Below are 115,343 nucleotides of genomic sequence, written 5' to 3'. Positions count from 1 at the left end.
ACCAGGCGGCCGCCCACCTCACCCGCGCCTACCACGCCATACACGCGCTCGGGCAGTGCCACGCCATCCAGTTCTGCCAGGGTCAGCAGGCTGCCCAGCACGTAATCGACCACGCCGCGGGCATTGCAGCCCGGTGCGCTGCTCCAGTGGATGCCGGCCTCGGCAAAGTAGTTCAGGTCGAGGTGGTCGGTGCCGATGGTGCAGGTGCCGACAAAGCGCACGCGGCTGCCTTCGAGCAACTGGCGGTCGACCTTGGTCACCGAGCGCACCAGCAGGATGTCGGCGTCCTTTACGCTGGCGGCATCGAGGCTTCGGCCCGGGTAACGACGGATTTCGCCGAAACCCTGGAAGAAGGCATCGAGCAGCGGGATGTTCTCGTCGGCAACTATCAGCATGGCGCTCTCCTGTCTGGGGAACGCAGTGTAGGCGCAACGCCGGGCGTGTTCCAGAGCGGCTCAGTCGGCTTTCTTGCGGATCCAGTACAGGAAGGTACCGGCGTCTTCCTGCTGCTGCAGCAGTTCGTGGCCGAGGAAGTTGCAGAACTTGGGGATGTCGCGGCGGGTCGAGGGGTCGGTGGCGATGACCTTGAGCAGGCCGCCAGCGGCCAGGTTGCGCACGTGCTGGTGCAGCATCATCACCGGTTCCGGGCAGTTCAGGCCGGTGGCGTCGAGGATGGCATCGGGGGTGAAATCGGTCATGGGGGACTCCGCAAATGATCGCTATTGTCGCGCATCGCGCGACGTGGTCCAAGCACCGCCTGTGAAGACGCGCCCTGCTCCTGCTCTTGATCTTGATCTTGATCTTGATCTTGATCTTGATCTTGATCTTGATCTTGATCTTGATCTTGATCTTGATCTTGATCTTGATCTTCGCGACTTCAGGAGGCCGAGCAGAGGGCTTGCGGAGGGAGGTGACGGGCATGGATGCCCGTCAAGCGCTGAGGCCCCATGGATGGGGCCTGCAGCGCGTACTCCCGGGAGCAAGACCGGCGCGAGGGTACCCCGGAGCGCAGCGTAGGGGCCGGATGATGGGAGCGCAGCGTTTTTTGGTTACTTTTTGCCGCGTTTGGCAAAAAGTGACTCGCCGTAAGGGCGAAAAGGTGAGTCAGCGTCGCCATCGTAAATGGACTATGCGCGAGATCAAAACCAGTACTTTTCCGCTCTTCGCTCTTCGCTTTCAAGCGTGGGCATCAACAACAAGGTCAACATTCATTTTCGAAGGTGGCGCTTATTCACCTTTCCGCCCTTACGGCGGGTCACTTTTTGTCAAACGCGACAAAAAGTAACCAAAAAACGCTGGCTCCTATCATCCGGCCCCTACGCTACGCTCCGGGGTTCCCTCGCTACGGGCCTGCTCCCGGGAGTACGCGCTGCAGGCCCCATCCATGGGGCCTCAGCGCTTGACGGGCATCCATGCCCGTCACCTCCCTCCGCAGTCCCTTCGCTCGGCCTCCTGAAGTCGCAATCGGCGGCGCCTGAACTATCGCGCGCTTAGAAGCAAAAGCCGAAGCAAGAGCAAGAGCAAGAGCAAGAGCAAGAGCAAAGCGGTTCGCTGTGCTAGCGCGGCTTCAAGTCCAATCGGCGCAGATGGCAGGTCACTTCCTCTCGGTCGTGATACAGCTGCTTGCAAGCAATCGACACCTTGATCTTGCGCGCCTTGAAGGTCGCCTCCATGCGGTCGAGCAGCCGGCGTACTTCGGCATAGCGCTGTTTCATCGGCAGCTTCAGGTTGACCACAGCTTCACGACACAACCCCTCGCCCAGCCAGGTCTCGATCAGCGAGGTGGTACGCGCCGGTTTCTCGACGATGTCGCACACCATCCAGTCCACCGGCTGCTTCGGTTGCCAGGTGAAACCATCGGCCATCAGGTGCTGAACCAACCCGGTGTCCATCAGGCTTTCGGCCATCGGCCCGTTGTCGATGGCGGTCACCAGCATGCCCCGGCGCACCAGCTGGTAGGTCCACCCACCCGGCGAGGCTCCCAGGTCGACACCGGTCATGTCATCGCCCAGGCGCTGCTCCCACTGCTCGCGCGGGATGAACTGGTGCCAGGCCTCTTCCAGTTTGAGCGTCGAGCGGCTGGGCGCCTCGCGGGGGAATTTCAGGCGCGGGATGCCCATGGGCCACAGCGCACTGTTGTTGGCCGGGGCAACACCGGCAAATACCCGGCGGCCGCTGATGAAGGTGAGCAGCAGGCGTGGGCGGCTGGGGTCGTCGACCAAGCGGCCGGCCTTTTCCAAAGCCTTGCGCAGCGGCACCTCGAACTTGCGGCAGAAGGTGGACAGTTCCTTGCCTTCGTTGCTGTCCAGCACCTCCAGCCACAGGCTACCGAACACCGGGAGCCCGGCCAGGTGCGCCAGCAGCACACTGATGCGGTCGCTTTCAGGCAGTTCGACATAACCGCCACGGGCCCACTGCCGCGGGAAAATCAGCTGGTTGAAGCGCAGTTCCCCCATCAACCGCTCGACACCGCCCTCCTCGCTACAGACAAACTCGGCACTGGCACTTTGCGGCTTGCCTTTGGCATAGCCGGCAACACCCAGGCGGGCGGCATGTTCGCTGATTTCGGCGCACACCTCACCCTCGAAACCGGGCCGGCAATGCATGAACAGGGTATTCATCTCTCACTCCACTTCGGCTGGCGCGCCACAGGCGCCGGCAAGGCGGCGATGATAAAGGAAGATCGGAACCTGCGACACGCCCCGCCGGTCCAGAAAAGGGTCAGGTAGCGCAAAGCGGTCTAACCTGACCTTTCAGCCAGGTCCGTGCCGTGCGGATCGATACAGAGCGGTGCCACCGGCAGATCTTGCCAGGCACCGGCGCAGAAGGAGTTGGCAATGCCCTCGCTCGATAGCCTGAATACCCTCAAATCCCTACAGGTCGGCGACAAGACCTACCACTACTTCAGCCTCACCGAAGCCGCCCGCCAACTGGGCGACCTGCAGCGCCTGCCCATGTCGCTGAAGGTGCTGCTGGAAAACCTGCTGCGCTGGGAAGACGGCAAGACCGTCACCGGCGACGACCTGCGCGCCCTCGCCCAATGGCTGGGCGAGCGACGCTCCGACCGCGAGATCCAGTACCGCCCGGCGCGGGTGCTGATGCAGGACTTCACCGGTGTGCCGGCCGTGGTCGACCTGGCCGCCATGCGCGCAGCCATGGCCAAGGCCGGCGGCGACCCGCAGCGGATCAACCCGCTGTCTCCCGTGGACCTGGTGATCGACCATTCGGTGATGGTCGACCGCTACGGCACGCCGCAGGCCTTCAGCGAGAACGTCGACATCGAAATGCAACGCAACGGCGAGCGCTATGCCTTCCTGCGCTGGGGCCAGAGCGCCTTCGACAACTTCCGCGTGGTACCGCCGGGCACCGGCATCTGCCACCAGGTCAACCTCGAATACCTCGGCCGCACCGTCTGGACCCGTGAGGCCGATGGCCGCACCTACGCCTTCCCCGACACCCTGGTCGGTACCGATTCGCATACCACCATGATCAATGGCCTGGGCGTGCTCGGCTGGGGCGTGGGCGGCATCGAAGCGGAGGCAGCCATGCTCGGCCAGCCGGTGTCGATGCTGATCCCCGAAGTGATCGGCTTCAAGCTGACCGGCAAACTGCGCGAAGGCATCACCGCCACCGACCTGGTGCTGACTGTGACGCAGATGCTGCGCAAGAAGGGCGTGGTGGGCAAGTTCGTCGAGTTCTATGGTGATGGCCTGGCCGAGCTGCCCTTGGCCGACCGTGCGACCATCGCCAACATGGCCCCGGAATACGGCGCCACCTGCGGCTTCTTCCCGGTCGACCAGGTGACCCTGGACTACCTGCGCCTGTCCGGCCGCCCCGAGGCGACCGTGCAACTGGTCGAGCAGTACTGCAAAGCCCAGGGCCTGTGGCGGCAGCCCGGCCAGGAGCCCCTGTTCAGCGACAGCCTGGCGCTGGACATGCATGAGGTCGAGGCCAGCCTGGCAGGGCCCAAGCGGCCGCAGGACCGGGTAGCCCTGGGCCAGGTCAGCCAGGCCTTCGACCACTTCATCGAACTGCAACCCAAACCGCTGGCCAAAGAGGTCAGCCGCCTGGAAAGCGAAGGTGGCGGCGGCGTGGCGGTGGGCAACGCCGACCAGGCCGGGGAGATCGACTACAGCCATCAAGGCCAGACCCACACCCTGCGCGATGGCGCCGTGGTGATTGCCGCAATCACCTCGTGTACCAACACCTCCAACCCCAGCGTGATGATGGCCGCCGGGCTGGTGGCGAAAAAGGCCCTGGAAAAAGGCCTGCAACGCAAACCCTGGGTCAAGAGCTCGCTGGCGCCGGGCTCCAAGGTGGTCACCGACTACTTCAAGGCCGCCGGGCTCACCACCTATCTGGACCAATTGGGGTTCGATCTGGTCGGCTATGGCTGCACCACCTGCATCGGCAACTCCGGCCCGCTGGATGAAGCGATCGAAAAAGCCATCGGCAGCGCCGACCTCACGGTGGCTTCGGTGTTGTCGGGCAACCGCAACTTCGAAGGCCGCGTGCACCCGCTGGTCAAGACCAACTGGCTGGCCTCGCCGCCGCTGGTGGTGGCCTATGCCCTGGCCGGCAGCGTGCGCCTGGACCTGACCCGCGACCCGTTGGGCACCGGCAAGGATGGCCAGCCGGTGTACCTGCGCGATATCTGGCCCAGCCAGCAGGAAATCGCCGCTGCCGTGGCCAAGGTCGACACGGCGATGTTCCACAAGGAATATGCCGAGGTGTTCGCCGGCGATGCACAGTGGCAGGCCATCGAGGTACCGCAGGCGGCCACCTACGTGTGGCAGGCCGACTCCACCTATATCCAGCATCCGCCGTTCTTCGACGACATCGGCGGGCCACCCCCGCAGATCACCGACATCCAGGGTGCGCGGATCCTGGCGCTGCTGGGTGACTCGGTGACCACCGACCACATTTCCCCGGCCGGCAACATCAAGGCCGACAGCCCGGCCGGGCGCTACCTGCGTGAGCAGGGCGTGGAGCCCCGCGACTTCAACTCCTACGGCTCGCGGCGTGGCAACCATGAAGTGATGATGCGCGGCACCTTCGCCAACATCCGCATCCGCAACGAAATGCTGGCGGGCGAAGAAGGTGGCAACACCCTGCACGTGCCCAGTGGCGAGAAGCTGTCGATCTACGACGCGGCCATGCGCTACCAGCAGGAAGGCACTCCGCTGGTAGTGATCGCCGGCCAGGAATACGGCACCGGCTCGAGCCGCGACTGGGCGGCCAAGGGTACCAACCTGCTGGGGGTCAAGGCGGTACTGGCGGAAAGCTTCGAGCGCATTCACCGCTCCAACCTGGTAGGCATGGGCGTACTGCCGCTGCAGTTCAAGGCCGGGCACAACCGCAAGCAACTGGGGCTGACCGGCAAGGAGAAGATCGATGTGCTTGGCTTGAACGGCGCACAGATCCGCCCGGGCATGAGCCTGCCCTTGCGCATCACCCGCGAGGATGGGCAGCAGGAGCAGATCGAGGTGCTGTGCCGGATCGATACCGTGAATGAGGTGGAGTACTTCAAGGCGGGGGGGATATTACATTATGTGTTGCGCCAGCTGATTGCGGGCTGAGGCGGGTATGCTTGGGGCTGCTGTGCAGCCCATCGCCGGCAAGCCAGCTCCCACAGGTAAGTACAGCCCTCAGCCTTGATGCTATCCCTGTGGGAGCTGGCTTGCCGGCGATGGGCCGCGCAGCGGCCCCAATATTGTTCAACGAGAAGGACCACTCGTGCCTCGCTTCCACCTGATCGCACTTTTACTCTTGGCGCTCGGCTACACCCTCACCCTGAGCCAGGGCAACCTCGGCATCACCACCCTGCCCACCTTTTTCGCCCTGCTTGCCAGCGCCTTGCTCGCTCGCCGCCCCCAGCGCTGGCAACAAGCCCTCGGCCACACGTTGTTCATCCTCCTGGCCATCGCCCTGGCATTACACTGGCTGCCCGGCTTCAACGCAGCCAAGGTCATCGACGGCGTCATCCTCAGCCCCGGCGCCCTGCCCTTTACGATGTACCTGAACCTGGACAAACCGCTGATCGGCGCCTGGCTGCTGCTGGCCTGCCCTTGGCTGTTCCTGTGGCGCAGCCAGGGCCTGGCGACCAGCCTGCTGTACGCCCTGCCCCTCACCCTGCTCGCCTGCCTGGGCGGCGCCTGGGCACTGGGCATGCTGGCCTGGGCCCCTAAATGGCCCAACCAGGCCTGGCTCTGGCTGCTGAACAACCTGCTGCTGGTAAGCCTGACCGAAGAACTGTTGTTCCGCGGTTACATCCAGGCCGGCCTGCAACGGCTGCTGCGCCACCAAGGGTTGGCATTGTTCGCCGCCGCCTTGCTGTTCGGCCTGGCCCACCTGGGGGCCGGCTGGCAATGGGTGTACCTGGCCACCCTTGCCGGTATCGGCTACGGCCTGGCGTACCGCTGGGGCGGCGTGGCGGCGGCGGTGCTCTGCCATTTCGGCCTGAACCTGGTGCACTTCACTCTGTTCAGCTATCCGATGCTGGCTCTTAGCTAGCTAATCGGTCATCATTCGACTCATACGTCATGAAACAGCAGTAAAAACGCAATAATGACGCCAACTTTCTTGAACGTGCTCGCTGGCTAACCCGGATCAAGTGATGGCTTATTGCCACAGATCAAGCACATTAATTATTCATTCAATAAAACCAGCGGCTTGCCGATACCTGTCGAAAGCCCTGCGGACTATCAACCCATGCGTAACAACCAGCCGATTACCCAGAGAGAACGGACTTTCCCTGCCCAGCAGCGGTTGATCTCCACCACCAATGCCAAAGGTGTGATCACTTACTGCAACGATGCCTTCATCGAGATCAGTGGTTTCACCCGCGAAGAGCTGACCGGTGCGCCGCACAACCTGGTGCGCCACCCCGACGTGCCGCCAGCGGTGTTTGCCCACATGTGGCAAACCCTCAAGCAGGGCCAGCCGTGGATGGGTATCGTCAAGAACCGCTGCAAGTCCGGCGACCACTACTGGGTCAACGCCTATGTCACGCCGATCTTCGACAACAACCAGGTGGTCGGCTTCGAGTCGGTGCGGGTCAAGCCTACCGCCGAGCAGGTCCGCCGCGCCGAGGCGCTGTACCAGCGCATCAACCAGGGCAAGCCGCCGGTACCACGCCGGGACAAGTGGCTGCCGGTGCTGCAGGACTGGTTGCCGTTCATCCTGATCAGCCAGGTGGGCTTCCTGATCGGCAACTGGCTGGGCCATTCCTGGGGCTTCGCCCTGGCTGCCGGGCTTTCCGTACCGCTGGGCCTGCTGGGCCTGAGCTGGCAGCAGCGCGGCCTCAAGCGCCTGCTGCGCCTGGCCGAACAGACCACTTCCGACCCGCTGATCGCGCAGATGTACACCGACAGCCGTGGCGTGCAGGCGCGCCTGGAAATGGCCATGCTCAGCCAGGACGCGCGCATGAAAACCTGCCTGACCCGCCTGCAGGACAGCGCCGAACACCTCAGCGAACAGGCGCGCCAGTCCGACGAGCTGGCGCACAAGAGTTCTTCGGGCCTGGAGCGCCAGCGGGTGGAGACCGAGCAGGTTGCCGCTGCGGTCAACCAGATGGCCGCCACCACCCAGGAAGTGGCCAACCACGTGCAGCGCACCGCCGATGCCACCCAGGAAGCCAACCGCCTGACCAGCCAGGGCCGGCAGATTGCCGGTGAAACCCGCGAGGCCATCGAGCGCCTGTCGGCGGCGGTGGGCGAGACCGGCCAGACGGTGACGCAACTGGCCAAGGACAGCGACGAGATTGGTGGCGTGGTCGATGTGATCAAGGGCATCGCCGACCAGACCAACCTGCTTGCGCTGAACGCAGCCATCGAAGCGGCACGTGCCGGTGAAATGGGCCGAGGCTTTGCCGTGGTGGCCGACGAAGTACGCCAGCTGGCCCAGCGCACTGCCGAATCCACCGGGCAGATCCACGGCCTGATCGCCAAGCTGCAACAAACCGCCAGCAATGCCGTGCTGACCATGGAAACCGGCCATCGCCAGGCGCAGGAAGGCGTCGACCGTGTGATGCAGGCCGACGAAGCGCTGGTGGGCATCAGTGAAGCGGTGGCCAACATTACCGACATGGCCACCCAGATTGCTGCGGCGACCGAGGAGCAGACTGCAGTGGCTGACGAGATCAGCCGCAACATCAGCACCATCGCTGACCTGGCCGACCAGACTGCCGAACAGGCCCAGCACTCGGCGCTGCTCAGCGAAGAGCTGACCAGCACGGCGGGTACCCAGTACTCGCTGGTGGAGCGGTTCAATCGCTAGGGCGGCTTCCAAAGGTACGGCATGCACTTTATACCTGCGCCGTACCTGTGGGAGTAACTGTCTTGCTCAAAATCCAAAAGATTGCGCGATCACTGTGGGAGCGGGTTCACCCGCGAACACCGGCGAAGCCGGTGCCATCCAGCGCGCTGGCTTCTTCGCGGGTGAACCCGCTCCCACAGGGGGCCGCGCAAGCCTTCAGAGTGCATTCACGGCAGTTGCTCATGCAACGAGCGTGTGAGCATCACCAATCCAGCTGCAAGCAGCTCTCGAAGTAGCGCTCTTCCCCGCTCAGCGGATCTGCAAAGCGCAGGCTCTGCGCCAGCAACTTCAGCGGCCGCTGGTAGTCGTCCTCGTCGTTGAGCAACTGCGGATAGAACGGGTCATTGCAGATCCCCGCCCCCAGTGCCGCCATGTGCACACGCAACTGATGGGTCTTGCCAGTCACTGGCGACAGCCCGTAACGCCACAGCTCGCCATTCTTCTCCAGCACTTCGGCCAGGGTTTCGCTGTTGGCCTCCCCCGCTACCTCATGCATGCGGAAAAACGGCTCGCCATGAACCAGGCGGCTTTTGTGCACCAGCGGGAAATCGTGCTGCGGCATGGCCGCGGCAATGGCCTGGTAGCGCTTGTCGATACGTCGTTCGGGGAACAGCCGCTGGTAGGCACTGCGGCTCTGCGGGTTGGCGGAAAACAGCACAAGCCCGGCGGTATGCCGGTCGATACGGTGCAACGGCACCAGATGCGGGTTGCCCAGGCGGCGGATCAGGCGGCGCAGCAAGGTCTGCTCGACGTATTCGCCAGTCGGCGTCACTGGCAGGAAATGCGGCTTGTCGGCTACCACCAGGTGCTCATCCACATGCAGTACGGTCTCCTGCACCGGGATCGGCCGCTCGTTCGGCACCTCACGGAAGTAGTGCAAACGCATACCGCGCTTGTAAGGCAGTGCGGCAGAAACCGCCCGCCCCTCGGCATCCAGTACCCGGCCCCGGGCAAAGCGGTCGAGCCACTGGGCACGGTCGATGGCCTTGAAATGGTCACACAGGCAGTCGAGCACCGTCGCCCAGTTACCGGGGGGCAGGCACACCGTGCTGGCTTGCTGGCGGGCGGGGTCGAAAGGCGTGGTCATGGCAGGGCTCGAAACGTTCACGGCCGCGCATTATCCCCCAAGCCCGCGCCCTCAACCAGCCTGGGCAATGGCCTCGCAGCGCTCCTTCAGCCAGCGCAACACCTGCACCGGCTCCCAGCGCCCAGGGTCGTAGAGGGCATACAGCAACCCCTGGTAGCCCACCACGTCCAGCCCACGGTGGTAGCCGGCACGCTGGAACAGGGCCTCGATCTCGGCGAAGCAGGTATTGAAGTGGACCTTGCCGAACGGCGTACGGTCGTCGGTCACCAGGCCTTCGAGGCGCAGTTCCAGAACAGCGTCGGCCACCCGCTCGACGGGCATGCGGTTGACGCTGTACTTGAGTTGCTCGACATTGAGCATGGCTTCACCTCGATACTGTATTTATATACAGCATACGAATATCCCCTTTGCGCCGTCAATGCGCTTCATTGCAGCCCCGGCAGATAGCCGGTGCCTTTACGGATGGTCAGCACCTGGCGCCGGGGGGCGCTACGCGACACGGCCAGGTGCACCCAGTCATCGAATTCGAGGATCAGCTGGTCGAAGGGGATGGCGCTTTCGCTGATCCGGCGCACCACCTCGCGCGGGGTCACTTCAATCACCGTGAAGTCAGCCGCCAGCCCCTGCAGATGCTTGCTCGTCAGCGCCCCGCCAATGCGCTGGTTGACTGCGGGGCTGCGATAGCCGCTGCTGACGATGACTGGTGCACCGAACAGCGCGCGCACCTGCTCCAGTGCATTGCACAGCAACTGCAGGTTGGCACGCGCTTCGGCTGGAGGATTGTTGTCGAGCCCTTCCCTGGCGGCGAGCTGCGAAATGGTCATTTCATCGAGGGTGAAATGGGGGGAAATACGCATGGCTGGGTTCCTGATGACCGGTGAAGGATGCCGGCCTCAACGTGCCGGCAGCGGATCATCACAACGCACCACACCGCATGGAGCAGGGACAGACCTCCCCTTGTGCGATTACTGCGCGAGAAACGCCACCACCTGTTCGGCATCGAACGGCCAGTGCAGCTCGGCGCCATTGTCACAGCGGCGCAGCACCGGAATGATCAGGCCATAGCGTTCGAACAGGGCTTCGTTCTCGGCAATGTCGACCAGCTCCACCAGCAGGCCATGGTCGACGAAGGGCATCAGCACGGCCTCGGCCACTTCACACAGGTGGCAGCCGAGGGTGCCGAACAGTTGGCATTCAGGCAGCATGGGGGCAAGTCCGGTTTGGCAGGGAGAAACCTATTCTAGGTCCGTACTGCCGTCCGTGCACCTGACCTGGCTCAATCCTGGCTGGTGGCGCCGATACGGTGCAGCGACAGGTCCGCGCCCTGGAACTCCTGCTCATGGCTCAAGCGCAGCCCGTGCAGCGCGCGGATTGCACCATACACGGCAAAACCGCCGGCCAATGCCACCACCACGCCCATCAGGCTGCCCAGCAACTGGCTGACCAGGCTGACACCGCCCATGCCGCCCAGCACCTCCTGGCCGAAGATACCGCAGGCCATGCCACCCCAGACACCGCACAGGCCATGCAACGGCCACACACCCAGCACATCGTCGATCTTCCAGCGGTTCTGCGCCGCAGTGAAGGTCCAGACGAACAGCGCGCCCGCCACCAGGCCGGTGGCCAGCGCACCAATCGGGTGCATCAGGTCGGAACCGGCACAAACCGCTACCAGCCCGGCCAGCGGCCCGTTATGCAGGAAGCCCGGGTCGTTACGCCCGGCCAGCAAGGCCGACAGCGTGCCACCAACCATGGCCATCAGCGAGTTGATCGCCACCAGGCCGCTGACACCCTGCAAGGTCTGGGCACTCATGACGTTGAAGCCGAACCAGCCGATGATCAGGATCCACGACCCCAATGCCAGGAAGGGAATGCTCGACGGCGCAAACGCCACCAGCCGGCCATCGCGGTAGCGCCCGCGGCGCGCGCCCAGCAGCAGCACCGCCGCCAGCGCCAGCCAACCACCCATGGCATGCACCACCACCGAGCCGGCAAAGTCATGGAAAGGCGCGCCGAAGCGTGCCTGCAACCAGGCCTGAACGCCCAGGTTGCCGTTCCACACCACGCCCTCGAAGAACGGATAGATGAACGCCACGATCAACGCCGTGGCACACAATTGCGGCACAAAGCGCGCCCGCTCGGCGATGCCCCCGGAGATGATCGCAGGGATCGCCGCGGCGAACGTCAGCAGGAAGAAGCACTTGACCAGCGCATAGCCATGGTCGGCCGCCAGCGCCGCCGCTGGCTGGAAGAAGTTGACGCCGTAGGCGATCCAGTAGCCGATGAGGAAGTACACCAATGCCGAGATAGCGAAGTCGCTGAGAATTTTCGACAAGGCGTTGACCTGGTTCTTGTGGCGCACCGTGCCCACTTCGAGAAACGCGAAGCCGGCGTGCATGGCCAGCACCAGAATGGCGCCCATGAGAATGAACAGGGTGTTGGAACCGTGGACCAGGGAGTCCATCGCGCTGTGCATGTTTTCCATGAAATAGGCAGACCTGCTGAAAAAGGCACCAGGACAGTTCAAGAACCTGCATCCCTGCACCGAATCGGTGCCAGCCCCCTGCCCTGTTTCGGTGAGCCGGGCGGAGCCTGCGTGGTTTTTTCTTGGGTTTGTCGTGGATTGGGTTAAGGTTTATCGGTATCCGCTGCGCTGGCGCCCCTAATCGGCGCAATACCTGCCTGGGGCGCCCCGCAACGTGGCAAAGCCTTAGCAAGGCCCATACCAGCGCCGGCACTTGAACCTTCCGCGCGTGCTATCACTCGAACTACCAACACTCATCGACAGGGAGACACCCATGGCCAGCAAATCGGCAAAGACTGCACAAGAGATATTGATGGCTGACTTCCAGGCACTGGTCCGCGACACCGAGAAGCTGCTGGCCGACACCGCCAACCTGGCCGGCGACCAGGCTGACGAGTTGCGTGAACAGATCCACGACCGCCTGGCCCAGGCCCGCGAAAGCCTGCAGTTGACCCAGGACTCGGTGCGCGAGCGCGGCCAGGCAGCACTGGGCAGTGCCGAACAGTACGTGCAGGAAAAACCATGGCAGGCGATCGGCATTGCCGCTGGCGTCGGCCTGTTGATCGGCCTGCTGGCCAACCGGCGCTAAGGGGTTCCCATGGAGAACGACGCCAACGGCGCCAGCGCCTCGGGCAGGCGCCTGGGCGCGGCTGCCCTGGGGCTGCTGCACAGCCATATCGAACTGTTTGGCATCGAGTTGCAGGAGCAAAAGGGCCGCACCTTGAGCCTGCTGCTGTTCGCCGGCCTGGCCCTGGTATTCGCCCTGCTGCTGCTGACGGCGCTGTCCGGGCTGTTGCTGGTGTTGCTGTGGGACAGCTATCGCCTGGCCGGCATCATCGGCCTGTGCGTGTTCTACGGCATCGCCGCGCTGTATTGCGGCCTGCGTCTGAAGGCAGCAGTGTTCGACGAGTCGTCGCCCTTCGGCGCCACCCTCGAGGAACTTGCCAAGGACCGGGAGCGCCTGTTGCCATGAGCCTGCCAGAACTGCCAAACACCCGAAACCCGCGCGAACTGCGCAAGGCGCTGCTGCGCCTGCGCATGGAAATGCACCGCCAGGAAATCCGCCACGAGTCCGCGCAGTTGCTTGAGCCACTGCGCCGCGTGCGCGGCATGGGCAGCTCGTTGCACGACGGGCTGGGCATCAAGCATGCGCCGCTGTGGGGGATTGGCGCCGTGGTGGCGCTGGGTTTCCTCACCGGCAAGGGCGTGCGCAGCGGCAACCTGGCGCGGCTGTTGCGCCTGGGCACCAGCCTGCTGCCGCTGCTGCGCCTGTACCTGCAAGGCAGCCGCCGCCCCTGAGCGTTTTCCGTCGACTGCACCGGCCCTATCGCCGGCAAGCCGGCTCCCACATCGACCGCATCGGCCTCAAGCCATGTGCAATCCCTGTGGGAGCCGGCTTGCCGGCGATAGGGCCATTACAGGCTTACCCCTTGCGCTGTCCTTCCGGACACCGGAAGCTATACCCCTCGATCCACAGGAGACCGCGCCTTGGACTGGCACACCCTGCTCACCCGCGAACGCCTGGGCAAAGCCCTGTACAGCGCCGATGAACTCGGGCGCAGCCCCTTCCACAAGGACCACGACCGCATCATCTTCTCCGGTGCCTTCCGCCGCCTCGGGCGCAAGACCCAGGTGCACCCGGTTTCCAGCAACGACCATATCCACACACGCCTGACCCACTCGCTGGAAGTCAGCTGCGTCGGCCGCTCGCTGGGCATGCGCGTCGGCGAAACCCTGCGCGACAGCCTGCCGGACTGGTGCGCCCCCAGCGACCTGGGGATGATCGTGCAGTCGGCCTGCCTGGCCCATGACATCGGCAACCCACCGTTCGGCCACTCTGGCGAAGACGCCATCCGCCACTGGTTCCAGCAGGCCGCCGGGCGTGGCTGGCTGGACGACATGAGCGACGACGAGCGCGCCGACTTCCTCAACTTCGAAGGCAACGCCCAAGGCTTTCGCGTACTCACCCAGCTGGAGTACCACCAGTTCGACGGCGGTACCCGGCTGACCTATGCCACCCTCGGCACTTACCTGAAGTACCCGTGGAGCGCACGCCACGCCGACGCCCTGGGCTACAAGAAGCACAAGTTCGGCAGTTACCAGAGTGAACTGCCGCTGCTCGAGCAGATCGCCCGCAAGCTCGGCCTGCCGCAACTGGAACACCAGCGCTGGGCGCGCCACCCGCTGGTCTACCTGATGGAGGCTGCGGATGACATCTGCTACGCGCTGATCGACCTGGAAGACGGCCTGGAAATGGAGTTGCTGCAGTACGCCGAAGTCGAAGCGCTGCTGCTCGACCTGGTCGGCGATGACCTGCCGGAAACCTACCGCCAGCTCGGCCCAGGCGACTCCCGGCGGCGCAAGCTGGCGATCCTGCGCGGCAAGGCCATCGAGCACCTGACCAACGCTGCCGCCCGCGCCTTCGTCGAGCAGCAGCAAGCCTTGCTGGCCGGCCAGCTGGCGGGCGACCTGGTCGAACACATGCACGGCCCGGCCAAGCGCTGCGTGCTGCAGGCCAAGGACATGGCACGCAACAAGATCTTCCAGGACAAGCGCAAGACCCTGCACGAGATCGGCGCCTACACCACGCTGGAGATTCTGCTGAACACCTTCTGCGGCGCCGCCCTCGAACAGCACGGCGGACGCACGCCATCGTTCAAGAGCCGCCGGGTACTGGACCTTATCGGCAACAATGCCCCCGACCCACACGGCTCGCTGCACAGCGCCTTCCTGCGCATGATCGACTTCATCGCCGGGATGACCGACAGCTATGCCAGCGAAATGGCCCGGGAAATGACCGGGCGCTCCAGCCCGACCTGAGCCCTGCCGGTGCAGCCCGGGCATTGCCCGAAGCTGCACCGTGTATTGTGGGAAACTTCCTACATATACTGGCGGCAAGTTAAACAGCACGAATAAAAATAAATGAAAAGTTACCAATCACGCTTTGACATCGAGTTAAACGCGCCTGTCTCGTAGCCCGTTTTGTTTTATCTTGTAAGCCATTTCCCATATAGGGCTAATAGCCCTTCCTCGCATGCCTGACGACTTCCAACTGCGATAAGGTGCCGCCTGTCACCCTCAATAGCCCGCAGGGAAGTTGAACATGCATTCCATATTTATCGTCGACGACCATCCCGTCATCCGCCTGGCCGTTCGTATGTTGCTGGAAAACCAGAATTACAAGGTTGTCGGCGAGTCGGACAACGGCGTTGACGCCATGCAGATGATTCGCGAAACCGCGCCCGACCTGGTCATCCTCGACATCAGCATCCCCAAGCTGGATGGGCTGGAGGTGCTTGCCCGGTTCCAGGCCATGGCCCTGCCCATGAAGGTGCTGGTACTGACCGCGCAGTCTCCCGCATTGTTTGCCGTACGCTGCATGCACTCGGGTGCTGCAGGCTACGTGTGCAAGCAGGAAGACCTGAGCGAACTGCTCAGTGCAATCAAGGCCGTACTGGCCGGTTACAACTACTTCCCCAGCCAGGCAATCAAGCATGAACAGGCGGTAGATGCCGACTTGCAACTTTTCCGTCAGGTAAATGACCGCGAACTGATGGTACTGCAACTATTCGCCCAAGGCCGCAGCAACAAGGAAATTGCCAAGGGCATGTTCCTCAGCAGCAAGACCGTAAGTACCTACAAGAAGCGCCTCATGCACAAACTTCAGGTCAATACACTGGTCGACCTGATTGAAATGGCCAAACGCAACGCGCTGGTCTGAGGGTAGTCATGGCGCACCTTATCGTTCGCCTGCTGCTCACCCTGCTCCTGTTCAGCGGCGTGGCACAGGCTACCCATCACGAAGCTTCGTCCTATACCTTGCTGGCACGCTCATCGGCCAGGCCGGCACTGCCTGCCCTCACCAGCGAACAACGGCAATGGCTCGAAGGCCGTCAGGAACTGGTGCTGGGTACCTCGGCACCGGACTACCCGCCGTTCGACATCACCAGTGGGGGCCGCGACTACCAGGGCCTTACCGCCGAGTACGCGAGCCTGATCGGCAAGGCCCTGCAGTTGCCCGTGCGAGTGCTGCGCTTTACCAGCCGGCAAGCGGCGGTGGAGGCGCTCCGGCAGGGCGACATCGACCTGCTTGGCAGCTCCAATGGCTACGAAGCGGCCAGCGATGGCCTGGCCCTGTCGCACCCCTATGCCATCGACCAACCGGTGCTGGTAACGCGCGAGGACGAAAGCCGGGCGCTGGACATGGGCCTGGCTGGCATGCGCCTGGGCATGCTCTACCACTACCTGCCCCGGCAGGAGGTGAAAAGCGCCTACCCCAAGGCCGAGCTGCTGGCCTTCGGCTCATCCAGCCAGGCCCTGAGTGCCGTGGCGTTCGGCCAGGCCGACGTGTTCATCGGCGATACCATTTCCACCCACTACCAGCTCAATCGCGGCCACCTGCCGCGCTTGCGCATGGCCAGTTTCGGCAAGCACGAAGCCATCGGCTTCGGTTTTGCCCTGCGCCACGAGGACAGGGTGCTGATGGAGATGGTGAACGCCACCCTGGACAGACAGACCTCGGCCATACGCGCCAGTATCTTCAAGCGCTGGAGCGCCGGTAGCGACCTGCTGCTGACCGACCGCAAGCTGCAGCTGACCGACACTGAAGAACAATGGCTGAAGGACCACCCGGTGATGCGCGTGGCAATCGATGACACCGCTGCACCGGTCTCCTACTTCGATGGTTCGGGGCATTTTCGCGGCATCACCGCCGACCTGCTCGAGCTCCTTCGCCTGCGCACCGGCTTGCGTTTCGAAGTGCAGCGCGCCAGCGGCCTTGCCGACATGATTGCCCGCCTCAAGGATGGCCGGGCCGATGTCATCGCCGCACTGGCCACCGGCGGGGTGAACGAAGACGACCTGCAAATCAGCCAGCCCTACCTGGAAAGCGCCTATGTGCTGGTCAGCCGCAAGGACAAACAACCCTTCACCTCGCTGGAACAGCTGCAAGGGCATCGCATCGCCATTACCCGCTACAGCGCCATGGACGCCATGCTGTCGCGGCACTATCCGCAAATCGGCTGGGTCGAGACCGAAAGCTCCTTCTATTCCATGGCGTTGCTCAACAGCGGTGCCGTCGATGCGGTGATCACCACCCTGATCGACGCCAACCACGCGCTGGCCGGCAACCCCGAACTGGTCATCAGGGCCACCGTCGGCAGCGAACCCGCCAACTTCGCCATGGCCACCAGTGCCCCGTCACAGGCGCTGGTGTCGATCCTCGACAAGGCGCTGCTGAGCATCTCTCCGGAAGAACTGGGGGTCATCAACAACCGCTGGCGCGGCTTCAGCCTGCACGAGGATGGCAACGACCAGGGCTACCGCCGGCTGGCGATACAGGTGGTACTGGGCACCGCCGTGCTGTTGCTGCTGGCCTTGCTGTGGAATGCCCGCCTGCGCCTGCAGATTCGCCAGCGGCAACGCGCCGAACGGGCGCTGAACGACCAGTTGGCGTTCATGCGCGCCCTGCTCAACGGCACGCCCCACCCCATGTACGTGCGTGACCGCGAGGGCCGCCTGCAAAGCTGCAACTACAGCTATCTGGAAGCCGTGCAAGCCCGCTCCGAAGAGGTCATCGGCAAGAACCTGGAGGGGAGCCTGTTCGCCGATTTCGAGCAGACCCGGCAGATCCACGCCGACTACCTGAAGGTGATGGCCGAAGGCTCGCCACTGATCATGGACCGGCCACTACGGATCCAGGGCCGGGAGATGACCATCTACCACTGGATCCTGCCGTACCGCGACTCACTGGGTGAGGTGCAAGGCATCATCGGTGGCTGGATCGACATCAGCGAGCGCCGCCATCTGGTCATGGAGCTGCGCCAGGCCAAGCAGCAGGCCGACGATGCGAACCGCGCCAAAAGCACCTTCCTGGCCACCATCAGCCACGAAATCCGCACCCCGATGAATGCGGTCATCGGCATGCTCGAACTGGCAGTCAAGCGTGCCGACCAAGGCCGGGTAGACCGTTGCGCGCTGGAACTGGCCCACCACTCGGCCAAGGACCTGCTGGGCCTGATCGGCGATATCCTCGACATCGTGCGCATCGAGTCGGGGCACTTGTCCCTCGCCCCGGAGGCCGTCGACCTGGCGGCCCTGGTCGAATCGGTGGGGCGCATTTTCGAAGGCCAGGCGCGGCAGAAAGGCCTGGCCCTGGAGGTGATGATCGCACCGGCCGCACGCTGCCATGCCCTGCTCGACCCCTTGCGTTTCAAGCAGGTCCTGTCCAACCTGGTGAGCAACGCCATCAAGTTCACCGAGCATGGCCAGGTGCGCATCTGCGTCGGCCTGGTGGACGACGGCAGCACTACCCCCGCCGTGCTGGAGCTGGAAGTGCGCGACAGTGGCATCGGTATCCATGCCGACGACCTGCAACGCCTGTTCAACCCGTTCATCCAGGCCAACCCGCATAGCCAGAGCGCCCGCGCGGGTACCGGGCTGGGCCTGGCCATCTGTCGCAACCTGTGCGAAATGATGGGCGGCAGCCTGACCATCAAGAGCCTGGAGGATGTCGGCACCCAGGTGCGCCTGAAAATGCCGCTGCAGCGGGTTGACGCTGCGGCGCAGCCGGCCCCGCTGATCGAGAACCTCGATGTGCCCGACCCACGGCTGAACGTGCTGGTGATCGACGACCACCCGGCCAACCTGCAACTGATGGCACAGCAGCTTGGCTACCTGGGGCTGGAGCACACCAGCGCCCGCGACGGTCGCGAAGGCCTGGCCACCTGGCGGGCGGGCGACTTCGATGTGCTGGTGCTCGACTGCAACATGCCGCACATGAACGGCTACCAGCTGGCCACCGCCGTGCGTACCGAGGAACGCCATGGCAAGCGGCCGCGCTGCACCATTCTCGGCTACACCGCCAACGCACAGCCGGAGGTACGCCGAAAGTGCCTGAGCGCCGGCATGGACGACTGCCTGCTCAAGCCCATCAGCCTGGGCACGCTCAGCCAGCGCCTGGCCGGCATCCGCCCGCGCCGCCAGCACAAACCGCGGCGCAAGCTGTACCACCTGGACGGCCTGGCCACAGTGGTCGGGCATGACCCGAACGACCGCCGGCGCTTCCTGCAGGCGTTGCAGCAGAGCCTGCAGGCCGACCTGGCCACCTTGATGGCATTGCATCCGCAGCACGACAGCGGTGCCATTGCCGAACAGGCGCACAAGGTGCTCAGCGCCGCGCGGATGCTGGAAGCCCCCGCGCTGATGAAAGCCTGCGAAGCCCTGGAGGCAAGCGACTTGCCTCCCGACCAGTTACGCCTGCGGCGCCAGGCACTGGCGCGGCATATGTGCCGGGTAGAACGTGCCCTGGCCAAGGAACTGGCCACAGGTACCTGCACACAGGCAGGCAGCCAGGCGTGTTAACTGGTAGACTGCGCGGCGTTATTACCTAAGAGGATTGTTTCATGGCCACAAACCGCTCCCGTCGTCTGCGCAAGAAGCTGTGTGTCGACGAGTTTCAGGAATTGGGCTTCGAGCTGAACCTGGAATTCAAGGAAGATCTGGATGACCAGGCAATCGATGCTTTCCTCGACGCGTTCCTGGCAGAAGCCATGGACGCCAACGGCCTGGACTATGTAGGCGGTGACGATTTCGGCCTGGTGTGCTCGGTCAAACGTGGCTCGGTCAGCGAAGAACAGCGTGCAGCCGTTGAAGCCTGGCTCAAAGGCCGTAGCGAACTGACCAAGATCGAAGTCAGCCCGCTGCTGGACGCCTGGTACCCGGAAAAGCCGATCAACAAGGCCGAGTAATACCGGCCCGGCTCGATCGCTGAAAAGGCCACCCCAAGGGGTGGCCTTTTTTATTGGGGGTGCTTTTCCGTCGAACGTGGCGCATCGTCGCTGCGCTTGGGGCATAATGCGTATTCTTTCACCCTGGGGCCATCATCCCTTACAGCCCCAATGCCCTTTTCCCTCGCCGTAGGGTATTTATCGATCATGATCAAAACGCTTCGTCCCCTCGTTCTTGCCGGCCTGCTGTTGCCACTCGCCTTGCCCAGCCAGGCCGCCGCCGTCAACACCACGCTGCCTGCCAAAGTGCAGCAGGCCCTCAAAGCCAACAAGCTGCAGGATTCTGCCCTGTCGCTGGTGATGCTGCCGCTGGACGGCCCCGGCACACCGACCGTGTTCAATGCCGATGTCTCGGTCAACCCGGCCTCGACCATGAAACTGGTCACCACCTACGCCGCCCTCGAACTGCTCGGCCCGACCTTCCAGTGGAAAACCGAGTTCTACACCGATGGCACCCTGAGCAACGGTGTACTCAACGGCAACCTGTACCTCAAAGGTGGCGGCGACCCGAAACTGAACATGGAGAAGCTGTGGCTGCTGATGCGTGACCTGCGCGCCAATGGCGTGCGCACCATCACCGGCGACCTGGTGCTGGACCGCAGCCACTTCGTGCAGCCCAACCTGCCGCAGTTCAACGACGACGGCGGCGATGTGAACAAGCCGTTCCTGGTCAAGCCCGACTCGCTGCTGGTCAACCTCAAGGCCCTGCGCTTCGTGGCCCGCAACGATGGCGGCAAGGTCACCATCGCGGTCGAACCGCCGATTGCCAGCATCCGCATCGACAACCAGGTCAAGGCGGTAGCCTCCAAACAGTGCTCGGGTGATGTGCGCTACAACCCGGTGCAGCAGGCCGATGGCATCAGCGTAACGGTCAGCGGCCAGCTGGGTGACGGCTGCAACTCGCAGACCTACCTGTCGCTGCTCGACCACCAAACCTACGCCGCCGGTGCCGTGCGCGCGATCTGGAACGAGCTGGGTGGCAGCATCCAGGGTGGCGACCGCTTCGAGAACGTGCCCAAGGGCGCTCGCCTGCTGGCCCGTGCCTTCTCGCCAGACCTGGTGGAAGTGATTCGCGACATCAACAAGTACAGCAACAACACCATGGCCCAGCAGCTGTTCCTGAGCCTTGGCGCGCAGTTCCGCACCGATGCCGACGGTGACGACGCCCGCGCCGCCCAGCGCGTGGTGCGCCAGTGGTTGGCGAAGAAAGGCATTACCGCGCCGCACCTGGTGATGGAAAACGGTTCCGGCCTGTCGCGTGCCGAACGGGTCAGCACCCGGGAGATGGCCGCGATGCTGCAGGCCGCCTGGAAGAGCCCCTATGCCGCCGAGTTCATGAGCTCGATGCCGCTGGTGGGTATGGACGGCACCATGCGCAAGCGCCTGAAGCGCACCGCCATGACCGGCGAAGGGCACATCAAGACCGGCACGCTGAACACCGTGCGGGCAATTGCCGGCTTCAGCCGCGACAGCAACGGCCATACCTGGGCGGTGGCGGCGATCCTCAACGATCCGAAACCGTGGGGCGCCTCGCAGGTGCTCGACCAGGTGCTGCTGGACCTTTACCGCCAGCCGAAACTGGCCGGCAGCACAGCGGCCAACTGATCGTTAGCCGGTACCGGCCTCTTCGCGGCTAAAGCCGCTCCTACCTGTACAGTGCAGGGTTCAAGACCTGTGATGTCCCTGTGGGAGCGGCTTTAGCCGCGAAAGGGCCGGCATTGGCAACTGAAAGCTGTCAGGCCAACTCCCCCTCCACCCGGTCCCGCCCGGCCTGCTTGGCCGCATACACGCCTGCATCAGCCCGCAACAGCAAGGCATCGGCCCCTTCCCCCGGTCGCCAGCCCGCCACACCAAAACTCGCGGTCACCCTGCCCACGCCTTCCACCGGCACATTGCGCACTCCTTGCCACAGCTCCAGCGCCAGCAGCCGCGCCTGCTCGGCATCGCTGCCCGGGCACAGCACCATGAATTCCTCGCCGCCCAGCCGGCAGAACACATCGGTACGCCGCAAACGCTGGCCGATACGCAGGCACAGGCTGCGCAGCACGCGGTCGCCGACGGCATGGCCGAAATGGTCGTTGATGCGCTTGAAGTGATCGATATCGAGCATGATCACCGCCAGTGCCTGGCCATCGCGCTGGGCCCGTTCCAGTTCGAGCTTGAGCCGCTCCTGGAAGTAACGGCGGTTATGGATCCCGGTCAGCGAATCGGTCACCGACAGCGCACGCAACTCTTCCTCCACGCCCTTGAGGTCGGATATGTCGGTCAGGTAGCCATGCCACAAGGTGCAGCCCTGCTCGCCCACCTCCGGTGTCGCCTCGCCACGCACCCAGCGCAGCCCGGCACGCGGCAGGCAGACCCGGTATTCCTCGCGCCAGGGCGACAGGTGTTCGGCCGAGTAACGCACCGAGCGGCGCACGCGCTCCAGGTCATCCGGGTGGATGCGCTCGAACACCGCCGTGGCATCCTCGCGCAACTGCTGCAGGTCGACTTCGTAGATGTCGTACAGGCCCATGCTGGCGTACGGAAAGCAGGAATGGCCGTTGCCATCCAGGCGGTACTGGTAGATGCCGCCCGGCACCTCGGCACTGAGCTTTTCCAGAAGGCGGTCACGCGCCGCCAGCGCCTCATGCACACGCCGCCGTTCAGTGACATCGATGCAGATCGCCAGGTAACCGACCCACAACCCCTGCTCATCGAGCATGGCGGTGACCAGCATGTTGGCCACCAGTTGGCTGCCATCGGCGCGCAACAAGGTCCATTCCCCCGGCTCGGCGCCATGCTCCTGCACCGTTTCGGCGAACATGGCCTGGCCACCTTCAATCGGCCGGCCGTAACGCAGGCTCAAGGCATGGGCACGCAGGCTCAACTCCTCGGGCAGCACCAGGTCTTCCAGGCGCAGCTGGCCGATCGCCTCACTGGCGGGGTAACCGAGCATGCGCTCGGCGCCGGCGTTGAAGGTGCTGACCACACCCTTGAGGTTGGTGGCGATGATCGCCACCTGGGTTGCGGCATCCAGCACGCTGCGCAGCTGGTTGTGGGTACCACGCAGGGATTGCTCGCTGACCCGCAGCTCGGCGGTGCGCTGCTCGACCAGGGCCAAGGCGCGCTGGCGCTGGCTGAACAAGCTGTAGAGCAAGACACTGAGCAGCAGGCTCAACAAGCCGCCCAGCAGGCTCACCGCCAGCACCGCGGAGGAACGGTTGGCACGCACGAAGGCCAGGCTCGGCCGGATACTCAGCTGAAAGTGGTGGTCAGCCAGGTGCAACAGCTGGTTGGTGGCCAGCGGCAGGGGGGCGACCGGGTTCTGCGAATCGAACATCACCTCGGGGCCATGCAGCCCGGTGGGGTCGACGATACGCACCACCAGGTTATCGTCTGCCGAAACCGGGCGCCCGTCACTGACCAGCTCACGCATGCTCAGCAAGGCCATCACATAGCCCACTGCCGCGCCGCGGGGGTTGGCATCGGAAAACACCGGCGCCACCATCAGCAGGCCACGCGCATCCGAGCTGGTATCGAACATGGGCAGTGGCTCGGACACCGCCATGCTGCCCGGCCCCACCGCCCGCGCCAGTGCCGCCAGGGGCACTTCCTGGCCGGCGAGGTCCAGCCCATAGGGCAGCCCGGGCAACTCACCCGACTGGGTATAGAGCACCGGGAAGTAATGGTCGCGCAGGGGGGATGGCCGCCACTGGCCTTGCTCATCCTGGTCGCGGATCACATAGCCCGGGCCGGAATGCGCACTGGCCTGGCGCTCGAACTCGGCGCGTTGCGCGGCCTCGACACGCGGCGCCCAGGCGTAGGCCAGGGTCCGCTGCAGCAATGGCCTGGCGTAGCCGTCGAACTCGTGTGGGGTGATTTCGTTGGAAAAGCTGAAAAACCGCCGCAGCCCGTCAAGGCGCTGCTGCTGTTCGTCAAACCGCTCGGCGATACGGCTGAAACGCTCGCTGGCCAGCAGCTCGAAGCGCTGGCGCAGCTGCTGCTTGTAGAAGGTTTGCGTGGCTAACGCCAGGACGGCCGTCAACAGGCCGCCCACGACCAGGGCGACCAGGGCCACCGCCCAGGCGGACACCGCCTCTGTGCACAGGCCAAGCAACCGCGCACGCACGCAACCCTTTGACATACACCCATCTCGTCACGTCAGCGTCCTGCGGATTATCTTGCCCTGCCCTCAGTTATAGCTATTGGCCATTAGCCACGCAATGTACCTCGTCGCCTCAACGAAGCTGCAGACGCCAGGCGCGATGGATACGGTTATTGCGGGCGAAGTCCGGGTCCAGGGTCTGGGCCGTGATTTCCTCCACCGCGTAACGCGCCATCAGGTGCTCGTCCAGCTGGAACTTGCGGAAGTTGTTGGAAAAATACAGCACGCCACCCGGCGCCAGGCGGGCCATGGCCAGGTCCAGCAGTTGCACGTGGTCACGCTGCACGTCGAACACGCCTTCCATGCGCTTGGAGTTGGAGAAAGTCGGCGGGTCGATGAAGATCAGGTCGTAGCTGTCGCGGTTGCCCTCCAGCCAGGCCATCACATCGCCCTGCTCCAGGCGGTTGCGCTCGGAGAAGCCATTGAGCGCCAGGTTGCGCCGCGCCCAGTCCAGGTAGGTTTTCGACAGGTCGACGCTGGTGGTGCTGCGCGCGCCGCCCTTGGCCGCATGCGCGGTGGCCGTGGCGGTGTAGCAGAACAGGTTGAGGAAGCGCTTGCCGGCTGCTTCGCGCTGGATGCGCATGCGCATCGGGCGATGGTCGAGGAACAGGCCGGTGTCGAGGTAGTCGGTGAGGTTGACCAGCAGCTTGACGCCGCCTTCGTTCACTTCCTGGAAGCGGCCTTCGGTTGCCTGGCGCTCGTACTGGCGCGTGCCGCTCTGCCGCTCGCGACGCTTGAGCACCACACGCTGCGGTGAAATACCCAGGGCCTGCGGGATGGCTGCCAACGCGTCGAGCAGGCGTGCCTGGGCCTTGTCCGGGTCGACCGAACGTGGCGCGGCGTATTCCTGCACGTGCACCCAATCCTGGTACAGGTCGACCGCCAAGGCGTACTCGGGCATGTCGGCATCGTACAGGCGGTAGCAATCGACCTGCTCGCGGCGGGCCCACTTGCCCAGTTGCCTGAGGTTTTTCTGCAGGCGGTTGGCGAACATCTGCGCCCCTTCCGACAGGCGCGCCGGCTCGCTGGCCGGTGCTGCCTGCTGGCGGCTTTCCGCGCCTTCAGGCTGCGCCTCGCGGCGCTCGCCGGTAACGAACTGGTCGGGCTGCACCTTGAACAGCAGCAGCTTGCACGGCAAGGCGCCGTTCCAGAACGCGTACTGCTTGTGGCTGCGAATGCCCATGCGCTTGCCCAACTGCGGCGCGCCAGTGAATACCGCCGCCTCCCAGCCCATGCAGGCCTGGCGCAGGCGCTCGCCGAGGTTCTGGTAGAGGTACAGCAGGCTGGCTTCGTCACCCAGGCGCTCGCCATAGGGCGGGTTGCTGATGACCAGGCCTTTCTGGTTCTGGTCCGGGCGCGGCTCGAAGGTGCTCACTTCGCCCTGGTAGATCTTCACCCAGTCGCCCAGGCCGGCACGCTCGACGTTGTTGCGGCCTGGCTGGATCAGCCGCGGGTCGGCCTCGTAGCCACGGATCCACAGTGGTGGCTTGGCCAGGCCGGCCTGTGCCCGCGCCTGCGCCTCGTCATGCACCTTGCGCCACAACGCCGGTACATGGCCGAGCCAGGCACTGAAGCCCCAGCGTTCACGCTTGAGGTTGGGCGCGATATCGGCGGCGATCATCGCCGCTTCGACCAGGAAGGTACCCACACCGCACATCGGGTCGGCCAGCGCGCCACCTTCGGCGGCAATGCGCGGCCAGCCGGCGCGGATCAGCACCGCCGCCGCCAGGTTTTCCTTCAGCGGCGCGGCACCTTGCTGCAGGCGGTAGCCACGCTGGTGCAGGCTGTGCCCGGAAAGGTCGAGGGAGAGAATGGCTTCGCCACGGTCCAGGCGCAGGTGCACGCGCACATCAGGGTCGATCTTTTCCACCGACGGGCGCAGGCCTTCGCGGTTGCGCAGCTTGTCGACGATCGCGTCCTTGACCTTCAGCGCACCGAAGTGAGTGTTGTCGATGCCCGAGCCATGGCCGCTGAACTCCACCGCCAGGGTGCCATCGGCTGCCAGGTGATCGGCCCAGTCGACCGCATGCACGCCGTCGTAGAGGTCGTCGGCGTTCTTCATGGAGAAGCGCTTGAGTACCAGCAGCACCCGGTTGGCCAGACGTGACCACAGGCACAGGCGGTAGGCGGTTTCCATGTCGGCGGCGCCGCGAATGGCCGAGGTGTGCTCGCGCACGTCATCCAGGCCGAGGCCCCGCGCCTCTTCGGCAAGCAGGCCTTCCAGGCCTTTGGGGCAGGTGAGGTAAAGTTCGAAACGGTCCGACATGAGTAATCCAGCGCCTTGGGCTATTTGACTGACGGGGCGACGCATCGCCCCGCGATGTTTGCCCGCACACCTTTCCAGCAGGCGTGCGGGTGGCCTTTCCCGGCACGCGCGCGTGCGGTGAAAGGCCGGGCCGCCTGACCGATCTGTGCTTGGCCCAGTGGCAAAGACAGCTTAGATCATCAGGCAGTACGAAAAATTCTGGCGATACCGGGGCCGATGTGACCCTTCGTCGCATTTCAAATTATTTCTGTCATCCGCGAGCAACGCTGGCGAAATGACGTCAATGATCGGCAAAGCCTGATCATAGCGGGCTCAACGCTAAACAAGGTTGAGTCGCATTTATTTACTTATCCCCTCACCCTTGGAAAGGTTACGTGCTTATGACAAATCGATCATTCACACGGTGACTCGCATTCGATAGAACTGGTCTCAGGCCACTTCGCAACGAGGTGGCACTTTCAGCTCGCCACGCCGGCAGCGAGCGCACACCGGCAGAAAGACTCTGCCCGGCCTCGGAGAGGCCGACGGGACATTACAGTCAACAAGTGAGGGCAACACCCTATGAGAAGACTTAAGCGTGATCCGTTGGAAAGAGCATATTCACGTGGCTACCAATACGGGGTCACCGGCAAATCCCGCGAACTTTGCCCCTTCAATCTTCCTTCTGTTCGCCAAGCCTGGATCAACGGCTGGCGTGAAGGTCGCGGTGATAACTGGGACGGAATGACTGGCACCGCTGGCATCCATAGACTCAACGAAAATCACGCCGTTGGCTGAACGAGGACACTGAATTCGATTTACCATGCACGCCCTATCCGGGCGGCGGGCGAAGGCCCAGGGGCCCCTTGATGGGGCCCTTTTTTATGACTTCGAATCCATATCCGCGCTGGCTTCTTCGCGGGCTCGCCCGCGAATGGGCCGGCCAGGTCACCGCGGCATCGCAGCGATAGCGTCCACCGCCTCGCGAATCAACGCTGGCCCTCTGTAAATGAAGCCCGAATAAATCTGCACCAGGCTCGCCCCGGCAGCGATCTTCTCGGCGGCATGGCGGCCTTCGGTAATGCCGCCAGCGGCAATGATCGGCAGCTTGCCGCCCAGCTCGCCCGCCAGCACCTTGACGATATGGGTGCTCTTCTCCAGCACCGGCGCGCCCGACAGGCCGCCCGCCTCGCCACCGTACGGCAACCCTTCGACACCTTCACGGCCCAGCGTGGTGTTGGTGGCGATCACCGCATCCATGCCCGACTCCATCAGCGCGGCGGCCACCAGGGCGGTTTCTTCGTCGCTCATGTCCGGGGCAATCTTGATTGCCAGAGGTACGCGCTTGCCATGCGTGCCGGCCAGTTGCTCGCGGCGCTCGGCCAGGGCATCGAGCAGCTGCTTGAGCGAATCGCCGAACTGCAGGCTGCGCAGGCCCGGGGTGTTTGGCGAACTGACGTTGACCGTGATGTAACTGGCGTCGGTGTACACCTTGTCCAGGCAGATCAGGTAGTCATCGACGGCACGCTCCACCGGGGTGTCGAAATTCTTGCCGATGTTGATGCCCAGCACGCCGTTGTAACGCGCAGCCCGCACCCGGCCGAGCAGGTGATCAACGCCCAGGTTGTTGAAACCCATGCGGTTGATTATGGCCGTTGCCTCCGGCAGGCGGAACAGCCGCGGCTTGGGGTTGCCCGGCTGTGGGCGCGGGGTGACGGTGCCGATTTCGACGAAGCCGAAGCCCAGCTGGGCGAAACCGTCGATGGCCGCGCCGTTCTTGTCCAGGCCGGCCGCCAGGCCCACCGGGTTGGCGAAGTTCAAGCCCATGACCGTAACCGGCAAAGCCGCCGGCTGCTTGCACAGCATGCCGTTGAGGCCAAGACGGCCACCGGCGCCGATCAGGTCCAGGGACAGGTCGTGGGAGGTTTCCGGAGAAAGCTTGAACAGCAGCTGGCGGGCCAGGGTATACATGGGCGGGCAAGGCTCGGGGTGAATGAGGGGGCGATTATAGCCAGCGCGAGGCCGGCATGACAGCAAATCGTGGGGCTGCTGCGCAGCCCATCGCCGGCAAGCCAGCTCCCACAGGAACAACACAAGGGCTGACCTGTGCTGTATCTGTGGGAGCTGGCTTGCCGGCGATGAGGCCAATGCAGGCGGCACAAGGCAGTTGCTCCACAGGGAGGCTGCCAGATGGCACATCGGTTGCACCGGAAAAGCCCACAGCCTTATCAGTACGGGCGAGGAACCTTGTGAACACTGTACCCCGAGCAACGCCCCTGGCCTGGGTCAACGGCAGCGACGCGCCGGAAAAGCCCAGCCTGAACATCGGCTACATGGCCCTGACCGACTGCGCCTCGGTGGTAGTCGCCGCCACCCAGGGCTTCGCCCAGCAGCACGGCCTTACCCTCAACCTCAAGCGCCAGGGCTCCTGGGCCGGGCTGCGCGACAAGCTGGTCAGCGGCGAGCTGGATGCCGCGCACTGCCTGTATGGCCTGGTGTACGCCGTGCACCTGGGCATCGGCGGTGTACCGGCCAGCGCCATGGCCGTGCTCATGGGGCTGAACCAGAACGCCCAGGCCATAAACCTGTCCCCGGCCCTGCAGCGCAAAGGCGTGACCAACCCTGAAGCATTGGCGCGCCTGGTGCACCAGCATGGCGCACGCCTCACCTTCGCCCAGACCTTCCCCACCGGCACCCACGCCATGTGGCTGTATTACTGGCTGGCCAGCCAGGGCATCCACCCATTGCGCGACGTCGACAGCGTGGTGGTACCACCAGCGCAGATGGCCGCGCATATCCAGGCCGGGCGCATCGACGGCTTCTGCGTGGGCGAACCCTGGGCTGCCGATGCCGTAGCCACGGGCCAGGGCTTCACCCTGGCCACCAGCCAGTCGATCTGGCCGGACCACCCGGAAAAGGTCCTGGCCTGCGCCCGCGCCTTTGCCGAGCAATACCCCAACAGCGCCCGCGCGCTGATCAAGGCGGTCCTCGCTGCCAGCCGCTTCATCGAGCAAAGCCCGGAGAACCGCCGCAGCACTGCGCAACTGCTCAGCGGCAGCGCCTACCTGGCCACCCCGCTGACAAGTATCGAACCACGCCTGCTCGGCAGCTACCACGATGGCCTGGGCAACCACTGGCAAGACCCGCACGCCCTGCGCCTGCACGATCATGGCCGGGCCAACCTGCCGTACCTGTCCGACGGCATGTGGTTCATGACCCAGTTCCGCCGCTGGGGCCTGCTGCGCGACGACCCCGACTACCTCGGCGTGGCCCGCCAGGTCCAGCAGCTGGCACTGTATGGCGAGGCGGCACAAAGCCTCGGCGTGGCCTGCCCCGAGCAGCCGATGCGCAGCAGCCTGCTGATCGATGGCAGCCGCTGGGACGGCAGTGACCCCTACGGTTATGCCCGCAGTTTCAGCCTGCATGCACTGGGCGACCTGCCTGATGCCCGTGTCGGCGCGTGAGGGGGACCATTCATGTTGCGCATCCTGCTGATCGACGACACCCAGAGCAAACTCGGCCGCCTCAAGGCGGCCTTGAGCGAGGCCGGCTTCGAGGTCATCGAAGCCCCAGACCTGACCATCGACCTGCCCGCCTGCGTCGAAACGGTGCGCCCGGACGTGGTGCTGATCGATACCGACTCACCGGACCGCGATGTGATGGAACAGGTGGTCCTGGTCAGCCGTGACCAGCCGCGGCCGATCGTGCTGTTCACCGACGAGCACGACCCCGGGGTGATGCGCCAGGCGATCCAGGCAGGGGTCAGCGCCTACATCGTCGAAGGCATTCATGCCGAGCGGCTGCAACCGATCCTGGACGTGGCCATGGCCCGCTTCGAAAGCGACCAGGCGCTTAAGGCGCAGCTGCTTGCGCGCGACCAGCAACTGGCCGAGCGCAAGCGCATCGAGCAGGCCAAGGGTTTGCTGATGAAGATGAAGGACTGCAACGAAGAACAGGCCTACACCCTGATGCGCCGCCAGGCCATGAGCCGGCAGCAGAAGCTGATCCAGGTGGCCGAGCAGATCATTGCCATGCACGAGATGCTGGGCTAGCAACCTGCTTCACGCGGTCCCTGTAGGAGCGGCCTTGTGTCGCGATGGGCTGCGCAGCAGCCCCGGCAATCTCTGCCGCGAAGCTGAGATCCTGGGGCTGCTGCGCAGCCCATCGCGACACAAGGCCGCTCCTACAAGGGGACTGCAACTTCTCAGAGTTGGCCCATCTCTTGCTGAACAAATATCACCGGTAGCCAACGGCGGTTGCCCACTTGATCCCGACAAAGACGTCGCTCTCCCCTCCACCCACGTGGAGCGGGTAGCGGCGTCTTTTTCGTTCCGTTGCATTGCCGAGTGAGGTGTTCGATGAGTACCAGCTTCTGGAAATCCGGGCATGTGCCCACGCTGTTCGCCGCGTTCCTGTACTTCGACCTCAGCTTCATGGTCTGGTACCTGCTTGGCCCACTGGCGGTGCAGATTGCCGCCGATCTGCAGCTGAGTGCACAACAACGGGGCCTGATGGTGGCCACGCCGATCCTGGCCGGGGCGATCCTGCGCTTTGCCATGGGCGTGCTGGTCGACCGCCTTTCGCCCAAGACCGCAGGGCTGATCGGCCAGGTGGTGGTCATCATCGCCCTCGCCGCTGCCTGGCACCTGGGCGTGCACAGCTATGAACAAGCGCTGCTGCTGGGCGTGTTCCTCGGCTTTGCCGGTGCCTCGTTCGCCGTGTCACTGCCGCTGGCCTCGCAGTGGTACCCGCCACAGCACCAAGGCAAAGCCATGGGCATTGCCGGTGCCGGCAACTCCGGCACGGTGTTCGCCGCCCTGCTGGCCCCGGCGCTGGCTGCGGGCTTTGGCTGGAACAATGTGTTCGGCTTCGCGCTGGTCCCGCTGTCGCTGGCCCTGTTGGTGTTCGCCCTGCTGGCACGCAATGCTCCGCAGCGGCCCAAGCCAAAAGCCATGGCCGACTACCTCAAGGCCCTGGGCGACCGTGACAGCTGGTGGTTCATGTTCTTCTACAGCGTCACCTTCGGCGGCTTCATCGGACTGGCCAGCGCCCTGCCCGGCTATTTCAGCGATCAGTATGGCCTGAGCCCGGTCACCGCTGGCTACTACACCGCTGCCTGCGTGTTCGCCGGCAGCCTGATGCGCCCGCTCGGCGGCGCTCTGGCCGACCGCTTCGGCGGCATCCGCACCCTGCTGGGCATGTACAGTGTGGCGGCCATCTGCATCGCTGCAGTCGGCTTCAACCTGCCTAGCGCCGCCGCCGCACTGGCCCTGTTCGTCAGCGCCATGCTCGGCCTGGGGGCCGGCAATGGCGCGGTGTTCCAGCTGGTGCCGCAACGCTTCCGCCAGGAGATCGGCGTGATGACCGGGCTGATCGGCATGGCCGGCGGCATCGGAGGCTTCCTGCTGGCCGCCGGGCTTGGCACCATCAAGCAGCACACCGGTGACTACCAGCTGGGGCTGTGGCTGTTCGCCAGCCTGGGCTTGCTGGCCTGGTTCGGCCTGCACGGCGTGAAACAGCGCTGGCGCACCACCTGGGGCTCGGCTGCGGTTACCGCGGCACGGGTCTGAGGCACAGCCATGAGCCTGCAACTGAACTTTGCCCAGGCCAGCGCCACCGGGCCGCGCGAGGAAAACCAGGACGCCCTGCGCCTGGTTACCCCGGCGCCGGAGCTGGCCGCCAGCAAAGGCTACCTGTTCGCCCTCGCCGACGGCGTCAGTCAATGTGCCGATGGCGGCCTGGCAGCCCGTGCCAGCCTGCAGGCGCTGGCCCTGGACTACTACGCCACCCCCGCGACCTGGAGCGTGGCCCAGGCCCTCGACCGCCTGCTGCTGGCGCAGAACCGCTGGTTGCGCGCCCAAGGCAGTGGCCAGCCACTGCTGACCACCCTCAGCGCGCTGGTGCTGCGTGGCCGGCGCTTTACCCTGGCCCACGTGGGTGACTGCCGTGTGTACCGCTGGCACGCTGGGCGCCTGCAATGCCTGAGCGAAGACCATGTCTGGGACCAGCCAGGCATGCAGCATGTGCTGAAACGCGCGCTGGGCCTGGACCAGCACCTGCTGGTGGATTATCTGGAAGGTGAGCTGCAGCCGGGCGAGAGCTTCTTGCTGTTGAGCGATGGCGTATGGGCCAGCCTGGGCGACCAGCACATCCAGGCGGTACTGCGCGAGCAACCCGACCTGCAATTGGCCGTCGACACCCTGGTCGCCAGCGCGCACCTGAACGGCAGCCAGGACAACGCCAGTGCCTTGCTGGTGCAGGTCGAGCAACTGGGCACGGCCAACCTGGGCGACACCTTGGCGCAACTGCAGCAATGGCCAGTGCCCGGCCCGCTGCGTGAAGGCCAGGTAATCGATGGCTGGCAAGCCGAAAAGCTGCTTTCGCAAAGCCGCCAGTCGCTGCTGTACCGGGTACGCGATGCCCAGGGCCAAGCCTGGCTGCTGAAGACCCTGCCCGCCGCACGCGAACAGGAGCCCGGCGCGGCGCAAGGGCTGTTGCTGGAAGAATGGTTCCTGCGCCGGGTCGCTGGCCGGCACTTCCCCGAGCTGCACACCGCCAGCCAGCGACAGCACCTGTACTACGTGATGCGCGAATACCCCGGCCAGAGCCTGGCAGCGCTGCTGGCCGAGCACGGCCCGCTACCCATGCCGCAGTGGCTGGAGCTGGCCCGGCAGCTGCTGCAGGCGGTCGGCGTACTGCACCGGCGCAACTTGCTGCACCGCGACATCAAGCCAGAGAACCTGCACTTGGGCAGCGATGGGCAGCTGCGCCTGCTGGACTTCGGCCTGGCCTACTGCCCGGGCTTGTCCGAAGACCCGCTGCACGAGTTGCCGGGCACACCGTCATACATTGCCCCGGAAGCGTTCGACGGCCAACCGCCCAGCCCACGCCAGGACCTGTATGCCGTGGGCGTGACGTTGTATCACCTGCTGACCGGGCATTACCCCTACGGCGAGGTGGAGGCCTTCCAGCGCCCACGCTTCGGCCAGCCGGTCAACGCCGCGCGCTACCGTCCCGACCTGCCGGAATGGCTGCAGCACAACCTGCAGCAGGCACTGGCAGCGGACCCGGCGCAGCGCTTCGAAACCGCCGAACACTGGTTGCTGCTGCTCGAACGTGGCGACCGCCAGGAACTGCCCAGCCGGCCACGGCCGTTGCTGGAGCGCGAACCGTTGAAGGTCTGGCGCACCCTGGCCCTGCTGTCCTTGCTGTTCAACCTGATATTGCTGCTCACCCTGCTAAAGGGCTGAACGCACCTTGCCGATGAGGAAACCCTGATGAATGCGAAAGTCTGGCTGGTTGGTGCTGGTCCTGGCGACCCCGAACTGCTCACCCTCAAGGCTGTACGCGCATTGCAGCAAGCCGCTGTGGTGATGATCGACGACCTGGTCAACCCGGCGGTGCTGGAGCATTGCCCACAGGCCCGGGTGATTGCCGTGGGCAAGCGCGGCGGCTGCCGCTCCACTCCGCAGGCGTTCATCCAGCGCCTGATGCTGCGCCATGCGCGGCAAGGGCGCTGCGTGGTCCGGCTCAAGGGCGGCGACCCGTGCATCTTCGGCCGTGGTGGTGAAGAGGCGCTGTGGCTGCAAGGGCATGGCATCGAGGTGGAAGTGGTCAACGGCATCACCGCAGGCCTGGCTGGCGCCACGCAATGCGGGATTTCCCTGACCTCACGGGGTGTGAGCCGGGGCGTGACGCTGGTCACGGCACATACCCAGGACGACAGCGAACTGAACTGGGCGGCCTTGGCCCAGGGCGGGACGACGCTGGTGGTGTACATGGGCGTGGCCAGGCTGGAGCAGGTGCGCCAAGGGTTGCTGGACGGGGGCATGGCACCGGCGACGCCGGTGGCGATGATCGAAAATGCCTCGTTGCCGCAGCAGCGGGAGTGCAGGAGCGATGTGCGGGGGATGGCCGAGGATGCGCGGGGGTTTGGCTTGCGTAGCCCGGCGATTTTGGTGATCGGGGAGGTGGTTGGGGAACAGGTGGTTCAGGAATTGGTGGCAATTGCTGGATGATGCGCTGCCTGCGCCGGCCTTTGTGGGAGCGGCCTTGTGTCGCGAAAGGGCTGCACAGCAGCCCCGGCAATACCTGCGGCGAAGCTGAAAAGCTGGGGCCGCTACGCGCCCCTTTCGCGACACAAGGCCGCTCCCACAAGGGGCACACAAACCCAAGAAACAGGCAAAGAAAAACCCGGCCGAGGCCGGGTTTTTCATGAAGCTTCAAACCAATTACTTGGCCTGGGCTTCTACCTGAGCTTCAACGCGACGGTTGACAGCGCGGCCTTCTTCGGTGGCGTTGTCGGCAACCGGACGGGTTTCGCCGTAGCCAACCGAGTCAACACGGCTGGATTCCACGCCGTACTGCTGGGTCAGGACCTGCTTGACAGCGTTGGCACGACGCTCGGACAGCTTCTGGTTGTAAGCGTCTGGGCCGACGGAGTCAGTGTGACCTTCCACGGTGGTGGTGGTCTGTGGGTACTGCTTCATGAAGTCAGCCAGGTTCTTGATGTCGCCGTAGCTGTTTGGCTTGACGACCGACTTGTCGAAGTCGAACTTGACGTCCAGCTCAACGCGAACGACTTCGGCAACAGCCGGGCAGCCATCAGCGTCAACGGTAACGTTGGCTGGGGTGTCTGGGCACTTGTCGACGTTGTCGCAAACGCCGTCGTTGTCGGAGTCGGAGCACACTTCGGCAACTGGAGCCGGAGCGACTTCAGCTTGCTTCGGGCTACCGCCGAAGTTCAGACCAACACCAACGGTCGGGCCCCACTCGGTGTTGCCGTTGTCGATGTTGTACATGGCTTCTACGCCAGCACGGGCGAAGAACATGTCGGTGATGTACCACTTGGCGCCAGCGCCAACGTTGGCGAAGGTGGAGTGGTCGCGGCCGCTACGAGTGGCCTGGCCCAGGCTCTCGTGAGCGAAACCGGCGGAAACGTACGGACGCAGAGCGTCGCCCACGGTACCGAAGTGGTAGGTAGCGTCGAGCTTGGCCTTGGAACCTTTGATGTCTTTGTTGAAGACTTCACCACGAGCGTTGTGGGTCTCGTTGTAGCCGAGGTCCAGGGAAACGTCGTCGGTCAGGAAGTAGCCCAGGCGAACACCAGGATTGGTGCCGTCGTTCTTGAAGTTACGTTCGCTGTCGTAGTACTGCTTGGTAACGTTGCCTTCGATTTCCACAGCGCCTTGGCCTTGAGCCAGAACGCCGAACGAAGTAGCAGCGACGAGCGAGCCAATGGCCAAGCCCAAGGTGTTTTTCAATTTCATCCGTTAAATCCCCATCTGGTGATAGTTAAGCAGTCCCACCACAAACAAGGGGGACAACTCGACGGCAAGTCTAGCAGAACTCGCCGGTTCGTTAGAGATATTTGCACGCCACTAAGTTTCATCGAGGCCGGCAAATTTCTCCCGAAGCTTGTCTAGCGCGCGCTTGTAGCGCATTTTTGTCGCGCTCAGGCCCATGTGCATGATGTCGGCAATTTCCTGAAATTCCAGCTCTGCGACAAAACGCAGCACCAGGATTTCCCGGTCAATCGGGTTCACATGCACCAGCCACTTGTCCAGCCCGCCTTTTTCTTCCGGCTTTGGAGCCTTGTCTTCGGACGCCTCTTCAACAGGGTCCAGACTCAAGGCATCCATCAACCGACGTTTACGGCGCTCCTTGCGGTACTGGGTAATGCATTCGTTGTAGGTGATGCTGTAGAGCCAGGTCTTGAACTTGGACTTACCCTCGAAGTTCTTCAGCCCGTACAGCACTTTCAACATGACTTCCTGACAGACATCGTCCGCGTCACGGTCGTTCCCCAGATAACGCGCACAGACGTTGAACAGGGTCCGTTGGTAGCGCCGCATGAGCTCTTCATAGGCGCGGGTAACGTGGTACAGCTCCTCATGCGAACGCGCCACCAACTCTTCGTCGGTGAGCTCGCGGGGGTCATAACGCATGGGCGGCGAATGAACTTTATTCAAAACGGATCTGGCCGACAGTCAGGTCAATGTCGCCGCGCGACCCCGTGGGTCGATTTTCGCGGCGGCATACATTAACAGCTTTGTGCGGTTAGCGGCTATTGACTCGCTGTTCAAGCAGCTCACGATTGGACAGCGATACCAGTTCGCCATCATCGGTCAGCAGCGTCGTCTTGACCGTACCGATCTCCTCGATATGCCCTTCGACCTCGCCAATCCGCACCTGCTGGCCCACCTGGTACAGCTCGCGCACGTAGATGCCGGCCAGGATCTGCCCGGCGATTTCGCGGCTGCCCAGGCCCATTGCCAACGCAACGGCCAGACCAACGGTAATCAGCCCGATCACGATCACATGGTTCAGCAGGTCGGTTTTCACCTCCAGCTGGCTGATGGCCACCGAGATGCTGATGATGATCACCAGGCCCTGGGTGATACGCCCCAGGCCTGCCGAGTATTCCAGGCCGATGCCTTCGGCAGCGCCGCGTACCAGGCCGTTTGCCACCTGGGCCAGCAGCACGCCAGCCAGCAGCACCAGGGCTGCGCCGAACACCTTCGGCAGGTACAGGGCAAGCATGTCGAGGGTTGCCGAGACCCGCTCCAGGCCCAGCGACTCGGCGGCCGAGACCAGGAAGATGAGCAGCACGAACCAGTAGACGATCTTGCCGATCAGGGTGGAGATGGGTACCTGGATGCCGACCCGGCCGAGCATCTTGGTCAGGCCGGTGCCGGCCATCAGGCGGTCCAGGCCGAACTTGGCCAGCAGTTTGGACAGCAGCGTGTCGAGCAGCTTGGCCACCACGAAACCGAGCAGCACCACGACCAGCGCGCCGAACAGGTTGGGGATGAAGTTCGCTACCTTGGTCCAAAGGGCAGTCATGGCGGTGACCAGGCTCTGGGTCCAGAGATCGAGTTCCATATTCAATCGGCCTTATCTGCTTTGCTGCCGTTGGCAGCGTTGCGGGAAGAGTGTCGACGCACCGGCGCAACATGCGCCGCGCCATTGTTCACGGCGATCAGCAGCGCCTGGCTCCAGCGGCCAAGCAGGCTGAACAGATCGCCCGCGCCAACCTGGCGGTTGGCGGTTTTCAGCACGCGACCCAGGCAAGCGGCGTCGTCCCGGTCGTCCCGGTCATTGCCGGAGGGTGACGCCTTGAGCAGGTCGCGCAGGGATTCTTCAAACGGATCGTGCATGGGCACCTCGCGCAGTGTCAGTCAGAGACGAGATGGCCGGTCGATGGGTCACACATCGCATTGGGACGAGTGTTTCAAAATGAATGGCGCTTGCCTGCACTGGCCCTATCGCCGGCAAGCCAGCTCCCACAGGGGTACCACAAGCCTTGAAACCTGTGGTGTACCTGTGGGAGCTGGCTTGCCGGCGATAGGGCCGGTGCAGGTCAATGAGCATCTATACCCACCGCAACCGCCGGAACAGCCACCACTGCCCCACCGCCAGCCCCAGCACGACGATGCAGGCAAACAGGAAGCCATAGGGGTTTTCCGCCCCCGGGATGCCGCCGACATTGATGCCCAGCAGCCCGGTGATGAAGCTCATGGGCAGGAAGATGCAGGTGATGATGCCGAAGCGGTACATGGTGCGGTTCATGCGCTCGCTGCGCCGGCGATCCTGGCTTTCCAGCACCAGGGCGGCCCGTTCGCGGGTCAGTTCCAGCTCTTCGAGGTAGCGGATCAGGCTGTTGTTCAGCTCGTTCCAGTAATCGGCGTCGGCATCGACGAACCAGCTCCATTTGCTACGCGACAGCTGGGCGTAGATCTCTCGCTGCGGAGCCAGGAAACGCCGCAGACCGGCGGCACGCCGGCGGATCTGCTGCAGGCAGCCATTCTCTGGGGTGTACCGTTCGTCGGATTCGACCTTTTCTTCTTCCAGGTCGACCAGTTCAGACAGGTCGCTGACCAGGCCCTGGACCTTTTCGGTCAGCAGTTCGCCCATCAGCAGCAACAGCTCGGAAGCCGATTTCGGGCCCCTGCCCTCTTCGAGCTGCTGGAGAATCTCGTCACTGGCGCGCAACGGCCGCAGGCGCAGCGAGATGACCCGCTGCGCCTCGGCGAAGATGCGCACCGAGACCATGTCTTCGGGCTCTGCACCCGGGTTGAGGTTGACCCCACGCAGGAACAGCAACAACTGTTCATCGGCCATGGGCAGCAGGCGCGGCCGGGTGTTTTCTTCCAGGAGCAGCTCGCAGGCGAACGCGCTCAGGCCGCTGTCGTGCAGCAGCCAGGTGCGGGTTTGCGGATGGCTGCGGTCCCAGTGCAGCCACAGGCTCTGCTCGGGTTGCAGCTGCAGGTCGTCCAGCTCGGTACGGGCAATCGAGCGCGCGCCGCCTTTGCCATCGAGCACCAGGGCGTGTACCAGCCCCCACTGCGCGTTGTCTTCCTCGAACATCAAAGCTCCATCAGCGCGGGCGGCGCATCACTCCGGCATTTTCAGCGGGCTTGGCGAGACCAGCACGCCATTGTTGTCGGCATACACGTACTCGCCCGGGCGGAAGGTCACCCCGGCGAAGGTCACTGCCACGTTGAGGTCGCCGATGCCGCGCTTGTCGGTCTTCATCGGGTGGCTGGCCAGGGCCTGCACGCCGACGTCGGTCTGGATCAGCACGTCGACGTCACGCACGCAGCCGTAGATCACCAGGCCTTCCCAACCGTTCTTGGCAGCCTTCTCGGCGAGCATGTCGCCGAGCAGTGCGCGGCGCAGCGAGCCACCACCATCGACGACCAGGACCTTGCCCTTGCCATCGAGCTCGACCTGCTCCTTGACCAGCGAGTTGTCTTCGAAGCACTTGATGGTGACGATCTGGCCGCCGAACGAATCGCGGCCGCCGAAATTGCTGAACATCGGTTCCAGCACCTGCACCAGGTCCGGGTAGGCATCACACAGGTCGGGCGTAACGTAATGCTGCATGGGAAGCTCCTGTCAGTCACAACGAAAGCGGGTATCGGCCAAGGCTACACCGTAGAGCCCATTGCAGTCATCCGGGACCAAGCAGTCAGTTGTGTTTTGCCTGTACCGGCCCTATCGCCGGCAAGCCAGCTCCCACAGGACCCCGCTGGCTTCAGGCTAGTGGTACTCCTGTGGGAGCTGGCTTGCCGGCGATAGGGCCAGTCCAGACACAGCAGAATCAACCGACGGGCACAGGCTCCGCCACCACCGTGGATTCATGCACCGGCACCAGCGGATCCCGCAGCCAACGCTCCACCAGCGGCCACACCTGCACCTGCGCGGCCTTGCTCACCAGCATGTCGACATGCCCGAAAGCCTCGAAGCCTTCCTCGAGCCCCAGCCGCAGAAACTGCTTGCGCTCACCGCCCAATTGCTCGAACAGCTTGCGGCAGGCCCACACCGGGTCCTGGAAGTCCCCCGCACCCGCCACCGCCAGCAGCGGCACATCCACCTCGGCCAGCCCCGCCCACCAGTCGCTCTGCCTGTCGCCAAAGCGCCCGAACAGGCCATGCCAGCGCATGCTCTCCAGGGCCAGGCCGATCGGCTCATCCTCCGGCCCACGCTTGAAACGCGGCCCGGAAATCTGCCCCCAGCGCTTGAGCAGCAGCTTCGCCCCCCAGGCCAGCGGCGGCACTTTCAACGGCCAGTAGACGCGGCTGATCTGGGTACCGAACAGCGCCACGCTGGCCACCTGCTCGGCAGGCAGAAAACCACCGCCCAGCGCTGCCGCCAGGGTCGTGCCGCCCAGGGAATGGCCGACCCAGTGCGGCGTCTGGCCCGACTGCTCGCGCACGAACGCGGCAATCAGCGGCAGGTCATCGCGGGCATAGGCGGCAACGCTGTTGTGCTTCCAGTCATGGTTGCGCGGCGACAGGCCATGGCCGCGCATTTCCGGGATCCACACATCGAAGCCGGCGCGGGCGAGATAGGCCCCCAGGCCAACCCCTTTGGGCGAGTACCAGAAGCGGCGGTTGGAGAAGCTGCCGTGCAGGAGAATGACCGGCACGCCCTGGGCCTGGCCCTGATCGGCCAGCCCCAGGCGGGTGACAGCCAGCTCGACGCTGGGGTCAGGGCCGTTGCCGGCCTTGATCCGGTACACATCTTCGCTGAGGTCGCCGCGGCGCTCGGCACTGAGCAGGGCCACGGGGAATAGAGTGCTGCTGCTTTGCATAAGGTTGCTTGGTGCACAAAAAAGGGCGGGATCCATTGCTGGAGCTCGCCCTGGAAAAAACCAGGCGGGGGTACGCCAGACGTACCCCCGCGTTTTACTGCATCAGACCGCGCCCTGCCCTTCGGCCAGGTAGAACCAGGTTTCGAGTACCGAGTCCGGGTTCAGCGACACGCTGTCGATGCCCTGTTCCATCAGCCACTTGGCCAGGTCCGGGTGGTCCGACGGGCCCTGGCCGCAGATGCCGATGTACTTGCCAGCCTTGTTGCACGCGGCAATGGCGTTGGCCAGCAGCTTCTTCACCGCAGGGTTACGCTCGTCGAACAGGTGGGCGATGATGCCCGAGTCACGGTCCAGGCCCAGGGTCAGCTGGGTCAGGTCGTTGGAGCCGATCGAGAAGCCGTCGAAGTATTCCAGGAACTCTTCGGCGAGGATGGCGTTGGACGGCAGTTCGCACATCATGATCACGCGCAGGCCGTTTTCGCCGCGGGCCAGGCCGTTTTCGGCAAGCAGGTCGACGACCTGGCTGGCTTCACCCAGGGTGCGTACGAACGGCACCATGATCTCGACGTTGGTCAGGCCCATCTCGTTGCGCACGCGCTTGAGCGCACGGCACTCGAGCTCGAAGCAGTCACGGAAAGATTCGCTGATGTAGCGCGAAGCGCCACGGAAGCCCAGCATCGGGTTTTCTTCTTCCGGCTCGTACAGCTTGCCGCCGATCAGGTTGGCGTACTCGTTGGACTTGAAGTCCGACAGGCGCACGATGACCTTTTTCGGGTAGAAGGCCGCAGCCAGGGTGCTGATGCCTTCGACCAGCTTCTCGACGTAGAAGCCGACCGGGTCGTTGTAGCCGGCGATGCGCTTGTCGACGCTGTCCTTCAGGTCGGCCGGCAGGCCGGCGTAGTTCAGCAGTGCCTTGGGGTGCACGCCGATCATGCGGTTGATGATGAACTCCAGGCGCGCCAGGCCGACACCGGCGTTGGGCAACTGGGCGAAATCGAAGGCACGGTCCGGGTTGCCGACGTTCATCATGATCTTGAACGGCAGGTCAGGCATGGCGTCGACCGAGTTCTGCTTGACGTCGAAGCCCAGCTCGCCCTCGAAGATGAAGCCGGTATCGCCTTCGGCACAGGATACGGTCACACCCTGGCCATCTTTCAGCACCTGGGTGGCGTTGCCGCAACCGACCACGGCCGGAATGCCCAGCTCACGGGCGATGATCGCCGCGTGACAGGTACGCCCGCCACGGTTGGTGACGATGGCGCTGGCGCGCTTCATCACCGGTTCCCAGTCCGGGTCGGTCATGTCGGAGACCAGCACGTCGCCCGGCTGGACCTTGTCCATTTCCGATACGTCGTTGATCACGCGGACCTTGCCGGCGCCGATGCGCTGGCCAATGGCGCGGCCTTCGACCAGTACGGTGCCCTTCTCTTTCAGCAGGTAACGTTCCATGACGTTGGCGCTGGAGCGGCTCTTCACCGTCTCGGGGCGCGCCTGGACGATGTACAGCTTGCCGTCGTCACCGTCCTTGGCCCATTCGATGTCCATCGGGCGCTGGTAGTGCTTCTCGATGATCATGGCCTGCTTGGCCAGCTCGCTGACCTCGGCATCGGTCAGGCAGAAGCGCGCGCGCTCGGCGCGGTCCACTTCGACGGTCTTGACCGAACGGCCGGCCTTGGCTTCTTCGCCGTAGACCATCTTGATCGCCTTGCTGCCCAGGTTGCGGCGCAGGATGGCCGGGCGGCCGGCCTCCAGGGTTTGTTTGTGCACGTAGAATTCGTCAGGGTTGACCGCACCCTGCACCACGGTTTCGCCCAGGCCGTAGGCGCCGGTGATGAATACCACGTCGCGGAAGCCCGACTCGGTGTCGAGGGTGAACATGACGCCGGCGGTGCCGGTTTCGGAGCGGACCATGCGCTGCACGCCGGCGGACAGGGCCACCAGCTTGTGGTCGAAGCCCTGGTGCACGCGGTAGGCGATGGCACGGTCGTTGAACAGCGAGGCGAACACTTCCTTGGCCGCGCGGATCACGTTGTCGACGCCGCGGATGTTGAGGAAGGTTTCCTGCTGACCGGCGAACGAGGCGTCCGGCAGGTCTTCGGCGGTGGCCGAGGAGCGCACGGCAACTGCCATGTTGTCGTTGCCGGCAGCCATTTCGGCGAAGGCCGTACGGATTTCCGAATCCAGGCGGGCCGGGAAGTCGGCTTCCATGACCCACTGGCGAATCTGCGCGCCGGTCTTGGTCAGGGCGTTGATGTCATCCACGTCGAGTGCGTCGAGCGCGGCGTGGATACGGTCGTTGAGACCACTCTGTTCGAGAAAATCGCGGTACGCCTGCGCCGTAGTGGCAAAGCCGCCCGGCACCGATACACCAGCACCTGCGAGGTTGCTGATCATCTCGCCCAGGGATGCGTTCTTGCCCCCCACATGCTCCACATCATGGACGCCGAGCTTATCGAGGGAAACTACGTACTCTACCAAGGTGATCTCTCCACTAACTGTATTGGAAAAGCTCAAGGGCGCCCGCCTGCCTTCGTTGACTTGGCCGGACGCTTGTGGCCTGTACCTGGAAAATAAGTGAGAATGCCGACAGCCGCATTCGGCAAACCGAACTTATCATATCCAAGAAACGTCATCAGCTTAAGGCCCAGATCGCAAATGAAACGAACCGCGTTCTTCATCTCCGACGGCACCGGCATCACTGCCGAAACCCTGGGCCAGAGTCTGCTCGCTCAATTCGAGAGCATTCCGTTCAATAAATTCACCCGTCCCTACATCGATTCGCCGGAAAAGGCGCGGACCATGGTCCAGCAGATCAACGCCGCGGCCGAGCGCGATGGTGTACGCCCGATCATCTTCGACACCATCGTCAATCAGGACATCCGTGAGATCCTGGCTACCTCGAATGGCTTCATGATCGACATCTTTTCTTCGTTTTTGTCCCCGCTTGAACAGGAATTGACTGCCCATTCGTCGTATTCCGTCGGCAAGTCGCACTCGATCGGCGGCAATTCCAACTACATGGAACGCATCGAGGCGGTGAATTTCGCCCTGGACAACGACGATGGCGCGCGCACCCACTACTACGACAAGGCCGACCTGATCCTGGTAGGCGTATCGCGCTGCGGCAAGACCCCCACCTGCCTGTACATGGCCATGCAGTTCGGCATCCGCGCCGCCAACTACCCGCTGACCGAGGACGACATGGAGCGCCTGCAGCTGCCGGCGGTGCTGAAAAAGCACCACAACAAGCTGTTCGGCCTGACCATCGACCCCGACCGCCTCACCGCCATCCGCCACGAGCGCAAGCCCAACAGCCGCTATTCCAGCTTTGCCCAGTGCGAGTTCGAAGTGCGCGAGGTGGAAAACCTGTTCCGCCGGGAGAACATTCCCAACATCAATTCCACGCATTTTTCGGTGGAGGAGATTTCGGCGAAGATTCTCGTGGAGAAAGGGGTGGAGCGCAGGTTCAAGTAAGCCTCTACCGGCCTCTTCGCGGGTAAAACCGCTCCCACAGGGACCTCACTGCACTCAAGTCTTGTGATATCCCTGTGGGAGGAGATTTCGGCGAAGATTCTGGTAGAGAAAGGGGTGGAGCGCAGGTTCAAGTAAGCCTGTACCGTCCTCTTCGCGGGTAAACCCGCTCCCACAGGGACCTCACTGCACTCAAGTCTTGTGATATCCCTGTGGGAGGAGATTTCGGCGAAGATTCTGGTGGAGAAAGGGGTGGAGCGCAGGTTCAAGTAAGCCTGTACCGGCCTCCTCGCGGGTAAACCCGCTCCCACAGGGGCCTCACTACACTCAAGTCTTGTGATATCCCTGTGGGAGCGGGTTCACCCGCGAAAGGGCCAGCACAGGAATAAAAAAGCCCCGGCATCACTGCCGGGGCTTTTCATTTCAGCTCATGGCTCAGGACGGCACCACCGCCGCCTGCCCGCTCATGGCCAGGTCGACCAGCTCGCGGTTGGCTACCGCGTACATCGCATAGTCGGTACCGGTGGCATTGCGCAGGTCATCCAGCATGGCGCGCCAGCGCTCCACCATCACCCGGTGCTGCTCGGCCCACAGCGCCACGCGGGCGTCCATGTCTTCCGGTGCATCGGCCATCTGCAGTACCGAGATGGTAATCGCCCGCTGCTGCAGGTCGATGTCGTCGCGGAACGCCTCGCGGGCCAGCGCCTGCCAGTTGTTCTCCACCGGCAGGTTGCTGATTTCCTGCAGGTACCAGGTCAGGTCCAGTGCGCTGCCCACGGCGAAGAACGCCTTGGCCACCTGCGCCGGGTCATGGCCGGTAACATCCGAGGCCTCGATGATCGGCAACAGGGTGTACAGGTGGGTAGTGCCAGCCACCATGCGCGCCAGCAACTCCGGCACACCAGCCTCGACGAAGCCCTGGTAGCGCACCATCCAGCGCTCGCGGGTCGGGCCTTCGAGCAACTCGTCGAGCTTGAGCCCCAGTTGCGCGATCTTCGGCCCGAAGTGCGCGGTGTCGCGCCCGGCGTCCTGCTCGTTGCGGCGGCTGCGCAGGAACCAGCGGGTGGCACGGCGGCCCAGGCGCATCAGCTCGTCCATCAGGGTCAGCTGGATTTCCGCCGGCACCTGGTAGTCCAGTGCCTCGATCTGGCGGAACCAGTGCGGCAGGTGGAAGATGTCGCGCACGATCACATAGGCCCCGGCCACGTTGGCCGGGCTCATGCCGGTCGACTCCTTCAGGCGCTGGACGAAGGTGATGCCCATGTTGTTGACCAGGTCGTTGGCGATCTGGGTGCTGACGATTTCGCGCTTCAGGCGGTGGCGGCGCATGGACTCGGCGAATTTGCTGACCAGCGACGGCGGGAAGGCGGTTTCCATGTCGCGGGTCAGGTAGTCGTCGTCCGGCACCAGCGACTTGAGCAGCTGTTCCTTGAGGTCGATCTTGCTGTACGAGATCAACACCGAAAGCTCGGCGCGGGTCAGGCCCTGGCCGGCGGCCAGGCGCTCGGCCAACTGCTCTTCGGACGGCAGGAACTCGATGGCGCGATCCAGCTTGCCTCGGGCCTCCAGGTCGGCCATCAGGCGCTTGTACTCGGCAATCCGCTCGCGGGCGCGGCGGGCCGCCAGCGACAACGCCTGGGTCTGCTTGTAGTTGTTGCCCAGCACCAGGCCGGCCACTTCGTCGGTCATGCTGCCCAGCAGCTGGTTGCGCTGCTTCTCGGTCATGTCGCCACCCTGCACCACTTCGTTGAGCAGGATCTTGATGTTGACCTCGTGGTCGGAGCAGTCCACGCCGCCGGCGTTGTCGATGAAGTCGGTGTTGGTGGCGCCGCCATGCAGGCCGAACTCGACCCGGCCAAGCTGGGTCATGCCCAGGTTGCCGCCCTCGCCCACCACCTTGCAGCGCAGTTCGTTGCCATTGACCCGCAGCGCGTCGTTGGCCTTGTCGCCGACGTCGGCGTGGCTCTCGGTGCTGGCCTTGACGTAGGTACCGATGCCACCGTTCCACAGCAGGTCTACCGGTGCCTTGAGCAGCGCATTGAGCAGCTCGGTCGGGGTCAGGCGGTCGGCTTCGATGGCGAAGCGCTCTTTCATCTGCGGGCTGATGGCGATGCTCTTGGCACTGCGCGGGAAGATCCCGCCGCCTTCGGACATGATGCTGGTGTCGTAGTCGCTCCAGGCCGAGCGCGGCAGGTCGAACAGGCGCTTGCGTTCGGCAAAGCTTGCGGCTGGCTCCGGGTTCGGGTCGATGAAGATGTGCAGGTGGTTGAACGCCGCCACCAGTTGCAGCTTGTCGGACATCAGCAGGCCGTTGCCGAACACGTCGCCGGCCATGTCGCCGACGCCAATGACGGTGATCGGGTCTTCCTGCACATTGATGCCGCGCTCGCGGAAGTGGCGCTGCACGCCCACCCAGGCGCCGCGCGCGGTAATGCCCATCTTCTTGTGGTCGTAACCGGCCGAGCCGCCCGAGGCGAAGGCGTCGCCCAGCCAGAAGCCGTAGTCGATGGCGATGCCGTTGGCGATGTCCGAGAAGGTCGCGGTGCCCTTGTCGGCCGCCACCACCAGGTACGGGTCGTCATCGTCATGGCGCACCACGTTGGCCGGCGGTACCACGCCACCGTCCTTGAGGTTGTCGGTGATGTCGAGCAGGCCGGAAATGAAGATGCGGTAGCACGCCACGCCTTCGGCGGCGATCTCGTCACGGCTGCCGCCCAGCGGCAGGCGGCGCGGCAGGAAGCCGCCCTTGGCACCGACCGGCACGATGACCGAGTTCTTCACCTGCTGGGCTTTCACCAGGCCCAGCACCTCGGTGCGGAAGTCTTCCTCGCGGTCGGACCAGCGCAGGCCGCCGCGGGCGACGTTGCCAAAGCGCAGGTGCACGCCTTCGACCCGTGGCGAGTAGACGAAGATCTCGAACTTGGGCACTGGTTTAGGCAGTTCGGGGATCAGCTTGGGGTTGAACTTGAAGCTGAAGTACGACTTGTTGTGGCCGTTGGCGTCCGGCTGGTAGAAGTTGGTGCGCAGGGTGGCCTTGATCAGGTCCAGGTAGCGACGCAGGATGCGGTCTTCGTTGAGCACCTGCACGTCGTCCAGCGCGGTCAGGATGGCTTGTTCCAGGCGCAGTTGCTTGTCATCCAGGTCTTCCTGGGTGAGCTTGCGCGCCAGGTAGAAGCGGGTCTTGAACAACCGGGTCAGCTCGCGGGCGATGTCGGTGTGGTTGTTCAGGGTGCTGGCGATGTAGCCCAGGTCGAAGCCCAGGCGAATCTGCTTCAGGTAACGGGCGTAGGCGCGCAGCAGCGCCACGTCGCGCCATGGCAGGCCGGCGGTCAGCACCAGGCGGTTGAAGGCGTCGTTCTCGGCATCGCCGCGGACGATGTGGATGAAGGCATCCTGCAGGGTGTCGTTGAGCTGCTGGATGTCCAGGCTCAGGCCTTCGCTGTAGGTGAAGGCGAAGTCGTGGATCCAGTAGCCGCGGCCACTGGCATGGCGCAGGCGATACGGGAACTCGCCGAGCACGCGCAGGCCAAGGTTCTCCAGGATCGGCAGCACATCGGACAGCGCCAGCGGCGTGTCGGCGTGGTACAGCTTGCAGTGCAGGGTGCGCTCGCCGACCTGGGTCAGCGGCTGGTAGAAGCTCATCGCCAGCGGCTTGCTTTCCGACAGGTTCAGCACGTGCTGCAGGTCGACCACCGCCGAGTGCGCGGCGAAGCGCTCGCGGTAACCAGCCGGGAAACCTTTGGGGAAGTCGGCGAGGATGTTGGTGCCCTGGGCTTCGCCGAAGTTCTCGATCACCAGCGCCGAGTAGTCGTCATGCCACGAGCGGCAGGCCTGGATCACTTCGCGTTCCAGCTGCTGCGGGTCGATGTCGATGCGGTTTTTCGGGTCTACCCGCAAAATCAGCTGCACACGGGCCAGCACCGATTCGGAGAAGAAGGTCCAGAACTCGCAGTCGCTGGCCTTCAGGCGCTCCATCAGCACCTGCTGGATCTTCTGCCGCACTTCGGTGGAGTAGATTTCCCGCGGTACATAGGCCAGGCAGTAGCAGAAGCGGCCGTACGGGTCCTTGCGCAGGAACACGCGGATCTTGTTGCGTTCCTGGATCTGCACGATCGACATGACGGTGCTGAACAGCTCGTCGACCGGGGTCTGGAACAGGTCGTCGCGTGGCAGCACTTCCAGCACCTGGGCCAGTTCCTTGCCCAGGTGGGCCTTGGGATCGAAGCCCGAGCGGCGCTCGACTTCGGTGACCTTCTGGCGGATATAAGGGATGGCATGCACGCTTTCACCGTACACCGACGAGGTGTACAGGCCCATGAAGCGGTGTTCCTTGATCACCTTGCCATCAGCGTCCAGCTGGCGGATCGACACGTAGTCCGGGTAGGCCGGGCGGTGTACGCGGCTTGGCAGCGCGGCCTTGGCGAACGACAGCAGCAACGGTTCGTTGAGGTAGGCCACGGCATAGTCTTCGATGCGCAGCTCGTCGCTCGTCAGGCCCACGCGCAGGCGGCGCGGCAGGCCGAGGAACGACTGCTCGTCGTAGACCATCTGGCCGCCATCGGCGTCGCCCTTTACGGTGAATTCTTCATAGCCCAGGAAGGTGAAGTGGTTGTCCAGCAGCCACTCGAGAAAAGCCTTCACCTCGCCCTTTTCATGCTGCGCCGGGCCAAAGGCGGTCTGCTCCACCTCCGCCACCACTTCACGCAGCTTGGCCTTCATCGGTTCGAAGTCGGCAACCACCACCCGCACCTCGGCCAGCACCTGCTCGATCTCGCGGGCCAGTACCGTCAGCTCGGCGGCATTGGCGCAACGGTCGATCTCCAGGTACATCAGCGACTCATGGCGTACGCCCTCGCCCTGGGTGCCCTTGGGCAGCAGTTCAAGCAGCTCGCCCTTGGCGCCGCGGCGCACGCTGAGCACGGTGGTCTGCAGGGTGTGGATGCTGTAGCCGCGGCGGTTGAGCTCGGTGCGTACCGAGTCGACCAGGAACGGCAGGTCGTGGTGCAGCACTTCGACCACGCTGTGGGTCGATTGCCAGCCATTGCGTTCGTAATCGGGGTTGTAAACCCGTACTTGCGGGTATTCGGGGTCGAAACGCTCGATGATGCGCCAGGCTGACAGGGTGCAGCCGGCCAGGTCGGAAAGCCTGCGTTGGGTGAGTTCGTCCAGAGAGATGATGCCGAAGAACTGCTCGGCGAACAGCGCGACTTGTGGCAGGGACTGTTCGCTGATGTGCTGCGCCAGGGCCGCTTGCAGTTGATGCTGGAAGTCGGCTTTGCTGGCTGCGGTGAAGAACGCCATCTGTGGTACTCCGCTTGGGCTTTGTAATAATTGAAGCGTCGCTGCGTGCGCCGTGTACGGATCAACGATAGCCAACCCGTGGCAAGGCGGACGGTAAAACCAGGCGTTGAACGTGCGCAGGCACGCCCAGGGCTCGCCGAAGCTTAACGACTGATCGGTCATCAAGGCTTGCAGCGCTGCGACAATTTCGGTCAAGGGGGGGTAACTTTACGTTTATGCCTGTCGGCAAGACTGTCAGAATTCCCTTCCGTTTCCTTTGATCCGAGCCTTGTCCATGCAAATCAATACTGCCCTGCTGTTCGCCACCCCTTGCGATGACGAGGAAGACAACATGGCGACCCTGTGCTGCCACAGCGACAAGGGTCAGATGTTCCTGCTGACCCGCTACCCGGACGAAGACACCGTCGACCTGACCCTGGATGACGAGCCGTCGACGCTGGATGGCCTGAAAGTGACCCTGAGCGCCAAGCGCCTGCTGATCGAAGTGGCGGCCGGCGACCGGGATGCGCTGAAGGGGGATGAAGTGCTGGAGATCAACCTGACCAGCGAGTTGAGTGACATGGATGAAGTGAAGGAAACCCTGGAGAACATCCTGGCCGGGACCGGCACCTTCGTCTGCGAACTCTGAGCCATACAGCAATCCAAACGCTTGCGCGATCCCTGTAGGAGCGGCCTTGTGTCGCGATGGGCCGCAACGCGGCCCCAGCAATGTATGCCGTGACGCCGAGATTCTGGGGCCGCTTTGCGGCCCATCGCGGCACAAGGCCGCTCCTACAAAGGCCGCGCCAGGCTTCAGATCAGTGCCGCTTGCATCTCTTGGGCCTGTTGCCGCAACGCCTGGCAAAACGGCTCCACCGCCGCCGACGCCGGTCGGTGGTCCGGCCTGATCAGCATCACCTGGTACGGCACCGACACCCGCAACCGCCGGATCGGCAACCCGCCCTGCGCCGCTTCCAGCCCGCTCAGCGGGTTGATGATCGCCACCCCCAGGCCCTGCCTGACCATGGCGCACACCGAGGCCGCACTGGTGGTCTCGATGACCGTGCGGCGATTCACCCCTGCCGCGCGAAAGTGCTGGTCCAGGCGCTGCCGGTAGGTGTCCAGGCTGGCCAGATTGATGAAGTCGACCTCGTGGAAATCGCTCAGCTCCAGCTCGGCCCTGGCCTGCAACGGGTGCCCGTCGGGCAGCACGCACACCATGTTGGCGCTGAACAGCAATTCGCCGTAGGCGCCACGCGGTATCTGTTCTACCTCGGTCAGGCCCAGGTCATGCTGCTGGGCAACCAGCGACTCCTCCAGCAACGGCGACTCCTGCGCCAGGATACTCACGCTCACGCCCCGGTGCTGCTGGTGAAAACGCTGGCAAGCCTTGGGCAGCAAAGTCTGGGAAAACAGTGGCAGGCAGGTAATGGCCAGCCGGCCCTGCTCGAAATTGCGGATGGCCTGGGCAAAGCGGTCGATGCGCTCCAGCCCTACGTAGGCCCGCTCAACCTCCTCGATCAACAGCAGCGCCTGGGCCGTCGCCACCAGGCGGCCACCTTCGCGCTCGAACAGGTTCAGCCCGGTTACCTGCTCCAGCCGCGCCAGCTCACGGCTGACGGTGGGCTGCGAGGTAAACAGCAGGCGCGCCGCACCGGTGACGCTGCCAGCGGCCATGATGGCGCGGAACACTTCGATATGGCGGACGGACAGTTTCACGGGCAACACCTGGCAAGTCGGCAATGGTCATATCAGATATGAATGGCTGACAGAAAAATAGCTATTTTTCTGAATTCCTGCTTTGGCTCATTCTCGTGGTCTTCCTTAATATGAGTAGCGCCGCCATGACTGCACCCTTCACTCTTCTGGCCGAGGCTGTCCGCCAGCACGGCTCGCCGCTGTGGGCCTATGACGCCGGCACCATCGCCGAGCGTGCCGAACAGCTGAAGGTGTTCGACACCGTGCGCTTCGCCCAGAAGGCCAACCCCAACCTGCATGTGCTGCGCCTGATGCGCGCCCACGGCCTGGTGCTGGACGCAGTGTCGCTGGGCGAAATGGAACGGGCCTTTGCCGCGGGCGCCAGCGTGGATGGCGACCCTGCCGGCGTGGTGCTGACCTGCGACGCGCTAGACCGGCCGACCCTGGAGCGGGTGGTGGCCTCGAAGATCGAAGTCAACGCCGGGTCCATCGACATGCTGCGCCAACTGGGTGAACGCTCGCCCGGCCACCGCGTGTGGATCCGCATCAACCCCGGCTTCGGCCATGGCCACAGCCGCAAGACCAACACCGGCGGCGAGAACAGCAAGCACGGCATCTGGCACGAAGAGCTGGGCGAAGCGCTGGCCTGCGTGAAAACCCATGGCCTGCACCTGGTAGGGGTGCACATGCACATCGGCTCGGGGGTGGACTACCAGCATCTGGAGCAAGTGGCGCGCTCGATGATCGAGCTGATCGGCCGCCTGGGCGTGGACATCGAGGCATTCTCCATTGGCGGCGGCCTTTCCACCCCGTACCGCAGCAGCGACAAGCCGGTCGACCTGCAACGCTACGCCCGGACCTGGGCCGTGGCCCGCAAGGAAATCGAAGCGATGCTGGGCCACCCCGTGCGCATGGAGATCGAGCCAGGGCGCTTCCTGGTGGCGGAATCGGGCTACCTGGTGGCCGAGGTACGCGCCGTGAAGCAGGTGGGCCGCAATACCTTCGTCATGATCGACGCCGGTTTCAACGACCTGATGCGCCCGGCGATGTACGGGGCCTACCACCGCATGACCCTGCTCGACGCCGACGGCCAGCCGGTTGACCGCCCACGACAGCCGACCGTGGTGGCCGGGCCGCTGTGCGAGTCGGGTGATGTGTTTACCCAGGATGATCAGGAACTGACCCCGCACGACCTGCCCCAGGCGCAGGTGGGTGACCTGCTGGTGATCCACGACGCCGGGGCCTATGGCGCGTCGATGTCGTCGAACTACAACAGCCGGCCGTTGCTGCCGGAGTTCCTGATCGAGGATGGAGCGCTACGGATGATTCGCCGCAGGCAGACGGTGCAGGACCTGCTGGGCCTGGAGGCAGGCTTCTAACTATCGACGTGGATTGCAGTCGAGCCCATCGATGGCACGAGCTTCGCCCATGTTCGCGGGTAAACCCGCTCCCACAGGTACGGCGCCGGGCCCGAGGGCAGTGCCGTACTTGTGGGAGCGGGTTTACCCGCGAAAGGGCCGGCCCGGGCAACACATCAGCTGATGCCCTGCCCCACCGTCCATTGCCCCGCCCCACACAATCCGGGTACCCTTTTTTCCTCCCGGTCTCCCCAGGCATGACTCCATGATCATTCGCCAAAGCATCGCTGCAGACCACCCGCAACTGCTCGATATCTGGCTGCGCGCCGTGCGCGCCACGCACCACTTTCTGCAAGCGTCCGACATCGACGCGCTGCTGCCGCAATTGCGCGACGTCTACCTCCTGGCCGTCGAGCTCTGGGTCGCGGTTGACACCGAAGACCGCCCGCTGGGCTTCATCGGTTTCAATGGCAACCACGTGGAAATGCTCTTCGTCGCCCCCGAGCGCCATGGCCAGGGCATAGGCCGCGCGCTGCTGGACTTCGGCCGCCAGAAGCACAACGTGATGAGCGTCGATGTCAACGAGCAGAACCCGCAGGCGGTGGGGTTCTACCGGCATTACGGTTTCATCCAGACCGGCCGCTCACCGCTGGATGGCGAAGGCCGGCCGTTCCCCTTGCTGCATATGAGCCTGCCTGCCCAGGTTTGATATGCCTGCTCAGAGCGCTGCCCCGGGAGCCCGCCCCAGCACTCGCGAATACTCCTCACGCGCCGTCTGCTCGGTAAACTCACCCGCCCACTTGGCCACCACCACTGTCGCCACGCTATTACCAATAGTGTTGCAAGTAGCCATGGCCATGGACATGAAGCGGTACACGCCAAACAGTAACGCGAGCCCTTCCACCGGCAGCACGCCGATGGCGGTCACGGTGGCGGCGAATACCACGAAGCTGCCCCCCGATACTGCCGCCGCCCCCTTGGAGGTCACCAGCATGATCGCCAGAATCCCCAACTGCTGTTCCCAACCCAGCGGCACACCGTAGGCATTGGCAATGAACAGCACACACATCGACATGTAGATCGAGGTGCCATCCAGGTTGAAGGCATAACCGGTCGGCAACACCAGGCCCACGCTCTGCTTCGAGCAGCCAAAGCGCTCGAGCTTCTGAAGCAGCCGTGGCAACGCACTTTCGGACGAGGCCGTACCAAGCACGATGAAGATCTCGTCCTTGATGTACTTCAGGAAGCGCCACAGGCTGAAACCAGACAACCGGCACACGGCACCCAGCACCACGAACAGGAAGAAGGCGATCGCCACATAGAACATCAGCACCAGGTTGGCCAGCGATATCAGCACAGCCGAACCATTGCTGCCCACCGCATAGGCTACCGAGCCGAACGCCCCCAGCGGGGCGAACTTCATGATCAGGTTGATGAACTCGAAGAAGCACTCCGATACCCGGTTCAAGCCGTCCTCGATCACCGCCCGGCGCTCATGCTTCAAGGCCAGCAGGGCGAAGCCGAACAGCACGGCGATCACCAGCACCTGCAGCAACTGGCCACCGGCGAAGGCACCGACGAAGTTGTCGGGGAAGATGCCATAGATGAAGTCCATGGTCGAACTCGGCGCATGGCCTTTGGCAACCGCAGCGCTGGCTGCCGCCGAGGCGGCACTGCTGGCGTGTGCACCATGCATGCCCGAGCCGATGCCGATCAGGTTGCCCCACAGCAGGCCCAGAGCCAGGGCAAAGGTAGACAGCAGTTCGAAGTACACCAGCGCGCGCCAGCCTACCTTGCCGACCCGTTTGATATCACCGGCCGAGGCAATGCCGTGGACCACGGTGAAGAATACCAGCGGCGCGACGGCAGTCTTGATCAGCTTGAGGAAGATGTCCCCGAGTATCTTGAACTTGGCAGCAAGTTCGGGGGCAAGGAAACCGAAGGCGATGCCCAGCAGCATCGCGGCGAGCACCTGGAAGGTCAGGTCCTTGTACAGCGGCTTTTTCGACGTGGAAACCATGGTAGCGTTCTCATTGTTCTTGTACGGGGTCTCAGGTCGGAGCCCGGGCAGGCCGGGCCCCGGTCGTATCAGCGGGCGACTGCGCCCTGGCGAGCCAGGGCCTGATCGACCATCTGAGGTGCCAGACCCAGGTAGTTGGCCGGGTTGCACAGCTGCTCGAGGGTGGCCAGGTCCAGGCGAGCGGTGGCCTGCCCCTGGGCCTTCAACGCTTCCAGCAGGCTGATGCCTTGGTCGTTGGCCATGCGGCAGGCGGCATAGACCACGTCGTGCGCCACCTGGCGGCCCAGCGCCGGTGCCAGGCCCATCATCACCGCTTCGGCCACGATCAGGCCCTGGGTCATGTCGAGGTTCTTGCGCATGCGCTCAGTACGCACGTCCAGGCCAGCCAGCATGAAGCACGCCTGGCCCAGCGAGGCGCCGGTCAGGGCGAAGGCTTCGGGGATGGCGATCCACTCGGCCTGCCACGGGCCAGTGGAGCGCTCGAAGTCCTGGATCATGGCGTCGAGCATCAGCCCGGCCTGCTGACGCACACCCTTGGCGGCGGCGTACATTAACTCGCAGGAAATCGGGTTACGCTTCTGCGGCATGGTGCTGCTGGCGCCCCGCCCTTTGACGAACGGCTCGTAAGCTTCACCCAACTCGCTGGTCATCATCATCATGATATCCAGTGCCACCTTGCCCAAAGAGGCGCTGACCAGGCCGAGGAAGTTCAGGGTTTCGGCCAGGCCATCCCGGGCCACGTGCCAGGTAGCCTGCGGCACGCCCAGGCCCAGTTCGTCCATCAGTGCGGCCTGCACTTCCAGGCCCTTGTCACCCAGCGACGCCAGGGTACCGGCAGCACCGGCAAACTGCCCCACTTCCACTCGCGGGCGCAGCTGCGCCAAGCGCTCGGCGTGACGGTCGAACATGCTCAGCCACACCGCGCACTTGTAGCCGAAAGTGATGGGCAGCGCGTGCTGCAGGTGGGTGCGGCCGGCCATCGGCGTGTCACGGTAGCGCTGCGCCAGTTCGGCCAGCAGGCCGCGCACGGTCTGGATGTCACGCGCGACGATGGCCAGGGCTGCGCGCACCTGCAGGACCACGGCGGTGTCCATGATGTCCTGGGTGGTGGCGCCCCAATGAACGTAGCGGCCGGCCTCGCCACACAGCTTCGACAGCTGCTCGACCAGCGGCAGGATCGGATAGCCGACGATTTCGGTTTCGTGCTGCATCAATGCCAGATCCAGCGCCTCGTAGCGCGACAACTCGGCAATCTGCGCTGCGGCTTCGGCAGGGATGACGCCGCAACGTGCTTCGGCCTTGGCCAGGGCCACTTCGACTTCGATGTAACGCTCGATCACCGATTTGTCGGAGAACACCGCGCGCATTTCGGCAGTGCCGAACATGTCACGGAACAGGGTGGAATCGAAAACGGTAGTGGACATGGGCAGGGATCCTGAAATGTTGTTTTTGACCGTACATATTTATTATGTACGTACATAATTCTTGCCCTGCCGCTGTTACACTGTCAACCGATGAAATTCGCGAGACAGACCAAAGGCATGAACCCGACGCGCTATACCACCGTGGCAAAGGACTTGATGGAAGGCATCGCCAGCGGCCGCTACCCGGTGGGCAGCCTGCTGCCGACCGAGTTCGAGCTGTGCGACCTGTACGATGTGAGCCGACACACTGTGCGCGCGGCGATCAACCAGTTGCTCAACCAAGGGCTGGTATCGCGGCGCAAGCGCGTGGGTACTCGGGTGGAGGCCAGCAGCCCGCGTGGTGGCTACTCGCAGTCACTGGCCAGCGTGGCGGACCTGGCGCACCTGGCGGAAACCCAGCAACGGGAAATCCAGGACGTGCGCCACTTCGTCGCCGACCTGAGCGAGGCGGCGCGGCTGGGGCTGGTACCGGGCGAGCACTACTTCTGCGTGTCGAGCATCCGTGTCGACCGCGTGCACAACGCGGCGCCGCTGTGCTGGACCGATGTGTATGCGCAGCGCGACTATGCCGAGGTCATCGAGTTGGCCCGCGAGCACCCCGACCAACTGATTGCGGGGCTGATCGAGCAGCACTATGGCCGGGCGATCGCGGTGGTCGACCAGCAGGTGCGGGCAGTGTTGCTGACCGCGGAAATGGCCCGGGTGCTGAAGGCCGAGGCAGGCGCGCCGGGGCTGAAGATCATTCGCCATTACCGCGAGGAAAACGGCGACCTGATGGCGGTGTCCGAGACGGTGCACCCGGATGATCGCTTTACCCTGGTTACCCAGATGCGCCGGGATCGGTCGCCTGGCTGATCAAACCAGCGCCATGCTCGATATCCCAAAACTTGCGCGATCCCTGTAGGAGCGGCCTTGTGTCGCGATAGGGCTGCGCAGCAGCCCCAGGATTTCCGCGCAGGTGCACAAATTGCCGGGGCTGCTGCGCAGCCCTATCGCGACACAAGGCCGCTCCTACAGGGATCGCGCATGTGGCCAGGTTTACCTCACATGTCCAACACCCGCTCAGCCTCCGCCAACTGCTGCCCCCGCACCGTGGTCACCCGATGATCGCGCGCCAGCAAGGCATAGATCGTCGGCAGCACAAACAGGGTAAACAAGGTCCCCACCAGCATCCCGCACACGATCACCACCCCCAGGCCAAAGCGGCTGTTGGCCCCGGCGCCGGTGGCGAACAGCAGCGGCAGCACGCCGAAGGTCATCGCCGCCGTGGTCATCAGCACCGGCCGCAGGCGTATCTGCGCGGCGCGGACAATGGCGGTGGCACGGTCGAGGTTGTCACGCACCTGGATCTCGTTGGCGAACTCCACCATCAGGATGCCGTGCTTGCTGATCAGGCCGATCAGGGTCACCAGGCCGATCTGCGTGTAGATGTTCAGCGTGGCCCAGCCCAGCGCCAGCGGCAGCAACGCACCGCAGATCGACAGCGGCACGGTCACCAGGATGATCAGCGGGTCCACCAGGCTTTCGTACTGCGCGGCCAGCACCAGGTAGATCACCACCAGGGCGGCGAGAAACGCCCACATCAGGGCAAAGCCCTCTTGCACGTACTGACGCGACTCCGATTGCCAGTCATGGCTGAAGCCAGGTGGCAGTTCGGCGGCAAGCTGTTCGAGAAATGCCACGGCATTCCCCATCGACACACCGGGCGCCGGGATCGCCTGCAGGGTACTGGCGTTCTGCTGGTCGAACTGCAGCAAGCGGTTGGGCGCCACTTCGATGTCCAGGTGCACCACCGTGGCCAGCGGTACCAGGCTGCCGTTTTCGGCGCGCACGTACTGGCGGTTCAGCGCCGCCGGCGTCAGCCGCTGGTCCTGGATGCTTTGCGGGATCACGTCGTAGGAGCGACCGAACAGGGCGAAGCGGTTGAGGTACTGTTCGCCCACCAGCACGCCCAGCGACTCGCCGATGGCCTGCATGCTGATGCCCAGGCTGGCCGCCTTGGCGCGGTCGATGCGTACCTTGACCACCGGGTTGTTGTAGTCGAGGTCGCTGTCCACCACGCTGAACAGGCCGCTGTCGCGGGCGCGCTGCTTGATCATCTCCATGGTCTGGTACAGCTCGGGGTAGTCCTGTGCGCTACGCAACACCATCTGCACCGGCAAGCCACCGCTTGAACCCGGCAGCGAGGCCACCTGGAAGGCGAAGATGCTGCTGCCCTCGATGTCCGCCACGGCCTGCTGCAACTGCGCCTGCACCTGCGCGGCGGAACGCTCGCGGGCCTGCCAGGCGCTGAGGTTGATGCCGCCGAAACTGGCGGCCGGGCCGTCGGTGCCGTTGATGATCCAGGTGTCGGTGGTTTCGGCGAGGGACTTCATCACCTGGTCCAGCTTCAGGGCAAAGCGCTCCACATAATCCAGGCTGGCATGCTGCGGCGACTTGATGGCCGTCAGCACCGCCGCCTGGTCCTCGGGCGGGGCCAGTTCGCGCTGCGGCAGCAGGTACAGCCAAGGCAGGCTCAGGCACACCAGAAGCGCCACACCACCACTGATCCAGCGATGCGACAGGGTGTAGCCAAGTACTCGCCCATAGGCCCCGGTCAGCATGCCGAACAGGCGGTCGGCCATGTTGGCCATGGCGCCATGCTGCTGGCCGGGTTGCAACAACAGCGAGCTCATCACCGGCGACAGGGTGAGCGCGACGATGCCGGACACGATCACCGCCCCCGCCAGGGTCAGGGCAAACTCACGGAACAGCGTGCCGGTCAGCCCGCCCATCAAGCCGATCGGCGCGTATACGGCGGCCAGGGTCAGGGTCATGGCGATCACCGGCCCGGCGATTTCCCGCGCCCCGGCCAGCGCCGCAGCAACCGGCGACTTGCCCTCTTCGATATGGCGGTGCACGTTCTCCACCACCACGATGGCATCGTCCACCACCAGGCCGATGGCCAGCACCATCGCCAGCAAGGTCAGCAGGTTCAGGCTGAAGCCGAACAGCAGCATCAGGCCCGCCGCACCGAGCATCGACAGCGGGATGGCCACCACCGCGATCACCACGCTGCGCAGCGAACCCAGGCACAGCCAGATGACCAGCACCACGATCAGCATGGCCTCCACCAAGGTGCGCAGCACCTCGTCGATCGAGGCATCGATGAAGCGTGCGGTCTCATAGGCCAGCGCCACCTCCACCCCGGGTGGCAGGGTCTGACGAATCTGCGGCAGCAGCTGGCGAATACCCTCGACGATCACCAGCGGGTTGCCGGTCGGGGTGGGGAACAGCCCCAGGTGCACGGCGGGCTTGCCGTTCATGGTGGCGCTGGTCTGGGTGGCCGCCGCGCTCAGCTCGACGGTGCCGACATCACGCAGGCGCACCAGGTCGGTGCCATCGTTGCGGATGATCAGCTCGCGGAAGTCCTCGACCCGGGTCAGGTCGGTGTCCACCTGGATATCGGCCAGCACGTACTGCCCACGCACCTGCCCCGGCGTCGCCTGGTAGTTGTTGGCACGCACCGCCTGCGCCACGTCGGCGGCCGTCACCCCGCGCCCGGCCATCTGTTCGCTGTCCAGCCACAGGCGCATGGCCAGGCGCTGCCCGCCGAACGACTGCACCTTGGCCACACCGTCGATGCCGGAGAACTGCGGTTCCACCACCCGCGACAGGTAATCGCTCAGTTCGGGTATCGACAAGGTTTCGCTGGCAAAGCCCACGTAGGCCACCGCCGTGGAGTCACCTGCCGACAGCTCCACCACCGGGTCGTAGGCCTTCTCCGGCAGGCGATAGCGCACCTGGTTGACCTTGGCCATGGTCTCGGCAAGCGCCTGGGTCGAATCGCGGTTGAGCACCATGCGCAAGGTGATCAGGCTGCGCCCCTGCTGCGACGACGAGGACAGGTAGTCGATGCCCTCGACCGACGATACCGCCTGGGTGATCGGCTGGGTCACGAAACCTTGCATCAGCTCGGCGGAGGCGCCCGGGTACTCGGTGCTGATGGTGATGGTGGAGGTTTCCAGCAGCGGGTACTGGCGGATCGGCAGCTTGCCCATTGCAAACAGCCCCAGCAGGATGATCAGGCTGCTGACCACCAGCGCCAGCACCGGGCGGCGGACAAAGAGGTCGGTGAACTTCACGATTGCCGCCCTCCCTGGCTGGCCTGCAGGCTGTCTTGCGCCACTGGCTCGACCGGCATGCCGTCGCTCAGTTTCAACTGGCCGGAAACCACCACCTGGTCACCGGGCGCCAGGCCTGAGGTGATCTCCACCTTTCCCTGCCAGCGCTCACCAGTAGTCACCCGCACCCGGCTGACCCGGGTGCCCTGTTCCGGGTCCCGGGTAGCGACGAACACCGTCTGCCCGTAGGCGGTGTAGGTGATCGCGGTTTCCGGCACGGCCAGCACGCTTGACGGCTGCGCGGCATCCAGGCGCACGCCGGCGTACATGCCCGGCTGCAACTGCCCGCCCGGGTTCGGCAAGGCCGCCTGCACCTGCACCAGGCGCGCCTTGCTCACCACCGGGTCCACCGCGACCACCCGGGCCTGGAAGTCCTGCCCGCGCACCGCATCCACCGTCAGCGCCAGCATTTGCCCCACGTGCACTTCGGGGGCGGCTTGTTCGCCCAGGGAAAAATTGACGTGCAGCTGGCTGATGTCGGCCAGGCTGGCGATGGTCTCACCGGCGCTCAGGTACTGGCCCTGATGCACCCGGCGAATGCCGAGCTTGCCGGCAAACGGCGCGCGTATCGCCTTCTGCGCGATCAGCGCCTCGACATGCTGCAGCTCACCGCTGGCCACGTCCACGGCGGTGGCCGCATTGTCGAGCAGTTCCTGTGACACAGCGTTCACCGCGCGCAGCTTGCGGCTGCGCTGCAGCACCACTTCGGCATTGCGCAGCCTGGCGCGCAACTGCACGCGCTGGGCCTGCTCCGGGGCATCGTTCAGCTGTACCAGTAATTGCCCTGCACTCACCCATTGCCCCGACTCGAAGGCGATGCGGGTGATGCGCCCCGCCGTCTCGGCCGCCACCTGTACCTGGTTGACCGCCTCCAGCTCCCCCGAGGCAAAGTTCTGCCGTGCCAGCTGCACTTGCTCGGCCGTGGCCAGCGCCACCTTGGTCGCCGGCCATGCCGCCGCAGCCGGCGGCGCCGAGCCACTGCCGACCAATGCATAGGCAGCGGCCAGCACACCTGCAACAGCGCCAGCCCAGGCCAGTAACGTCCTTTTGTTCATGCAGTGCTCCGATCATCAGGGAAAGCGGTTGCGGGGAAGATCGGGCAGGACTATAAGAGCTCGAGTTAACTTGAGGTCAACAGGCATGGCAGCGGACAACACACGGATGCTAACGGTAGGGGAAGTGGCCAAACGCAGCGGCGTGGCGGTTTCTGCGCTGCACTTCTACGAGACCAAGGGGCTGATCGCCAGCGTCCGTACGGCGGGTAACCAGCGCCGCTATCCTTCACTGGTGCTGCGCACGCTGGCCATTATCAAGGTGGCGCAGCGCACGGGTATTCCGCTTGAGGAGATCAAGCAGGCCTTCAGCCGCTATGCGCCCAACAGCAAGCTCACGGCAGCGCAATGGGGCGAGATGTCGACCGCCTGGCGCGAAGACCTGAACGCCCGCATTCGTACTCTGGAAGCGTTGCGCGACAGCCTGGACAACTGCATTGGCTGCGGCTGCCTGTCGCTGGAGGATTGCCCGCTGCGCAACCCCGAGGATGTGCTGGGCAAGGAAGGTACCGGGGCGCGGATTCTGGAGAAAAAGACCCGATAAGGCTGCGCTGGCGGGTAGAGGACTGAACTCGCAAGCGGTCCGCGTACCCTGTGGGAGCGGGTTTACCCGCGAAGAATCCAACGCGGTGCATGGCACCGGCTGCGCCGGTGTTCGCGGCTAAAGCCGCTCCCACAGGGTCCCTGCTAACTCAATGAGCCTTGTGCAGTTCCATGAGTTCGCGCCCCCATGGTTCAGTCGCCTTTGCCCAACACATACCGGTCAAAATGCTCGATGTGCTCGTCCAGGTTGTCCTCGAGCATCATCCGGTACTGCTCGCAGAAATACTTCAACAGTTCCTCCCGCGCGGCAGCCAGTTCGGCACCGGTCTTGAAACTGCGGGCACTCATCCAGGCATTGAAGCGCGAGGCGCCGAAGGTCAGTGAGGCACTGACCTTGCCCAGGTCTTCGATTTTCTCGATCTGCTGGTTCGCCAGTTCGATATGCGCATCCGCGCGGTCGTAAAAAGCCTGATCGGTAGCTTGTGTCATTGCGGTTTACCTTGTTGCAGCATTCAAGTTGAGTAACCGCGAAAAATTGTACCCCGTACACGTGAACCTGTATTGAGGCGCACAGTCTTAGGCGAGCCCTCAAATCGGCCTTGCCGCCGTCATTCACCAGAGCCATTCACCCCATGCGCCAAGCAGTCCGTCGCTCCCCCTTTGTCTCGCTCTGCTTCATTCCTTTTCTTCCCCTGTTCGCCAACCCCGCCCATGCCAGCGGGGAAAGGCAACTGGTGGCAGCCATCAACGACTATCGCACCCAGCCACAACGCTGCGAGCGGCGCATTGTCCGGGGCTCGACGCCGCTGGTGCTGAAACCGAAACTGGCATTGCCGGTCGGCTACGGCGGGGGTTTGCGGGAAGGATTGAAAGCTGCGGGTTATCAGGCGGTGAAGGTGCGGGCCATCCGCCTGGTCGGCGCGCGAGATGCCGAGGAGGCCTTTGACATGCTCCGCAGCGACTACTGCGCAGCCCTGCTCGATAGCCAATATGCCGATATCGGCGTCAGTCGCTCCCGCAACGAGTGGCGGGTGCTGCTGGCTCGGCCCCTGCTCGACGCCCAGCTCGGCGATAGGCGATCGGCCAGCAACGCGTTGCTGGCACAGGTAAACGCTGCACGGGCGAAGCCGCGCCTGTGTGGTCGCAAGCGCTTTGCCGCTGCACGCCCGCTGGCCTGGAACACCGCCCTGGGAACGGCCGCGCAGCGCCACAGCCGGGCGATGGCCAACGACAATTTCTTCGCGCACCGCGACCTCGACGGTGATCTACCCGCAGATCGGGCATGGGATGCCGGCTACCGTGGGCGGCAGATCGGCGAGAACATTGCCGCAGGCCAGGGGTCACCGAGCAAGGCGATGGCCGGCTGGCTGGCCAGCCCCGGGCATTGCGCCAACCTGATGAACCCGATGTTTACCCAGGTGGGTGCGGCCTTTGCCGAGAACTCGCGTAGCGATAACGGCGTTTACTGGACGATGCTGTTCGGCGCGCCTTGAAGGGCACGTGCCAGCCCTGTGACCAGGGCTGGCCTGCCGATCGTTGCCTGCATCACCTCTGACAACCCCGCCATACCTCCCCCCTCGCAGTATCAGATGACTGGCGCTGGTGATGACACATCGCTTGCATATGACACTTTGTGTCATTAATATCGCGCTTGTGTCCTGACGGCGTCCTCGCCGATCAGCAATCCATCGCCCTTCCCGATGCAGGTACCGCCCATGACGACCACCATGCAGACCCCCAAGGACCAGCTGGTCAAACTCGCCCAGCAGCAGATGCTGACGGCGCTGGCCGACAACACCTACACCTCTCGACAAAAACTCGCCCTCACCTGCCGCATCCTGTTCGACGGTGGCCACGACTCCGGCCTGGCCGGGCAGATCACCGCCCGCGCCGAGCAGCCTGGCACCTACTACACGCAGCAACTCGGCCTGGGCTTCGACGAGATCGCCGCTTCCAACCTGCTGGTGGTCGACGAAGACCTCACCGTGCTGCAAGGCCGCGGCATGGCCAACCCGGCCAACCGCTTCCATAGCTGGCTGTACCGCGCACGCCCCGACGTCAACTGCATCATCCACACCCACCCGCTGCACAGCGCCGCCCTGTCGATGCTGGAAGTGCCACTGGCCATCTCGCACATGGACCTGTGCCCGCTGTTCGACGACTGCGCGTTCCTCAAGGAATGGCCCGGCGTACCGGTGGGCAACGAAGAAGGTGAAATCATTTCAAGGGCGATCGGCGACAAGCGCGCGATCCTGCTTTCCCACCATGGCCTGCTGATCGCCGGCCGCTCGATCGAGGAAGCCTGCGTGCTCGCCCTGCTGTTCGAGCGCGCAGCCAAGATGCAGCTGCTGGCCATGGGTGCCGGTGACATCCGCCCCATCCCGGATGCCCTGGGCAAGGAAGCCCACGACTGGATCTCCACCCCCAAACGTCATGGCGCCGCCTTCAGCTATTACGCGCGCCGTGCCTTGCGTGCCCATGGCGACTGCCTGGGCTGACTGAAGTTGTACTCTTTCCCCAACAACGGCAGAGGTGCCTGGTTATGTCTACACCTGTAATTCGCGGCGTTATCGGCTACACCATCACTCCCTTCACGGCAGACGGCACGCTCGATCTGGATGCCCTGGGCACGTCCATCGACCGCCTGATCGCCGACGGCGTACACGCCATCGCACCCCTGGGCAGCACCGGCGAAGGCGCCTACCTGCACGACAGCGAATGGGAAACGGTGGTGCGCTTCAGCCTGGCACGCATTGCCGGCCGCGTACCCAGCGTGGTCAGCGTCTCCGACCTGACCACCGCACGCACCGTGCAGCGCGCCCGCCTGGCACAGGCCTGCGGCGCCACGGCGGTGATGGTGCTGCCCATCTCCTACTGGAAGCTCACCGAAGCCGAAGTGGCCGCCCACTACAAGGCGGTGGGCGCGGCCATCGACATTCCGATCATGCTCTACAACAACCCGGGCACCAGCGGCACCGACCTGTCGGTGGAGCTGATCCTGCGCATCCTCGGCGAAGTGCCCAATGTGACCATGGTCAAGGAAAGCACCGGCGACATCCAGCGCATGCACCGCCTGTTCAAGGCCACCGATGGCCAGGTGGCCTTCTACAACGGTTGCAACCCGCTCACCCTGGAAGCCCTGGTGGCCGGCGCCACCGGCTGGTGCACCGCCGCGCCCAACCTGATCCCGGCGCTGAACCTGGCGCTGTGGGACGCGGTGCAGCAAGGCAACCTGGCTGAAGCTCGCGCGCTGTTCTACCGCCAGTACGAACTGCTGGAATACATCACCCGCCGTGGCCTGCCCACCACCATCAAGGCTGGCTTGAAGATGCTCGGCCAGGATGTCGGCGCTCCACGCCTGCCCCTGCAGCCGCTGGATGCGCAAGGCAGCGCCTACCTGAAGGGCTTGCTGGACGCCCTGGGCGAGGCCGACTGAACCAACGAGACCTGTCCGGCAGCAACTGGCTGCCGGGCAGTGCCTACTGCACCATCACCGTAGAGACTCACCATGAAAGTCCACTTCATCGTCCACGAATCATTCGAAGCACCCGGTGCCTATGAAACCTGGGTCAAGGCCCGAGGTCATGACGCCAGCTACTCCCGTGTCTACGCCAACCAGGCCCTGCCTGCGGATGCCAGCCACTTCGACCTGCTGGTCGTGCTCGGAGGGCCACAAGACCCGGCCACCACCGTCGCACAATGTCCACACTTCGATGCTGCCGCCGAATGTCGGCTGATCCGGCAAGCCATTACTGCCGGCAAAGCCGTGGTCGGTATCTGCCTGGGCTCCCAGCTCATCGGTGAGGCATTGGGTGCCCGGTTTGGCCACAGCCCGGAAAAGGAAATTGGCAAATTCCCCATCCGCCTGACAGCTGCAGGCAAAGCCGATGGCAAAGTCGCCCACTTTGGCGAAGTTCTACAGGTCGGCCATTGGCACAACGACATGCCAGGCCTGACGGCCGACGCCAAAGTCCTCGCCACCAGCGAAGGCTGCCCGCGCCAGATCGTCGAATACAGCAATCTGGTGTATGGCTTCCAGTGCCACATGGAGTTCACCGCCGAGGTGGTCGAACTGCTGATCGCCGCGTCCGAAGGTGAACTGGCCACCCTCACCGATCACCGCTTCGTACAGCAACCCGCCGCGCTGCGCGCCAACAACTGGGATGAGATGAACCATAAACTGTTCGTGTTCCTCGATCACCTGGTCGAGGAATACAACGCAACTGTTTTGCACAAGACCGCTACGCCAATACAGCCCCTGTAGGAGCGGCCTTGTGTCGCGATGGGGCGCGCAGCGGCCCCAGCATTCTCAGCTTCGCCGCAGAAATCGCTGGGGCCGCTTTGCGGCCCTTTCGCGACACAAGGCCGCTCCTACGAGGGATCGCGCCATCGCCAGCCAAAGAAGCTTCACTCAAGTTGGCGGATTCGCATGCTTCACCCGCCCCCCTGCCCCCGGCCGATCGACGAACAGCACGTCCAGCACACTGTTACGCAACCCCTTCAACGCATTCCAGTTCGCCGACGCATGCACATACCTGTCGCGCAACAAACGCAGCTCATCCTCGGTCAACCCAGGCTGCTCACTCTCACCCAAGGCAAACCCGTGCAACTTGCGGCTGATGCCCAGCAACTCCTCCGGCAACCGATGCTCAGCCTGCCCGCCCAACGGCGCAAACGGCACACCCGCCCGCACCGCCAACTCACGCATGATGCTCAGGTACACCCGGGAAAGCTGCCCCGCCACTTCCCGCTCGCGGTACACCGCCGCATAAACCTGCTTTTGCGCCTCGCTAGGCAGGCCACCGGCAATCGGCTCCTCCCAGGCCAGCACACGCGGCCTGGGCGCGCCCATCTCACCAAACGACGACGCCAGCAACGCACTGACTGTTGCATGCACACGCGTGTGCTCGACGCGCATTCTCAGCGGCACCCGCTGAGAATGCGGTTTGCACAGCAGCACCTGCTCCTGCGTGGTATCCGGGTAACCACCGCCAATGTTCGAGTGCACGCCTGGCAACACGATGTCATGGCCGCTGCGCACCAGCGGGAAGTTGTGCCGCTGCTCGTCCCCCGCCACCAGCTGCACCATTTGCCGGGCAATGCCCGCACCCAGGCCCAGGCGCAAGCCACCATGGCGGTCGTCGGCGGGGTCGAAGTCGCCCTGTAGCGGCGCGATGATCGCCGCCACCGTGTCGAACAGGCCGATGAAATTGATGACGATGCCGCAGCGCACAGCCAACAGACTGCCGCCGCCATCATGCAGCAGGTTGGCCAGATGCCGCACAGCCGCCGCGCCCCGGCTGAAACCGAACAGGTCGAACTCGACCCGCTCGAGCCTTGCCTGTGGGTGCGCCTGGCCCCAGTCCCGCAACTGCCCGGCAATGCCCGCCAAGGCCTCGGCGACCCGCGCCTCGGCCCCCCAGCGCCCACACCCGGTGGCCGAGGCATAGGCATGATCCGCCTCCCCCGCCAGGGTGCCCACGCCCTCGACATAGCGCTTCAGAAACGCCATGGTCCCGTCAGCATTGGCCCCCTGCACCGGATACAGCGCATGCAACAGGGCCACGTTGCTCAAGGCATTGGCATAACTGCCCCCTTTACCCACCGGTGCATCCACCGGCATCACATTGTTCAGGTTGTTACCAGTACCATCGAAGAACACGCCAAAACGCAGAGTGACCGGCGTGATGCGTGCAGTGCTACAGCTGTTCAGGTCCATTGTCCTGCCTCCTGCTTGTACAAAAAGCACAAGCAGGCGCCAGCACGCCGCCGCGGAACATCAGCCAATGGCCAGCCATATGCAGGACATTTCCGGACCTGCATGGCCCCCGGCAAGGATAAATTTCCCTGCCGCCATTGGTCGCCACCCCCCCGGATGGATTAAAGTATCACCCCTTGCCAGGGCAGCTGCTTCCAGCCGCCTGCGGCCCCATACCAGGAACCGTCACCGATGGAACACCGTGAAGCGCTGATCGCGCTGCGCACCTTTCTTTCTTCCCAGATCCTAGGCCAGGAGAAACTGGTCGAGCGGCTGTTGATCGTGCTCCTGGCCGACGGCCACATGCTGGTCGAAGGCGCGCCGGGCCTGGCCAAGACCAAGGCCATCAAAGAGCTCGCCGAAGGCATCGAGGCGCAGTTCCATCGCATTCAGTTCACCCCCGACCTGCTCCCGGCCGACATCACCGGCACCGAAATCTACCGCCCGGAAACCGGCAGCTTCGTGTTCCAGCAGGGGCCGATCTTCCACAACCTGGTGCTGGCCGACGAAATCAACCGCGCCCCGGCCAAGGTGCAGTCCGCACTGCTCGAAGCCATGGCCGAGCGCCAGGTCAGCGTGGGCCGCAGCACCTACGACCTGTCGCCACTGTTCCTGGTGATGGCAACGCAGAACCCGATCGAGCAGGAAGGCACCTACCCGCTGCCCGAAGCCCAGCTCGACCGCTTCCTGATGCACGTGAAAATCGGCTTCCCCGACGCTGCGGTAGAGCGGCGCATCCTGTTGCAGGCCCGTGGTGAAGCCCTGGGCGGCGAGACCAAGCCCGAGCGCCGGGTCAGCCAGCAGGCGATCTTCGCCGCCCGCAAGGAAATCCTCGGCCTGTACATGGCCGACGCGGTGGAGGAATACCTGGTGCAACTGGTGATGGCCACCCGCACCCCAGCCAAGTTCGACGCCGAACTGGCCGACTGGATCGCCTACGGCGCCAGCCCGCGTGGTTCCATTTCGCTGGACCGCTGCGCGCGCGCCCACGCCTGGCTGGCCGGGCGCGATTTCGTCAGCCCCGAAGACATCCAGGCGGTGCTGTTCGACGTACTGCGCCACCGCATCATCCTCTCGTTCGAGGCCGAGGCGGCAGGGATCGACCAGGACCGCGTGGTCCAGCGCATCCTCGACGTCGTCGCCGTTGCCTGAGCCCATGCCCACCGCGTCGCTGGCCGAGCCCGGCATCCGCATCGGCCTTGCCGAGCTGATCGACATGCGCCACCGCGTGCGCGAAATCCAGCTGTTTTCCCGGCCCGGCCAACGCAGCCCGCTGGTGGGCCTGCACCACTCCAAGCTTCGCGGGCGCGGCGTGGACTTCGACCAGGTGCGCGTTTACCAGGCCGGCGACGATGTGCGCAACATCGACTGGCGGGTCACCGCGCGTACCCAGGAACCGCACACCAAGCTGTTCCACGAAGAGCGCGAACGGCCCATCTTCATCCTTGTCGAGCAGAGCCAACGGCTGTTCTTCGGCTCGGGGCTGATGTTCAAGTCGGTGCTGGCCGCCCAGGCCGCCGCGCTGTTCGGCTGGGCCGCGCTGGGCCACAACGACCGCATCGGCGGGTTGGTGTTCGGCGACAACGAACACCACGAAATCAAGCCCCGGCGCAGCAAGCAGAGCCTGCTGCAACTGCTCAACCGCCTGGCCAAGGTCAACCAGGCGCTGCACACCGAGGCCACGCCCGGGGCCGACAGCCTGGGCCTGGCCCTGCGCCGCGCCCGCGAAGTGCTGCGCCCCGGCAGCCTGGCCATCGTGATCTGCGATGAGCGCTCGCTCACTGCCCAGGTGGAGCAGCACCTGGCCATGCTCTCGCGCCATTGCGACCTGCTGCTGATGCCGGTGTCCGACCCGCTCGACCACGCCCTGCCCGCCGCCGGCCTGCTGCGCTTCGCCCAGCGCAGCGCGCAGCTGGAGCTCGACACCCTGGACGCCAACCTGCGCCAGGCCTACCGCCAGCAGGCCGAAGCGCGCATCGAGCGCTGGGAGCTGATGGCGCAAAAGCTGCGCGTGCTGCTGATGCCACTGAGCACCCAAAGCGAAATGATCGAGCAACTGCGCGAGTACCTGAACGCCCAGCGGCCACGGAGCGCGTCATGAAGAGCAGCGGCCAATGAACCCGCTTGACCAACTGCAGCCGCTGATCGCCCCCGCGCCGATCGGCCTGTGGCCACCGGCACCCGGCTGGTGGCTGCTGCTGGCCGTGCTGCCGCTGCTGGCCTGGGGCCTGTGGCGGGTGCGCCACTGGCGCCCGGGCAAACGCCGCATCGTGCGTGCCGAACAACCCTTGGACCCGGTGCGCGTGGAAGCGCTGGCCGAACTGGCCCGCCTGCCGCGCCCCTACGACGGCGCTCCGGCCGGGGCCTGGCTGCAACAGATCAACGCCCTGCTCAAGCGCCTGTGCCGCAGCCACTACCCGGGCGCCAACAGCCACACCCTCAACGGCCGCCAGTGGCTGGCGTTTCTCGACAACCGCTGCCCGGCCGCCGGCCTGACCCGCTGGATGGTACTGGTCGAAGGCGCCTACAAACCCGAGTGCAAGCTCGACGACAAGGCCATCGCCGGGCTCAGCCAAGCCGTCGAAACCTGGATTCGCAAGCATGTTTGAACTGGCCTGGCCGTGGGTCTTCGCCCTGTTGCCGCTGCCGTGGCTGGCGCGCCTGGTGCTGCCGGCCGCCGACAGCGGCGAACCGGTGCTCAAGGTGGGCTTCCTCGACGAACTGGAAGGCCTGGCCGGGCGCCGCGCGCGGCTCAACCTGCCGACCTGGCGCCAGCAGGCGCCCTTTGTCGTCATCTGGCTGTTGCTGCTGTGCGCCGCCGCCCGCCCGCAATGGTTGGGCGAGCCGGTGCCAGTGGCTGCCAGCGGCCGCGACCTGCTGGTGGCGGTGGATGTGTCCGGGTCGATGGACTTCCCCGACATGCAGTGGCAGAACGAAGAAATCAGCCGCCTCGACCTGGTCAAGGCGCTGCTCGGCGACTTCCTGCAGGACCGCGAGGGCGACCGCGTGGGCCTGATCCTGTTCGGCAGCCAGGCCTACCTGCAGGCGCCGCTCACTTTCGACCGGCGCACCGTGCGCACCTTCCTCGACGAGGCGCAGATCGGCATCGCCGGCAAGAACACCGCCATTGGCGATGCCATTGGCCTGGCGGTCAAGCGCCTGCGTCAACGCCCGGCACAAAGCCGGGTGCTGGTGCTGATCACCGACGGCGCCAACAACGGCGGGCAGATCCACCCGCTGACCGCCGCCCGCCTGGCCGCCCAGGAAGGCGTGCGCATCTACACCATCGGCATCGGTGCCAACCCCGAAGCCAGTGGCACCCCTGGCCTGCTCGGCCTGAACCCGAGCCTGGACCTGGACGAAGCCTCGCTCAAGGAAATTGCCGACATCACCCACGGCACCTACTTCCGCGCCCATGACGGCGCCGAACTGGACGCCATCGGCGACACCCTCGACCAGCTCGAACCGGTGGCCCAGCAACCGACCCAGGCGCGCACGGCCAAGGCCCTGTATGCCTGGCCCCTGGCCCTGGCCTTGCTGCTGAGCGTGCTGCTGGTGCTGGCCGTGCAATGGCCCGACAACCTGCTGCACCGCCTGCTGCGCAAGCCGCGCTTCCTGCAACCGCACCCGGAATGGCGCCAGCGCCTGAAGCGCCTGCGCCTGAGGAGGCGGCGATGATCGAACTGTGGCCCGAATGGTTGCGCCCGCTCTGGCTGCTGGCCGTGCCCCTGCTCGCCTGGCTGCTGTACAAACTGTGGCACCGGCGCAAGCGCGCCGGGCGCTGGCAGATGATTCTGCCGCCGGCGTTCCATGGCGTCCTGCTCGGCGGTGGCAGCGGCAGCACCAGCAAGCTGCCGTGGGTGGCGCTGGGCCTGGCCTGGGTGCTGGTGATCCTGGCGCTGCTCGGGCCCAGTTGGCAGCGCGTGGAAGAAAGCCGCCAGCGCCCGGCCGACCCGCTGGTGATCCTGCTCGAACTGACCCCGCAGATGCTCGCCGAGGACAGCCCGCCCAACCGCCTGGAGCAGGCGCGGCGCAAGATCCTCGACCTGCTGGAGCACCGCCGCGACAGCCAGACCGCGCTGGTGGTCTACGCTGGCTCCGCGCACACCCTGGTGCCACTGTCCGATGACCTGGCCACCAGCCGCAACCTGCTCGAGGCGATCGACCCGTCGATCATGCCCAAACCCGGCCAGCGCGCCGACCTGGCCGTGCAAAAAGGCCTGGCCCTGCTGGCCCAGAGCGGCCTGGGCCAGGGCCGCCTGCTGCTGGTCGGCTCGTCGCTCAGCGCCCCGGAGCGCCAAGGCATCGCCCAGGCCCTCGGCCGCCAGGGCCCGAGCCTGCTGATGCTGGGCATCGGCAGCCGCGAAGGCGCACCGGTGCGCCAGGCCAATGGCGAATACCTCAAGGACGACCAGGGCGGCATCCTGTTGCCACGCCTGGACAGCGCCAGCCTCAAGGGCTTCATCAGCGGCACCGGCGGGCGCTACCGGCATGCCCGCATCGACGACCTCGACCTGCGTGGCCTGGGCCTGTTCGACAACCCGCGCGCCGGGCGCAATGACGGCCAGACCCTGCAACTGGACAGCTGGGCCGACCAGGGTTACTGGCTGCTGCTGCCGCTGTTGCTGCTGGCCGCCTGCGCCGGCCGACGCGGCTGGCTATTCTGCCTGCCGCTGCTGCTGGCCCTGCCCCAGCCCAGCCAGGCCTTCGAGTTCAGTGACCTGTGGCTGCGCCCCGACCAGCAAGGCCAGCGCCTGCTGGAGCAGAACCGCCCCGCCAGCGCTGCGCGCCAGTTCCAGGACCCGCAATGGCGCGGCATGGCCCTGTACCAGGCGGGCGACTATGCTGGCGCCGCCGAAGCTTTTTCCCAAGGCGACACCGCCGCCGCCCACTACAATCGAGGCAATGCCCTGGCCCATAGCGGTGAACTGGAAGCCGCCCTGGACGCCTACGAACAAGCCCTGGAACGCCAGCCCGACCTGCAAGTGGCGCTGGACAACCAGGCACTGGTGCAGCAACTGCTGCAACAGCGCGAAGCCAAGGCCGAGGAGCAACCAGCCAGCAGCGATGCCCAAGGCACGCCCGGCAGCGAAACCGAAGGCAACAGCAGCTCGGCCAGCAGCCCGGCCCAGGGCATGCCCGGCAACGACGAACAAGCCAGCGCCGAACAGCCCGGCGAAGGCAGCAGCAACAGCCAGGTAGCGCCCGGCAACCAGGCGGGCGCGGATGACAGCGTCATCCAGCCGCCGCAGCGCCCGGTATCGACCAGCCTCGATGCCGAACAGCGCCAGGCCCTGGAACAATGGCTGCGGGAGATCCCCGACAACCCGGCGGAGCTGCTGCGGCGCAAATTCTGGTATGAACAGCAATTGCATCAGGAAACCCCACGATGAGTCGCTTCGGCGTCTTTCTCCTCAGTCTGCTGTGGGCCGTGCTGGCCCAGGCCGAACCGTTGCTGCGCGCCAGCGTCGACCGTACCCGCCTGGAAGCCGGCGAAAGCCTGGAGCTCACCCTGGAAAGCCAGGACGTCACCCAGTTCGGCAAGCCCGACCTGCGCGCGCTGGAGGGTGACTTCGAAGTGCGCGGCACGCGCCAGCTGAACAGCCTGCACAGCCTCGACGGCGAAACCCGCGCCAGCACCCGCTGGATCATCACCCTGCTGCCGCGGCGCAGCGGCAGCCTGCGTATCCCCGAACTGCAACTGGGCCAGTCGCACAGCCAGGCCATCGAACTGCAAGTGCTGCAGGCCGATGCCAGCCGCCAGGACAGTGCCTCGCAGGTGTTCATCGAAGCCACGCTCGACAGCAGCGAGGTCTACGTCCAGGCCCAGGCCGTGCTCACCCTGCGCATCTACCATTCGGTGGCACTGTACGACGACAGCAGCCTCAGCCCGCTGCAACTGGAGAACGCCAAAGTCGAACCGCTGGGTGAATCGCGCACCTATGAAAAGGAAATCAACGGCGTCCGCCACGGCGTGATCGAAACCCGCTATGCCGTGTATGCCCAGCAAAGCGGCACCCTCGACATCCCGCCACTGACCTTCACCGCCACCGCCGCCGCCAGCCCGGACCAAGCCCCACAAGCCAACGGCACGGCCCGGGCCGGCCACCAGGTGCAGGTCAGCTCGCTGCCATTGCGCCTGGCCGTGCGGCCGATTCCTGCGGCCTGGCCTGCTGGCGTGCCATGGCTACCGGCCCGCAGCCTGACCCTGGAAGAGCACTGGAACCCCGACCCTGGCAACCAGCAGGTGCAGATTGGCGACTCGCTGACCCGCAACATCACCTTGCGTGCCGAAGGCTTGTCCAGCACCCAGCTGCCGCCGCTGCCAGCCACCGAAATCACCGGCCTGCGCCGTTACCCCGACCAGCCGTTGCTGCGCAACGAAATCAGCGAGCGCGGCATGACCGCCAACCGCGAAGAGCGCGAAGCCCTGGTGCCGACCCACAGCGGTACGCTGGCCCTGCCGGCGCTGGAAGTGGCCTGGTGGAACACCCGCGAAGACCACCTGGAACACAGCAGCCTGCCGGCGCGCACGCTGAACGTGCAGGACAACCCGGCGCTGAGCGCCGACACCCCGGTTGGCGACAGCAGCAGTGCCAGCAGCTTGCTGTGGCCGTGGCAGCTGGCCACCCTGGTGTTCGCCCTCACCACCTTGCTGGGCTTTGCCCTGTGGTGGCGCGCCCGCTCGCAGCCAGCGGTGCTGCGCGCCGCGCAGGCCGGGCCGAGCCCGCGTACCTTGCTGGATGATCTCAAGCGCGCGTGCCAGGCCAACGACCCACAGGCAACCCGCCAGGCGCTGGACGCCTGGGCCCGCCAGCAGCCGGAGACCCTGGCCGAGATGGCGGCGCGGTTCGTGCCGTTGTCGGATGCACTGGATGGGTTGAACGGGGCGCTGTATAGCGAGAGCGGGCAGTATTGGCAGGGTGAGGATTTGTGGCGGGCGATCGGTACGATTCCGCCGGCTGAGCAGGTATTGCTGCCGACCGGCGAGAACGGCAGCCTGCCGCCGCTCTATCCCAAGTGATGTGCTGCCTGTGCAGGCCTCTTCGCGGGTAAACCCGCTCCCACAGTGACCGCGTACGCCAAGAACCTTGCGCAGTACCTGTGGGAGCGGGTTCACCCGCGAACACCGGCGTAGCCGGTGCCACCGTAAGATATTTCTGAACCTGCAACCCAATGCTTCAGAATCAACCCGCTTAGGAATTATCCTACGCGCGCTGCCGAACTATCGCTGTTGTCGGGGAAACACCTCACGGATAACGTTTCCGGGTCGCTTCGGTGACCGGGTGTGAGAACCCGACAGAGATTTTACGCAGCACCTCTATGGTGGCCGTACGTGGGCGGGCCTTGGCCTGGCCGAGTCTTTGCGTATTTCTCCTCGGTTTCTCACCCCGCGTACGGCTGCCACCCTCAATCCGTGAGAAAGATTCAGGTGGCAGTTCCCTTCTCCTTCAGAGGAATACGCCATGAAGAAACTCGTGCCCGATCCACCCGTAAAACTAACGGCCGGCCCCTTCTACACCATCAACCAGGACACACCCTCGGTTGACGCCCTGATCCACACCCTCCAGCTGATGGCCGGCATCGAAGACTCGCTGGACGAATACATCTGCGCCAATGCCGGCGAGCCCGGCATCAACATGCTGGTCAACGCGGTGCATCACGTACAGATGACCAAGGCCCTGGCCGAGTTGCTGTTGCACCGGCAAACCGGGGATATCACCCTGCACTGACTACACAGCCCCAAGACAAGCGCGGCCCCTGTAGGAGCGGCCTTGTGTCGCGAAAGGGGCGCAAAGCGCCCCCAGGATCTTCGCATCACCGCAAAATCGCCGGGGCCGCCTTGCGGCCCTTTCGCGACACAAGGCCGCTCCTACAGAAAGCGTGATCGCATCAAGGCTGCCAGGTGTTCGCCGACACACTTTCAGGCGAGCACCTGTTAGCCCCATGCTTGGGTTACCATACCGCCCTTTCCCCGCTTGCTCGACTCGACACCAACAGGTCATCCATGCGTCTGTTTCATACCTCCGACTGGCACCTGGGCCAAAGCCTGCACGGCCAGGAACGCGACTTCGAACACGCCTGCTTCCTCGACTGGCTGCTCGGCCAGCTGCGCCTGCGCCAGCCGGATGCGCTGCTGATCGCCGGCGATATCTTCGACACGGTCAACCCGCCGGTCAAAGCCCAGGAACGTCTCTACGACTTCATCGTCCAGGCCCACGAACAACAGCCGAAGCTGGACATTGTGATGATCGCCGGCAACCACGACTCCGGCTCGCGCATCGAACTGCCCGCGGCACTGATGCGCCGCCTGCGCACCCATGCCCTGGGCCGTGTGCACTGGCTGGACGAGGGCCAGCTGGACGCCGAGCGCCTGCTGATTCCGCTGACCAATGGCCGTGGCAAGGTCGCCGCCTGGTGCCTGGCCTTGCCCTTCCTGCGCCCGGCCGAGGTGACCGGCCCGCAATTGGGCGACGACTACCTGCAAGGCATCACCCAGGTGCACCAGCAGCTGATCGCCGCCGCGCAAAAGAAGCGCAAGAAGGACCAGGCGCTGATCGCCATCAGCCACGCGCACATGGCCGGTGGCGCGGTGTCGGAGGACTCCGAGCGCAGCCTGATCATCGGCAACGCCGAGGCGCTGCCGGCCAAGCTGTTCGACAAGGCCATCAGCTACGTCGCCCTGGGCCACCTGCACAAGCCGCAGAAGGTCAACCGCGAAGAACGCATCCGCTACAGCGGCTCGCCGATCCCGCTGTCGTTCGCCGAAATCAACTACCCGCACCAGGTGCTGGAAGTGGAGCTGGACGGCACCGGCCTGGCCAGCGTCGAACCGCGCCCGGTACCGCGCGCCGTGGCCCTGCAACGGGTCGGCCCGGCACCACTGGGCGAACTGCTGGAGCAGTTGGCCGACCTGCCAGTGATCGACCTGCTCGAAGACCCCAACCGCCAGCCCTGGCTGGAGGTGCGGGTGATACTGGATGAGCCGCAACCCGACCTGCGCCAGCAGATCGAAACCGCACTGGAAGGCAAGGCCGTGCGCTTGATCCGCATCAGCGCCGAATACGCCGGCCGCAACAATGCCGAAGACGATGACCTGGCCTTTGTAGAACTGTCCCAGATGACCCCGCAGGACCTGTTCAGCCGCGCCTGGGAGCAGGCCTATGGCAACCCCGCCGACGAACAGGCGCTGGCCGACTTCGCCCTGCTGTTGCAGGACGTGCAGCAGGAAGAGGAACAGCCATGAAAATTCTTGCCATCCGCCTGAAGAACCTGGCATCCCTGGCCGGCCCGGTCGATATCGACTTCACTGCCGAACCGCTGGCCAGCGCCGGGCTGTTCGCCATCACCGGGCCTACCGGGGCGGGTAAAAGTACCCTGCTCGACGCCCTGTGCCTGGCGTTGTTCGGCACCGTGCCACGGCTGAACGACATTGGCCGCGAGGCCAAGGTACCGGATGCAGACGGCGAGATCCCTACCTCCGACCCGCGCAACCTGCTGCGCCGCGGCACCGGCAGCGGCTTTGCCGAAGTCGATTTCGTCGGCATCGATGGCCGCCGCTACCGCGCCCGCTGGGAAGCCAACCGCGCCCGCGACAAGGCCAACGGCAAGCTGCAGCACAGCCGCCAGAGCTTCTATGACCTGGACAGCGAGCAGGTACTGGGCAGCGGCAAGAACGAATACAAACAGCTGGTCGAAGCCCGCCTGGGCCTGAACTTCGAACAGTTCACCCGCGCGGTGATGCTGGCCCAGAGCGAATTCGGCGCCTTCCTCAAGGCCGACGACAAAGAACGCAGCGAGCTGCTGGAAAAGCTCACCAACACCGCCATCTACACCCGCCTGGGCCAGCGGGCATTCAGCAAGGCACGCGAAGCCGGCGAGGCCCACAATGCCCTGAAGGACCGTGCCAGCCACCTGCTGCCGATGGCCGCCGAAACCCGCGCCGAGCTCGACCAGCGCCTGGAACAGGCGCAGCAGCAGTTCAAGGCCGACCAGGCCGGCGAGCGCCAGCTGGAGCAGCAACGCAACTGGCTGAACGAGCAGCGCCAGCTGCAGGCCCAGCACGCCGAAGCCGGCACCGCGCTGCAGGCCGCCGAGCAGGGCTGGCAACAACTGGCTGACCAGCGCCTGGACCTTGTGCGCCTGGAGCGCCTGGCCCCGCAGCGTCACCAGTTCCACCGCCAGCAGACACTGACCGCGCAACTGGCACCGCTGGCAGCGAAGATCGCCGAACAACAGCAGCAGCAAGCCGAGCTGCAAGTGCGCACCAGCGAGCTCGAACAGGCGCTGGACGCCGCGCGTCAGGCGCTTGCCGATAGCCAGGCCCAACACAGCGAGAACGCCCCTCGCCTGCGCCAGGCCTTCGCCGCCCAGGACAACCTGGCCCGTCTGGAGCAGGAGCTGGCAGCACAGCGCAGCGCCGGCCAGCAGGCCGAGCAGCAGGTCGCCGAAGGCCAGCAGCACCTGCAGCAGCTGGAAGACAACCAGCAGCGCAGCCTGCAGCAACTGGCGCAGATCGACACCGCGCTCGCCGACAGCCAGCACCTGGCGGGCCTGGCCAATGCCTGGCACGCCTACCTGCCGCAACTGAAGCAAGTGATGCTGATCGGGGGCCGCCTGGCCAAGGGCCGTGAAGAGCTGCCCGGCCTGCAGGCCCAGGCCAGCCAGGCCAATGCGCACTTGCAGGCCGAGCGCGATGCCTTCGAGCTGCTGTTCCGCGAAGCCAAGGCCGAACCCCAGGCCCTGGCAGAACAGATCGACCTGCTGGGTGGCATGCTGCAGGACAACCGCAAGCAGCAGCGCGCCGTGGAAGAGCTGTCACGCCTGCATGGCCGTGAACTGGAACTGCGCCAGCAGCTGGAGGCCGTGCGCGTGCGTCAGCAGCAGGCCATGCAGCAGCGCCAGCAACTGATTACCGAAGGCACCGCCGCCAAGGCCGAGCTGGAAGCCGCCGAGCAAGCGCTCAACCTCACCCGCCAGTTGCTGGAACGCCAGCGCCTGGCACGCAACACCAGCGTCGAAGAGTTGCGCGGCCAGTTGCGCGACGGCGAACCCTGCCCGGTGTGCGGCAGCGCCGAGCACCCGTTCCACCAGCCTGAAGCGCTGCTGCAAAGCCTGGGTCGCCATGACCAGGCCGAAGAAGATGCCGCGCAGAAGCAGGTCGAAACCCTCAACAGCAAGCTGGTGGAGCTGCGCACCCAGCTGGGCGTGGTCAACGCCCAGCTCAAGGACTTCCAGCAGCAACAGCAGCACCTGGACGAACAGCTGCAACCGCTGGTGGCCCAGGTGCAGGCGCACAGCCTGTGGCCGGCCCTGGCCCCGCAGGACGACAAGGCCCGCAGTGCCTGGCTCGACAGCCAGCTGCGGCGCCTGGACGAAGAAATCGGCCAGGACGAGAAACGCCAGAGCGCCCTGCTCGCCCTGCAAAAAGATGCAGCCCGTCTCAACCAGCAACTGCAGGCCGCCCAGCAGGCGCAACAGCAAGCCCAGCGCCACCTGGAGCAACAGCACCAGGCCCTGACCAGCGACGAGCAGCAGTTGCAGCAAGGCCTCGCGGACCTTGCCGGCGTATTGCCCGAAGAGGCCCTCAAGGCCTTGAACGACGACCCGGCCAATGCCTTCCTCGCCCTGGACCAGCAGATCGCCCAACGCCTGCAGCAACTGGAGCAGCGCAAGGACGAACAGGAAGAACAGCAAGCCCGCCAGGCCCAGCTGGACAAGCTGCGCGACCAGCAGCAGGCACGCGTGCAGACCCAGCAGCAGCTGCAGCAGAAACTTGCCGCCCTCGACGAGCAGCGCCAACAGGCCCAGGCTTCGCTTGGCGAACTGCTTGGCGGGCACGCAAGCGCCGAAGCCTGGCAACAACACATGGACGCCGCGCTGGAGCAGGCCCGCGCCCTCGACACCGACACTGCCCAGCGCCTGCAGGAGCTGCGTACCCAAGGCGTGCAACTGGCCAGCGAACGCAAGGCCAACACCCAGCAGCAGCAGGCGCTGGACGCCGAGTGCCAGCAGTTGCAGGGCCAGATCGCCCAGTGGCGCGCAGAACACCCGGAACTGGACGACGCCGGCCTGGATCGCCTGCTGGGCATGGAGGATGCGCAGGTCAATGAGCTGCGCCAGCGCCTGCAAGGCGCCGAAAAGGCCATCGAACAGGGCCGCGTGCTGCTGCAGGAACGTGAACAACGCCTGCAGCAACATGCCGCGCAAATGACCGTGGACACCTCGGCCGACGCCTTGGAACAGGCCCTGACCGAACTGCGCGAACGCCTGGCCGGCCATGAGCAGCAATGCGCCGAACTGCGTGCACAGCAGGCCGATGACCAGCGTCGCCAACAGGCGCACCAGGCGCTGGCGGCGGAAATCGAACAGGCCCACCAGCAGTGGCAACGCTGGGCTCGCCTGAACGCCCTGATCGGTTCGGCCTCGGGCGATGTGTTCCGCAAGATCGCCCAGGGCTACAACCTCGACCTGCTCCTGCACCACGCCAACGCCCAGCTGCGCCAGCTGGCCCGCCGCTACCGCCTCAAGCGCGGCGGCAGCGCGCTCGGCCTGCTGGTGCTGGACACCGAGATGGGTGATGAACTGCGTTCGGTGCACTCGCTGTCTGGCGGAGAAACCTTCCTGGTGTCGCTGGCCCTGGCCCTGGGCCTGGCCTCGATGGCCTCCAGCACGCTGCGCATCGAATCGCTGTTCATCGATGAAGGCTTCGGCAGCCTCGACCCCGAGTCGCTGCAACTGGCCATGGACGCCCTCGACGGCTTGCAGGCCCAGGGCCGCAAGGTGGCGGTGATTTCCCACGTGCAGGAAATGCACGAACGCATCCCGGTGCAGATCCAGGTACGCCGCCAAGGCAATGGCCTGAGTGACGTGGAGGTGTGCGGGTGATCCTCTACTCGTTCCGCCGCTGCCCCTGGGCCATGCGCGCGCGCCTGGCCCTGCGCTATGCGGGCTGCGAGGTGGGGATTCGCGAGGTAGCGATGAAGAACAAGCCGGCAGAACTGCTGGCCTTGTCACCCAAGGGCACGGTGCCGGTACTGGATACCGGTGCCGGGGTGCTCGAAGAAAGCCTGGACATCATGCGCTGGGCGCTGGCGCAAAACGACCCGCAGGACTGGCGGCTGCAGGCCGACCCTGTGGCGGCGCAGCAGGCTGAAACCCTGATTGCGCGCAACGACAGCACGTTCAAGGCGCAGGTGAACCTGTACAAGTATGCCGAGCGCTACCCCGAGCATACCCGCGAGCATTACCGCCAGCAGGCCGAGGCCTGGCTGGCGGAGCTCGAAGGCCTGCTGGCGGGCAGTCCCTACTTGCTGGCCACGCACCCGAGCATTGCCGATGCCGCGTTGCTGCCCCTGATGCGCCAGTTTGCCGGGGTCGAACCGCAGTGGTTCGCCGAGGCGGCTTATCCGCGGGTGCGGAGCTGGCTGGAGGGGTGGTTGGCTTCGGAGCTGTTCAAGGCCGTAATGGCCAAATGAACCCTGTTTCCTGTACTGGCCCTATCGCCGGCAAGCCAGCTCCCACAGGTACGGCGCTGGACCTGAGGCCTGCTCAACCCCTGTGGGAGCTGGCTTGCCGGCGATAGGGCCAGTACAGGATTCAGTGGTTGTGCTTGCCACTCAATGCCGCATGGAAGTTGGCGCTCTGGCGCAGGTACTGTTCGGTGTAGCTATGGGTGGCGGACGCCTTGCCGCTGCTGTCGGCATGGGCATGCGTCGGCAATACGACCGAAGCGGAAATGGCGGATGCGGCAATGACCGGGAAGAGATTGAAGTTCATCTGGGCTGACCTCGACGGCGGTGGTTTGACGTTGGCCTGTTTGGGCCTTGGGGCAAACTTACGCCGCCGAAGCCGCAGGCAAAAATTCATTGCGGCAGTATCGATTATCACGGCGATCGATATCACTCGATGAATTTCAGGTCCGACGGCGCATCCTGCTTCAGCGTCTGCACCGTCTCCAACAGCTTGCCGCTGCGCGGATCGCGGCGTATCACCACGATCTGGTTGCTCTTCTGGTTGGCCACCAGCAGGAAGTTGTCACTCGGATCGAGGGCGAACTCGCGGGGATGATCCCCCTCCACCGAACGGCGCTGCAGGAACGTCAGTTGGCCATCCTGCTTGCCCACGCTGAACACCACGATCTCGTTGGCCGTGCCTCGGTTGCTCACATACAGGAAGCGCCCGTCTGCCGACAGGTGCAAGCCACCTGCCGCTTTCGCCGCAGCTTCCTTGCTCTCGGTCAGGGGCAGGCGCTGGCGTTCGACCAGGTTGCCCTCCTGCACATCGAACATGACCACATCGGCACTCATTTCCAGGGTCAGGTAGGCGTGCCGGCCCTTGGCGTCGAACAACAGGTGGCGCGGCCCGCTGCCCGGCGGCAGGTCCACCGACGCGGGGATCGCCGGCGTCAGCGGGTGGTCTGCGCTGGCACCGTCGTAGCGGTAGATGAACACCTTGTCGGCACCCAGGTCGCTGGCATACAGGTGGCGGCCGTCGGGTGACAGCACCAGCGAATGCACATGGGCGCCGGCCTGGCGCTCGGGGTTGACCCCGCTCGCCTTGTGCCGGGCCTGTTGCACCACCGGCTTGAGCTTGCCGTCCTTGGCCACCGGGATTACCACCAGGCTGCCGCCAGGGTCGGGCTTGACCGCGTAGTTGGCCACGAACAGATAACGCTGGTCCTGGCTGAGGCTGGCGTGAGTCGGCTCGTCACCTTGGCTGGCCACCTGGTTGATAGGCTTGATCTCGCCTTTTGCACTGACGCTGAAACTGCTGGCATGGCCGTTCGGGGTTTCATTGACCGCGAACAGCTGGCGTTGATCGGCCGACAATACCAGCCACGAAGGGCTGACACTCTTCACCACCTGCTGCGGCGCAGGTTCGATATGGCCGGTCTTTTCGTCAAACTGATAGCGGTAGATGCCCTGGCTGGCGCCATCGGTGTAGCTGCCCACCAGCAAGGTGGCGGCGTGGGCGTGGAGGGTCATGCTCATCAGGCTAGCGGTCAGCAGGCTCGTCCAGATCCGATTCATCTTCGTCATCATCCGGGGCACGAAAGGCACTCATACAGACTAGTCGATGCTCGCCGTTGGCATCGTCGAGTTGCCACTCGTCACCCACGGCGATGGCAGCAGTGATCTGCTCGGGGGTGAAGGACCAGCGGCGGAGCTGGCGGCCGTCCATGCATTCGATGGTGAGGCCGGATTCATCGGAGGTGAAGTCGAAGGCGTGCAGGCCGTCGATCAGGAGCATGTCGCAGGACTGCAGGGCGGTGGCGAGGGGGGACATGGGGGTACCAATCTGAAATGAGTTGGCATTATAGCCCTGGGGCTGCTTTGCAGCCCATCGCGACACAAGGCCGCTCCTACAGGGATCGCATCAGCCTGCCGATACGCGTTCCCCTGTAGGAGCGGCCTTGTGTCGCGATGGGCCGCATAGCGGCCCCTGCGGTCAATGAGCGAAAATGGAGCCCCCCTCCTTGCCCACCATCTTCTCAGGCTTGATCAGGAACCTTGCCAGCGCCGGCAGCAGCCACAGCGCACCGAACATGTTCCACAGCAGCATGAAGGTCAGCATCAGCCCCATGTCCGCCTGGAACTTGATCGCCGAGAAAATCCAGGTGCACACGCCGATGGCCAGGCACAACCCGGTGAACAGCACCGCCTTGCCAGTCGAGCGCAGGGTCTCGTAATAAGCCTCCTGCAACGGCAACCCGGCGCGCAGGAAGCTTTCCAGCCGGCTGTAGATGTAGATGCCATAGTCCACGCCAATACCCACACCCAGCGCCACCACCGGCAAGGTCGCCACCTTGACCCCGATGCCCATGTAGGCCATCAGCGCGTTGCCCAGCACCGAGGTCAGCACCAGCGGCAGGACGATGCACAGGGTGGCGGCAAACGAGCGGAAGGTAATCAGGCACATCACCGCCACACAGATGTACACCAGGATCAGGATGGTCAGCTCGGCCGACTTGATCACCTCGTTGGTCGCCGCTTCGATCCCGGCATTGCCCGCCGCCAGCAGGAACTGCAGGCCTTCCTTGTTGTGGCTGTCGGCAAACGCCTTGGCCACGGCAGTGACCCGCTCCAGGGTTTCGGCCTTGTGGTCGTTGAGGAACACCAGCACCGGCGCCAGCGAGCAGTCGCCGTTGTACAGGCCATCGGCGCGGGCGATGGAGTTGTTGAGGATGTCCGGGTTGCGCGACAGGGTTTCCCATTTCAGGCTGCCCTCGTTCATGCCCTTGATCACCTGCTTGGACACGGTCACGAGGGAAATTGCCGACTGCACGCCCGGGGTGTTCTGCATGGTCCACATCAGCTCGTCGATCGGCGCCATGGTCGAGTGGATCGAGCAGCTTTCCGGCGGGGTCTTGACCATGATCACCAGCACGTCGGAACTGGTCGAGTAGTTGCTGATGATGAAGTTGTTGTCCTGGTTGTAGCGCGAGTCGGGGCGCAGCTCCGGCGCGCCCTGGTCGAGGTCGCCGATCTTCAGGTTCTGGCTGTACCAAAGGCCACCGGCGAAGGCGACCAGCGCCAGGGCCACCGACACCGGCGCCACCTTGGCACTGGCGAAGTTCGACAGCAGGCGCCAGAACGGGTGCTCGCGGGTGGCGTCCTGCTTGCTGCGCTCGACGGCCTTCTTGCTGATGCCGACGTAGGAGATGGCTACCGGCAGCAGGATGAGGTTGGTGAACACGATCACCGCCACACCGATGGAAGCACCGATGGCCAGCTCACGAATCACCCCGATGTCGATGATCAGCAGGGTGATGAAGCCCACGGCGTCGGCGAGGATGGCGATCATCCCCGGCAGGAACAGCTGGCGGAACGTGCGCCGGGCGGCGGTCAGGGCGTTGTCGGCGTCACTCGACTGAAGGGCGATACCGTTGATCTTCTGCACCCCATGGGAAATGCCGATGGCGAAGATCAGGAACGGCACCAGCATCGAGTACGGGTCCAGGCCAAAGCCCACCGCATGCATCAGGCCCAGCTGCCAGACCACCGCCACCAGGGTGGTGATGAGCACGGCGATGGTGCTGCGGATGCACCAGGTGAACCAGTACAGCAGCACCCAGGTGATGGCCAGGGCGACGCCGAAGAACATCGCCACCATCACCAGGCCGTCGATCAGGTCGCCGACCTTCTTGGCGAAGCCGACGATGTGCACCTTCACGTTGGGGTTCTGCGCCTGGAACTTGTCACGGATCTTTTCTTCCAGCTGGTGCGAGAACTGCTGGTAGTCCAGCTTCACCTGCTTGCCCGGGTCCTGCGGGTCTGGGTAGCTCTCCAGCAGCGGCACGTCGACGATGCTGGACTTGAAGTTGTTGCCCACCAGGCGCCCCACCTGGCCCGACTTGAGCACGTTGTCGCGCAGGGTGTCGAGGCTGTCCTGCGAGCCGTTATAGGTGTTGGGGATCACCTCACCACCGGAGAAGCCTTCCTCGGTGACCTCGCTCCAGCGCACGCTGGGGCTCCACAGCGACTTCAGCCCGGCACGGTCGACGCCAGGGATGTAGAACACTTCGTCATGGATCTGCCGCAGGGTCTCCATGTAGTCCTTGTCGAAGATGTCGCCATTCACGGCCTCCACCGAAATGCGCACGGTGTTGCCGAGGTTGGCCAGGTCGTTGCGGTGCTCCATCATCTGCTCGATGAACGGGTGCTGCAGCGGGATCATCTTCTCGAAGCTGGTGGACGGGCGAATCTGCGTGGCCTGCCAGAACAGGAAGATGCTGACCAGTACGCACAGGGCGATGACCACGGGGCGATTGTTGAAGATCAGGCGTTCGAGCAGCGTGGCCTTGTCCTGGTGATGCGGGTGCATGGTGATGCTCTCCCTGCTGGTCATGGACGCACCTCCTGGTCAGCACCCTGTGGGTCAGCCAGGTGCACGCCACCCTGCCCTACCAGCAGCAGGCCGCCATCGGCCAGGCCGCTGACGCCGGCCAGGGCAATGCGGTCGGCGCGGTTGTAGACACTGAAGGTCTGGCCATCATCGGTGCTGCGCAGCACGCTGCCGCCATTACCGACCAGCACCAGGCTACCGTCCTCGACAAGCGTAGCGCCTGCCAGGCCGAATTCGAGGGTGCCACGTGCGGCCTTGAGCTCGATCGGCTGCCAGCTGTCACCGAAATCGGCGGAACGGAACAGGTTGCCGCGCAGGCCGTAGGCCAGCAGGGTGTGCGGCTGGGCAGTGCCGATCACGCCGAACAGCGAGCCCTCGTAAGGGCCCTCGACCTTGGCCCAGGTCTGGCCGTTGTCGGCGGAGCGGAACATGCCACCCTGCTCGCCGACGATGAACAGGCCCGCGTCACGCACCTGGGCGATACCGTTCAGGTGCAGCTGGTCGGGGTTGTCCAGGCGCTCGGCGACATCCTGCCAGTGCTGGCCGCCGTCGGTGGTTTCCAGCAAGGCGCCATAGGCACCTACGGCAAAGCCGTGCTGGGCGTCGAGGAAGGCGACATCGAGCAAGGGTGCTTCGCGGGACAGGTCTTCGAACTGCTTGCTCCAGGTGGCACCACCATCGCTGCTGGCGAGCACCAGCGCATCGTGGCCGACGGCCCAGCCGCGCTTGTCGTCGAGGAAGAACACCGCGGTCAGCAGTTGCCGGGTGGGCACCCGCGCCTGGGTCCAGGTGCTGCCCTGGTCGTCGGAGAACAGGATATGACCGCGATCGCCCACCACCACCAGGCGCTTGCCGGCATGGGTGGCGTCGATCAGCAGGCTTTGGCTGGCCTTGGCCGATTCGGTGGAATACTCGTCGGCGGCAGCGGCTTGCACGCTGTCAGCCCACACGCCAAGCCCCAGCGCCAGTACCGCGCCGGCTGCCAATGGCCAGGCAAAGCGCCTGTTCTGTTCCCTCATGACTGTCCCCCTGTTGTGTTCTTGTGTGGTGGGTCAATGCACTGCAGGTACTGCGAAAAGCCTGATCTAGAGGCCTGCAATAGCTTGAGGGGATCGTAGCGGGGATATTTGCGGGAACACAACGGGCGGGGTGTTATGTTTTGTTGTCGGCATTGTAAAGCCGGGGCCGCTGTGCGGCCCTTCGCGGGCACGCCCGCTCCCACAGGGATATCACAGGCCTTGAAAGCAGTGATATCCCTGTGGGAGCGGGCGTGCCCGCGAAGGGCTGCAAAGCAGCCCCCTTGGCCCTCAAGCCAGGCTCTTGCTCACAACCTCATACACATCACTGGACAGCTCACCAGAAGCCAGAATCCGCTCCAGCTCGCCCTTCATCAGGGCCTGACGCGCGTCGTCATACTTGCGCCAGCGGGTCAGCGGTGCCAGTTGCCGCGAGGCGATCTGCGGGTTCAGCGCATTCAGCTCGATCACCAGGTCCGCCAGGAAGCGGTAGCCGGAGCCATCCGCCGCATGGAAGTTGACCAGGTTCTGCCCGGCAAAGGCGCCGACCAGCGCACGTACCTTGTTCGGGTTCTTCAGGGTGAACGCCGGGTGCTGCATCAGCGCCTTGACCCGCGCCAGCCCGCCCGGCAGCGTACTGGCCGCCTGCACGCTGAACCACTGGTCCATGACCAGCGGGTTGTCCTTGAAGTGCTCGGCAAAGGCTTCCAGCGCCTTGGCCCGCTCGGCCTCGAACGGCGAGTTGACCAGCACGGCCAGGGCGGTCAGGCGCTCGGTCATGTTGTCGCAGTGCTCGAACTGTTCCAGGGTCGCCTGCAGCACCTGCGGCTTGCCGCTCTGCATCAGGTACGACAGCGCGATGTTCTGCAGGCTGCGGCGGGCGAAGTGCTCGGCCGAGGCCACGTAGGCGGTGCTGCGCGACACTTCGCGGTTGGCCTGGTAGCGCGCCCACAGGGCGTCGAACAGCTGCTCGGCGATCTGCTGGCGGGCGAACTCGCGGGCGGCGTGGATGGCGTCCACGTCGGCCACCTGGCTGATTTCGGTGAGGTAGGCCTCACCCGGCAGCGAGAGCATTTCGGCAACCATGGCCGGGTCCAGCGACTCGTTGCCGAGCACGGTGCCCAGGGCGCTGATCAGGCGCTGGTCGAGCTTGAGTGCTTCGCCGCGCTGATGCTGGCCGATCAGTTCCTGCAGCACCTGCACCGACAACTGCTGCCCCGCCTCCCAGCGGTTGAAGCCGTCGCTGTCGTGCTGCATCAGGAACATCAGCTGGTCGCGGTCGTAGGGGAAGCTGAGCTTGACCGGTGCACTGAAGCCACGCAGCAGCGACGGCAGCGGCTTGGCCTGGATGCCCTGGAAGGTGAAGGTCTGCTCGGCCTCGGTCACCGACAGCACGCGGCTGGTGCCCTGCGCCGCCACTTCGCCGGCCAGTTGCAGCGGCAGGTCGTTGCCTGCAGCATCCAGCAGGCCAAGCTCCACCGGGATCACGAACGGCAGTTTTTCGGCCTTGTCCGGGGTCTGCGGGCAGCTCTGGCGGAAGGTCAGGCTGTAGGTCTGCGCGGCCGCGTCATAGGCCTCGCTGACTTCCAGGCGCGGGGTGCCGGCCTGGTTGTACCAGCGCTTGAACTGGGTGAAGTCGACGCCGTTGGCGTCTTCCATGGCCTTGATGAAATCGTCGGTGGTCACCGCCTGGCCATCGTGGCGTTCGAAATACAGGTCGCTGCCCTTGCGGAAGCCGTCTGCGCCCAGCAGGGTACGAACCATGCGCACCACTTCGGCGCCCTTCTCGTACACTGTCAGGGTGTAGAAGTTGGAGATCTCGATGAAGCTGTCCGGGCGCACCGGGTGGGCCATGGGGCCAGCGTCTTCGGCGAACTGGTGAGTACGCAGGTAGGCCACGTCTTCGATGCGTTTGACCGTGCGCGAGTTCATGTCGGCGCTGAACTCGGCATCGCGGAACACCGTGAAGCCTTCCTTCAGAGACAGCTGGAACCAGTCACGGCAGGTGACGCGGTTGCCCGACCAGTTGTGGAAATACTCGTGGGCGACCACGCCTTCGACGCGCTGGTGTGCGGCATCGGTGGCCGTTTCGGCACGGGCCAGCACACAGCTGGAGTTGAAGATGTTCAGGCCCTTGTTTTCCATGGCGCCCATGTTGAAGTCGTTGACCGCGACGATCATGAAGATATCCAGGTCGTACTCGCGGCCATAGACTTCTTCGTCCCAGCGCATGGACTTCTTCAGGCTGACCATGGCGTGGTCGCACTTGTCGATGTTCTCGGGCTCGACGTAGATGCGCAGGGTCACGTCACGGCCGGACTGGCGGGTGAAGCTGTCCTCGACGCACCACAGGTCACCGGCCACCAGGGCGAACAGGTAGGCCGGCTTCATGAACGGGTCTTCCCAAGTGGCCCAGTGGCGGCCATCTTCGGCCGGCCCGCTGCCGATCGGGTTGCCGTTCGACAGCAATACCGGGTAGCGATGCTGCTCGGCGATGACCGTGGTGGTGAAGGTGCTCATCACGTCCGGGCGGTCGAGGTAGTAGGTGATCTTGCGGAAGCCTTCGGCCTCGCACTGGGTGCAGAACATCTTGCCCGACTTGTACAGGCCTTCCAGTGCGGTGTTGCTTTCGGGGTGGATCTTCACGCTGGTGTCGAGGGTGAAGCGCTCGGCCTTGGGCTGCACGGTCAGGCTGTCGGCATCGAGCTGGTAGTCGCCCGGCTGCAGCTCCTGGTCATCCAGCGAGGCGCGCAGCAGTTCCAGCTGCTGGCCATCGAGTTCCAGTGGCGGCAGACCGGCACCGCGTGCCGGGTTGCGGCGCATGACCAGTTGCGCGTGAACCAGGGTGTGGTCCTCGAACAGCTCGAAGGTCAGGTGCGTCTCGTCGATCAGGTACTCGGGCGCCTGGTAATCCTCGAGGTAGATCACTTGCGGTTGTTCGGTACGCATGTGCAGGTCCTTTTTACTGGAGCACGGCCAACTGGTAGGCCGTGTACTTGCGAATATTGATCACACCGGTGTCGAAGATCAGGTACTGGCCCTTGATGCCCAGCAGCGTGCCTTCCACTACCGGGTCCTTGTCGAGGTTGAAACTGACGATCTTCGATGGGTAGGCCTCGACCGGGTACTTCATCTGCACCACTTCGGCGTCGGCCAGCGGCTGGATCGCCTGCAGGCCGAAGCGCCCCTGCAGCTCGCGCAGGCCATCGGCACAGGCGTCGAACACCTGTTCACGAATGGCGGCCAGGTCGAGCTCCTCGGCATCGCCCTTGAGCAGGGCGCGCCAGTTGGTGCGGTCCGGCACCTGGCTGCGCAGCAAGTCTTCGACCAGGCCGGACTGCTGGCGGGTGGCCACGCGCACGATCGGCAGGGCCTGGCTGGCACCCTGGTCGAGCCAGCGGGTGGGCAGCTGGGTGGCCCGGGTGATACCGACCTTGATCCCCGACGAGTTGGCCAGGTAGACCACATGGTCGGTCATGCAGAACTGTTCGCCCCACGACGGTTCGCGGCAGGTGCCAGCGTCGTAGTGGCACTTTTCCGGGGCCATGATGCACACATCGCACTGGGCCAGTTTGGTCATGCACGGGTAGCAGTAACCCTGGCTGAAGCTGGTCTTGGTGCGCTTGCCACAATGGCTGCAGTGAATGGCGCCGAGGTATTCAAGGCGCAGGCGCTGGCCGATCAGCGGGTTGACCGGCACCTGCGTGTCATCCAGACGGAAGCTGTACTGCACCACTGGCGCCTGCAGGCTTACCGCCATCTTGCTCAACGAGCCACGAGCGAGTTCGATCAATGTACCGAGTCCGACTTGAACAGAATGTTGGCGATCGGCGCGGACTTCGAGGCGCATTCCTGCGGGCCCATGTAGCCGGTACGCTGGTCTTCGGGCAGGTTTTTCATCTCCCAGGCGATTACCGCCTGCAGCGACAGCTCTTTCTGCTCGGCAGTGAGCTTGCGGCCATCCGACCATTTGCCGATTTCCACGGCCAGTTTCAGGCTCTCGTAGATTTCCGGGGTGATGTTTTCAATCATTTGCGCGAAAGTGGACATAGTGTCTCCTGATTCAAGCCGACAGTTTACGCCGGGCCAGCGCCCCACCCAAGAGCCCGGTCAGGCATCCGATGAGCAGCCCGCCGACGTGGGCGGCGTTGGCGATCTGGCCAAGGCCCAGGGTGTCGATCACGCCGCTCAGGCACACCACCAGCCAGATCAGCATCATCACCAGCACGCCCTTGGGCAGGTTGAAGTAACGGTCGGGTGCCAGCCACTGGTACAGCCAGATGTGCCCGAGCAGGCCGTACAGCACGCCGGACAGGCCGCCGAACAGGCTCGGCCCGCTGCTGTAGTGCTGGGCCAGGTTGGACACCAGGCTGAACAGCAGGGTCAGGCCCAGCAGCGCCCACGGGCCCTGGCGCAATTCGATGCGTTTGCCCAGCTCCCAGTACCACAGGCTGTTCATGGCCAGGTGCAGCACGCCGAAATGCAGCAGCATGGGCGATACCAGGCGCCACCACTGGCCTTCGTCCAGGCTTTGCGCCAGCGGGCTGAAGTACAGGTAGTCGCCCTGGACGCGGAAATCGAGGAAGGTGAACCAGCTGATGGTGGTGAAGTTGTCGCCCAGGCCGGTGAGGCCGGCGACGATGAAGCACAGCAGCAGGGTCAGGGTGGTGATCTTGCAGGCGCGCGCCTGTTCCGCCAGGGAGGGCCCTTTCGCGGGCTCGCCCGCTCCCACAGGATCGGTGGTGGCTGGCAGGTCGGCGTTGCCGTCGGGGTAGCGCTGGTAGAGTTCGCGGACGTCTGCGGCCAGGGTGTCGGGGGCCCAGAGCACCTGGGCATCGCCCTCCTCGCTGACCCGGTGCGGCACCTGCAGGCGCTGCAGCAGGTGAACGAAGCCGCTGAGGTCGACCGACAGCGGCAGGCGCATCACTTCGATAATGTTCATTGGTTGGCCTGTGGGCGGTCGACATCGACCCAGACGAACTTGTGCGGGTCGATGCGGGTTTCATCATCCAGCCGGTAGGCGGCCAGCTTGCCGTAGAGCACGGCGCTGTAGTCCAGGCAGGCAAGGTTGGCGCGGATCGGCGCCGGGCGGCCGCTGCGCCAGTAATGGCCGACGAACAGCATGGGCTCGTCTTCGGCATAGCGCAGCAAGGCGTTCTTCTGGCTGTGACTGAGCGGGGTGCTGGCCACTTCCGCGGGCAGGGCGTCTGGCTGGAACACGATGTCGCCGTAGGTTTGCGGGTCTTCTTCCCAGAACTTGGTACGGAAGAAGGCACGGGTCAGGCCGTCGCCACCGGTGAGGGTCAGGCCGTCCGGCAGGCGCATGTCGGTGCCGCGCAGCAGACGGTTGCACACGGTGGCGGCAAAGCTGCCGCTCACCGCCGAAGCCTGGATGAAGTGCTCGTCGATGCGCCCGTCGGGGTACTGCTGGCGCAGCGGCTCGATCAGCCGCGGGTCCCAGCAGGCATGCACCAGGCGGAAGCGCCCGGCGTCGACGAACAGCGGCAATTCGTAGAACCAGTTGACGAAGTCGTGCCAGTCAGCGGGGTGATGGGCAAACTGGGTCAGGGTTTCGTCGATCAACCGGGCGTGGCGCGGCGTATGCTCGCGCACGAAGGCCTTGCCGCTGCCAGGCAGTGCCGGGGTAACCCAGCCCAGCGCGTTGTACTCGTGGTTGCCCATGATGCAGAACGCCTGGCCGGCCTCGACCATGTCGTGGACGATGTGCAGCGCCTCGCGAATGCGTGGCCCGCGGTCGACGATGTCGCCAAGGAACAGCGCCTGGCGCCGCGGGTGGCGCCACACGCCTGCCACTCGCTTGTAACCAAGGGCGTCGAGCAGGCGTTCAAGGGTCAGCGCACAACCGTGCACGTCACCGATGATGTCGAAACTACGCGCCGGATCGAGCATCAGTCGTCCCTGCTTCCCAAGCGGCTGCCCCAGCCTAGCTTGGTGCGGCAGACCTCGTAGTAGTTGTGGTCCAGCGGGTGGATCAGGCGCAGCTTCTGCGGTTTCTTGCTCACCGTGATGGTGTCGCCAGGGGCGCAGGTGAAGTGGTTCTGGCCGTCACAGGATACCTGCGGGTAGATCTGCAGGTCCTTGGACACCACGATCTTCAGCTCGCTGTTGCCGTCGACCACGATCGGCCGGCCCGACAGAGTGTGCGGGTACATTGGCACGATGACGATGGCGTCGAGCTTGGGGTGCATGATCGGGCCGCCGGCCGACAGCGCGTAGGCGGTGGAGCCGGTGGGGGTGGCGACGATCAGGCCGTCGGCCTTCTGGCTGCAGACGAACTGGCCATCGATGTAGATCTCGAATTCGATCATGCGCGTCGACTTGCCTGGGTGCAGCACCACGTCGTTCAGCGCATCACCCTGGCCGATGGCTTCGTTGTGGCGGCGTACCTCGGCCTGCAGCAGGAAGCGGTTTTCCACCAGGTAGTGGCCGTCGAGCACTTCGGCGACCTTCTCTTCCAGCTCGTCGGGGCGGATGTCGGTGAGGAAGCCCAGGTTGCCTCGGTTGATGCCCAGCACCGGAATGTTGTGCCGGGCCAGGGCGCGGGCGGCGCCCAGCAGGCTGCCGTCGCCGCCGACCACGATGACCAGGTCACAGACCTCGCCCAGCAGCTTGCGGGTAGAGGTTTGCAGGCCATGGCCGGGCAGCACTTCAGCGATGGTGTCCTCGAGGATCACGTGCAGGTGGCGCTCGAGGAGGAATTTTTTCAGTCGGCGAATGGTGTCGAGCACCTGCGAGCTGCCAAGGCGGCCGATGATACCGATATTGCGAAATTGCTCCATGGGGCTCCTGCGAGGCTCTGCGGCGGGTGACTATGCCGCGATTATGGGCGAAACCACCGGGTAGCGGCAAACCGGCTATGCTCGCAGGATGATGCCATTCGCCCTGCTCCACGACCTGCCCCGGCAGCTACGCCGCCCCAACGTGCGCGACCTGGCCTGGGCCCTGCTGTCGCCCCCGTTGCTCAGCGCCCCGCCCTGCCCCCAGCGCCACCCGCTGGCGGGCAGCCTGTGGGCGGACCAGCCACAGCGCCTGGCAGACTGGCTGCGGGCGCTGGATGACGATGACCGCCCATTGCGCAACTGGCTGGCGCAGCTGGGCAGCCGGCGCCTGGGGCACTACTACGAACGGCTGTGGCAATTCGCCCTGGGCCAGGCCCCGGGCATCGAACTGCTGGCGGCCAACCTGGCGATTCGCGACGGCGGGCGCACCCTGGGCGAGCTGGATGTGGTGCTGCGCGACCGCGACGGCGTGCACCACCTGGAACTGGCCATCAAGCTGTACCTGGGCCCGGAGCACCCCGGGCACGACCCCGCCGCCTGGCTGGGGCCGGGCTGCCATGACCGACTGGGAAGCAAACTGGCGCACCTGGCGCGACACCAGCTGCCCATGTCGACGGGGGCGCACAGCCGCGAGGTGCTGGCCCGGCTGGGGGTGGAGCAGGTGCAGGCGCATGTGTGGCTGGGTGGCTATCTGTTCTACCCGTGGCCTGGGCATGCGCAGCCACCACAGGGCGCCAACCCGCAGCACTTGCGCGGGCGCTGGCTGCGGCGGCGGGACTGGGTCATGGGCGAAGGTGAGCGATGGCAGCCGCTGCAACGGCATGCCTGGCTGGCGCCGGCGCGGGTCGAGGCGCAGGAGTGCTGGGCGGTGGAGCAGTTTGCGGCGTGGCTGCACGTGCTGGAGCGGCAGGCTCCGGCGCAGTTGCTGGTGAGGTTGGAGCAAGAGGCTGATGGCGCCTGGCAGGAGGCCGAGCGGGTATTTCTGGTGGCTGATGATTGGCCGCATCTGCCCGATGTCTGATGTTGTCTGGGCTGGCCCCTTCGCGGGTAAACCCGCTCCCACAGGTACTGCACAGGTCTCTGGCTCTGCGCTGTGCCTGTGGGAGCGGGTTCACCCGCGAAAGGGCCGGTGCAGACAACACAAATTTCACAGACCTGGCGCAAAGATTTGTTCCCCCGTAGCCATTACAGTACTTCCTGAGCGCCGGCAAGAGCGCCATTCCGACCTGATGACGAGGACCAATCATGGTTTCATTCACCCCCGCGACCCATTACGCGCGCCTGTCCATCGCCCTGCACTGGCTGATGCTGGTGCTGCTGGCCGCTGTCTATGCCCTTATCGAACTGCGTGGCCTGTTCCCCAAGGACAGCGTCGAACGCAACCTGATGAAGGACCTGCACTTCATGCTCGGGCTCAGTGTGTTCGTGCTGGTCTGGTTGCGCCTGGCCATCCGCCTGAGCCGCCCGACTCCACCCATCGTGCCCAAACCTGCGGCCTGGCAGACCGGCCTCGCGCACCTGATGCACCTGGCGTTGTACCTGCTGATGATCATCCTGCCGCTGGCCGGCTGGCTGATCCTCAGTGCCGCCGACAAACCAGTGCCGTTCTTCGGCCTGGAGCTGCCGCACCTGATCGGCCCGAACCCGGACCAGGCCAAGTTCATCAAAGGCTGGCATGAACGCATCGGCAGCTGGGGCTACTGGCTGATCGGCCTGCATGCTCTGGCCGGGCTGTATCACCACTATGTGCAGCGCGACAACACGCTGCTGCGCATGCTGCCCTACAAGTAACCGCGCCGGCCCTGCAGGCCGCCGGTGTGCACCACGATCAGGCGGGTGCCGGGCGCGAACAGCCCGGCCTCGACCTGCTCACGCAGGGCCAGCAGGGCCTTGCCGGTGTAGAGGGCTTCGAGCGGCACGCCGGTGTGCCGCTCGCAATCGGTGATGAACGCCAGCAGCTCAGCGTCGAATTTGCCGAAACCGCCACGGCAGGCGTCGTGCAGCTGGTAGCCATGCGCGCCGGCCAGTGTCGCTACCGCCTCCGGCACACCATGGTCCCTGGGTACCGCCAATGCGCCATGCACCACATGTGCGCCCGCTTCGGCCATTACCAGGCCGGCCAGGGTAGTCCCCGTTCCGGCAGCCAGCCACCAGGCGTCGTAGCCCGACCAGCCCAGTGCCGCGATTTGCGCGCGCGCCTGCTGCATGATCAGCGCGCAGCCCTGTGCACCGGCCAGCCCGCCGCCCCCTTCAGGGATGCAGTGCCAACCCGGGTAGCGTGCCTGCCAGGGTTCCCAGAAACCCGCTTGGTTTCGTGCGCGATAGCCGCCATAGCCCAGCCAATGCAGTTCCATGCCCAGCGCCTGCAGGTCACGCACGGTTGGCGTGTCCTGGGCGTGGCCACGCAGCAGGCCGGCGGTGGCGAAGCCGAAGCGCTTGCCGGCAGCGGCCAGGGCGTGCAGGTGGTTGGAATGGTTGCCGCCGAGGCTGATCAGGCCCGGGGCGTTGCTGGCGCTGGCCTGTTGCAGGTGGTGGCGTAGCTTGAACCATTTGTTGCCGCTGATCAGCGGGTCGATCAGGTCCAGGCGCAGGATGGCGGCTTCTACCTGGGCTTGTTGGAGCCAGGGCAGGATCAGGGGCTGGAGGGGGGCTTGGGGCAGGTCAAAGTGCATCGTGCGAGTTTACCAGTGATATCCCGGGGCTGCCTTGCAGCCCTTCGCGGGCTTGCCCGCTCCCACAGTCAGGAGTGCGCTATCCCTGTGGGAGCGGGCAAGCCCGCGAAGGGCCGCAAAGCGGCCCCGGCGATCTCAGAGCTCAGCCGCCAATCTCGATCCTTGGTTGATCGCCCGCTTGGCATCCAGCTCGGCCGCCACATCGGCCCCACCAATCAGGTGCACCGACTGCCCCGCCGCCACCAGCCCGTCCTGCAGTTCACGCAGCGGCTCCTGCCCGGCACAGATCACCACGTTGTCCACCGCCAGCACCTGCGGCTCGCCATCGGCCACGCGAATGTGCAGGCCGGCATCGTCGATACCCAGGTACTCGACGCTGTTGAGCATCTGCACCCGCTTGTTCTTCAACCCGGTACGGTGAATCCAGCCGGTGGTCTTGCCCAGTCCGTCACCCACCTTGGATTTCTTGCGCTGCAACAGGTACACCTGCCGCGCCGGGGCATGCGGCTCGGCCTTGATCCCGGCCACGCCACCGCGTGCCTGCAGATGGGTGTCGATGCCCCACTCCCTCCAGAACGCCTCACGGTCCAGGCTGGTAGCCACGCCCTGATGCACCAGGTACTCGGAAACGTCGAAACCGATGCCACCCGCACCAATCACCGCGACAGCCTTGCCCACCGGCTTGCGCTCGAGCAGCACGTCCAGGTAGCTGAGCACCTTGGCATGCTCGACACCGGGGATGGCCGGCGTGCGCGGGACGATGCCGGTGGCCAGGATGATCTCGTCGTAGCCACCGTCCACCAGGGCCTGCACATCGACCCGGGTGTTCAGGCGCAGGTCCACGCCCGTGCTTTTGACCTTGTTGCGGAAGTAACGCAGGGTTTCACGGAACTCTTCTTTCCCCGGCACCCGCTTGGCCACATTGAACTGCCCGCCGATCTCGCTGGCGCCATCGAACAGGGTTACCGCGTGGCCGCGCTCGGCCGCCACCGTGGCTGCCGCCAGGCCGGCCGGGCCAGCGCCGACCACGGCAATGCGCTTCACGGTGCGCACGGGCAGGTAGTTGAGCTCGGTCTCGTGGCAGGCACGCGGGTTGACCAGGCAACTGGTCAGCTTGCCGCCAAAGGTATGGTCCAGGCAGGCCTGGTTGCAGCCGATGCAGGTATTGATCTCGTCGCCGCGGCCGGCAGCGGCCTTGTTGACAAAGTCCGGGTCGGCCAGGAACGGCCGTGCCATCGAGACCATGTCGGCATCGCCCTCGGCCAGCACCGCCTCGGCCACCTCCGGAGTATTGATGCGGTTGGTGGTGATCAGCGGAATGTTCACCACGCCACGCAGCTTGGCGGTGACCTTGCTGAAGGCCGCACGCGGCACCTTGGTGGCAATGGTCGGGATACGCGCTTCGTGCCAGCCGATGCCGGTATTGATCAAGGTCGCGCCGGCCTGCTCGATGGCCTTGGCCAGCAGCTCGATTTCGTCCCAGGTGCTGCCGCCCTCGATGAGGTCGAGCATCGACAGGCGGAAGATGATGATGAAGTTCGGCCCGACCGCACCGCGCACCCGGCTGACGATCTCCACCGCCAGGCGCATGCGGTTTTCATAGCTGCCACCCCAGCGGTCGGTGCGGTGGTTGGTGTGGGCGGCGAGGAACTGGTTGATGAAGTAGCCTTCCGAACCCATGATCTCGACGCCGTCGTAACCGGCGCGCTGGGCCAGCACCGCGCAATTGACGAAGTCGGCGATCTGCTTCTCGATACCCGCCTCGTCCAGTTCCTTGGGCTTGAACGGGTTGATTGGCGCCTGGATCGCGCTGGGCGCCACCTGGCGCGGGCTGTAGGCGTAGCGCCCGGCATGCAGGATCTGCAGGCAGATCTTGCCGCCGGCAGCGTGTACCGCCTCGGTGACGATGCGGTGCTTGTCGGCCTCTTCCTCGGTGCTGAGCTTGGCCGCCCCGGAATACACCCCACCCTCATCGTTGGGCGCAATGCCGCCGGTGACCATCAGGCCGACGCCACCGCGGGCGCGCTCGGCAAAGTACGCCGCCATGCGCTCGAAGCCGCCCGGGCGCTCTTCGAGGCCGGTGTGCATCGAGCCCATCAGGGTGCGGTTGCGCAAGGTGGTGAAGCCCAGGTCCAGCGGGGCGAGCAGGTGCGGGTAGCGGTCGGCGGCCATGGAAAGGTCCCCAGGTGGCGTGATCACGGAATGCGGGTGCCGCACCGGCTGGCGGGCCCCGTCGTTTGTCTGCCTGCGACATTAAACAGCCGTTTGAACGGGCTCAATGATCGAAACTGACAAGTTATTGATCCTCGCGCACAGCACGACTACCCTAGGAAACTCTCGTTTCCAAGGCGCCGTCCTGCTTCATGCGAAAACTCCTGGCAAGCGCCCTGGCGCTGGTGATGATCGCCGCCCTCTGCGGCTACGGTTTCTGGACCCAGCAGCGCCCGGAAGGCCACTACCTGTCCGACCTGCGCATCGAACTGGCACTGAACCACGGCGTGCCGGGCGAGCACGGCAACCTGCTCGGCATCGAACCGCTGCTCTACCCGGGCGACTACCAGAACCTGCAACGCCTGCACCGCAAGCTCGCGGCCTACCTGGAGCAGGCACGTACCCAAGGGCTTGTCAGCCCGCGTACGGTGGTGGTGCTACCAGAGCACATCGGTACCTGGCTGTGGGCACGCGGAGAAAAGAACGAGCTGTACCAGGTCACGCAAAGCAGCGAAGCCCTGCAATGGCTGGAACTGAGCAACCCGCTGCGCTATGGCCTGGCCATGCTCCGTGCTGACGGGGACGACTGGCGCGCCGACGCGCACCTGCGCATGAAAGCCGAGCAGATGGCTGCGGACTACCAGCAACTGTTCGGTGGCCTGGCCAAGGAGTTCAACGTCACCCTGGTGGCCGGCTCCATCGTGCTGCCCGCCCCCTACGTGAAACAGGGTGTGCTGCATGCCGGCAGCGGCCCGCTGTTCAACAGCAGCGTGGTGTTCGCCGGTGACGGCTCGCTGCTGGGCCAACCGCAACGCCAGCAGTTCCCCGACAGCGAAATGCGCCGCTATGTACACGATGGCCGCCAGCACCCGCTGCAAGTATTGCAAACCCCTGCGGGGCGCCTGGGCGTGCTGGTGGGCAGTGACAGCTGGTACCCGGAAAACCACCAGCAACTGGCACGACAGGCGGTACAACTGATCGCCAACCCGGTATTCCTCAGCGGCAAGGGCAGCTGGCAAGCGCCCTGGCGCGGCAATCGCCACCAGGATGCCAGCGCCGGGCTGGCCTTGCAGCGCGGCGAAGTCAGCGAACAGGCGGCCTGGCAGCGCCTGACCGAAGCGGCCGGGGTCGGCGTCAGCAGCATGAGCGTGTTCATGCGTGGGCAGTTCTGGGAACAGGGCAGCGACGGCCAGGGCTTTGCCCACCAGGCGGGTGAATTGCTGGCGGGCAACCCCAGCCCTGGCGCCCGCCTGCTGAACCTGTGGTTGTAAGCCCATGGCCCGCCCCCGCGTGCGCCTGGGCGACCTGTCGGTTGGATTTGTCCAGCCGCTGACCGAGGCCCTGCGCGAACTGGGCCACGACCCCGAGCCGCTGCTGCGCCGCTATGGCCTGGATGCGGCGCGCCTGAGCGAAGCCGGTGCGCGCTTGTCGATCCCGCGCTACATGCACCTGGGGCACGCCGCCATCGAACTGTGCGGCGAGGCCGCGCTGGGCCTGCACATGGGGCGCCTGAGCCGCCTGGCGCATGCCGGCCTGGCCGGGGTCACCGCTGCCCAGGCACCGAACCTGGGCGAGGCGGCACGCACCCTGTTGCGCTTCGAGCCGCTGTACGCCGCCAACTACCGCGGCCACTCCAGTTTTCAGGAAGATGCCCAGGGCGCCTGGCTACGCTTCTACTCCATCAGCCCCTACAACGCCTACAACCGTTTCGTGGTCGATTCGCTACTCGCCGGCTGGCTCGCCCAGCTTGCCGACCTGGCCGGTACGGCGGTGCAGGCCGAACATATGGACATCGAGTTTGCCGCACCCGCCTATGCCGCGCGCTACCAGCAGCTGTGCAGCGCGCCCGTGCAGTTCGCGGCCGACGGCAACCAGCTGCGCCTGAGCCGCGCCACGCTGCAGCTGGCCAACCCCAGGCACTGCCCGAGCACCTGGCAGCACCTGCTGCAGCTGTGCGAGGCGGAAATGCTGCAGCGTACGCGGGTGCGCAGCCTGGGTGAGCGCATCACCCACCTGCTGGGCCCGTTGCTCAATGGTGGCCGTGAACCGGACCTGGAAGAAGTGGCGCTGCACCTGCAACTGCCGACCTGGACGTTGCGCCGCAAACTGGCCGAGGAAGGCACGCGCTTTCGCGACCTGCTCAGCGAAACACGGCGCGACCTTGCCGAAACCTACATCCGCGATACGGAGCTGGCCTTTGGCGAGATTGCCTATCTGCTGGGGTTTGCGTCGGCCGAGGCCTTCCAGCGCGCGTTCAAGCGCTGGACGGGCCTTACACCGGGGGAGTTTCGCCGCAGCCAGCGGCGGGCGGGCTAGAGCTCGGTAGCGTCGTCAGCCGGTTCCGGGGTGTCCAGTTCATAAGCCTGGAATTCGAGAAGTTCTTCCTGGTATTCGTCCATAGCCCTGCGTCCTCTCATCTCATGATCTTTATCGGTGTCGCCTTCAACCTAAGCAGGTGGAGTGAAGGAATGATGACAAGCTTATGAGTGGTAAACGTAGCAGGTGTTCAGGAAGTTATCGCGGTGCGTCTGTAACAGGGGATGGACTGCCTGCACCGGCCTCTTCGCGGGTAAACCCGCTCCCACAGGTACTGCGCAGATGTTGAGAACTGCGCAATACCTGTGGGAGCGGGTTTACCCGCGAAGAGGCCGGTACAGGCAAGCTATCAAAGGGCGGGGGAAGCGGTCTCGGCGGCCTCGGCAGGCTGGGCTTCCTGCTGCACCTCGATCGGTGCCGCCTCCGCCGGTGGGGCCACCGGTTGCGAGCCCTGGCTGTCATCCACCACCGGCGCGGCTACCGCCTCGCTGGCCGGGGCAACAGGGGCCGGGGCTGGCGCCGCTTCAACCAAAGGCGCCGCAACCGCGGCCGGTGCCACCGGCGCTGCCGCGGCCTGCTCCGGCAGCCCCAAGGCAGCCGCCGGCGCTTCGACCTTCGGCGCGGGCTCCTCGACCTTGGCCTTGCTCTCCTGTTTAGGCTTGGGCTTTGGCAGGTAGCTCTCCACCAGGGCGAAATAGCGGTCATAGAATTGCGCCGCCGTCACCGTCTCGCTGGCCACCTTGACCATCGAGTCGTCGCTGGAGCCGATCGGCATCGACACCGACCCCAGTACACCAACGCCCAGGCTGGCGGAGGTGTTGGACTTTTTCAGGGCGTAGCGGTCCTGCAGGGCATTGGCGAACATGGTCGAACGCTGCTCGTCGCTCACATCCGGCGCACAGGTGACGTTGAAGCTGATCTGCAGGTGGTTCTCGCTGTTCTGCTGGAAGCTCTTGTTGCCCACCACCTGGTTTGCGCCGCTGCTGGTGATGATGTAACCCTGGCTGAGCAAGGCGCGCCGGGCGGCCTCGCAGGAGCCGGCATCGCTCACCGGGAAGCTGCGCGAGAAGGTGCCCGAGTCATCGAAGTTCTCGTGCTCGTAGACGGCGGCTTTTTTCGAGGAACAACCGGTCACGCCCGCCAGCACCAGGGCCAGCCCGAGCGCACCAAAGACGGAAGATCTGGTCATTGCGAATTCCGGGTAAGTCAAGAAGGTGCCTATTGTGCAACACAGCAGGCAGGCACAGGAACCGCTGATCGGTGAAGAGTCTGTCAGGTTCGTGTAAATCTGGGTCAGGGGCGGCAATTGCCAGGCGTAAAAACGAAAAAAGCGACCCGAAGGTCGCTTTCTCGTGGCTTCGAGGCGTTCAAGGGGCCTCGAGGCGAAGATGGCGCAGCGGACGGGACTCGAACCCGCGACCCCCGGCGTGACAGGCCGGTATTCTAACCGACTGAACTACCGCTGCGTATCATTCAGGCTTGCGCCCGATTGAAACCTGGGTCTGCCCTTCCGGCGCGATGGCCTCAGGACAGGCACAAAAAAAGCGATAACGTGATCGCTTCTCTTGTGTTTGCTTCAAGGTGTTCAAGGGACCTTGAAACGAAGATGGCGCAGCGGACGGGACTCGAACCCGCGACCCCCGGCGTGACAGGCCGGTATTCTAACCGACTGAACTACCGCTGCGTATCGTTCAGGCTTTCGCCCGATTGAAACTGGGATCAGCCCAAGGCGTTTGCCTTGTGGCTTCAGACCGGTGCCAGGCACCCATCTGTTACTTAAAAATGGCGCAGCGGACGGGACTCGAACCCGCGACCCCCGGCGTGACAGGCCGGTATTCTAACCGACTGAACTACCGCTGCGCAGTGCGTTCCTCTCTGGCTATCGGCTTCTTGCGAAACCCGAAGCACCAGGAACATCTCAGGAAGTGGTGGGTGATGACGGGATCGAACCGCCGACCCTCTGCTTGTAAGGCAGATGCTCTCCCGGCTGAGCTAATCACCCTCGCGATGTTGCTTGTTGCGTTTGCTTCGCTGAGGCCGCGAAATTTACGCAGGTGGCGAAGCTAAGTCAATAGCCCCATTGAATTTTTTTCAGAAAAGAGCAAAAGCGGTGCGGTTGCCTGTGGCGGCCTCTTCGCGGGTAAACCCGCTCCCACAGGTACTGCACAGGCCTTGAGAACTGCGCAGTACCTGTGGGAGCGGGTTTACCCGCGAAGAGGCCGGTACAGGATATGCCAAAGGCTCAGGTGTAGATCATCTTGCGGGTCATGCCGCCATCGACCACGAACTCCTGGCCGGTGACGAACGCCGCTTGCCGAGACAACAGCCAGGCAACCATGGCCGCCACGTCTTCCACCGTCCCTACCCTGCCCGTCGGGTGCTGGGCATGGTCCGCCTCGGTCAACGGCTCGGCACGGCGCTGCGACGGGTCACGGGCATCGATCCAGCCCGGGCTCACCGCATTGACGCGGATCTCCGGGCCCAGGCTCATGGCCAGGGCATGGGTCAAGGCCACCAGGCCGCCCTTGCTCGCCGCGTAGGCCTCGGTATCGGGCTCGGACTGCCGCGCCCGGGTGGAGGTGAGGTTGACGATCGCCCCGTTGTGCGCACGCAGGTACGGCGCACAATGCTTGGCCAGCAACATCGGGCCGTTGAGGTTGACCGCCAGCACCCGGTTCCACTGCGCCAGGCTCAGGCTTTCGAGGGTCTGGTTGTGCGGATTGGCGATGGCCGCATTGCACACCAGCGCGTCCAGGCGGCCAAACTGCCCCAGCACCTCGGACACCCCGGCGCTGACCTGGGCCTCGTCGGCAACGTCCATGGTAATGAACCAGGCATTGTCACCCAGGGCCTTGGCCACCTTGGCGCCGCGCTGGCGGTCAAGGTCGCTGAGCACCACCTGCCAGCCTTCGCAGATCAACCAGGCGGCAATGCCCAGGCCGATGCCGCGCGCGGCACCGGTCACCAGGGCTACCCGGCCGTTATGGCCGGGCGTACCGCCGCGGATTTCGATCACAGTGCCGCCAACCCACGCGCCAGGTCGGCCTGCAGGTCGGCCACATCTTCCAGGCCCACGGCAACGCGGATCAGGCTGTCGCGGATGCCGGCGGCTTCACGTTCCTGCGGCGTCAGACGACCGTGGGAGGTGGTGGCCGGGTGGGCGATGGTGGTCTTGCTGTCACCCAGGTTGGTGGTGATGGAAATCACCCGGGTAGCGTCGATGAAGCGCCAGGCGCCCTCTTTGCCACCCTTGACCTCGAAGCTGACCACCGCACCGAAGCCACTCATCTGGCGCTTGGCCAGTTCGTGCTGCGGGTGGCTCGGCAGGCCGGCGTAATGCACCTTCTCCACGCCCTCCTGCTGCTCCAGCCACTCGGCCAGTACCTGGGCGCTTTCGCAGTGCGCACGCATGCGCAGGCGCAGGGTTTCCAGGCCCTTGGTGAAGATCCAGGCGTTGAACGGGCTGAGGGTGGGGCCTGCGGTACGCAGGAAGCCCACCACTTCTTTCATCTGCTCGGCACGGCCGGCAACCACGCCACCCATGCAGCGGCCCTGGCCGTCGATGAACTTGGTGGCCGAGTGGAACACGATGTCGGCACCCAGCTTCAGCGGCTGCTGCAGCGCCGGGGTGCTGAAGCAGTTGTCCACCACCAGCATGGCACCGTGGGCATGGGCGATTTCGCTGAGGGCGGTGATATCGACCAACTCGGCCAGCGGGTTGGACGGCGACTCGACGATCAGCAGCTTGGTATTGGCCTTGATGGCCTTTTCCCAGCCGGCGAGGTCGACCAGTGGCACGTAGTCCACCTGCACGCCAAAGCGCTTGAAGTACTTCTCGAACAGGCTGATGGTCGAGCCGAACACGCTCTGCGACACCAGCACATGGTCACCGGCACTGCACAGCGACATCACCACGGCGAGGATCGCCGCCATGCCGGTGGAGGTGCCCACGGCCTGCTCGGCGCCTTCCATGGCCGCCAGGCGCTCCTCGAAGGCACGCACCGACGGGTTGGTGTAGCGCGAATAGACGTTGCCCGGCGTTTCGCCGGCAAAGCGCGCGGCGGCATCGGCAGCCGTGCGGAACACATAGCTGGAGGTCAGGAACAGCGCTTCGCTGTGCTCGGCCTCCGGTGTACGGTTTTGACCGGCGCGCACCGCCAGGGTGTCGAAACCGACACCCTCGAGGTCACTGTCCAGTCGTCCGGCATCCCATTGATCCGTCATGCCGTCGCTCCCGAAATCAGTTGTTGTAGAGGTCGATGATCGCGCTGACCGCCTGGTTCTTGACCTTGGCCAGGTCGTTACGAGCCTGCTCGATACGGTCGAGGTAGGCTTCGTCGATATCGCCGGTGACGTACTCACCGTTGAATACCGCGCAATCGAAGTGGTCGATCTTGATCTTGCCGCCACCGACCGAGTCGATCAGGTCCGGCAGGTCCTGGTAGACCAGCCAGTCGGCGCCAATCAACTCGGCCACTTGTTCGGTGGTACGGTTGTGGGCGATCAGTTCGTGGACACTCGGCATGTCGATGCCGTAGACGTTGGGGTAGCGCACCGCAGGGGCTGCGGAGCAGAAGTAGACGTTCTTGGCGCCGGCTTCGCGGGCCATCTGGATGATCTGCTTGCAGGTGGTGCCGCGCACGATCGAGTCGTCCACCAGCATCACGTTCTTGCCGCGGAACTCCAGCTCGATGGCGTTGAGCTTCTGGCGTACCGATTTCTTGCGCGCAGCCTGGCCGGGCATGATGAAGGTACGGCCGATGTAGCGGTTCTTGACGAAACCTTCGCGGAACTTGACGCCCAGGCGGTTGGCCAGTTCCAGGGCCGCGGTGCGGCTGGTGTCCGGGATCGGGATGACCACGTCGATGTCGTGCTCGGGGCGCTCGCGCATGATCTTGTCGGCCAGTTTTTCACCCATGCGCAGACGGGCCTTGTACACCGACACGCCATCCATGATCGAGTCCGGGCGGGCCAGGTAGACATGCTCGAAGATGCACGGTTGCAGCTTCGGTGCTTCGGCGCACTGCTTGGTGTACAGCTGGCCTTCTTCGGTGATGTATACCGCTTCGCCCGGCGCCAGGTCGCGGATCAGGGTAAAGCCGAGCACGTCCAGGGCCACGCTTTCCGAGGCGATCATGTATTCCACGCCCTCGTCGGTGTGACGCTGGCCGAACACCACCGGGCGGATGCCGTTGGGGTCACGGAAGCCGACGATGCCGTAGCCGGTGATCATCGCTACCACGGCGTAACCGCCGACGCAGCGGCTATGCACGTGGGAAACCGCGGCGAACACGTCTTCTTCGGTCGGCTGCAGCTTGCCGCGCACCGCCAGCTCATGGGCGAACACGTTCAGCAGTACTTCCGAGTCGGAGTTGGTGTTGACGTGGCGCAGGTCGGACTCGTAGATCTCCTTGGCCAGCTGCTCGACGTTGGTCAGGTTGCCGTTGTGCGCCAGGGTGATGCCGTATGGCGAGTTGACGTAGAACGGCTGGGCCTCGGCCGAGGTCGAGCTGCCCGCAGTCGGGTAGCGCACGTGGCCGATGCCGATGTTGCCGACCAGGCGCTGCATGTGGCGCTGCTGGAACACGTCGCGCACCAGGCCATTATCCTTGCGCAGGAACAACCGGCCGTCATGGCTGGTCACGATACCGGCAGCGTCCTGGCCGCGGTGCTGGAGGACCGTAAGCGCGTCATACAGCGCCTGATTGACGTTCGACTTACCGACGATACCGACGATGCCACACATGCGACGCAACCCCTACTTTGACGAAACTTGAGTGAATAGCGCTCAGGGCTTTGCCGGCCCGAGCAACTGTTCCTTGAACGGAAGATCAGCTGGAGTGCCGATCAGCCCACTGGGTGTCCACTGGCCGGTAAAACCCAGGATCAGGTTTTTCGACCAGTCGGCGACCAAGAGAAATTGTGGTATCAGGCGTGATTCCTGCCACCAGGTGTCCTGTTGAACCGGCCCCAGGCTGATCAGCCCGATGGCCACCACCACCAGCAAGGCCCCGCGCGCGGCGCCGAAGGCCATGCCCAGGAAACGATCGGTACCGGACAGCCCGGTCACGCGGATCAGCTCGCCGATGAGGAAGTTGATCATGGCCCCCACCAGCAAGGTGGCGACGAAAAGAATGGCGCAGCCGGCGATGACGCGCATCGACGGCGTCTGGATGTAGCTTTCAAGATACACCGAGAGCGAACCGCCGAACATCCAGGCAACCGCACCGGCAATGATCCAGATGAGCAAGGACAAGGCTTCCTTGACGAAGCCGCGCTTGAGACTGATCAGTGTGGAGACGGCGATGATCGCGATGATCGCCCAATCAACCAAGGTAAATGCCACGGTGCTGCCTGCAGACGTTTGAGGCGGCGCATTTTAACAGAGCGGCGGGGGCTTGGGTAAGCGGAATGTCAGGTGATTAGCGCCACCCGGGCTTACGCGATCTTTGTGGGAGCGGCCTTGTGTCGCGAAAGGGCCGCAAAGCGGCCCCGGCGATTCGGGCTGTGTCGTTGAGATCCTGGGGCCGCTTCGCGCCCCTTTCGCGACACAAGGCCGCTCCCACATGGACCGCGCCGCTGCAAGACCTATACAGAACCCGCGAATGAGCGGCAAAGCCGACCCCGGGTTATCAGCTGCGCTCAGGCTGGAAGCGCACCACGAAGCCCTTGAGGCTGTTCTGGCGGTTGATGGCGTCGCGCACGCGCTCGGCCTCGGCCCGCTCGATCAGCGGCCCCACGTACACCCGGTTCATGCCACCCGCCGAGCGGATATAGGCGTTGTAACCCTGGCTACGCAAGGTTTGCTGCAGCTTTTCGGCCCCGGCACGGTTGGACAGGCTGGCCAACTGGATCGACCAGCTGACCGGCAGGCCATTGACGTCGATCTTCGATGGCGCCGCCGGCGCGGCCGGCTTGGCTGCCGGCTGAGGCTCGACCTTGGCCACAGGCGCCTGCGGCTTGACGGGCTGAGGCTGAGGCTGAGGCTGGGGCTGCACCTGCACCTGAGGCTGGGTCTGCGGTGACGGTGTAATCGGCTGGCTGGGCGCGCTCGCCGGCGCGGTGGACTCGTCCACCACCACCGGTGGCTGTTGCGGCTCCTGCGCAATGGCCTGCGGCTCCGGCACGGCGACCGGTTCCACCTTCACTTCCGGCAGGCTTGGCATGGCCGGCGCCTGCGGGGCCTCGACGCGCACCTGACGCATCTCGTCCTCGCGGGTGAACAGCATCGGCAGGAAAATCACCGCCAGCGCCACCAGCACCAACGCACCCACCATGCGCTGTTTCATCCCTTTATCCAGCACTGCCATCTACTCCACCCTCCTGGGCGTGCCGCTCCAGCCATTCCAGTGCCTGGGCAACACAGAAAAACGAACCGAACAGCAAGATCTGGTCATCCGCCGTTGCCTGCGCGCATTGCCCTTCAAGGGCAGCATCGACGCTGGCATAAGACTTCACCGCGGCGCCGACGTTCGTCAAGGCCGTGGCCAGCTCCGCAGCCGGGCGGCTGCGCGGGGTATCCAGTGGCGCCACTGCCCAGTCGTCGACCAGCCCCTGCAGCGGCGCGACAACACCGTCCAGGTCCTTGTCGGCGAGCAGGCCGAACACCGCCAGGCGGCGCCCCTTCAGCGGCCGGGCCGCCAGGCGCCGAGCCAGGTACTCCGCGGCATGCGGGTTGTGCCCGACATCCAGCAACAGCTCCACCGGCTTGCCCTGCCAGCTCAGCAGGCGACGGTCGAGGCGACCCGTGATGCGGGTATCCAGCAGCGCCTGGCGAATCTGCCCGGCGTCCCAGGGCAGGCCCATCAGCAGGTAGGCCTGCAGGGCCAGCGTGGCGTTTTCCATGGGCAGGTCGAGCAAAGGCAGGCCACGCAGCTCTACCTGCGCACCATCAGCCGCAGTACCCCGCCAGTTCCAGCTGCCATCGGCACTGGCCAGGTCGAAGTCACGACCACGCAGGAACAGCGGCGCAGCCAGTTCGGCGGCCTTGTCCAGCAGCGGCCGAGGCGGATCCAGGTCACCGCACAGTGCCGGCTTGCCCTGACGGAAGATGCCGGCCTTCTCGAAGGCCACCAGCTCGCGGGTATCACCCAGGTAATCGACATGGTCGACGCCGATGCTGGTCACCAGGGCCAGGTCGGCATCCACCACGTTCACGGTGTCCAGGCGACCACCAAGGCCCACTTCCAGTACCACGGCATCCAGCTGCGACTGGTAGAACAACCAGAACGCGGCCAGGGTGCCCATCTCGAAGTAGGTCAGGGAAATATCGCCTCGCGCCGCCTCGACGGCGGCGAAGGCTTCGCACAGGCGCTCATCGCCGGCCTCTTGGCCATCGATCAGCACCCGCTCGTTGTAACGCAACAGGTGCGGCGAGCTGTACACGCCGACCTTGAGCCCCTGGGCACGCAGCAGCGAGGCCACGAAGGCGCAGGTCGAGCCCTTGCCGTTGGTGCCGGTCACCGTCACCACGCGTGGCGCCAGCTTGCCCAGCGCCAGCCGGGCAAGCACCTTCTGCGAACGCTCCAGGCCCATGTCGATGGCCGAGGGGTGCAACTGCTCGAGGTAGGCGAGCCATTCGCCCAGGGATCGTTGTTTCATCACGCGACGGCAGCCGCCTCACGCGCTTGCTCCGGGGTTTCCTGGCCGGTCATCTGCGCCAGCAGGCGGGCCAGACGCGGGCGCAGCTCGCCACGGGAGATGATCAGGTCGATGGCGCCGTGCTCCAGCAGGAACTCGCTGCGCTGGAAGCCTTCCGGCAGCTTCTCGCGCACGGTCTGCTCGATCACGCGCGGGCCGGCGAAGCCGATCAGTGCCTTTGGCTCGCCGACGATCACGTCACCGAGCATGGCCAGGCTGGCGGAAACACCACCGTACACAGGGTCGGTCAGTACCGAGATGAACGGGATGCCTTCTTCGCGCAGGCGCGCCAGCACGGCCGAGGTCTTGGCCATCTGCATCAGCGAGATCAGCGCTTCCTGCATGCGTGCACCGCCCGAAGCGGAGAAGCAGACCATTGGGCAGCGGTGCTCCAGGGCATAGTTGGCCGCGCGCACGAAGCGCTCGCCGACGATGGCACCCATGGAACCGCCCATGAACGAGAACTCGAAGGCGCTGACCACGATCGGCATGCCCATCAGGGTGCCGCTCATGGAGATCAGGGCGTCCTTCTCGCCGGTCTGCTTCTGCGCGCCGGTCAGGCGGTCCTTGTACTTCTTGCCATCACGGAACTTCAGGCGGTCGACCGGCTCCAGGTCGGCGCCCAGTTCGGCACGGCCATCGGCGTCGAGGAAGATGTCGATACGCGCACGTGCGCCGATGCGCATGTGGTGGTTGCACTTGGGGCAGACATCCAGGGTCTTTTCCAGCTCCGGACGATACAGCACGGCCTCGCAGGCCGGGCACTTGTGCCACAGGCCTTCAGGCACCGAGCTCTTCTTCACCTCGGAACGCATGATCGAAGGGATCAGTTTGTCGACTAACCAGTTGCTCATGCTTTCTTTCTCCAGTATTGGCAGGCGTGGGCCGGTGTCGCCGGCCCTGCCCTGCCCTTGAGCTCAAAATCTCTTATGAAACGATGATGGACCGGCCGCCGGGACTTCCAGCGCGCCACCCCACCGCTAATGTGTTGTCTTGCCGCCACAGGCGCAGGCGGCTGCCCCGCAGGGCTGCGAAAGCTATGGACGATGGCGCGCAGCCAGCCGTCACATCTGCCATCACGCCTGTTTCACCGCACGCATGAATGCCTCGATCTTCGCCGCGTCCTTGATGCCCTTGGCTTGCTCCACGCCGCCACTGACATCCACCGCGTACGGCCGCACCTGGGCGATGGCCTGGCCGACATTGTCGGCAGACAACCCGCCCGCCAGGATGATCGGCTTGCTCAGGCGCGCCGGCACCAGCGACCAGTCGAACGCTTCACCGGTGCCTCCGGGTACGCCTGGCACATAGGTGTCCAGCAGAATGCCGCGGGCACCGGCGTAAAGCTGGCAGGCCGCCTCCAGGTCGTCGCCCGGGCGCACGCGCAGGGCCTTGATCCAGGGCCGGTGGTAGCCTTCGCAGTCCTGCGGGGTTTCATCGCCGTGGAACTGTAGCAGGTCCAGCGGAACCACTTCGAGGATCTCGTTCAGCTCGCAGCGCGAAGCGTTGACGAACAGCCCGACCGTGGTCACGAACGGCGGCAGCTCGGCGATGATCGCCCGCGCCTGGCGCACGTCCACGGCGCGCGGGCTCTTGGCATAGAAGACGAGGCCGATGGCATCGGCGCCCGCTTCGGCAGCGGCCAGTGCGTCTTCGATGCGGGTAATCCCGCAGATCTTGCTGCGAACAATGCTCATGGACAGCGAACCCTGCTTGTTACGGTGAAAGGCCGGATGTTAGCAAATGACTTTTCGCCCGTCAGTCTGCCAATGCCTCGTAGCCGGTCAAAAAGTGTGGGCCGATGTAACGCTTGGGCAGCGCGTATTCCTCGGGGTACTCCACCTGCACCAGGTAGAGCCCGTACGGGTGCGCCGTGACCCCGCCTTCGCGGCGGTTGCGCCCCTCCAGCACCTCACGTGCCCAGGTGACCGGGCGTTCTCCGGCACCAATGGTCATCAGTACACCGGCAATGTTACGCACCATGTGGTGCAGGAAGGCCGTGGCACGCACATCCAGCACGATCATCTGGCCATGGCGGGTGACGCGCAGGTGGTAGATGTGCTTGATCGGCGACTTGGCCTGGCACTGGCTGGCGCGGAAGGCACTGAAGTCATGGGTACCGAGCAGGTACTGCGCGGCTTCGGCCATGCGTTCGACATCCAGCGGGCGGTGGTTCCAGGTGACTTCCTCGGCCAGGTGCGCCGGGCGGATCGGGTCGTTGTAGATGACGTAGCGGTAACGCCGGGCGCAGGCCTTGAAGCGGGCATGGAAGTCGGCAGGCATCGGCCGCGACCAGACCACGCTGATGTCATGGGGCAGGTTGAAGTTGGTGCCCATGGTCCAGGCGCGCTCATCGCGTACGGCGCGGGTGTCGAAGTGCACGATCTGCCCGCAGCCATGCACGCCGGCGTCGGTGCGCCCGGCGCAGATTACCGAGATCGGCTCGTTGGCCACCTTGGACAGGGCCTGCTCCAGGGCCTGCTGGACACTGGGCACGCCACTGGCCTGGCGCTGCCAGCCACGATAGCGCGCGCCTTTGTATTCCACGCCCAGGGCGATGCGGGAGTAGCCTTCGGCCGCGGACTCGGCGGCGGCGGCGGCGGTGTCGATGATGTCCAAGAGCATGAAACCTGTGGGGTGTACGGAATGGCGGGGATTATAACGACAACGGCAGCCGTGTAGGGCTGCCGTTGAATATGCACTGCCTTTCAGGGCCTCTTCGCGGGTAAACCCGCTCCCACAGGGCCCGCACAGAATTCGGACCTGTGATGAACCTGTGGGAGCGGGTTTACCCGCGAAGAGGCCGGAGCAGGCAACCTCAGACCAGCCGGGAGAGCATGTCCTCGGCTTCCTGACGCTGGCTGTCGTCGCCATCCTTGACCACTTCATCGAGGATGTCGCGCGCGCCCTGGTTGTCGCCCATGTCGATATAGGCGCGGGCCAGGTCAAGCTTGGTGGCCACTTCGTCACTACCGGAGAAGAAGTCGAAGTCCAGGTCGTCCAGTGGCTCGGGCTCTGGCTGGGCAACTGCGTCTTCACTGGTGAAGTGCGGCTCCAGCGACGGCGATTCGAGGCTCTGCGACAGCTTGTCCAGCTCGGCGTTGACGTCGTTCAGCTCCGAGGCAAAGCTCTTGGCTGCCGGCGAATCGTCTTCCAGCGACAGCGAAAGATCGAAGTCGGACGGCAGGTCGAACTCGGAAAGCGGGTCGAACGCTGGCTCGCTGTCGAAGGCAGCCAGCTCGGCGGCGACATCCACCGGGGCTTCGTCGTCCGCAGCCGTGGCGGCCGGGACAACCGGTTCGCTGACGTCGAGGTCGAAGTCGGACAGGTCCACAGCGGGCTGTGTCTCGGCCTGGGCCAGCATGGCCTCGAACTCGGCGTCGGCGTCGGCCTGCAGCTCGGCATCCACGGCAAACGGCTCGTCTTCCGGCTGAGCCGTTTCCAGCACCGGCTCATCCAGTACCGGCTCGTCGACTCCAGGTTGTTGGGCCACCGATTCGTCCAGCAGCGGCGCCGCCAGCGGGTCTTGCTCAGGCAGGTCGTCACCCAGGCTCAGGTCGAAGGCACTGTCCAGGTCCTGTTCGTCCAGGCCCGGCGCATCGAGGGTCGGCACTTCATCGAAGGCATCCAGCTCAGCATCCAGATCAAGTTCGGACTCGAGCACTGCCTCAGGTTCCACCTGGGCAACGGCCTCTGGTTCAACCGCCACCTCTGGCTCGAACGCCGGCTCTTCCTCGGGTGCCACGTCGGCAACCACTGGCGTTTCAGGCTGATCCTGCAGCAGCTCCTGCACGTACTGCTCATCCATCTCGGCAGCCAGGGCCGCCGCGCCCAGGCCGGCAGCGGCCAGGCCGAGCATGGCCGGGTAGCGCTCCTTCAGCCCGGCAACGGCTGCACTGTTCGGCTCGCTGGCCGGCAGCTTGCGTTCCTGCTCGACGAACGCGCTCTGGTCACCCTGGCGGGCGTACACATCCATCAGTTTCAGGCGCAGGTCGTCACGCTGCGGCGCGGCGGCCACGGCAGGCTCCAGCAGGTCGGCAGCGCGGTTCAGGCGGCCTTCGGCCACGCATTGCTCGACCTCCGCCAGCAGCGCTGCGTGGGGGTCGGCTTGCGGTTCAGGTTGCGCTTCCACTGCGGGTGCCGATGTTTTTTCCGCGGCGGTGGCGGCGGCAGCCGAAGCGGCGACCACAGCCGGCGACAGGGTCACGCTCGGGGCCGAGACCTCGACGCCATCGAAGCTTGCGCTATCGCTGTCGAAGCCTGCGCCCTGCTCTTCTTCCAGCGCCCGCGCCATGCGCAGGTGCTTTTCAGCCTCCTGCTGGGCCTTGCGCTTGCGCGCCAGCAGCAACAGCAGAAGCAGCAGTACGAGGAAGGCACTACCGGCAATCAGCCCAAGCAGCAGCGGGTTGCCCATGATTTCGTCGACCATGCTGCCAGGCTGGCCGGCAGGTGCGGCCTCGGCGGCGTGAGCCGGCTTGGGTGCGGTATCGACGGCGGCAGGCGCAGGCTTGGCGACCGGTTGGGCCGGTGCCGCCGCACCCTGGGCTTCAAGGCGGGCCAGCTGGTTGTTCTTCAGCTCGATCAGACGCTGCAGCTTGTCCAGCTGGCTCTGCAGGTCGGCCATGCGGCTCTTGAGTTCTTCGTTGTCGCGACGGCTGGTGTCCAGGCTTTCCTGAGCCACCGCCAGCTTGTCGTTGAGGGCCTTGGCCTGGTCGGCACCGGCCTGGTTGCCCGGGCTGACCAGGCGCAGGTTGTCGCCCTGGGCGATACGCGCCGGCGCTGCCTCGGCGGCACCGCGACGGGTGGCGTCCAGCTGGCGGGCACGCGGGCCCAGGCGGCGGCCTTCACGCCAGGCGGCATACTGCTCGGCCACCTCAGCGGTCGCCTCGCCCTGCGCGATATTCTGGATCTGCTGCTGGTCGGGCAGGCGCAGCACCTGGCCAACCTTCAGCTGGTTGATGTTGTTGCCGATGAAGGCGTCCGGGTTCAGCGCCTGGATCGCGATCATGGTCTGCTGGATCGAACCACCCTGGGTGTTGCGCGCGGCAATCTGCCACAAGGTGTCGCGGCGTTGGGTGGTATAGCTGCCGGCAGCGGTCACCGCTGGCGCGACATTGCCTGCAGCCGGCTTTTCGCCCTGGGCCTTGGCCTGGTCGAGCAGCACGCTGTAGTCACGCAGCAGGCGGCCCTGCGGCCACATCACCTGGACCAGGAACTTTACCACCGGTTCAGGCAGCGGCTGGCTGGAGGTAACCCGCAGCACGCTCTTGCCGTTGGGGTTGATCACCGGCGTGAAGGTGAGGTCTTCGAGGTACGTCGGCAGCGCCACCCCGGCCTTGCTGAACTCTTCCGGCGGCGCCAGGCTCGGCGCCACTTCGGCGGCGGTGAGGTCGCGCACGTCGAGCAGCTCGATCTCGGCGTCCAGGGGCTGGTTCTGTGCCGACTTGAGGGTCAGCTCCCCCAGGCCCAGGGCATTCGCCATGCCCGACGACAGCGCCGATGCTGCAGCCATGGCCAGAACCAGTTTGCGAATTCGAAGCATGACCTCTTCCCTTGTATAAAGCGTCCTGAAACCTGCATGCGGAGCAGGACAATAGTGCTCGCCAGTATCTTTTACGGCATGTGTTTAATCAACAATTGCGCCACTTGCACGGCATTGAGCGCGGCGCCTTTGCGCACGTTGTCGGTGGTCAGCCAGAGGTTGAGTTGCTGGTCTTCATCAACACCGTGCCGTACACGACCAACATAGACCACGTCCTGGCCCACTGCGTCGCCTACCGGGGTCGGATAATCATCGCGCTCCACCAGTTCCACGTTGTCGGCCGCCTCGAGGGCTTGGTTGACCGCGTCCAGGTCTACCGGGCGACGGCTCTGCACCGCCACACTGAAGCTATCGCCGAAAAACACCGGGACTTGAACGCAGCTCACGGAAATCTTCAGTTCCGGCAGGCCCAGCAGCACGCGCAGCTCGCTGACCAGGCGGCGCTCCAGGGCCGTGTGGCCTTGCTCATCGGCGGCTCCGACCTGGGCCAGCATGTTGAACGCCACCTGGCGATCGAAGAAGCGCGGCTCCAGGGGGCGGGCATTGAGCAGCTCTGCGGTTTGCCGGGCGAGTTCGTTGACCGCTTCACGGCCTTGTGCGGACACCGCCAGCGCGGCCATTACCTGCACCCGCTCGATATCCAGCAGGCCTTTGAGCGGTGCCAGTGCAACGGCCAGGGCAACCGCGGCCGAGCACGGGCTGACGATGCGGGCGGGCAATGCCAGGCCGGCCAGGCGTTCGGCGTTGGCTTCTGGCACCAGGGCCAGGGCGTCGTCCAGGCCAGCGGACAGGTCGATGACCGTGCAGCCAGCCTGCAGCGCCTTGCTGGCAAAGCTGCGGCTGACGGCGGCGCCTGCGGCGAAGAAGGCCAGCTTGACCTGGGCGAAGTCGAAGCTGTCCACTTCACGCACCTTCAGCTTCTTGCCGGCGAACATCACGCTGCTGCCCGCCGATTCCATGCTGGCCAGCAGGTGCAGGGTGGCGACCGGGAAATCCAGCTCTTCGAGGATCTGCACCAGGGCTTCACCGACGCTGCCGGTGGCGCCGACGACGGCGATGTCCAAAGGGTTTGTCATGGAAGGGATCCTTTTGCTGAAAACGGCGGGGGGCGGCACTTTACTCGGATTGTAGAGTTTTGTCTGTGCTGGCCCAAACCTAGAGCTGCGCTGCGCTGCTCTTGCTCTTGCTCTTGCTCTTGCTCTTGCTCTTGCTCTTGCTCTTGCTCTTGCTCTTGCTCTTGATCTTGATCTTCGCGACTTCAGGAGGCCGAGCAGAGGTCTTGCGGAGGGAGGTGACGGGCATGGATGCCCGTCAAGCGCTGAGGCCCC

The 115,343-nt window shown here is 64.8% G+C and carries 94 protein-coding genes and 4 tRNA genes (1 of these 98 running past the window's edge); 41 read left to right on the top strand and 57 right to left on the bottom strand.

All coding sequences use genetic code 11. From position 1 onward, the window contains the following. The 3 genes from pdxB to rlmM all read right to left on the bottom strand — a co-directional run. Nucleotides 1–395: the beginning of a 4-phosphoerythronate dehydrogenase PdxB gene (gene pdxB / locus CAG46_RS20050; RefSeq protein ID WP_025338308.1), read on the bottom strand. 748 nt of this gene lie to the left of the window's left edge; the window shows 395 of its 1,143 coding nt (coding positions 1–395); it begins with the start codon at nucleotides 393–395; its stop codon lies beyond the left edge, outside the window. 60 nt (nucleotides 396–455) lie between these two features. Next, nucleotides 456–698, bottom strand: coding sequence for a sulfurtransferase TusA (gene tusA, locus CAG46_RS20045; protein WP_003248727.1), 243 nt, complete (start codon nucleotides 696–698; stop codon nucleotides 456–458). Nucleotides 699–1,556: 858 nt separating this feature from the next. Continuing rightward, the gene (gene rlmM, locus CAG46_RS20030) at nucleotides 1,557–2,621 is read right to left on the bottom strand and encodes a 23S rRNA (cytidine(2498)-2'-O)-methyltransferase RlmM (RefSeq protein ID WP_085617209.1); all 1,065 of its coding nucleotides are present in this window, start codon (nucleotides 2,619–2,621) and stop codon (nucleotides 1,557–1,559) included. Nucleotides 2,622–2,837: 216 nt separating this feature from the next. On the opposite strand from rlmM, the gene acnA reads away from it, so the two are divergent. From acnA to CAG46_RS20015, 3 genes are all read left to right on the top strand, one after another. Next, nucleotides 2,838–5,579: an aconitate hydratase AcnA gene (acnA, locus tag CAG46_RS20025; protein WP_085589411.1), complete on the top strand. Its 2,742-nt coding sequence runs from the start codon at nucleotides 2,838–2,840 to the stop codon at nucleotides 5,577–5,579. A 157-nt stretch (nucleotides 5,580–5,736) separates the two neighbouring features. Further along, nucleotides 5,737–6,513 carry a CPBP family intramembrane glutamic endopeptidase gene (locus CAG46_RS20020; RefSeq protein ID WP_085617207.1) on the top strand — a complete coding sequence of 259 codons (777 nt, stop codon included), beginning with the start codon at nucleotides 5,737–5,739 and terminating at the stop codon, nucleotides 6,511–6,513. 198 nt (nucleotides 6,514–6,711) lie between these two features. Further along, nucleotides 6,712–8,277, top strand: coding sequence for a PAS domain-containing methyl-accepting chemotaxis protein (locus tag CAG46_RS20015; RefSeq protein WP_025338303.1), 1,566 nt, complete (start codon nucleotides 6,712–6,714; stop codon nucleotides 8,275–8,277). 241 nt (nucleotides 8,278–8,518) lie between these two features. On the opposite strand, the gene CAG46_RS20010 is transcribed toward CAG46_RS20015, so the two are convergent. The 5 genes from CAG46_RS20010 to CAG46_RS19990 all read right to left on the bottom strand — a co-directional run bounded on the left by CAG46_RS20010 (nucleotide 8,519) and on the right by CAG46_RS19990 (nucleotide 11,888). Then, complete coding sequence (locus tag CAG46_RS20010) at nucleotides 8,519–9,403, bottom strand: pseudouridine synthase (protein WP_085617205.1); 885 nt, start codon at nucleotides 9,401–9,403, stop codon at nucleotides 8,519–8,521. Between the two features lie 51 nt (nucleotides 9,404–9,454). Next, entirely contained in the window at nucleotides 9,455–9,763 is a 309-nt protein-coding gene (locus tag CAG46_RS20005) for a hypothetical protein (protein ID WP_004376097.1), read from the bottom strand. A 65-nt stretch (nucleotides 9,764–9,828) separates the two neighbouring features. Then, a complete protein-coding gene (locus CAG46_RS20000; protein WP_085617203.1) occupies nucleotides 9,829–10,260 on the bottom strand; it encodes a D-Ala-D-Ala carboxypeptidase family metallohydrolase in 432 nt (143 codons plus the stop codon). 108 nt (nucleotides 10,261–10,368) lie between these two features. Continuing rightward, nucleotides 10,369–10,608 (bottom strand): glutaredoxin family protein, encoded by a 240-nt coding sequence (locus CAG46_RS19995; RefSeq protein ID WP_063913871.1) that lies wholly within the window; start codon nucleotides 10,606–10,608, stop codon nucleotides 10,369–10,371. A gap of 71 nt (nucleotides 10,609–10,679) precedes the next feature. Continuing rightward, nucleotides 10,680–11,888 carry an ammonium transporter gene (locus tag CAG46_RS19990; protein ID WP_085617201.1) on the bottom strand — a complete coding sequence of 403 codons (1,209 nt, stop codon included), beginning with the start codon at nucleotides 11,886–11,888 and terminating at the stop codon, nucleotides 10,680–10,682. Nucleotides 11,889–12,201: 313 nt separating this feature from the next. Between CAG46_RS19990 and CAG46_RS19985 the strand changes: the two genes are divergently transcribed. From CAG46_RS19985 to dacB, 8 genes are all read left to right on the top strand, one after another. After that, a complete protein-coding gene (locus CAG46_RS19985) occupies nucleotides 12,202–12,516 on the top strand; it encodes a YqjD family protein (protein ID WP_025338298.1) in 315 nt (104 codons plus the stop codon). Nucleotides 12,517–12,525: 9 nt separating this feature from the next. Next, the gene (locus tag CAG46_RS19980) at nucleotides 12,526–12,900 is read left to right on the top strand and encodes a phage holin family protein (protein ID WP_025338297.1); all 375 of its coding nucleotides are present in this window, start codon (nucleotides 12,526–12,528) and stop codon (nucleotides 12,898–12,900) included. Beyond that, complete coding sequence (locus CAG46_RS19975) at nucleotides 12,897–13,226, top strand: hypothetical protein (protein ID WP_013971682.1); 330 nt, start codon at nucleotides 12,897–12,899, stop codon at nucleotides 13,224–13,226. The genes CAG46_RS19980 and CAG46_RS19975 overlap by 4 nt, the downstream gene beginning before the upstream one ends. Before the next feature lie 189 nt (nucleotides 13,227–13,415). After that, on the top strand, nucleotides 13,416–14,747 hold the full coding sequence (locus CAG46_RS19970) for a deoxyguanosinetriphosphate triphosphohydrolase (protein ID WP_013971681.1): 1,332 nt from the start codon (nucleotides 13,416–13,418) through the stop codon (nucleotides 14,745–14,747). 283 nt (nucleotides 14,748–15,030) lie between these two features. Next, nucleotides 15,031–15,648 (top strand): response regulator transcription factor, encoded by a 618-nt coding sequence (locus tag CAG46_RS19965; protein WP_085617198.1) that lies wholly within the window; start codon nucleotides 15,031–15,033, stop codon nucleotides 15,646–15,648. Nucleotides 15,649–15,656: 8 nt separating this feature from the next. Further along, nucleotides 15,657–19,289, top strand: a complete 3,633-nt coding sequence (locus CAG46_RS19960; protein WP_085617196.1) for an ATP-binding protein — start codon at nucleotides 15,657–15,659, stop codon at nucleotides 19,287–19,289. A gap of 41 nt (nucleotides 19,290–19,330) precedes the next feature. Next, nucleotides 19,331–19,675, top strand: coding sequence for a YggL family protein (locus tag CAG46_RS19955; protein WP_004376110.1), 345 nt, complete (start codon nucleotides 19,331–19,333; stop codon nucleotides 19,673–19,675). Nucleotides 19,676–19,861: 186 nt separating this feature from the next. After that, nucleotides 19,862–21,319 (top strand): D-alanyl-D-alanine carboxypeptidase/D-alanyl-D-alanine-endopeptidase, encoded by a 1,458-nt coding sequence (gene dacB, locus CAG46_RS19950; RefSeq protein ID WP_046616276.1) that lies wholly within the window; start codon nucleotides 19,862–19,864, stop codon nucleotides 21,317–21,319. A gap of 130 nt (nucleotides 21,320–21,449) precedes the next feature. Here dacB and CAG46_RS19945 read toward each other — a convergent pair whose 3' ends face one another. Further along, nucleotides 21,450–23,840 (bottom strand): diguanylate cyclase, encoded by a 2,391-nt coding sequence (locus CAG46_RS19945; RefSeq protein WP_085617194.1) that lies wholly within the window; start codon nucleotides 23,838–23,840, stop codon nucleotides 21,450–21,452. Between the two features lie 94 nt (nucleotides 23,841–23,934). After that, entirely contained in the window at nucleotides 23,935–26,127 is a 2,193-nt protein-coding gene (gene rlmKL, locus CAG46_RS19940) for a bifunctional 23S rRNA (guanine(2069)-N(7))-methyltransferase RlmK/23S rRNA (guanine(2445)-N(2))-methyltransferase RlmL (protein ID WP_085617191.1), read from the bottom strand. A gap of 561 nt (nucleotides 26,128–26,688) precedes the next feature. Here rlmKL and rmf point away from each other — a divergent pair. Beyond that, nucleotides 26,689–26,904: a ribosome modulation factor gene (gene rmf, locus CAG46_RS19935; RefSeq protein ID WP_003248687.1), complete on the top strand. Its 216-nt coding sequence runs from the start codon at nucleotides 26,689–26,691 to the stop codon at nucleotides 26,902–26,904. A 150-nt stretch (nucleotides 26,905–27,054) separates the two neighbouring features. Here rmf and CAG46_RS19930 read toward each other — a convergent pair whose 3' ends face one another. Continuing rightward, nucleotides 27,055–28,077, bottom strand: coding sequence for a quinone-dependent dihydroorotate dehydrogenase (locus tag CAG46_RS19930; RefSeq protein WP_025338291.1), 1,023 nt, complete (start codon nucleotides 28,075–28,077; stop codon nucleotides 27,055–27,057). A gap of 278 nt (nucleotides 28,078–28,355) precedes the next feature. Between CAG46_RS19930 and CAG46_RS19925 the strand changes: the two genes are divergently transcribed. From CAG46_RS19925 to cobA, 5 genes are all read left to right on the top strand, one after another. Beyond that, nucleotides 28,356–29,570 (top strand): CmpA/NrtA family ABC transporter substrate-binding protein, encoded by a 1,215-nt coding sequence (locus CAG46_RS19925; RefSeq protein ID WP_085617189.1) that lies wholly within the window; start codon nucleotides 28,356–28,358, stop codon nucleotides 29,568–29,570. Between the two features lie 12 nt (nucleotides 29,571–29,582). Beyond that, a complete protein-coding gene (locus tag CAG46_RS19920; RefSeq protein WP_085617187.1) occupies nucleotides 29,583–30,158 on the top strand; it encodes an ANTAR domain-containing response regulator in 576 nt (191 codons plus the stop codon). A gap of 306 nt (nucleotides 30,159–30,464) precedes the next feature. Further along, entirely contained in the window at nucleotides 30,465–31,676 is a 1,212-nt protein-coding gene (locus CAG46_RS19915; protein WP_085589389.1) for a NarK/NasA family nitrate transporter, read from the top strand. Between the two features lie 9 nt (nucleotides 31,677–31,685). Beyond that, entirely contained in the window at nucleotides 31,686–33,356 is a 1,671-nt protein-coding gene (locus CAG46_RS19910) for a bifunctional protein-serine/threonine kinase/phosphatase (protein WP_085617185.1), read from the top strand. A gap of 27 nt (nucleotides 33,357–33,383) precedes the next feature. Then, nucleotides 33,384–34,124: a uroporphyrinogen-III C-methyltransferase gene (cobA, locus tag CAG46_RS19905; protein ID WP_085617183.1), complete on the top strand. Its 741-nt coding sequence runs from the start codon at nucleotides 33,384–33,386 to the stop codon at nucleotides 34,122–34,124. Between the two features lie 213 nt (nucleotides 34,125–34,337). Here the strand turns inward: cobA and CAG46_RS19900 are convergent, their stop codons facing one another. From CAG46_RS19900 to ppsA, 8 genes are all read right to left on the bottom strand, one after another. Then, a complete protein-coding gene (locus CAG46_RS19900) occupies nucleotides 34,338–35,375 on the bottom strand; it encodes an OmpA family protein (RefSeq protein ID WP_004376136.1) in 1,038 nt (345 codons plus the stop codon). Between the two features lie 111 nt (nucleotides 35,376–35,486). Next, complete coding sequence (gene sigX, locus CAG46_RS19895) at nucleotides 35,487–36,053, bottom strand: RNA polymerase sigma factor SigX (RefSeq protein ID WP_003248665.1); 567 nt, start codon at nucleotides 36,051–36,053, stop codon at nucleotides 35,487–35,489. Nucleotides 36,054–36,165: 112 nt separating this feature from the next. Beyond that, on the bottom strand, nucleotides 36,166–36,990 hold the full coding sequence (locus tag CAG46_RS19890) for a mechanosensitive ion channel domain-containing protein (protein WP_004376138.1): 825 nt from the start codon (nucleotides 36,988–36,990) through the stop codon (nucleotides 36,166–36,168). Between the two features lie 2 nt (nucleotides 36,991–36,992). Then, nucleotides 36,993–37,265 (bottom strand): hypothetical protein, encoded by a 273-nt coding sequence (locus CAG46_RS19885; RefSeq protein ID WP_004376140.1) that lies wholly within the window; start codon nucleotides 37,263–37,265, stop codon nucleotides 36,993–36,995. Nucleotides 37,266–37,479: 214 nt separating this feature from the next. Beyond that, complete coding sequence (locus CAG46_RS19880; RefSeq protein ID WP_063913854.1) at nucleotides 37,480–38,475, bottom strand: zinc transporter ZntB; 996 nt, start codon at nucleotides 38,473–38,475, stop codon at nucleotides 37,480–37,482. Nucleotides 38,476–38,502: 27 nt separating this feature from the next. After that, nucleotides 38,503–38,994, bottom strand: a complete 492-nt coding sequence (gene rraA, locus CAG46_RS19875) for a ribonuclease E activity regulator RraA (RefSeq protein ID WP_021785500.1) — start codon at nucleotides 38,992–38,994, stop codon at nucleotides 38,503–38,505. A 217-nt stretch (nucleotides 38,995–39,211) separates the two neighbouring features. Next, nucleotides 39,212–40,204, bottom strand: a complete 993-nt coding sequence (locus tag CAG46_RS19870) for an alpha/beta fold hydrolase (RefSeq protein WP_256575109.1) — start codon at nucleotides 40,202–40,204, stop codon at nucleotides 39,212–39,214. 102 nt (nucleotides 40,205–40,306) lie between these two features. After that, nucleotides 40,307–42,682, bottom strand: a complete 2,376-nt coding sequence (gene ppsA / locus CAG46_RS19865; protein ID WP_075044190.1) for a phosphoenolpyruvate synthase — start codon at nucleotides 42,680–42,682, stop codon at nucleotides 40,307–40,309. 177 nt (nucleotides 42,683–42,859) lie between these two features. Here ppsA and CAG46_RS19860 point away from each other — a divergent pair, with 177 nt between their 5' ends. Beyond that, on the top strand, nucleotides 42,860–43,678 hold the full coding sequence (locus tag CAG46_RS19860) for a pyruvate, water dikinase regulatory protein (protein WP_024086557.1): 819 nt from the start codon (nucleotides 42,860–42,862) through the stop codon (nucleotides 43,676–43,678). A 432-nt stretch (nucleotides 43,679–44,110) separates the two neighbouring features. On the opposite strand, the gene CAG46_RS19855 is transcribed toward CAG46_RS19860, so the two are convergent. Then, nucleotides 44,111–48,976 (bottom strand): NAD-glutamate dehydrogenase, encoded by a 4,866-nt coding sequence (locus CAG46_RS19855; protein ID WP_085589292.1) that lies wholly within the window; start codon nucleotides 48,974–48,976, stop codon nucleotides 44,111–44,113. A gap of 274 nt (nucleotides 48,977–49,250) precedes the next feature. On the opposite strand from CAG46_RS19855, the gene CAG46_RS19850 reads away from it, so the two are divergent. Continuing rightward, nucleotides 49,251–49,604: a hypothetical protein gene (locus CAG46_RS19850; RefSeq protein WP_013971664.1), complete on the top strand. Its 354-nt coding sequence runs from the start codon at nucleotides 49,251–49,253 to the stop codon at nucleotides 49,602–49,604. Between the two features lie 164 nt (nucleotides 49,605–49,768). On the opposite strand, the gene CAG46_RS19845 is transcribed toward CAG46_RS19850, so the two are convergent. Continuing rightward, nucleotides 49,769–50,674, bottom strand: a complete 906-nt coding sequence (locus tag CAG46_RS19845; RefSeq protein ID WP_025338281.1) for a LysR family transcriptional regulator — start codon at nucleotides 50,672–50,674, stop codon at nucleotides 49,769–49,771. Nucleotides 50,675–50,799: 125 nt separating this feature from the next. On the opposite strand from CAG46_RS19845, the gene lysA reads away from it, so the two are divergent. Together lysA and CAG46_RS19835 are read left to right on the top strand one after the other, a co-directional pair. Next, nucleotides 50,800–52,032 carry a diaminopimelate decarboxylase gene (lysA, locus tag CAG46_RS19840; protein ID WP_085617179.1) on the top strand — a complete coding sequence of 411 codons (1,233 nt, stop codon included), beginning with the start codon at nucleotides 50,800–50,802 and terminating at the stop codon, nucleotides 52,030–52,032. Between the two features lie 244 nt (nucleotides 52,033–52,276). After that, nucleotides 52,277–52,720, top strand: coding sequence for an acetyltransferase (locus tag CAG46_RS19835; protein ID WP_085617177.1), 444 nt, complete (start codon nucleotides 52,277–52,279; stop codon nucleotides 52,718–52,720). 9 nt (nucleotides 52,721–52,729) lie between these two features. Here CAG46_RS19835 and CAG46_RS19830 read toward each other — a convergent pair whose 3' ends face one another. Continuing rightward, the gene (locus CAG46_RS19830) at nucleotides 52,730–54,031 is read right to left on the bottom strand and encodes a cation:dicarboxylate symporter family transporter (protein ID WP_085589286.1); all 1,302 of its coding nucleotides are present in this window, start codon (nucleotides 54,029–54,031) and stop codon (nucleotides 52,730–52,732) included. 68 nt (nucleotides 54,032–54,099) lie between these two features. Further along, nucleotides 54,100–55,455 (bottom strand): adenylosuccinate lyase family protein, encoded by a 1,356-nt coding sequence (locus CAG46_RS19825; protein WP_085617175.1) that lies wholly within the window; start codon nucleotides 55,453–55,455, stop codon nucleotides 54,100–54,102. Nucleotides 55,456–55,572: 117 nt separating this feature from the next. Here CAG46_RS19825 and CAG46_RS19820 point away from each other — a divergent pair, with 117 nt between their 5' ends. Further along, nucleotides 55,573–56,310 carry a GntR family transcriptional regulator gene (locus CAG46_RS19820; RefSeq protein ID WP_085617173.1) on the top strand — a complete coding sequence of 246 codons (738 nt, stop codon included), beginning with the start codon at nucleotides 55,573–55,575 and terminating at the stop codon, nucleotides 56,308–56,310. 188 nt (nucleotides 56,311–56,498) lie between these two features. Here CAG46_RS19820 and CAG46_RS19810 read toward each other — a convergent pair whose 3' ends face one another. Beyond that, nucleotides 56,499–59,579, bottom strand: a complete 3,081-nt coding sequence (locus CAG46_RS19810) for a MexW/MexI family multidrug efflux RND transporter permease subunit (protein WP_085617169.1) — start codon at nucleotides 59,577–59,579, stop codon at nucleotides 56,499–56,501. Then, nucleotides 59,576–60,673 carry an efflux RND transporter periplasmic adaptor subunit gene (locus CAG46_RS19805; protein ID WP_085617167.1) on the bottom strand — a complete coding sequence of 366 codons (1,098 nt, stop codon included), beginning with the start codon at nucleotides 60,671–60,673 and terminating at the stop codon, nucleotides 59,576–59,578. Before CAG46_RS19805 ends, CAG46_RS19810 begins: the two co-directional genes overlap by 4 nt. Nucleotides 60,674–60,758: 85 nt before the next feature. Between CAG46_RS19805 and soxR the strand changes: the two genes are divergently transcribed. Further along, nucleotides 60,759–61,214: a redox-sensitive transcriptional activator SoxR gene (gene soxR, locus CAG46_RS19800; protein ID WP_085589276.1), complete on the top strand. Its 456-nt coding sequence runs from the start codon at nucleotides 60,759–60,761 to the stop codon at nucleotides 61,212–61,214. A gap of 191 nt (nucleotides 61,215–61,405) precedes the next feature. Here soxR and CAG46_RS19795 read toward each other — a convergent pair whose 3' ends face one another. Beyond that, nucleotides 61,406–61,702 carry a DUF3144 domain-containing protein gene (locus tag CAG46_RS19795; protein WP_025338275.1) on the bottom strand — a complete coding sequence of 99 codons (297 nt, stop codon included), beginning with the start codon at nucleotides 61,700–61,702 and terminating at the stop codon, nucleotides 61,406–61,408. 143 nt (nucleotides 61,703–61,845) lie between these two features. Here CAG46_RS19795 and CAG46_RS19790 point away from each other — a divergent pair, with 143 nt between their 5' ends. From CAG46_RS19790 to CAG46_RS19775, 4 genes are all read left to right on the top strand, one after another. Next, nucleotides 61,846–62,706 (top strand): CAP domain-containing protein, encoded by an 861-nt coding sequence (locus tag CAG46_RS19790; protein ID WP_085617166.1) that lies wholly within the window; start codon nucleotides 61,846–61,848, stop codon nucleotides 62,704–62,706. A 222-nt stretch (nucleotides 62,707–62,928) separates the two neighbouring features. Further along, entirely contained in the window at nucleotides 62,929–63,711 is a 783-nt protein-coding gene (locus CAG46_RS19785) for an aldolase (protein WP_085617164.1), read from the top strand. Nucleotides 63,712–63,755: 44 nt separating this feature from the next. Continuing rightward, nucleotides 63,756–64,649 (top strand): dihydrodipicolinate synthase family protein, encoded by an 894-nt coding sequence (locus tag CAG46_RS19780; protein WP_085617162.1) that lies wholly within the window; start codon nucleotides 63,756–63,758, stop codon nucleotides 64,647–64,649. A gap of 72 nt (nucleotides 64,650–64,721) precedes the next feature. Beyond that, on the top strand, nucleotides 64,722–65,477 hold the full coding sequence (locus CAG46_RS19775; protein WP_085617160.1) for a type 1 glutamine amidotransferase: 756 nt from the start codon (nucleotides 64,722–64,724) through the stop codon (nucleotides 65,475–65,477). A 147-nt stretch (nucleotides 65,478–65,624) separates the two neighbouring features. Here CAG46_RS19775 and CAG46_RS19770 read toward each other — a convergent pair whose 3' ends face one another. Continuing rightward, the gene (locus tag CAG46_RS19770) at nucleotides 65,625–66,932 is read right to left on the bottom strand and encodes a DUF2235 domain-containing protein (protein WP_085617156.1); all 1,308 of its coding nucleotides are present in this window, start codon (nucleotides 66,930–66,932) and stop codon (nucleotides 65,625–65,627) included. A 231-nt stretch (nucleotides 66,933–67,163) separates the two neighbouring features. On the opposite strand from CAG46_RS19770, the gene CAG46_RS19765 reads away from it, so the two are divergent. From CAG46_RS19765 to CAG46_RS19720, 10 genes are all read left to right on the top strand, one after another. Continuing rightward, the gene (locus tag CAG46_RS19765; protein ID WP_013971644.1) at nucleotides 67,164–68,123 is read left to right on the top strand and encodes a MoxR family ATPase; all 960 of its coding nucleotides are present in this window, start codon (nucleotides 67,164–67,166) and stop codon (nucleotides 68,121–68,123) included. 4 nt (nucleotides 68,124–68,127) lie between these two features. Further along, nucleotides 68,128–69,072: a DUF58 domain-containing protein gene (locus CAG46_RS19760; protein WP_041506176.1), complete on the top strand. Its 945-nt coding sequence runs from the start codon at nucleotides 68,128–68,130 to the stop codon at nucleotides 69,070–69,072. 13 nt (nucleotides 69,073–69,085) lie between these two features. Continuing rightward, nucleotides 69,086–69,580 carry a DUF4381 domain-containing protein gene (locus CAG46_RS19755; protein WP_015269461.1) on the top strand — a complete coding sequence of 165 codons (495 nt, stop codon included), beginning with the start codon at nucleotides 69,086–69,088 and terminating at the stop codon, nucleotides 69,578–69,580. Beyond that, nucleotides 69,573–70,649, top strand: coding sequence for a VWA domain-containing protein (locus CAG46_RS19750; RefSeq protein WP_015269460.1), 1,077 nt, complete (start codon nucleotides 69,573–69,575; stop codon nucleotides 70,647–70,649). The genes CAG46_RS19755 and CAG46_RS19750 overlap by 8 nt, the downstream gene beginning before the upstream one ends. Further along, nucleotides 70,646–72,364: a tetratricopeptide repeat protein gene (locus tag CAG46_RS19745; protein WP_085617153.1), complete on the top strand. Its 1,719-nt coding sequence runs from the start codon at nucleotides 70,646–70,648 to the stop codon at nucleotides 72,362–72,364. Before CAG46_RS19750 ends, CAG46_RS19745 begins: the two co-directional genes overlap by 4 nt. Beyond that, a complete protein-coding gene (locus CAG46_RS19740; protein WP_085617151.1) occupies nucleotides 72,361–73,995 on the top strand; it encodes a BatD family protein in 1,635 nt (544 codons plus the stop codon). The genes CAG46_RS19745 and CAG46_RS19740 overlap by 4 nt, the downstream gene beginning before the upstream one ends. A 442-nt stretch (nucleotides 73,996–74,437) precedes the next feature. Next, a complete protein-coding gene (locus CAG46_RS19735; protein ID WP_085617149.1) occupies nucleotides 74,438–74,704 on the top strand; it encodes a hypothetical protein in 267 nt (88 codons plus the stop codon). Between the two features lie 275 nt (nucleotides 74,705–74,979). Continuing rightward, entirely contained in the window at nucleotides 74,980–76,218 is a 1,239-nt protein-coding gene (locus CAG46_RS19730; protein ID WP_085617147.1) for an exonuclease SbcCD subunit D C-terminal domain-containing protein, read from the top strand. Then, a complete protein-coding gene (locus CAG46_RS19725) occupies nucleotides 76,215–79,859 on the top strand; it encodes an AAA family ATPase (protein WP_085617145.1) in 3,645 nt (1,214 codons plus the stop codon). The genes CAG46_RS19730 and CAG46_RS19725 overlap by 4 nt, the downstream gene beginning before the upstream one ends. Then, nucleotides 79,856–80,449, top strand: a complete 594-nt coding sequence (locus CAG46_RS19720) for a glutathione S-transferase (RefSeq protein ID WP_085617143.1) — start codon at nucleotides 79,856–79,858, stop codon at nucleotides 80,447–80,449. The genes CAG46_RS19725 and CAG46_RS19720 overlap by 4 nt, the downstream gene beginning before the upstream one ends. Before the next feature lie 121 nt (nucleotides 80,450–80,570). On the opposite strand, the gene CAG46_RS19715 is transcribed toward CAG46_RS19720, so the two are convergent. From CAG46_RS19715 to CAG46_RS19660, 11 genes are all read right to left on the bottom strand, one after another. Beyond that, the gene (locus tag CAG46_RS19715) at nucleotides 80,571–80,750 is read right to left on the bottom strand and encodes a hypothetical protein (protein WP_025338263.1); all 180 of its coding nucleotides are present in this window, start codon (nucleotides 80,748–80,750) and stop codon (nucleotides 80,571–80,573) included. Nucleotides 80,751–80,872: 122 nt separating this feature from the next. Then, entirely contained in the window at nucleotides 80,873–82,003 is a 1,131-nt protein-coding gene (locus CAG46_RS19710) for a lactonase family protein (protein ID WP_256575108.1), read from the bottom strand. Beyond that, the gene (locus CAG46_RS19705; RefSeq protein ID WP_025338261.1) at nucleotides 81,969–82,259 is read right to left on the bottom strand and encodes a DUF5629 family protein; all 291 of its coding nucleotides are present in this window, start codon (nucleotides 82,257–82,259) and stop codon (nucleotides 81,969–81,971) included. The genes CAG46_RS19710 and CAG46_RS19705 overlap by 35 nt, the downstream gene beginning before the upstream one ends. Before the next feature lie 162 nt (nucleotides 82,260–82,421). After that, entirely contained in the window at nucleotides 82,422–84,797 is a 2,376-nt protein-coding gene (locus tag CAG46_RS19700; RefSeq protein ID WP_024086538.1) for an RND family transporter, read from the bottom strand. A 20-nt stretch (nucleotides 84,798–84,817) separates the two neighbouring features. Next, on the bottom strand, nucleotides 84,818–85,837 hold the full coding sequence (locus CAG46_RS19695) for a YCF48-related protein (protein WP_085617139.1): 1,020 nt from the start codon (nucleotides 85,835–85,837) through the stop codon (nucleotides 84,818–84,820). A gap of 288 nt (nucleotides 85,838–86,125) precedes the next feature. Then, entirely contained in the window at nucleotides 86,126–88,783 is a 2,658-nt protein-coding gene (pepN, locus tag CAG46_RS19685; RefSeq protein WP_085617135.1) for an aminopeptidase N, read from the bottom strand. A 13-nt stretch (nucleotides 88,784–88,796) separates the two neighbouring features. Next, a complete protein-coding gene (locus tag CAG46_RS19680) occupies nucleotides 88,797–89,627 on the bottom strand; it encodes a DUF2797 domain-containing protein (protein WP_085617133.1) in 831 nt (276 codons plus the stop codon). Then, entirely contained in the window at nucleotides 89,624–89,884 is a 261-nt protein-coding gene (locus tag CAG46_RS19675; RefSeq protein ID WP_003260154.1) for a YeaC family protein, read from the bottom strand. The genes CAG46_RS19680 and CAG46_RS19675 overlap by 4 nt, the downstream gene beginning before the upstream one ends. Before the next feature lie 13 nt (nucleotides 89,885–89,897). Further along, on the bottom strand, nucleotides 89,898–90,776 hold the full coding sequence (locus CAG46_RS19670; RefSeq protein ID WP_025338257.1) for a rhomboid family intramembrane serine protease: 879 nt from the start codon (nucleotides 90,774–90,776) through the stop codon (nucleotides 89,898–89,900). Beyond that, nucleotides 90,773–91,744: a metallophosphoesterase gene (locus tag CAG46_RS19665; RefSeq protein WP_075044167.1), complete on the bottom strand. Its 972-nt coding sequence runs from the start codon at nucleotides 91,742–91,744 to the stop codon at nucleotides 90,773–90,775. Before CAG46_RS19665 ends, CAG46_RS19670 begins: the two co-directional genes overlap by 4 nt. Further along, complete coding sequence (locus CAG46_RS19660; RefSeq protein ID WP_025338255.1) at nucleotides 91,744–92,634, bottom strand: NAD(+) kinase; 891 nt, start codon at nucleotides 92,632–92,634, stop codon at nucleotides 91,744–91,746. Before CAG46_RS19660 ends, CAG46_RS19665 begins: the two co-directional genes overlap by 1 nt. Nucleotides 92,635–92,722: 88 nt before the next feature. Between CAG46_RS19660 and CAG46_RS19655 the strand changes: the two genes are divergently transcribed. Continuing rightward, the gene (locus CAG46_RS19655) at nucleotides 92,723–93,655 is read left to right on the top strand and encodes a DUF1853 family protein (protein WP_085617131.1); all 933 of its coding nucleotides are present in this window, start codon (nucleotides 92,723–92,725) and stop codon (nucleotides 93,653–93,655) included. Nucleotides 93,656–93,879: 224 nt separating this feature from the next. Next, nucleotides 93,880–94,425, top strand: coding sequence for a cytochrome b (locus CAG46_RS19650; protein WP_085617129.1), 546 nt, complete (start codon nucleotides 93,880–93,882; stop codon nucleotides 94,423–94,425). Here CAG46_RS19650 and CAG46_RS19645 read toward each other — a convergent pair. Together CAG46_RS19645 and CAG46_RS19640 are read right to left on the bottom strand one after the other, a co-directional pair. Next, on the bottom strand, nucleotides 94,416–95,306 hold the full coding sequence (locus CAG46_RS19645) for a 1-aminocyclopropane-1-carboxylate deaminase/D-cysteine desulfhydrase (RefSeq protein ID WP_085617127.1): 891 nt from the start codon (nucleotides 95,304–95,306) through the stop codon (nucleotides 94,416–94,418). The genes CAG46_RS19650 and CAG46_RS19645 overlap by 10 nt on opposite strands. Nucleotides 95,307–95,441: 135 nt before the next feature. Then, entirely contained in the window at nucleotides 95,442–97,478 is a 2,037-nt protein-coding gene (locus CAG46_RS19640) for an NADPH-dependent 2,4-dienoyl-CoA reductase (protein ID WP_085617125.1), read from the bottom strand. Nucleotides 97,479–97,669: 191 nt separating this feature from the next. Between CAG46_RS19640 and CAG46_RS19635 the strand changes: the two genes are divergently transcribed. Then, nucleotides 97,670–98,788: a nitrilase-related carbon-nitrogen hydrolase gene (locus tag CAG46_RS19635; protein WP_085617122.1), complete on the top strand. Its 1,119-nt coding sequence runs from the start codon at nucleotides 97,670–97,672 to the stop codon at nucleotides 98,786–98,788. Between the two features lie 4 nt (nucleotides 98,789–98,792). Then, entirely contained in the window at nucleotides 98,793–99,833 is a 1,041-nt protein-coding gene (locus CAG46_RS19630; RefSeq protein WP_085617120.1) for an AraC family transcriptional regulator, read from the top strand. Between the two features lie 349 nt (nucleotides 99,834–100,182). Here the strand turns inward: CAG46_RS19630 and CAG46_RS19625 are convergent, their stop codons facing one another. The 17 genes from CAG46_RS19625 to CAG46_RS28780 all read right to left on the bottom strand — a co-directional run bounded on the left by CAG46_RS19625 (nucleotide 100,183) and on the right by CAG46_RS28780 (nucleotide 115,317). Next, nucleotides 100,183–101,022 (bottom strand): DUF2242 domain-containing protein, encoded by an 840-nt coding sequence (locus tag CAG46_RS19625; protein ID WP_085617118.1) that lies wholly within the window; start codon nucleotides 101,020–101,022, stop codon nucleotides 100,183–100,185. Between the two features lie 200 nt (nucleotides 101,023–101,222). Continuing rightward, nucleotides 101,223–101,299: transfer RNA gene (locus CAG46_RS19620), tRNA-Asp, on the bottom strand. A 141-nt stretch (nucleotides 101,300–101,440) separates the two neighbouring features. Further along, nucleotides 101,441–101,517 (bottom strand) — tRNA-Asp (locus CAG46_RS19615). A 99-nt stretch (nucleotides 101,518–101,616) separates the two neighbouring features. Then, a tRNA-Asp gene (locus CAG46_RS19610) sits at nucleotides 101,617–101,693 on the bottom strand. Between the two features lie 66 nt (nucleotides 101,694–101,759). After that, nucleotides 101,760–101,835 (bottom strand) — tRNA-Val (locus CAG46_RS19605). Nucleotides 101,836–102,075: 240 nt separating this feature from the next. Then, a complete protein-coding gene (locus tag CAG46_RS19600; RefSeq protein WP_075044161.1) occupies nucleotides 102,076–102,849 on the bottom strand; it encodes an SDR family oxidoreductase in 774 nt (257 codons plus the stop codon). Continuing rightward, nucleotides 102,846–104,057, bottom strand: a complete 1,212-nt coding sequence (locus tag CAG46_RS19595; RefSeq protein WP_025338247.1) for an O-succinylhomoserine sulfhydrylase — start codon at nucleotides 104,055–104,057, stop codon at nucleotides 102,846–102,848. Before CAG46_RS19595 ends, CAG46_RS19600 begins: the two co-directional genes overlap by 4 nt. A 16-nt stretch (nucleotides 104,058–104,073) precedes the next feature. Continuing rightward, nucleotides 104,074–105,579: an amidophosphoribosyltransferase gene (gene purF, locus CAG46_RS19590; RefSeq protein WP_025338246.1), complete on the bottom strand. Its 1,506-nt coding sequence runs from the start codon at nucleotides 105,577–105,579 to the stop codon at nucleotides 104,074–104,076. A gap of 42 nt (nucleotides 105,580–105,621) precedes the next feature. Next, nucleotides 105,622–106,179 (bottom strand): CvpA family protein, encoded by a 558-nt coding sequence (locus CAG46_RS19585; protein WP_013971612.1) that lies wholly within the window; start codon nucleotides 106,177–106,179, stop codon nucleotides 105,622–105,624. Between the two features lie 286 nt (nucleotides 106,180–106,465). Then, nucleotides 106,466–107,143: an SPOR domain-containing protein gene (locus CAG46_RS19580; protein ID WP_085617116.1), complete on the bottom strand. Its 678-nt coding sequence runs from the start codon at nucleotides 107,141–107,143 to the stop codon at nucleotides 106,466–106,468. After that, nucleotides 107,127–108,434, bottom strand: coding sequence for a bifunctional tetrahydrofolate synthase/dihydrofolate synthase (folC, locus tag CAG46_RS19575; protein WP_085617114.1), 1,308 nt, complete (start codon nucleotides 108,432–108,434; stop codon nucleotides 107,127–107,129). The genes CAG46_RS19580 and folC overlap by 17 nt, the downstream gene beginning before the upstream one ends. After that, nucleotides 108,434–109,327 (bottom strand): acetyl-CoA carboxylase, carboxyltransferase subunit beta, encoded by an 894-nt coding sequence (gene accD / locus CAG46_RS19570; RefSeq protein WP_025338243.1) that lies wholly within the window; start codon nucleotides 109,325–109,327, stop codon nucleotides 108,434–108,436. The genes folC and accD overlap by 1 nt, the downstream gene beginning before the upstream one ends. Before the next feature lie 222 nt (nucleotides 109,328–109,549). Further along, the gene (locus tag CAG46_RS19565; RefSeq protein ID WP_085617112.1) at nucleotides 109,550–110,170 is read right to left on the bottom strand and encodes a phosphoribosylanthranilate isomerase; all 621 of its coding nucleotides are present in this window, start codon (nucleotides 110,168–110,170) and stop codon (nucleotides 109,550–109,552) included. A 61-nt stretch (nucleotides 110,171–110,231) separates the two neighbouring features. Continuing rightward, entirely contained in the window at nucleotides 110,232–111,098 is an 867-nt protein-coding gene (gene truA / locus CAG46_RS19560; protein ID WP_085617110.1) for a tRNA pseudouridine(38-40) synthase TruA, read from the bottom strand. Nucleotides 111,099–111,291: 193 nt separating this feature from the next. Further along, nucleotides 111,292–114,015 carry a FimV/HubP family polar landmark protein gene (locus tag CAG46_RS19555; protein WP_085617108.1) on the bottom strand — a complete coding sequence of 908 codons (2,724 nt, stop codon included), beginning with the start codon at nucleotides 114,013–114,015 and terminating at the stop codon, nucleotides 111,292–111,294. Nucleotides 114,016–114,086: 71 nt separating this feature from the next. Further along, on the bottom strand, nucleotides 114,087–115,091 hold the full coding sequence (locus CAG46_RS19550; protein WP_085617106.1) for an aspartate-semialdehyde dehydrogenase: 1,005 nt from the start codon (nucleotides 115,089–115,091) through the stop codon (nucleotides 114,087–114,089). A 79-nt stretch (nucleotides 115,092–115,170) separates the two neighbouring features. Then, nucleotides 115,171–115,317: a hypothetical protein gene (locus CAG46_RS28780; protein WP_158090800.1), complete on the bottom strand. Its 147-nt coding sequence runs from the start codon at nucleotides 115,315–115,317 to the stop codon at nucleotides 115,171–115,173. Nucleotides 115,318–115,343 lie beyond the last annotated feature (26 nt).

Origin of the sequence: Pseudomonas sp. B23(2017), assembly GCF_002113725.1 — a bacterium.
Lineage (GTDB): Bacteria > Pseudomonadota > Gammaproteobacteria > Pseudomonadales > Pseudomonadaceae > Aquipseudomonas > Aquipseudomonas putida_Z.
The sequence above is the reverse complement of the archived record's forward strand: the minus strand, read 5'-3'. Positions and strand labels throughout refer to the sequence as shown.

What these genes read in the sequence shown, in the direction of transcription:
- tusA (WP_003248727.1), bottom strand. Translation starts at nt 698, where the DNA reads ATGACCGATTTCACCCCCGATGCCATCCTCGACGCCACCGGCCTGAAC.
- rlmM (WP_085617209.1), bottom strand. Translation starts at nt 2,621, where the DNA reads ATGAATACCCTGTTCATGCATTGCCGGCCCGGTTTCGAGGGTGAGGTG.
- acnA (WP_085589411.1), top strand. Translation starts at nt 2,838, where the DNA reads ATGCCCTCGCTCGATAGCCTGAATACCCTCAAATCCCTACAGGTCGGC.
- CAG46_RS20015 (WP_025338303.1), top strand. Translation starts at nt 6,712, where the DNA reads ATGCGTAACAACCAGCCGATTACCCAGAGAGAACGGACTTTCCCTGCC.
- CAG46_RS20010 (WP_085617205.1), bottom strand. Translation starts at nt 9,403, where the DNA reads ATGACCACGCCTTTCGACCCCGCCCGCCAGCAAGCCAGCACGGTGTGC.
- CAG46_RS20005 (WP_004376097.1), bottom strand. Translation starts at nt 9,763, where the DNA reads ATGCTCAATGTCGAGCAACTCAAGTACAGCGTCAACCGCATGCCCGTC.
- CAG46_RS20000 (WP_085617203.1), bottom strand. Translation starts at nt 10,260, where the DNA reads ATGCGTATTTCCCCCCATTTCACCCTCGATGAAATGACCATTTCGCAG.
- CAG46_RS19995 (WP_063913871.1), bottom strand. Translation starts at nt 10,608, where the DNA reads ATGCTGCCTGAATGCCAACTGTTCGGCACCCTCGGCTGCCACCTGTGT.
- CAG46_RS19990 (WP_085617201.1), bottom strand. Translation starts at nt 11,888, where the DNA reads ATGGAAAACATGCACAGCGCGATGGACTCCCTGGTCCACGGTTCCAAC.
- CAG46_RS19985 (WP_025338298.1), top strand. Translation starts at nt 12,202, where the DNA reads ATGGCCAGCAAATCGGCAAAGACTGCACAAGAGATATTGATGGCTGAC.
- CAG46_RS19980 (WP_025338297.1), top strand. Translation starts at nt 12,526, where the DNA reads ATGGAGAACGACGCCAACGGCGCCAGCGCCTCGGGCAGGCGCCTGGGC.
- CAG46_RS19975 (WP_013971682.1), top strand. Translation starts at nt 12,897, where the DNA reads ATGAGCCTGCCAGAACTGCCAAACACCCGAAACCCGCGCGAACTGCGC.
- CAG46_RS19965 (WP_085617198.1), top strand. Translation starts at nt 15,031, where the DNA reads ATGCATTCCATATTTATCGTCGACGACCATCCCGTCATCCGCCTGGCC.
- CAG46_RS19960 (WP_085617196.1), top strand. Translation starts at nt 15,657, where the DNA reads ATGGCGCACCTTATCGTTCGCCTGCTGCTCACCCTGCTCCTGTTCAGC.
- CAG46_RS19955 (WP_004376110.1), top strand. Translation starts at nt 19,331, where the DNA reads ATGGCCACAAACCGCTCCCGTCGTCTGCGCAAGAAGCTGTGTGTCGAC.
- dacB (WP_046616276.1), top strand. Translation starts at nt 19,862, where the DNA reads ATGATCAAAACGCTTCGTCCCCTCGTTCTTGCCGGCCTGCTGTTGCCA.
- CAG46_RS19945 (WP_085617194.1), bottom strand. Translation starts at nt 23,840, where the DNA reads ATGTCAAAGGGTTGCGTGCGTGCGCGGTTGCTTGGCCTGTGCACAGAG.
- rlmKL (WP_085617191.1), bottom strand. Translation starts at nt 26,127, where the DNA reads ATGTCGGACCGTTTCGAACTTTACCTCACCTGCCCCAAAGGCCTGGAA.
- rmf (WP_003248687.1), top strand. Translation starts at nt 26,689, where the DNA reads ATGAGAAGACTTAAGCGTGATCCGTTGGAAAGAGCATATTCACGTGGC.
- CAG46_RS19930 (WP_025338291.1), bottom strand. Translation starts at nt 28,077, where the DNA reads ATGTATACCCTGGCCCGCCAGCTGCTGTTCAAGCTTTCTCCGGAAACC.
- CAG46_RS19920 (WP_085617187.1), top strand. Translation starts at nt 29,583, where the DNA reads ATGTTGCGCATCCTGCTGATCGACGACACCCAGAGCAAACTCGGCCGC.
- CAG46_RS19915 (WP_085589389.1), top strand. Translation starts at nt 30,465, where the DNA reads ATGAGTACCAGCTTCTGGAAATCCGGGCATGTGCCCACGCTGTTCGCC.
- CAG46_RS19910 (WP_085617185.1), top strand. Translation starts at nt 31,686, where the DNA reads ATGAGCCTGCAACTGAACTTTGCCCAGGCCAGCGCCACCGGGCCGCGC.
- cobA (WP_085617183.1), top strand. Translation starts at nt 33,384, where the DNA reads ATGAATGCGAAAGTCTGGCTGGTTGGTGCTGGTCCTGGCGACCCCGAA.
- CAG46_RS19900 (WP_004376136.1), bottom strand. Translation starts at nt 35,375, where the DNA reads ATGAAATTGAAAAACACCTTGGGCTTGGCCATTGGCTCGCTCGTCGCT.
- sigX (WP_003248665.1), bottom strand. Translation starts at nt 36,053, where the DNA reads ATGCGTTATGACCCCCGCGAGCTCACCGACGAAGAGTTGGTGGCGCGT.
- CAG46_RS19890 (WP_004376138.1), bottom strand. Translation starts at nt 36,990, where the DNA reads ATGGAACTCGATCTCTGGACCCAGAGCCTGGTCACCGCCATGACTGCC.
- CAG46_RS19885 (WP_004376140.1), bottom strand. Translation starts at nt 37,265, where the DNA reads ATGCACGATCCGTTTGAAGAATCCCTGCGCGACCTGCTCAAGGCGTCA.
- CAG46_RS19880 (WP_063913854.1), bottom strand. Translation starts at nt 38,475, where the DNA reads ATGTTCGAGGAAGACAACGCGCAGTGGGGGCTGGTACACGCCCTGGTG.
- rraA (WP_021785500.1), bottom strand. Translation starts at nt 38,994, where the DNA reads ATGCAGCATTACGTTACGCCCGACCTGTGTGATGCCTACCCGGACCTG.
- CAG46_RS19870 (WP_256575109.1), bottom strand. Translation starts at nt 40,204, where the DNA reads ATGCAAAGCAGCAGCACTCTATTCCCCGTGGCCCTGCTCAGTGCCGAG.
- CAG46_RS19860 (WP_024086557.1), top strand. Translation starts at nt 42,860, where the DNA reads ATGAAACGAACCGCGTTCTTCATCTCCGACGGCACCGGCATCACTGCC.
- CAG46_RS19855 (WP_085589292.1), bottom strand. Translation starts at nt 48,976, where the DNA reads ATGGCGTTCTTCACCGCAGCCAGCAAAGCCGACTTCCAGCATCAACTG.
- CAG46_RS19850 (WP_013971664.1), top strand. Translation starts at nt 49,251, where the DNA reads ATGCAAATCAATACTGCCCTGCTGTTCGCCACCCCTTGCGATGACGAG.
- lysA (WP_085617179.1), top strand. Translation starts at nt 50,800, where the DNA reads ATGACTGCACCCTTCACTCTTCTGGCCGAGGCTGTCCGCCAGCACGGC.
- CAG46_RS19835 (WP_085617177.1), top strand. Translation starts at nt 52,277, where the DNA reads ATGATCATTCGCCAAAGCATCGCTGCAGACCACCCGCAACTGCTCGAT.
- CAG46_RS19830 (WP_085589286.1), bottom strand. Translation starts at nt 54,031, where the DNA reads ATGGTTTCCACGTCGAAAAAGCCGCTGTACAAGGACCTGACCTTCCAG.
- CAG46_RS19825 (WP_085617175.1), bottom strand. Translation starts at nt 55,455, where the DNA reads ATGTCCACTACCGTTTTCGATTCCACCCTGTTCCGTGACATGTTCGGC.
- CAG46_RS19820 (WP_085617173.1), top strand. Translation starts at nt 55,573, where the DNA reads ATGAACCCGACGCGCTATACCACCGTGGCAAAGGACTTGATGGAAGGC.
- CAG46_RS19805 (WP_085617167.1), bottom strand. Translation starts at nt 60,673, where the DNA reads ATGAACAAAAGGACGTTACTGGCCTGGGCTGGCGCTGTTGCAGGTGTG.
- soxR (WP_085589276.1), top strand. Translation starts at nt 60,759, where the DNA reads ATGGCAGCGGACAACACACGGATGCTAACGGTAGGGGAAGTGGCCAAA.
- CAG46_RS19795 (WP_025338275.1), bottom strand. Translation starts at nt 61,702, where the DNA reads ATGACACAAGCTACCGATCAGGCTTTTTACGACCGCGCGGATGCGCAT.
- CAG46_RS19790 (WP_085617166.1), top strand. Translation starts at nt 61,846, where the DNA reads ATGCGCCAAGCAGTCCGTCGCTCCCCCTTTGTCTCGCTCTGCTTCATT.
- CAG46_RS19785 (WP_085617164.1), top strand. Translation starts at nt 62,929, where the DNA reads ATGACGACCACCATGCAGACCCCCAAGGACCAGCTGGTCAAACTCGCC.
- CAG46_RS19780 (WP_085617162.1), top strand. Translation starts at nt 63,756, where the DNA reads ATGTCTACACCTGTAATTCGCGGCGTTATCGGCTACACCATCACTCCC.
- CAG46_RS19775 (WP_085617160.1), top strand. Translation starts at nt 64,722, where the DNA reads ATGAAAGTCCACTTCATCGTCCACGAATCATTCGAAGCACCCGGTGCC.
- CAG46_RS19770 (WP_085617156.1), bottom strand. Translation starts at nt 66,932, where the DNA reads ATGGACCTGAACAGCTGTAGCACTGCACGCATCACGCCGGTCACTCTG.
- CAG46_RS19765 (WP_013971644.1), top strand. Translation starts at nt 67,164, where the DNA reads ATGGAACACCGTGAAGCGCTGATCGCGCTGCGCACCTTTCTTTCTTCC.
- CAG46_RS19760 (WP_041506176.1), top strand. Translation starts at nt 68,128, where the DNA reads ATGCCCACCGCGTCGCTGGCCGAGCCCGGCATCCGCATCGGCCTTGCC.
- CAG46_RS19755 (WP_015269461.1), top strand. Translation starts at nt 69,086, where the DNA reads ATGAACCCGCTTGACCAACTGCAGCCGCTGATCGCCCCCGCGCCGATC.
- CAG46_RS19750 (WP_015269460.1), top strand. Translation starts at nt 69,573, where the DNA reads ATGTTTGAACTGGCCTGGCCGTGGGTCTTCGCCCTGTTGCCGCTGCCG.
- CAG46_RS19745 (WP_085617153.1), top strand. Translation starts at nt 70,646, where the DNA reads ATGATCGAACTGTGGCCCGAATGGTTGCGCCCGCTCTGGCTGCTGGCC.
- CAG46_RS19740 (WP_085617151.1), top strand. Translation starts at nt 72,361, where the DNA reads ATGAGTCGCTTCGGCGTCTTTCTCCTCAGTCTGCTGTGGGCCGTGCTG.
- CAG46_RS19735 (WP_085617149.1), top strand. Translation starts at nt 74,438, where the DNA reads ATGAAGAAACTCGTGCCCGATCCACCCGTAAAACTAACGGCCGGCCCC.
- CAG46_RS19730 (WP_085617147.1), top strand. Translation starts at nt 74,980, where the DNA reads ATGCGTCTGTTTCATACCTCCGACTGGCACCTGGGCCAAAGCCTGCAC.
- CAG46_RS19725 (WP_085617145.1), top strand. Translation starts at nt 76,215, where the DNA reads ATGAAAATTCTTGCCATCCGCCTGAAGAACCTGGCATCCCTGGCCGGC.
- CAG46_RS19715 (WP_025338263.1), bottom strand. Translation starts at nt 80,750, where the DNA reads ATGAACTTCAATCTCTTCCCGGTCATTGCCGCATCCGCCATTTCCGCT.
- CAG46_RS19710 (WP_256575108.1), bottom strand. Translation starts at nt 82,003, where the DNA reads ATGAATCGGATCTGGACGAGCCTGCTGACCGCTAGCCTGATGAGCATG.
- CAG46_RS19705 (WP_025338261.1), bottom strand. Translation starts at nt 82,259, where the DNA reads ATGTCCCCCCTCGCCACCGCCCTGCAGTCCTGCGACATGCTCCTGATC.
- CAG46_RS19700 (WP_024086538.1), bottom strand. Translation starts at nt 84,797, where the DNA reads ATGCACCCGCATCACCAGGACAAGGCCACGCTGCTCGAACGCCTGATC.
- CAG46_RS19695 (WP_085617139.1), bottom strand. Translation starts at nt 85,837, where the DNA reads ATGAGGGAACAGAACAGGCGCTTTGCCTGGCCATTGGCAGCCGGCGCG.
- pepN (WP_085617135.1), bottom strand. Translation starts at nt 88,783, where the DNA reads ATGCGTACCGAACAACCGCAAGTGATCTACCTCGAGGATTACCAGGCG.
- CAG46_RS19675 (WP_003260154.1), bottom strand. Translation starts at nt 89,884, where the DNA reads ATGTCCACTTTCGCGCAAATGATTGAAAACATCACCCCGGAAATCTAC.
- CAG46_RS19670 (WP_025338257.1), bottom strand. Translation starts at nt 90,776, where the DNA reads ATGAACATTATCGAAGTGATGCGCCTGCCGCTGTCGGTCGACCTCAGC.
- CAG46_RS19665 (WP_075044167.1), bottom strand. Translation starts at nt 91,744, where the DNA reads ATGCTCGATCCGGCGCGTAGTTTCGACATCATCGGTGACGTGCACGGT.
- CAG46_RS19660 (WP_025338255.1), bottom strand. Translation starts at nt 92,634, where the DNA reads ATGGAGCAATTTCGCAATATCGGTATCATCGGCCGCCTTGGCAGCTCG.
- CAG46_RS19655 (WP_085617131.1), top strand. Translation starts at nt 92,723, where the DNA reads ATGATGCCATTCGCCCTGCTCCACGACCTGCCCCGGCAGCTACGCCGC.
- CAG46_RS19650 (WP_085617129.1), top strand. Translation starts at nt 93,880, where the DNA reads ATGGTTTCATTCACCCCCGCGACCCATTACGCGCGCCTGTCCATCGCC.
- CAG46_RS19645 (WP_085617127.1), bottom strand. Translation starts at nt 95,306, where the DNA reads ATGCACTTTGACCTGCCCCAAGCCCCCCTCCAGCCCCTGATCCTGCCC.
- CAG46_RS19640 (WP_085617125.1), bottom strand. Translation starts at nt 97,478, where the DNA reads ATGGCCGCCGACCGCTACCCGCACCTGCTCGCCCCGCTGGACCTGGGC.
- CAG46_RS19635 (WP_085617122.1), top strand. Translation starts at nt 97,670, where the DNA reads ATGCGAAAACTCCTGGCAAGCGCCCTGGCGCTGGTGATGATCGCCGCC.
- CAG46_RS19630 (WP_085617120.1), top strand. Translation starts at nt 98,793, where the DNA reads ATGGCCCGCCCCCGCGTGCGCCTGGGCGACCTGTCGGTTGGATTTGTC.
- CAG46_RS19625 (WP_085617118.1), bottom strand. Translation starts at nt 101,022, where the DNA reads ATGACCAGATCTTCCGTCTTTGGTGCGCTCGGGCTGGCCCTGGTGCTG.
- CAG46_RS19595 (WP_025338247.1), bottom strand. Translation starts at nt 104,057, where the DNA reads ATGACGGATCAATGGGATGCCGGACGACTGGACAGTGACCTCGAGGGT.
- purF (WP_025338246.1), bottom strand. Translation starts at nt 105,579, where the DNA reads ATGTGTGGCATCGTCGGTATCGTCGGTAAGTCGAACGTCAATCAGGCG.
- CAG46_RS19580 (WP_085617116.1), bottom strand. Translation starts at nt 107,143, where the DNA reads ATGGCAGTGCTGGATAAAGGGATGAAACAGCGCATGGTGGGTGCGTTG.
- folC (WP_085617114.1), bottom strand. Translation starts at nt 108,434, where the DNA reads ATGAAACAACGATCCCTGGGCGAATGGCTCGCCTACCTCGAGCAGTTG.
- accD (WP_025338243.1), bottom strand. Translation starts at nt 109,327, where the DNA reads ATGAGCAACTGGTTAGTCGACAAACTGATCCCTTCGATCATGCGTTCC.
- CAG46_RS19565 (WP_085617112.1), bottom strand. Translation starts at nt 110,170, where the DNA reads ATGAGCATTGTTCGCAGCAAGATCTGCGGGATTACCCGCATCGAAGAC.
- truA (WP_085617110.1), bottom strand. Translation starts at nt 111,098, where the DNA reads ATGCTCTTGGACATCATCGACACCGCCGCCGCCGCCGCCGAGTCCGCG.
- CAG46_RS19555 (WP_085617108.1), bottom strand. Translation starts at nt 114,015, where the DNA reads ATGCTTCGAATTCGCAAACTGGTTCTGGCCATGGCTGCAGCATCGGCG.
- CAG46_RS19550 (WP_085617106.1), bottom strand. Translation starts at nt 115,091, where the DNA reads ATGACAAACCCTTTGGACATCGCCGTCGTCGGCGCCACCGGCAGCGTC.
- CAG46_RS28780 (WP_158090800.1), bottom strand. Translation starts at nt 115,317, where the DNA reads ATGCCCGTCACCTCCCTCCGCAAGACCTCTGCTCGGCCTCCTGAAGTC.